Source organism: Nocardioides sp. WG-D5 (assembly GCF_054031175.1).
This window is the reverse complement of sequence record NZ_CM132928.1, coordinates 1,892,148-2,001,495: the sequence shown is the minus strand read 5'-3', so window position 1 is coordinate 2,001,495 and position 109,348 is coordinate 1,892,148. Positions and strand designations below refer to the sequence as shown.

Sequence of the window (109,348 nt, the reverse complement as noted above, 5' to 3'; positions counted from 1 at the left end):
GACTCGCCCAGCCGGATCCCGCCCAGCCGCACCCGGCTGATCTCGAGGGTGGCCGGCTTCGACGCCAGGAGCACGTCGGCGAGCGTCAGCACCATGACGAGCAGGACCCAGATCGCGGCCGTGCCGGCGGCCGGCCGCAGCACCACCGGGACGATGCCGGCCAGCAGCAGCAGCGGAACCCGCCAGGTGATGGTCATCGGGGGACGGGGACGGCGCCGATGGCGGAGGAGAGGACCTGGGAGACCTGGACGCCCTCGAGCTCGGCCTCGGGACGCAGGGCCAGCCGGTGCGCCAACGTCGCGTGGGCGAGGGACTTCACGTCGTCGGGGGTCACGAAGTCGCGGCCGGCGAGCCAGGACCAGGCCCGCGCGGAGCGGAGCAGCGCGGTGGCGCCACGCGGGGACACCCCGGCCGACAGCGACGGGGACTCGCGGGTCGCCCGGGCGATGTCGACGATGTAGCCGGTGACCTCCGGAGACACCTGGACGGAGCCGACGTGCTGCCGGGCGGCCTCGATGTCGGCGCCGGAGGCAACCGCCGTGACCCCCGCGCCGGCGACGTCGCGCGGGTCGAAGCCGGAGGCGTGCCGGGTGAGGATCTGCACCTCGTCGGCGCGCTCGGGCACTGGCAGGACCACCTTCAGCAGGAACCGGTCCAGCTGCGCCTCGGGGAGCGGGTAGACACCCTCGTACTCGATCGGGTTCTGGGTCGCGGCCACCAGGAACGGGCGGGGCAGGTCGCGGGTGACGCCGTCGACCGAGACCCGGCCCTCCTCCATCGCCTCGAGCAGTGCCGACTGCGTCTTCGGCGGGGTGCGGTTGATCTCGTCGGCGAGGAGCAGGTTGGTGAAGACCGGGCCTTCCCGGAACGTCAGCGAACCGTGGGAGGACTCGACCACCATCGAGCCGGTGATGTCGCCGGGCATCAGGTCGGGGGTGAACTGCACCCGGCGCGTCTCGACCGACAGAGCGGCGGACAGCGACCGCACCAGCAGGGTCTTTGCGGTGCCGGGCACGCCCTCCATGAGCACGTGGCCGCCACAGACCAGCGCGACCAGCAGCCCGGAGACCGCGGCGTCCTGACCGACGACCGCCTTGGCGACCTCGGCCCGGACCGCGGCGAGCCGCTCCCGTGCGCCGTCCGGCGACACGGACGGGATGGTCTCGGATTGGGTCATGGGTGTCGTACCTCTTCCTCAAGGGCCGCCAGCGCGTTGGCCAGCGTGATCAGGTCTTGGTCGTTCTCGATCGGAGCATCGGTGAGCAGCGCGGAGACCTCGAGATCGGGTCGTCCGGTGCGGTGGGCGACCGCGCGTACGACGGCCTCCGAGGTGGCGTCCCGGCCCAGCCGCAACCGCCGGGCGAGGCGGGTGCGGGCGGCCTGGCGCAACGTCGTCGCGGCGTGGGTGCGATCGCCGGAGCGGCGGTAGAGCCGGCCCAGGCTGCGTGTCGACTCACCGGCGCGCACGTGGACCGGCAACGGCTCCACGGCCAGCGGACCCAGCCGTCGGCCGCGGGCGAGGGCGAAGGCGACGACCGCGAGCAGCACGAGCCACAGGGCCGGGTCGATCCACCGCGGCAGCAGCGACGAGGGGGAGTGGGCCTCGTCGGGGGCGAGGTCCTCGACGGAGGGGATGTACCAGACCAGGTGGTCGCTCTCACCCAGCAGCCGCAGCGCCACCGCGGCGTTGTCCGCTCGCAGGATCTGGTCGTTGGTCAGCACCTGCGGGGCGCCCCAGACGGTCAGCCCGTCCGCGGGCGCGAGCACCGCGCCACCCTCGTGCGGGAAACACGAGCCGGCGTCGTACGCAAGGACCTCATCGGCATGGATGCTGAGCCCCTCCCAGCGCCGGTCGTCGCAGTCGGCCTCGACCCTCTCGGACGTCTGGGCGACCGCGTAGGGGATGCCGAGCATGGCCGACACGTAGGGCGCTGGCTCGGCCAGGATCAGGTCGCCGGCGTCGTCGGTGCGCTCACGCAACCGGGAGGCGGTGTCCGCGCCGAGCGCGTCGGTGCCGGTGACGAAAACGGTCGTGTCGCTCTCGATCCCGGTGTCGTCGAGGGCCTCGGAGGAACGCACGATGTCGACCTCGACGCCATGGTCCTCGAGCACCCGGACCAGCGCCCGGGTGCCGTCGGGATCGGGGCTCTCGGGGTCGTAGGGAGCGTAGGACTCCCCGCCCTTCGGGGCCGCGAGGTACGCCAGGACGACCGCGATCACGAAGGCCAGCGCCACGGCCAGAATCGGCCGGTTCCGCAGGAACCGGCCCCGCAGACGTTCGGCCCACCCGGCCGACGGTTCCGCGGTCTGCGTGCTCATCGCGCCACCGCCAGTTCCTGCTCGAGGGCGAGCACACCCTCGGCCTGCTCACGCGTGGCGGGATGATGACCGTAGAGCACCTCGTTGAACAGCTCCGCAGCCTTCCCCGCGCGGCCCTCGAGCGACATCTCCCGCTCCAGGCTCGCCGCCACCTCGGCGGCGGTGAGTCCCGGGTCCTCGGCGAGCCGGCCGCGCTCAACCTGACGCCTGGCGAGTGCCCGGAACCCGTCGATCACCGCGGCGCCATGATCACCCGAGGCGTACGCAGCCTCCGCCCGGGCCCGGAGCGCAGCAGCGGAGAGCGACTCGTCGGTGAGGACGTCGCCGTTGCGGTCGCGGGCGACCCGCGGACTGCGTCGGGCACGCGAGACCAGCAGGCCGAGACCCACGAGGATCGCCGCGAAGACGACCATCGCGGCGACGGTCTGCGCCCAGGGCACGTCGCCGACCGAAGGAAGGCCGTCGGACAGGGTGCGCTCGATCCAGCGCATGATCCGCTCGACGAGGTCGAACTCGTGGTACTCGGGGCCGGCCAGCTCCCGCCTGAGCCAGGAGCGACCCTCCTCCGGCGTCGGCGCCAGGGGAGGGGTCTGTTGGAGGAAGACCATCAGCTCAGCAGCCCGGCCTGCTCCATCAGCTCGACCTCGTAGGACTCCTTGCGGATGCGCTGGTCGAGATACTGCAGGTTGGTCACCGCGCCGGTGAACGGGGTCACGATCGCAGCGGCCACCACGGTCGCGAGGGCGGTGCCGGCGATGGTCGCCAGGAAGTAGAGGTCCGGGGCGGCGACCGAGACGATGCTGGAGACCAGGCTGATCGGGAAGCTGACGATCTGGGAGGCGAACCCGGCGATGAGCGCGGTGAGCAGCCAGATCCCGAAGAGCCGCCAGAACTGTCGCGAGGAGAGCTGCCAGGCCCGCCCGAAGGCACCGAAGACGCCGGTGTGCTCCAGCATCAGCGCCGGCACCGCGAGCAGGTAGAGCCGCACCATCAGGAACAGCGAGGCGACGATCAGGAGCAGGATCATCAGGAGGCCGACCAGGACGGCCGGGACAGGACTGTCGACGACGATGACGAGCGCCACGACCGGCGCCGCCGCGACCGCCATGACGAGGACGTAGGCCAGGGTCACGAGCAGCGCCAGCCCGATCAGCCGCCAGCGGTTGCCGTGCGTGGCCGCCCAGGCCTGGCCGAGGGTGAGCTTCTTGCCGATCGCGGCCGCGTGGGCGACGTGGGAGATCATCCCCGACACCAGGATCGTGCCGAAGGCCTGCAGCACCGTGCCCACGAGCAGCGAGCCGATCGCGGCCACGATCCCGATGATCTCGGAGCTGCCGGGCACGTAGGCGGGGTCCTCCAGCGAGCGGCCGAAGAACTCGAGGCTGTCACCGGAGAACGTGATCGCCGCGGTGACCACCAGCGGGATGGCCTGCGCGATCGCTGCCACGAGGACCGAGGCGCCGACCGTGGCGCCGGGGTTGAAGCGTACGAGCCGGAAGGCGCCGTCGAGCATGTCGCCGAGGCCCAGCGGCCGCAGCGGGATCGCCCCCGGCTTGTGGGCCGGCGGCAGCGGCTGGGTCCAGGCCGGTTGCGGCTGGGGGAGGGCCGACGTGTTCGTCGCGCCCTGTTGAGGTTGCTCACCCGGTGGGGGCGGCCACACTCCTGACATGCTGATGCTCCTCGTCGCGACGGCCGGCGAACTCGCTCGGTTGGGGGCATCCTCTCAGAGCGACCCAGCCGACACCGTTGATTTGGAGCCACCTGCGTACGCGTGACAAGATTCTCTGGTTGCTCCAGTGAATGTGCGCTGGGGTGTGCACACCTTGACTACTGAATCGCGTCACCTGAGCAGGCTGATCAGCCTGTCCGGATGTGGTCTGTGGTCGTCGTGTGCCCATCCCGAAGGCGTGGTTCCAGTGAAGCTGATGGTGAAAGTCCCGTCGAGAAGTCGGCGTTCGCTTGTGAAAAATAAGCGACACGCCCGACCGCGGGGGTCGGAGCCAGAGGTGAGCAACCGGGCCGACTCAGCCGGAGGAAGCCTGTAGCACGCGGCACGCTGACCAAGAAGGACGAGAGAGACAGATGGCGGGACAGAAGATCCGCATCAGGCTCAAGGCCTATGACCACGAGGTGATCGACACCTCGGCGCGAAAGATCGTGGACACGGTCACCCGTACGGGTGCCAAGGTCGCCGGCCCGGTGCCGCTGCCGACCGAGAAGAACGTGTACTGCGTCATCCGCTCGCCCCACAAGTACAAGGACTCGCGCGAGCACTTCGAGATGCGCACCCACAAGCGCCTCATCGACATCATCGACCCGACCCCGAAGACTGTTGACTCCCTCATGCGGCTCGACCTGCCTGCTGGTGTCGACATCGAGATCAAGCTCTGAGGTTGACGACATGACGATCGAACGCAACGTGAAGGGTCTCCTGGGCACCAAGCTCGGCATGACCCAGCTCTGGGACGAGAACAACGTCGTCGTCCCCGTGACCGTGATCGCGGCGAACACCAACGTCGTGACCCAGGTCCGCACTCCCGAGGTCGACGGCTACAACGCCGTGCAGATCGGCTACGGCGAGATCGACGGCCGCAAGGTGAACAAGCCGGGCGCCGGCCAGTTCGAGAAGGCCGGCACCACGCCGCGCCGCCACCTGGCCGAGATCCGCACCGCCGACGCCGCGTCGTACTCCGCCGGCCAGGAGCTCTCCGTCGACACCTTCGCCGTGGGCGAGGAGATCGACGTGACGGGCACCTCGAAGGGTAAGGGTTTCGCGGGCACCATGAAGCGCCACGGCTTTGCCGGCGTCAGCGCTTCGCACGGTGCTCACCGCAACCACCGCAAGCCGGGATCGATCGGCGCGTGCGCCACCCCGGGTCGCGTGTTCAAGGGCGTCCGCATGGCCGGCCACATGGGTACTGACACCGTCACCACCCAGAACCTCACCGTGCACGCCGTCGACACCGAGAAGGGCCTCATCCTGGTCAAGGGCGCCATTCCTGGCCCCAAGGGTGGCCTCGTGGTCCTCCGCTCGGCTGCTAAGAAGCTGGAGGCCTGATCATGGCTATCAAGACCGTCAAGGTCGACTTCCCGGCTGAGATCTTCGATGTTGAGCTCAACATCCCGCTGATCCACCAGGTCGTCGTCGCGCAGCAGGCCGCTGCGCGCCAGGGCACGCACGCCACCAAGACCCGCGGCGAGGTCCGCGGTGGTGGCCGCAAGCCCTACAAGCAGAAGGGCACCGGTCGCGCCCGCCAGGGTTCGACCCGCGCGCCGCAGTTCGCCGGTGGTGGCACCGTCCACGGCCCGCAGCCGCGTGACTACAGCCAGCGCACCCCCAAGAAGATGAAGGCCGCCGCTCTCCGCGGTGCCCTCTCCGACCGGGCTCGCGCCGGCCAGATCCACGTGGCCGAGTTCGCCTTCGAGGCGCCCTCGACCAAGACCGCGCTGACCGCCCTCAAGGCGATCTCCGACGCGAAGCGCTTCCTCGTGGTGCTGGACCGTTCCGAGTCCGCCGCCGCGCTGAGCCTGCGCAACGCGCCCGAGGTGCACCTGCTCTGGGCCGACCAGCTCAACACCTACGACGTCCTCGTCTCCGACGACGTGGTCTTCTCCAAGCCGGCCTACGAGATCTTCGTCTCGGGCAAGCCGGTCGTCGCTGCCAAGGAGACCGTCACCATCGGTGAGGTCGAGAAGGACGCGGCCAAGAAGCCCGCCGCCGAGCCCGCCAAGGATGCCGACCTTCCCGAGGGCGCTGTCGCGCCGCTCGAGGACGGTTCCGCTCCCGAGGGCTTCGACATCAAGGGCAACGTCAAGGGCAAGGACAAGAAGTTCCACGCTCCGGGCGGCCGTTGGTACGAGTCCACCAAGGCGGAGTTCTACTTCAAGTCCGCCGAGGACGCCATCGCCGCAGGCTTCGTCGAGGCCGGCAAGAAGAAGGCTGAGGAGGCTGACAAGTGAGCACGCTGCACTACGACCCCCGCGACATCCTGATCGCGCCGGTGGTCTCCGAGAAGAGCTACGGCCTCCTCGACCAGAACAAGTACACCTTCATCGTTCGCCCCGACGCGAACAAGACCGAGATCAAGATCGCGGTCGAGAAGGTGTTCGACGTCAAGGTGACCTCGGTCAACACGATCAACCGCAAGGGCAAGGCCCGCCGTACGCGTTACGGCCTGGGCAAGCGCCCCGACACCAAGCGCGCGATCGTCTCCCTGGCTGAGGGCGACCGCATCGACATCTTCGGCGCGTGAGAAGGACTGACTGAACATGGCTATTCGTAAGTACAAGCCGACCACCCCGGGCCGTCGTGGCTCGTCGGTGGCCGACTTCGCCGAGATCACTCGGACCACGCCCGAGAAGTCGCTGACCAAGCCCCTCCCCAAGAAGGGCGGCCGCAACAACCAGGGTCGCGTGACCACGCGTCACCAGGGTGGCGGTCACAAGCGTGCGTACCGGATCATCGACTTCCGTCGCTACGACAAGGACGGCGTGCCGGCCAAGGTCGCTCACATCGAGTACGACCCGAACCGCACCGCCCGTATCGCCCTGCTGCACTACTTCGACGGCGAGAAGCGCTACATCCTCGCGCCCGTCGGCGTGAGCCAGGGCACCGTCGTGGAGTCCGGCCCGACCGCTGACATCAAGCCCGGCAACAACCTGCCGCTGCGCAACATCCCGGTTGGTACCACCATCCACAATGTTGAGCTGCGTCCGGGTGGCGGCGCGAAGATCGCCCGCTCCGCCGGCATGAGCGCCCAGCTGGTCGCTCGCGAGGGCTCCAAGGCCACGCTGCGTATGCCTTCGGGTGAGATGCGCTTCGTCGACGTGCGCTGCCGCGCCACCGTCGGCGAGGTCGGCAACGCCGAGCAGTCCAACATCAACTGGGGTAAGGCCGGCCGCATGCGGTGGAAGGGCGTTCGCCCGACCGTCCGTGGTGTCGTCATGAACCCGGTCGACCACCCGCACGGTGGTGGTGAGGGTAAGACCTCTGGTGGCCGTCACCCGGTCAGCCCCTGGGGTAAGCCCGAGGGCCGTACGCGCAAGCGCAAGGCCTCTGACTCGCAGATCATCCGCCGCCGTAAGAGCGGGAAGGGTAGGAAGTAAGCAATGCCTCGCAGCCTGAAGAAGGGCCCCTTCATCGACGATCACCTTCAGAAGAAGGTCGACGCCGAGAACGAGAAGGGCACCCACAACGTCATCAAGACCTGGTCGCGCCGGTCGATGATCGTGCCCGAGATGATCGGTCACACCATCGCCGTGCACGACGGTCGCAAGCACGTCCCGGTCTTCGTGTCCGACTCCATGGTCGGTCACAAGCTGGGCGAGTTCGCCCCGACCCGCACTTTCAAGGGTCACATCAAGGACGACCGGAAGGGACGCCGTCGATGAGCACCACCGAGCGTGTGCGCGTAAGCGCCCGCCGCGACTCCCTGCTCGGCGACCAGCCGGGCGCCTTCGCGAGTGCCCGCTTCGTGCGGATCACCCCGCTGAAGGCGCGCCGGGTCGTCGACCTGGTCCGCGGCCTGCCTGTCGACGAGGCCCTGTCCCTGCTGCAGTTCGCGCCGCAGGCAGCCTCCGAGACTGTCTACAAGGTTCTCGAGAGCGCCATCGCCAACGCGGTGTCGACCGAGGGTCTGGACCGTGACGACCTCGTCGTCTCGGTCGCCATGGTCGACGAAGGTCCGACCATGAAGCGCTGGCGTCCCCGCGCCCAGGGCCGTGCGACCCGCATCAACAAGCGGACCTCGCACATCACCCTGGTCGTGCAGCCGGCCGACGTCGTCGAGAAGGGCGGTAAGAAGTAATGGGTCAGAAGATCAACCCGAACGGCTTCCGCCTGGGCATCTCGACCGACCACAAGTCGCGTTGGTACGCCGACAAGCAGTACAAGGAGTACGTCGGCGAGGACGTCAAGATCCGCAAGCTCCTGTCGAAGGGCATGGAGCGGGCCGGCATCGCCAAGGTCGAGATCGAGCGCACCCGTGACCGCGTCCGTGTGGACATCCACACCGCGCGTCCGGGCATCGTGATCGGCCGCCGCGGCGCCGAGGCCGACCGCCTCCGCACCGAGCTGGAGAAGCTCACCGGCAAGCAGGTCCAGCTGAACATCCTCGAGGTCAAGAACCCCGAGGTCGACGCTCAGCTGGTCGCCCAGGGTGTCGCCGAGCAGCTCAGCGGTCGCGTGCAGTTCCGCCGCGCGATGCGCAAGGCCATGCAGACCACCATGCGCTCCGGTGCCAAGGGCATCCGGATCCAGTGCTCGGGTCGTCTGAACGGCGCCGAGATGTCGCGTACGGAGTTCTACCGCGAGGGCCGCGTCCCGCTGCACACGCTGCGTGCCGACATCGACTACGGCTTCTACGAGGCCCGCACGACCTTCGGCCGCATCGGCGTGAAGGTCTGGATCTACAAGGGCGAGGTCTCCGGATCGCGCGCCGAGCGTCAGGCCGCCCAGGCCGCCCGTGCGGGCGTCCCGGGTCGCGGTGGCAACGACCGTCGCGGTGGCCGCGGCGACCGTCCGTCGCGTGGCTCCCGTGGGGACCGCCCGAACCGCGCTGACCGCGCGGCGAAGACTGAGGCGCCGGCTGCCGCTGAGGCTCCCGCCGCCGAGACCACGTCCCAGGAGGGCTGACCCATGCTGATGCCCCGTCGCGTCAAGCACCGCAAGCAGCACCACCCCAAGCGCACCGGCGTGGCCAAGGGTGGCACCAAGCTGGCCTTCGGTGACTACGGCATCCAGGCGATCGAGGGTCACTACGTGACCAACCGCCAGATCGAGGCAGCGCGTATCGCGATGACTCGTCACATCAAGCGAGGCGGCAAGGTGTGGATCAACATCTACCCCGACGTCCCGCTGACCAAGAAGCCTGCCGAGACCCGCATGGGTTCCGGTAAGGGTTCGCCCGAGTGGTGGGTGGCCAACGTCAAGCCGGGCCGCGTCATGTTCGAGCTCTCCGGAGTCGACGAGAACACGGCCCGCGAGGCGATGCGCCGCGCGATCCACAAGCTGCCCATGAAGTGCCGTTTCATCACGCGAGAGGCTGGTGAGTTCTGATGGCTAACTCCCTGCAGGCGTTCGAGCTGGACGAGCTCACCGACGTCGACCTCGAGGCGAAGCTGCGCGAGGCGAAGGAGGAGCTGTTCAACCTCCGGTTCCAGGCGGCCACCGGCCAGCTGGAGAGCCACGGTCGGCTCCGCACCGTCAAGAAGGACATCGCCCGGATCTACACCGTGGTGCGCGAGCGCGAGCTCGGCATTCGCGTGGCCCCGGGCACCGAGACCACCGAGGAGGCCTGAGATGGCTGACACCACTGAGACCACCGAGCGCAACACGCGCAAGGTGCGCGAGGGCCTCGTCGTCAGCGACAAGATGGACAAGACCATCGTCGTCGAGGTCGAGGACCGCGTGAAGCACCCGCTCTACGGCAAGGTCATGCGCCGTAGCAGCAAGCTCAAGGCTCACGACGAGCAGAACACCGCCGGCATCGGCGACCGCGTCCTGGTCATGGAGACCCGGCCGCTGTCCGCGACCAAGCGGTGGCGCCTCGTCGAGGTCGTCGAGCGCGCCAAGTGATCCTCGTCTCCTAGGAGACGGATCCGGCTGGCGACAAACGTCGCCAAATTGACCAAAGGGTGCAGGTCCAGCGACCATTGTTCGCTGGGCCTGTGCCCATCAAATCCCATTACGTTCGGCAAGGCTCGACCGCCCTGGATGCGGTTGAGAACCAGCTCGACAAGGAGAAGTAATGATCCAGCAGGAGTCGCGACTCAAGGTCGCCGACAACACTGGTGCGAAGGAGATCCTTTGCATTCGTGTGCTCGGTGGTTCCGGTCGTCGCTACGCCGGCATCGGCGACACCATCGTCGCCACCGTCAAGGACGCTATCCCCGGTGGCAACGTGAAGAAGGGTGACGTCGTCAAGGCCGTCATCGTGCGCACCGTCAAGGAGCGCCGCCGCGCTGACGGCTCGTACATCCGCTTCGACGAGAACGCCGCCGTCATTCTCAAGAACGACGGCGAGCCGCGAGGCACCCGCATCTTCGGCCCGGTCGGCCGTGAGCTGCGCGACAAGAAGTTCATGAAGATCATCTCGCTCGCGCCGGAGGTGCTGTGATGGGTCGCTCGCACATCAAGAAGGGCGACACCGTCAAGGTGATCGCCGGTAAGGACAAGGGCGGCTCCGGCAAGGTGATCGCTGTCCTCACCAACGAGGACCGTGTGATCGTCGAGGGCATCAACCTCATCAAGAAGCACACCAAGGTCCAGGACCAGGGCGGTCGCGCCGGCACCACCGGCGGCATCGTGACCACCGAGGCCCCGATCCACGTTTCCAACGTCCAGCTGCTCGAGGGTGGCGAGCCGGTTCGCGTCGGCTTCCGCCGTGAGACGGTCCAGAAGCGTCGCCCCGACGGGTCGACGTACGCCGCTGAGCGCAGCGTTCGCATCTCGCGCAAGACCGGTAAGGACATCTGATCATGACCGACACCGCTGTGGCCCCGCGCCTCAAGACGAAGTACCGCGAGGAGATCGCCCCCGCACTCCAGCAGGAGTTCGGCATCTCCAACGTCATGCAGATCCCCGGTCTGACCAAGATCGTCGTCAACATGGGTGTCGGCGAGGCTGCTCGCGACTCCAAGCTGATCGAGGGCGCTGTCAACGACCTGACCGCGATCACCGGCCAGAAGCCGCTGATCAACAAGGCGAAGAAGTCGATCGCGCAGTTCAAGCTGCGTGAGGGCATGCCGATCGGTGCGCACGTCACGCTGCGCGGCGACCGCATGTGGGAGTTCCTCGACCGCCTGCTCTCGCTCGCGCTGCCCCGCATCAGGGACTTCCGCGGCCTCAACGGCAAGCAGTTCGACGGCAACGGCAACTACACCTTCGGTCTCACCGAGCAGGTCATGTTCCACGAGATCAACCAGGACAAGATCGACCGCTCGCGGGGCATGGACATCACCCTCGTGACGACTGCCACCAACGACGACCAGGGTCGCGCGCTGCTCAAGGCGCTCGGCTTCCCGTTCAAGGAGAACTGAGATGGCGAAGACCGCTCTCAAGGTGAAGGCCGCGCGCAAGCCGAAGTACGCGGTTCGCGCCTACACCCGCTGCCAGCGCTGCGGCCGCCCGAAGGCTGTGTTCCGCAAGTTCGGCCTGTGCCGTATCTGCCTGCGTGAGATGGCCCACCGGGGCGAGCTGCCCGGCGTCACCAAGTCCTCCTGGTGAGCGATCACCGTTCCAACCACTGACGTTGAAGGTCCTCATGACTCCGTGTCGTGAGGAAACCACTACGAGAAAGGGCCGTTCGGCCAATGACGATGACTGACCCGATCGCAGACATGCTCACTCGTCTGCGTAACGCCAACCAGGCGTACCACGATGCGGTTTCGATGCCGTACAGCAAGCTGAAGCAGGGCGTCGCTGAGATCCTCCAGCAGGAGGGTTACATCACCAAGTACGAGGTGCTGGAGCCCACCGAGGGCCAGGTCGGCAAGACCCTGTCGATCACCCTCAAGTACGGCCGCAACCGTGAGCGCTCGATCGCCGGCGTCCGCCGCATCAGCAAGCCCGGTCTGCGTGTCTACGCGAAGCACACCGGTCTCCCCAAGGTGCTCGGCGGCCTCGGTGTCGCGATCATCTCGACGAGCCAGGGTCTGCTGACCGACCGCCAGGCGAACAAGAAGGGCGTAGGTGGGGAAGTCCTCGCCTACGTCTGGTAATCAGGGAAGGGAGAGAGAAGAACATGTCGCGTATTGGCAAGCTCCCCGTCCCGGTTCCGGCCGGCGTGGACGTCACCATCGACGGCCAGGTCGTGAACGTCAAGGGCCCCAAGGGCACCCTGTCGCACACCGTGGTCGACCCGATCACCGTCGAGAAGGGTGACGGCGTCCTCGACGTCAAGCGCCCCGACGACAGCCGGGACAGCAAGGCCCTTCACGGCCTGTCCCGCACGCTGATCAACAACATGGTCCTGGGTGTCACCGAGGGCTACGAGAAGAAGCTCGAGATCGTCGGCGTGGGTTACCGCGTCCTGTCGAAGGGCCCGACCAAGCTGGAGTTCCAGCTGGGCTACTCGCACTCGATCATCTTCGACGCGCCGGAGGGCATCACCTTCACCACCGACGGCCCGACCAAGCTCGGCGTCGTGGGCATCGACAAGCAGCTCGTCGGTGAGGTTGCGGCCAACATCCGCAAGCTGCGCAAGCCGGAGCCGTACAAGGGCAAGGGCGTTCGTTACGCCGGCGAGAACATCCGCCGCAAGGTCGGAAAGGCTGGTAAGTGATGGCCATCTCGCTGTCGAACAACAAGCACACCGCTTCTCGTGTCCGCTCGCGCCTGCGTCGTCAGGCTCGTGGTCGCAAGAAGATCGAGGGTACGCCGGAGCGTCCGCGCCTCGTCGTGACCCGGTCGGCCAAGCACATCACCGCCCAGGTCGTCGACGACCTGGCCGGCAAGACGCTTGCCTCGGCCTCGACCATCGAGGGCGACCTGCGGTCGGCCTCGGGCGACAAGACCGCCAAGGCCAAGCAGGTCGGCGAGCTGGTCGCGTCGCGTGCCAAGGCCGCTGGGGTGGAGACCGTGGTCTTCGACCGTGCCGGCAACAAGTACCACGGCCGTGTCGCCGCGCTCGCCGATGGCGCGCGCGAGGCCGGTCTGACCTTCTGATCGCAACGATCGAACGAGAGAAGAGGAAAGTCTGATGAGCGGAGCCCAGCGCGGACAGCGTGGTGGCGAGCGCCGAGGTCGCGACGACCGTCGCAACCAGAGCGCCGACAAGACCGCCTACATCGAGAAGGTCGTCGCGATCAACCGAGTTGCCAAGGTCGTGAAGGGTGGTCGTCGCTTCAGCTTCACCGCCCTCGTGATCGTCGGTGACGGTGAGGGTCTGGTCGGCGTCGGCTACGGTAAGGCGAAGGAAGTTCCCGCGGCGATCGCCAAGGGTGTCGAGGAAGCGAAGAAGCACTTCTTCCGCGTTCCCCGCATCCAGGGCACGATCCCGCACCCGGTGCAGGGTGAGAAGGCCGCTGGTGTGGTCCTTCTCCGTCCGGCCGCCCCTGGTACCGGTGTCATCGCCGGTGGCCCGGTGCGCGCCGTCCTGGAGTGCGCCGGCATCCACGACGTGCTGAGCAAGTCGCTCGGTTCGTCCAACCAGATCAACATCGTCCACGCGACGGTGGAGGCCCTCAAGATGCTCGAGCAGCCTGAGGCCGTCGCCGCCCGCCGTGGTCTCCCGGTCGAGGACGTTGCCCCGGAGGCGCTGCTGAAGGCGCAGGCCGAGGTCGCGGAGTCGCCCAAGGTGGAGGTGTCGGCCTGATGGCGCAGCTGAAGGTCCAGCAGAAGAAGGGCCTCGTTGGTCTCAAGCAGAACCAGCGGGACACCCTGCGTACGCTCGGTCTCAAGCGGATCGGCGACGTGGTCGTCAAGGAGGACCGCCCGGAGATCCGCGGCATGGTCCAGACCGTCCGTCACCTGGTGACGGTCGAGGAGGTCGACTGATATGGCACTCAAGGTGCACAACCTGGCGCCGGCTCCCGGTGCCAAGAAGGCCAAGACCCGCGTGGGTCGTGGTGAGGCGTCCAAGGGTAAGACGGCCGGCCGTGGTACCAAGGGCACGAAGGCCCGTTACCAGGTCCCCGCCTACTTCGAGGGTGGCCAGACCCCGATGCACATGCGGCTCCCCAAGCTGAAGGGCTTCAAGAACCCCTTCAAGGTGGAGTTCCAGGTCGTCAACCTCGACAAGCTCAACGAGCTGTTCCCCGCGGGTGGCGTCGTCACCCCCGAGACCCTGATCGAGAAGGGTGCCGTCCGCAAGGGCCACCCGGTCAAGGTCCTGGGCCAGGGTGACCTGACCGTCAAGGTCGAGATCAGCGCCAACGCCTTCTCCGGCTCTGCCAAGGAGAAGATCGAGGCTGCTGGCGGAACTGTCACGGTTCTCTGACAGTTCTACTAACGTAGAGCCTGTCACGTGGGAGCGCGGCCGGGTCGCCCCTTCGGGGTCCCGCCCGCGCTCCCGCTGTTTCAGCCCTACGTGCAAGAACTTCCGTGGGGGCTGTTAGGCTGCCACGGGTTTTCGCATCGGCGCAGGCCCTGCGACCCCTGATTGTCGAAAGAGGAACCATTCGTGCTTGGCGCGTTCGCATCAGCGTTCCGTACTCCGGACCTGCGCAAGAAGCTGCTCTTCGTTCTCCTGATCGTCGTGATCTTCCGAGCGGGGTCTCAGATCCCTGCTCCTGGCGTTCACGTCGCGAACGTCCAGCAGTGTCTTGACGCCGCCCAGACCGGTGACAGCGCCGGCCTCTACAACCTGGTCAATCTCTTCTCCGGCGGCGCTCTGCTGCAGCTGACCATCTTCGCGCTCGGCATCATGCCGTACATCACCGCGAGCATCATTCTGCAGCTGCTCGTCGTGGTGATCCCTCGCCTGGAGCGCCTCAAGAAGGAGGGCCAGTCCGGGCAGACGAAGATCACCCAGTACACCCGTTACCTGACCCTCGGCCTCGCGGTCCTGCAGGCGACCGGCATCGTCGCGCTGGCGCGCTCCGGCGACCTGCTCCAGGGCTGCACCCAGCCGTTGCTGCACGACGACGGCACCGCCACCTTCCTGGTCATGGTCGTCACCATGACCGCCGGCACCGCGGTCATCATGTGGCTCGGTGAGCTCATCACCGAGCGCGGTATCGGCAACGGTATGTCGATCCTGATCTTCACCCAGGTCGTCGCGACCTTCCCGGCCACCATGTGGGCGGTCAAGAACGACAAGGGTTGGTGGACCTTCGCCATCGTGATCGTCATCGGTCTGGCGATCATGGCCGCGGTCATCTTCATCGAGCAGGCCCAGCGCCGGATCCCGGTCCAGTACGCCCGCCGGATGGTCGGTCGCAAGATGTTCGGCGGCTCGTCGACCTACATCCCGCTCAAGGTGAACCAGGCCGGTGTCATCCCGGTCATCTTCGCCTCGTCGCTGCTCTACCTGCCGGCGATGGCGGCGCAGTTCAACCAGAACGCGCAGAACCCGCCGGCGTGGGTCGACTGGATCAACACCTACTTCGTCCGTGGTGACCACCCGGTCTACATGGCGACGTACTTCGCGCTGATCATCTTCTTCACCTACTTCTACGTGTCGATCACCTTCAACCCACCGGAGGTCGCCGACAACATGAAGAAATACGGTGGCTTCATTCCAGGAATTCGGGCCGGGAAGCCGACCGAGGACTACCTGTCCTACGTTTTGTCCCGTATCACACTGCCGGGCTCGCTCTACCTCGGTCTGGTTGCGCTCATCCCGCTGATCGCGCTGGCGCTCATCAACGCGAACCAGAACTTCCCGTTCGGTGGCACCTCGATCCTCATCATGGTCGGCGTCGCCCTCGACACGGTGAAGCAGATCGAGAGCCAGCTCCAGCAGCGCAACTATGAAGGGTTCCTCCGATGAGACTGATCATCATGGGCCCGCCGGGAGCCGGTAAGGGCACCCAGGCGAAGTTCATTGCCGAGCACTTCGGGATCCCGGCGATCTCGACCGGCGACATCTTCCGTGCCAACGTCTCCCAGGGCACGCCCCTGGGCATCGAGGCCGCGTCCTACATGGACAAGGGAGAGTACGTACCGGACTCGGTGACGAACCTGATGGTCCGTAACCGCATCGACGAGCCCGACGCCGCCAAGGGATTCCTCCTCGACGGCTACCCGCGCACCCTCGCGCAGGTCGAGGAGCTCGACGGGATGATCAAGTTCACCGGCCACGCGCTCGACGCGGTGGTCGTGCTGACCGTCGACAAGGACGAGATCGTGCAGCGGCTGCTGCAGCGTGCCGAGCTCGAGGGTCGCGCCGACGACACCGAGGACGTCATCCGCCGTCGCCAGGAGGTCTACCTCGAGGAGACCGCGCCGCTGATCGAGGTCTACAAGGGTCGCGGCCTGGTCCATGAGATCGACGGCATGGGTGAGGTCGACGACGTCACGAAGCGGATCTTCGACGAGCTCGACATCATCCCGGAATCCTGAGCCGGGAATCCTGAGAAGGACAACTTTGTACGCAACGGGGGAGCAGTGGGCTTCTTGAGCAAGGTCCAGATCAAGACCCCTGAGCAGATCGAGAAGATGCGTAAGGCCGGCCTCGTGGTCGGCGAGACGCTCGAGGTGCTCCGGGCCGCAGCGCGGCCCGGAGTCACCCTTCTCGAGCTCGACGCCATCGCCGAGGACTCGATCCGGTCCCGGGGTGGCGTCCCGTCGTTCAAGGGCTACCACGGCTTCCCGGGCTCGATCTGCGCCTCGGTCGACGAGGTCGTCGTCCACGGCATCCCCGGTTCCCGCGTGCTCGAGGACGGCGACATCATCTCGATCGACTGCGGTGCGATCGTCGACGGCTGGCACGGCGACGCGGCGATCACGGTGGCCATGGGCTCGGTGCCCGACGAGGTCTCCGAGCTGATGCGCGTCACCGAGGAGTCGATGTGGCGCGGCATCGCCGCGGCCCGCCTCGGCGGACGGGTCACCGACATCTCACACGCCATCGAGACCTACGTCGACTCCCAGGGCGACTACGGCATCCTCGAGGAGTTCAGCGGCCACGGCATCGGCACCGAGATGCACATGGAGCCGTCGGTGTTCAACTACGGCAAGCCGGGCAAGGGCCCCAAGCTGCAGCGCGGGATCGCGCTGGCGGTCGAGCCGATGCTCACCCTCGGTGGTCCCGAGGTGACGACCCTGGAGGACGACTGGACCGTCGTGACCGACGACGGCTCCTGGGCGGCCCACTTCGAGCACACCTTCGCCCTCACCTCCGACGGCGCCTGGGTGCTCACCGCGCTCGACGGCGGCGAGGAGATGCTCGGCAAGCTCGGCGTGCCGTGGGGCGGTCACTGAGCCGCCCAGGTTCCGGAACCGGGATGAGCGAGATCGTTCGCTTCGCGACGGTGGCCGAGGTCGATGCCGACCTCGGGCTGCTGACCGCCGCCGAGCGGGCTCGCCACGAGCGGCTGGTGGCCGAGGCGGACAAGCAGGCGTACGCCGCCGCCCACGTCCTGGTCCGCGAGTGCGCCGCGGAGCTGCTGGGCACGACGCGTGCGGAGGTCGTGATCGAGCAGCGCTGTGAACGGTGCGGCAGCGTCGAGCACGGTGCGCCGTCGGTGGCCGACGCCGAAGCGGTCGGGGTGAGCCTCAGTCATGCCCGCGGCCGGGTCGCCGCGGTGGCCGCGACGCGGCGGTGCGGCATCGACGTCGAGAGGGTCTCGCGCGGCCCCGACCGAGCGCTCTCGCCGCGCGAGACGGCCTGGGTGGCGGGGCAGGAGGACGCTGCGTACGCGTTCACGCGGTTGTGGGTACGCAAGGAGGCGCTGGTGAAGGCCGGCCACGGCAGCATGGCCGCTGCCCAGCGCCTCGACGTGCTCGCCGAGGACGGTCCCGCCGACCGGATCGGGGACGTCCGGATCACCCAGTGGGAGGGCGCCGGATTCCTCGGCGCCGTCGCGATCTGTGCCGACATGTGGACCGAAAACTGATAGGAAACTGAACGAATCCCGCCTATCCACAGCTTTGACTAGCGGATATGCGACATCACCTATCAGTTGACAGAGAAAGGGACCTCAGGATCTCGCGTCTCGCCCCGACTGTGAGTAACTTGGTCAGCCCGCGGGGACAGGGAGAGCCCCGTACTCGGGAGGAAGAACCGGATGAGTACGCAGTTGCGACCCCCAACGGCGGCGCGACCCAATCCATCAGCACGGACGCGGAGCGCGATCATCGACCGCCTCAGTCCTGAGGACATCGAGATGTTCTGGGACCAGATCGCCACCTCGCTTCCGCTCGTCGAGGAGACCGGCGCGGGCGCCGCGGACGACGAGGTGATCGTCACGTTCTGCTGGCGTGACGACGAGGCCGAGGAGGTGCTCCTCTTCGCCAACCGGCTCACCGACGAGCGTCACCTCGCCGAGACGATGCTCGAGCGGAAGGCCGGCACCGACCTGTGGCACGCCTCGTTCCTGATGAAGGGCGACTGGCGGGCCTCCTACTCCTTCCTCTGCAAGCACCCCGGCGAGCTGGCTCCCTGGGATAGCGAGGGGCAGGTCGAGCTGCGTGCCGTCCTGCACCGTGGCTACCTCGACCCGCTCAACCCCGACTGGTGCCACAACCGGCAGGGCATCAAGCAGTCGGTCGTCTCGCTGCCCGACGCCCCGCTGCAGCCGTGGCTGTTCCGCCGTGACGACGTCGTTCCCGGCACCGTCACGCTGGAGGCGGGCCCCGACGGCCGCGACGTCTGGCTCTACGACCCCGCCGGCGCCGGGCTCAACGTCGACCTGCCGCTCGTGGTCGCGCTCGACGGTGAGATCTGGACCGACCACCACTCGCTGCCGACCACGCTCGACAACCTGATCGCCGACGGCCACCTCCGCCACGTACGCTGCGTCCTGCCCGCCTCCGGCGGCCGCGACAAGCGGTGGGAGGAGCTCGCCGGCGGCGAGGGTGCCGACTACATCGTCAACCAGCTGCTGCCGTGGGTGCGTGAGCGTCGTGCGGTCTCCGAGGAGACCTACGTCGTGGGCCAGAGCCTCGGCGGCGTCACCGCCCTGCGGGCCGGTCTGACCTATCCCGAGCACATCCACGGTGTCGCCAGCCAGTCGGCCTCGCTGTGGCTCGACGACCTGGCCGACGCGGTCACGCCCGAGGCCAAGACCCGTGTGCACCTGGCGCACGGCACCCAGGAGTGGGTCCTCGACGAGCTCCACCACGACCTCGTCGACCGCCTCCGCACGGCCGGGATCGACGTCGTCTCCGCCGAGCACAACGGCGGCCACGACTACGCCTGGTGGCGCTCGGCCGTCGCCGACGGCCTGCGCGCCCTGCTGCCGCCAGCCTGAACCGAGGCGTCAGGTACGTCGGTCGAGCCGTCACGGTGGTGCCGACTCGACCGACGAAACTGACGTCTCGACCGGAATAAGTGACGTCTCGGCGGGGGTTGAGGCTTTACGTGAAGCTGAGCGTTCTCGACCTCGTCCCTGTCCGCAAGGACCAGTCCTCCGCTGATGCCCTGGCTGCGACGCTGTCGCTGGCGAAGGTGGCCGACGAGCTGGGCTTCGAGCGCTACTGGCTCGCCGAGCACCACAACATGCCGGCGGTCGGGTCGACCAACCCGCCGGTGCTGATCTCGCTGGTGGCCGGTGCGACCGAACGCATCCGGGTGGGGTCCGGGGGAGTGATGCTGCCCAACCACGCACCGCTGGTGGTGGCCGAGCAGTTCGCGCTGCTGGAGGCAGCCTTCCCCGGGCGCATCGACCTCGGCATCGGCCGCGCGCCGGGGACCGACCCGGTGACGTCGTGGGCGCTGCGCCACGGCGCCGGGGGAGTGACCGACGACGCGGTCAACCGGTTCCCGGAGTACCTCGACAACATCGTCTCGATGATGGCGCCCGAGGGCGTCGGGCTGATGGCGGGCGGCCGCCAGCATGTGCTGCACGCGACCCCGTCGGCCGCGTCGGTCGCCGAGCTCTGGCTGCTCGGCTCCTCCGACTACTCCGCTCGCCTGGCGGCCCAGAAGGGCCTGCCCTACGTCTTCGCCCACCACTTCGCGGGCAACGGCACCGACACCAAGGCGATGATCGAGCTCTACCGCTCGACCTTCCAGCCCTCCGAGCTGCTCAGCGAGCCGAAGACGTTCCTGACGGTCAACGCGAGCGTCGCCGAGACCGCCGAGGAGGCCGACCGCCGGGCGCTGCCGCAGCTGCTGACGATGCTGAAGCTGCGTACGGGTCAGCCGCTGACCGCACAGCCCAGCATCGACGAGGCCGAGAAGACCGAGATCCCCGAGGCCCACCAGGGGCTCGTGGAGACGATGCGCGGACGCTGGGTCATCGGCTCCGCCGCGTACGCGAAGGCGCGGCTCGCGGGGATGGCCGAGGAGTACGGCGTGGACGAGGTCATGGTGAACCCGGTCGGATCCGCGTACGAGGGGACGGACCCGCGCACGGCGCCGGCCCGCGAGGAGACCCTGCGCCTGCTGGCGAGCTGATTTCGGGGAGTGCGTAGGATCGGCTCACCTTGTCGTGAGGTCGCGGCGCGCCTGAGCCGGTCGGGACGAGGGACCTAGGACACTGTCTGGTTCCGGGCGCGTATCGCTACGCTCGCGCACCGGTTGTGCCAATCTGTTCACCGCTCTGTTTCCTTCTCCACATTTGAAAGTGCCGCCTCATGACACGCTGGAGCCTGCGCTTGTCGAAGCGCCGGGGGCCCCAGGCTGCGACGCTCGCTGAGCAGTCAGATCCGGGTCTTGCTCGCTCATTCCCACCGACCGGGGGTCAGGGTGTGCCCTTTCCGCCGGTGCCACCCACACCTGTGACGCCACCGATCTCCTCCACGCCTCCACCACCACAGGAGGACGAGGACGAGGCCTGGCCAGAGATCATGGAACAGTTCGGCATCCAGCTCATCAGCCTCGCTGAGCAGATGCGCATCTCGCTCGACGGGCTCGAGGCCGACGAGGACGACCCTGAGCGGCTGAAGAAGCTCTACGAGGTCGACCACGCCGTCACCCGCATGCGCCGGGCGAGCCGCGACCTGCGTACGCTCGCGGGCCGTGCCGAGGACGAGATGGGCGGCATCGACACCTCGCTGCTCGACATCATCCGGATGGCGCTGTCGGGCATCGAGCGCTACAACCAGGTGACGATCGGCCGGGTCAGCGACCTGGCCGTCATCGGCTATGCCGCCGACGACGTCTCCTGCCTGATCGCGGCGCTGCTGGACAACGCGACCAAGTACTCCCCGGGAACGGTGACGATCAACGTCCACCTCGCCGACGCCGGCGACGTGCTGTTCCGCATCGAGGACACCGGGATCGGCATCCCGGAGCGGTCGGTCGGACGCCTCAACGCGCTGCTGGCGGGCCCGATCGTGGAGCTGGTCAGCAAGTCCGGCAGCCACACCGGCTTCCCGGTGGTGCACCGGATCGCGCGCAAGTACGACATCGACGTACGCCTCGCCACCCGCCCCGCTCCGGGCAACGGGATGATCGCGATGGTGAAGGTGCCGGCCCAGCTGCTGTGCGAGGTCCCGGTCGCACCGATCGAGCGGGCCGAGGCGCCGACGACGTCGAGCGCGAGCAGCGTCGCGGTCCTGCCTCCGGCCCCGCGCCGGCGCGGACCCCAGGCCGTGCCGCGGCCGGCAGCCCAGCCCGCGGCCCAGCCGCCTGCCCGGCCGGCGGCTCGGCAGGCGGCGCAGCCGGCTCGTCTGGAGACGCGACCGTCCTCCCTCGAGCCCGTTCGGAGGCCGATGCATCAGTCCTCGCCGGAGACCGGATCGATCCCCGTGCAGCAATCGACCCGACAGCCGGCGGCCCAGTTCGCGCCGCCACCCAGCGAGCAGCCGACGCCGGATCTGTCCACCGACACCATGAAGACGCCGATCTCGTTCCCGGCTGAGACGGCTGGGACGGATGAGACGAACGAGACCTCCGCGCCGGAGGAGCAGAGCGGCCCAGTAGAGTCAGGTGCGCTCCCGCGCCGGGAGCCGGTCAGCCTGCGCACCAAGCAGGCTGAGCCGGATGCAGCCGTTGGACAGCAGACCGCTGAGACGTCACCCGAGGACCAGTCGGCGGCCCGGCACTCCTTCGCCGACGACCTCGACGCGTTCTCCCTTGGTAGCTAAGCCCCAGTAGTGAAAGGAACCCTTTCGTAATGGAAAGCCCGGTCGCCCCCCGCGACCCCAAGGAATTCAGCTGGCTGATCGACAACTTCGCCAGCTCCACCCCCGGTGTGACCCATGCGCTGATCGTCTCCTCCGACGGCCTCCCGCTGATCGGTGCCGGCGGCATGTCCGCCAACGTCGCCGACCCGCTCGCCGCGATGACCGCCGGAGTGATCAGTCTCGGCAACAACATCGCCCGCGAGGTGGGCGAGCCTGGCTGTGACCAGGTGATGCTGAAGTTCCACACCGGACACTTCCTCTTCATGGGCATCGGTGACCTGGCCGGCTTCGCCGTCCTCGTCGGCGCCGGTGCGAACCTGGGCGTCGTCGCCCACAAGATGGCCCAGATGGTCGACGCCGTCGGCCACGTACTCACCCCGCAGATGCGCGACGAGCTGCGTCAGATGACGGTCAGCTCGATGGCAGGGGAGAGGGCGTGAGCGGAAACCCCTGGGTACGTCCGTACGTGCTCACCGGCGGCCGCACCCAGACCAAGCACCAGCTCTACGTCCACACGCTGATCTCCGCGGCGCACTTCGACGCGCGCGCTGCCGCCAAGCTGACCCCGGAGTCGCGCCGGCTCTACGACCGCGTACGTCTCGGGCCGCAGTCGGTCGCGGAGCTCTCCGCCCACTGTGGGATCTCCCTGGGCGTGACTCGTGTGCTGCTCGAGGACCTCGCCTCGACGGAGCACCTGCAGATCAATGACGGGGCCTACGACTCCCCGTTCGACCACCGTCTGTTGAAGAGAGTTATCGATGGCCTTTCCGAGCTCGGCTGACCGCCCGGCGCTGACCGTCACCTCTGCCAAGATCGTGGTCGCGGGTGGTTTCGGCGTCGGGAAGTCGACCATGGTCGCCTCGGTCTCCGAGATCCCGCCGGTCAACACCGAGGCGTGGATGACGCAGGCCGGTGAGTCGGTGGACCCGCTCTCCGACGCGAGCGCGAAGACGACCACCACGGTCGCGATGGACTTCGGCCGGGTCACCCTCGCCCCCGACCTGCTGCTCTACCTGTTCGGCACCCCGGGGCAGCCCCGGTTCTGGCCGATGTGGGACGACCTGTGCCGCGGTGCCAGCGGCGCCGTCGTGCTCGTCGACACCCGCCAGCTCGACGCGTCCTTCCCGGCGGTCAACTACTTCGAGAACGACTCCGACGTCCCGTTCATCGTCGCGGTGAACCTGTTCGACGGGAAGCTGACGCACTCCCTGGAGAAGGTGCGCGACGCGCTCTGCCTCGACGAGCGGACGCCGCTGGTGACCGTGGACGCCCGCGACCGCAGGTCGACGGCGAAGACCCTGGTCACCTGCCTGACGCACACGATGAAAACCACCCCCACACGCGCCTGAGCCCGGAGGCGTCCCAACTCCGAAGGAGTTTCATTGCGCAAGATCCTGATCGTCGGCGCCGGACAGGCGGGCATGCAGCTCGCCCTCAGCCTCCAGGTCGAGGGCTATGAGGTGACGGTCATGTCGGCGCGTACGCCCGACGAGCTGCGCGACGGCTGGCCGATGTCGACCCAGGTCATGTTCGAGCCCGCCCTCGCCTACGAGCGCGCCTACGGCCTGAACCTGTGGGAGGACGAGGCGCCGCACATCCCCGCGGTCGGCATCTCGGTCAGTCCCGAGCCCGGCGTCCGGGCGCTGAAGTTCGACGGCCCGTGGGAGCCGTACGCCATGTCCGTCGACCAGCGCCTGAAGATGTCGACCTGGCTGGAGCTGTTCGAGGACCGCGGCGGCCGGATCATCTACCACCCCGTGATGACCTCCGACCTGGCCGGTCTGGCGTCGATGTACGACCTGACGCTCATCGCGGCGGGCAAGGGCGAGATCGTCGACCTGTTCGACCGCGACCCGGTGAGGTCGAAGTACGACAAGCCCGGCCGTGCGCTGTCGGCCATCTACCTCCACGGCATGGTCGAGCCCGACGACTTCCCGGCCGGGAGCATGCGGATCAACGTCGCGCCCGGGGTCGGCGAGCTGTTCGTGATCAGCGCCCTGACCCAGTTCGGACCGAGCCGGGTGGCGTTCGTCGAGGCGATCCCCGACGGTCCCCTGGACTGCTTCTGGGACCGTCCGCGCCCCGACGAGCACCTGCGCCGGCTGCAGCACGTGATGCTCGAGCACATGCCGTGGGAGGGCGAGCTGATGCGCGACTGCGAGCCGACCGACGCCCGCGCCTCGCTCTCGGGCGCGTTCACCGGCATGGTCCGCAAGCCGTACGCCGAGGTCGCCGACGGCACCTACGTCTTCGGTATGGGCGACGTCGTCGTGGTCAACGACCCGATCGCCGGGCAGGGCTCCAACAACGCCGCCCACTGCGCGGGCATCTACACGCAGGCGATCCTCGAGCGCGGCGACCAGCCGTTCGACCCGGAATGGATGCAGGCGACCTTCGAGACCTTCTGGGAGAACCGGGCCCAGCACTCGACCGGTCTGACCGACGCGCTGCTCAACCCGCTGCCCGATCACGTCCAGCAGGTGCTCGGCGCGGCCACCCGGTATCAGCCTGTCGCCGACCGGTTCACCCGGCTGTTCCCGCACCCGGAGGACCTCGGGCCGTTCCTGGGCGACCCGGAGGCTGCGCTCGCGTACGTCGCGGAGATCGCCGAGGCCGACGCGGCCGCCAGGGCCTGAGCGAGCGTCAGCGAGCGACCCAGAGGTTCAAGCCGCCACGTCCGTATTCTTCGCATTGCTCTACGGATGTGGCGGCTTGACGATTAGGGCATTGCTGTTCTAGGGGTCTAGGCTTGGTAGTCGGTCCAACGTGGGTCTGTCTCGTCGTGCCTCGCGGCTGCCCGGTCAGCGCGCTTCTGTGCGCTCGCGGGTGAGACATGCAGATGGCTTCACGAGGTCCACTCCGAGTCTCGGAGAGGTTCCCGGACCGCCCGCGGGTCATCCGATCCGTGGTTTGAACGGTAGATGACCGACCAACAGATTGCAGAGGGCATGCCGAAGAAAGAAGGCGTGATCGAGATCGAGGGCACCGTAGTGGAGGCTCTCCCCAACGCCATGTTCCGTGTGGAGCTGAGCAACGGACACAAGGTTCTCGCCCACATCAGCGGCAAGATGCGACAGCACTACATCCGGATCCTTCCTGAGGACCGCGTGGTGGTCGAGCTGTCCCCCTACGACCTGACGCGCGGTCGGATCGTCTACCGGTACAAGTAAGCCGGTCTAGACAAGAAAGGGCTGACATGAAGGTCAACCCGAGCGTGAAGAAGATCTGTGACAAGTGCAAGGTGATCCGTCGCCACGGCCGCGTCATGGTGATCTGCGAGAACCCGCGCCACAAGCAGCGCCAGGGCTGAGTCCCAGCTCGCAGCACAACTGAATACTTCATCGAGTCGCTAGGACGCAGGTCCGAAGTCACCTCCGGAGCAGAGGCCGGAGCCCGAGGGTGCCACCCCGGGACGCGACCCGACCGACACCTCTGACGCAACCAGAAGGAACACAATGGCACGCCTCCAAGGTGTTGACCTTCCGCGCGACAAGCGCGTGGAGATCGCTCTCACCTACATCTACGGCATCGGCCGTACCACCTCGCAGAAGCTCCTCGAGGCCACCGGCGTCAACCCGAACACCCGGGTGCACGCTCTGGCCGAGGACGAGCTGGTCAAGCTCCGCGACGAGATCGAGGCCCAGGGCATCCAGACCGAGGGTGACCTCCGTCGTGAGGTCCAGGCTGACATCCGTCGCAAGATCGAGATCGGCAGCTACCAGGGTCGCCGTCACCGCCAGGGCCTCCCGGTCCGCGGTCAGCGCACCAAGACCAACGCGCGCACCCGCAAGGGCCCGAAGCGCACCGTCGCCGGCAAGAAGAAGGCCAAGTGATCCTGACGCGCACAGCGCGTCGGTGATCCGAGTCTTCGCCTCGATCTCACAGACCAGCCAACACAGGAGTTAATGCATGCCTCCGAAGACCCGTCAGGGTGCGACGAAGATCCGTCGCAAGGAGAAGAAGAACGTCGCTCAGGGCGAGGCCCACATCAAGAGCACGTTCAACAACACGATCGTCACGATCACCGACCCGACCGGTGCGGTGATCTCGTGGGCCTCGGCCGGCACCGTCGGCTTCAAGGGCTCGCGTAAGTCGACCCCGTTCGCCGCGCAGATGGCCGCCGAGGCCGCTGGCCGCCGCGCGATGGACCACGGCATGAAGAAGATCGACGTCTTCGTCAAGGGCCCGGGCTCGGGCCGCGAGACCGCGATCCGTTCCCTGGGTGCGATCGGCCTCGAGGTCGGCACCATCCAGGACGTCACGCCGGCCCCGCACAACGGTTGCCGTCCGCCCAAGCGCCGCCGCGTTTGATCCCCACCGAGACATAGAAGGAGACTGAAGAGTAATGGCCCGTTACACCGGACCCATGACCCGCAAGTCGCGCCGTCTCGGTGTCGACCTTGTCGGCAACGACGCAGCGTTCGAGAAGCGCCCCTACCCGCCGGGTCAGCACGGCCGCGGCCGCATCAAGGAGAGCGAGTACCTCCTCCAGCTTCGTGAGAAGCAGAAGGCTCGCTTCACCTACGGCGTGATGGAGAAGCAGTTCGCTTCCTACTACGCCGAGGCCCACCGTCGCGACGGCAAGACCGGTGACAACCTGCTCCAGCTGCTCGAGGGCCGCCTGGACAACGTCGTCTACCGTGCCGGCTTCGCCCGCACCCGCCGCCAGGCCCGCCAGCTGGTCGTCCACGGCCACTTCCTGGTCAACGGCAAGAAGGTCAACGTGCCTTCGTTCCAGGTCTCGGCTCACGACGTCATCGACGTTCGCGAGAAGTCGCTGGAGATGACCCCGTTCATCGTGGCTCGTGAGACCCACGGCGAGCGCGTCGTCCCGGCCTGGCTCGAGGCTGTCCCGAGCCGGATGCGCATCCTGGTTCACCAGCTCCCCGTCCGGGCCCAGATCGACGTCCCGGTCCAGGAGCAGCTGATCGTCGAGTACTACTCGAAGCTCTGATCAGCCCTCAGCAGTAACCACGGTGAGTCCCCGGCGTTCAAACTTCACAGACGACGTACGCCGGGGCCTTGCCGCCCCCACAGCCTTCCGTCATCACCCCTTGAAGTTCGGGTCCGTCAAATAGCGGTCGGCCCGGAAAGGACAAATCAGTGCTTATCGCACAGCGCCCCACCCTGTCGGAAGAGTCCGTCGAGGAGTTCCGCTCCCGCTTCGTGATCGAGCCCCTGGAGCCGGGCTTCGGTTACACGCTGGGTAACTCTCTTCGCCGCACCCTGCTCTCCTCGATCCCCGGTGCCTCGGTCACCTCGATCAAGATCGACGGTGTTCTCCACGAGTTCTCGACCATCGAGGGCGTCAAGGAGGATGTCACCGAGATCATCCTCAACCTCAAGGGTCTGGTCGTCTCCTCCGAGCACGACGAGCCCGTGACCATGTACCTGCGCAAGTCCGGTGCCGGTGACGTCACCGCCGCCGACATCGCGCCGCCGGCCGGTGTCGAGGTGCACAACCCCGACCTGAAGATCGCGACGCTGTCCGACAAGGGCAAGATCGAGCTCGAGCTCGTCGTCGAGCGTGGTCGTGGCTACGTCTCCGCGGTCCAGAACAAGGGCGCCGAGAACGAGATCGGCCGCATCCCGGTCGACTCGATCTACTCGCCGGTCCTCAAGGTCAGCTACAAGGTCGAGGCCACCCGTGTCGAGCAGCGCACGGACTTCGACAAGCTCGTCATCGACGTCGAGACCAAGCCGTCGATCGCTCCCCGCGACGCGATCGCCTCGGCCGGTAAGACCCTGGTCGAGCTCTTCGGTCTGGCCCGTGAGCTGAACGTCGACGCCGAGGGCATCGACATCGGCCCGTCGCCGGTCGACGAGCAGCTCGCCGCCGACCTCGCCCTCCCGGTCGAGGACCTGCAGCTGACCGTCCGTTCCTACAACTGCCTCAAGCGCGAGGGCATCCACACCGTGGGTGAGCTCATCTCGCGCTCGGAGCAGGACCTGCTCGACATCCGCAACTTCGGCGCCAAGTCGATCGACGAGGTCAAGCTGAAGCTGCACGAGATGGGCCTGTCGCTCAAGGACAGCGCTCCCGGCTTCGACCCGTCCGCCGCCCTCGCCGCCTACGGCGACGATGACGACGACGCGTTCGTCGAGGACGAGCAGTACTGAGTTGTAGCGCCGGGCCAGACGGCAGCGCCTGAGGCCCGGCGTAACCCATAAAAGAAAATCGCCCACGTGTGGGCGTCTACCCCGGTACCTAGTACGGCCGGAGAGAAGGAGCAGGCACGATGCCTACCCCGAAGAAGGGTGCCCGCCTCGGCGGTTCGCCCGCGCACCAGAAGCTGATCGTCTCGAACCTCGCCACCGCGCTGTTCGAGAACGGCCGCATCACCACCACCGAGGCCAAGGCCCGGGTTCTCCGCCCCGTCGCGGAGAAGCTGATCACCAAGGCCAAGAAGGGTGACCTGCACAACCGTCGCGAGGTCCTCAAGACCATCCGCGACAAGTCCGTCGTGCACACCCTCTTCACCGAGATCGCCGAGCAGTTCGCAGAGCGTCCGGGTGGCTACACCCGGATCACCAAGATCGGTCCCCGCAAGGGTGACAACGCTCCGATGGCTGTGATCGAGCTCGTCAACGAGGCCTACGAGCCGAAGACCAAGGCTGCTCCGGCTGCCGCGGCTCCGGTTGCCGCCCCCGCTGAGGAGAAGGTCGAGGAGGCGCCGGTCGAGGAGACCGCTGCCGAGGAGACCACCGAGACCGAGGCTGCTGCCGAGGAGGCTCCCGCTGCGGAGACCACCGAGGACGACGCCAAGGCCTGATCGGCTTCTGAGCTGTGGCCCGTCACCCGCGAGGGTGGCGGGCCACAGTGCTTGTCAGAGACCGGCGAGGAAGGCGGCGCCGTCGATGCTGCCGGGTTCGGCGCCGGTGCGGGCGATGTCGTGGACCGCGCGCTGGATGGCCTCGTTGACCGGGGTCGGTACGCCGTGGAGGCGGCCGAGCAGCACGATCTCGCCGGAGAGGTAGTCGATCTCGACGCCGCTGCCGCGGGCGAGGCTCTGCCACGTCGAGCTGTGGTTGCGACGGCCGCGCGCGGTGATGTGGCCGGCCCGCCGGGTCCGGTCCTGCTCGGCGGTCACGGCGTCGATGCCGGCGGCGGCGAGCACTGCCTCGGCCTCGGCCAGGCAGCGCGCGTAGATCTCCTCGTCGCTGGGGCCGGGGGCGATCGCGGCGTTGATGCCGTTGCCGAGGTTGTTGAGCAGCTTGCGGTGCTTCCAGGCCATGATGTCGGCGCGCGGCTCGCTGAGGAACCCGGCCTTGACCAGGTCGTTCGCGATCGCTTCGGCGGTCTCGTCGACACCGGTGGGGTAGCGGCCGATGTCGAGGATGCCGGGCCTGTTGCCGGAGTCCTGGACGACCGTGCCCGGGGTCAGGAAGGTGGCGGGGAGGACGACATGGATGGCGTACGTCGCGGCGAACCGCCGCAGGATCCGCGCCTCGTTCGCGACGCCGTTCTGCATGGCGACCACCGGTGTGCCCGGCGGAGCGTACGCAGCGAGATCCTCGAGCGCGGCCTCGGTCTGCTGGCCCTTGACGCTGAGGAGCACGACGGTGTCCTCGGTCCAGGAGACCTTGCCGACGTCCTCGACGGCCGCGACGTCGAGGGTCAGGACGCCGTCGGGGGTGTCGAGGCTGAGACCGGCGTCCTGGATCGCGCGGAGGTGCTCGCCGCGGGCCACCAGGGTGACCTCGACCCCCGCCCGGTGCAGCAGACCGCCCACGACGCCGCCGACCGCGCCCGCTCCGAAGATCACATAGTGCATGGACAAAGTGTGGCAAAGCGTCCTCGCGCATTCCGCTCGGGGCAGGTGTTGCTGGGACAATGAGTGACGTGCGCATCAGGATCGACCTCGCCTACGACGGCACCATGTTCCACGGCTGGGCGACCCAGCCGGGGCTGCGTACGGTCCAGGGAGAGCTGCAGGCCGCGCTGGCGACCGCGTTGCGGGTGCCGTCGACGGGGGAGCGGTCCCAGGTGTGGGTCACCGTCGCCGGGCGCACCGACTCCGGCGTGCACGCCCGCGGCCAGGTGGCCCACTTCGACATCGACGCCGACGTGCTCGAGTCCTCGCGGGGACGCTCGGAGCAGTCGCCGCTCGACTCGCTGGTGCGCCGGCTGAACGGGATCCTCCCCGCCGATCTGCGGGTCCATCGGGCCGTCGAGGCTCCGGAGGGGTTCAACGCGCGGTTCTCGGCGCTGTCGCGACGCTACGTCTACCGGATCGTCGACGACCCGGCGTTCGTCGACCCGCTGCTGCGCGGGCACGTGCTCTACCGGACCCGGCCCTTGGACCTGTCGCTGATGAACGTCGCCTCCGCCGACCTGGTCGGCCTCAACGACTTCGCGAGCTTCTGCAAACCGCGGGAGGGCGCGACCACGATCCGCGACCTTCGCCAGCTCACCTGGGACCGGCGCCCGGACGGGATCATCGAGGCGACGGTCCTCGCCGACGCCTTCTGTCACTCGATGGTGCGCTCGCTGGTCGGGTGCCTGATGGTGATCGGGGAGGGCCGCAAGGACGTCACCTGGGCCAAGGAGTCGCTGGCCGCGCGCTCGCGCTCCTCGTCCATCCCGATCGCTCCGGCCAACGGGCTGACCCTCGAGGAGGTCGCCTATCCGCCGGACGACATGCTGGCGGCCCAGCACCAGCGCACCATGAACCGCAGAGAGGCGAACGAGGTTGACGGGGACTGACGACGAGCACTACTTCTCCGCCGACCCGTCGGTGCCCTTCGAGCGGATCCCGGTCTCGGCGACCGTGTGGGACATGGACCTCTCCCTGATCTCGGGATCGGGCGTCTTCGCCAAGGGGCGCCTCGACGTCGGCACCGCGGTGCTGTTCCGGGAGACCGACCCGCCCGAGGGCGGCCGCATCCTCGACCTGGGCTGCGGCTACGGGATCATCGGCCTCGCCTGCGCGCTGGCCGCACCCTCAGCCCAGGTCACCGGCGTCGACGTCAACGAGCGCGCCGTCCTGCTCGCGAACGAGAACGCCGCGAAGCTCGGACTCGGTGACCGGTATCGCGCCGCGGTCCCGGCCGAGATCGATCCGGGGACGACGTACGACGAGATCTGGAGCAACCCGCCGATCCGGATCGGCAAGCAGGCCCTCCACGAGCTGCTCCTGACCTGGCTGCCCCGTCTCGCGCCCGACGGCCGCGCGGTCATGGTCGTCGGCAAGAACCTCGGCGGCGACTCGCTCCAGCGCTGGCTCGGCGAGCAGGGGTTCCCGACCGAGCGGATCGGCAGCGCGAAGGGCTTCCGCGTCCTGGAGACGCGCCGCGCCTGAACGGTCCAGGTGCCGGTTTCCGCCGTCTCGCGCGTCTCGTGGCCGGTTGCACCGGGCGCGCTGGGAGACTCCGCCCATGACCAACCGTGCGATGACGACTCCCGCGCTGACGAACGGGCAGCGCCTGGCCCGCTCCTACCAGGCCTGGGGCGTCGCCGCGCTGGTGAGCCTGGTGACGGTGCTGCCCGTCTACCTCGCCGTCACGCGCTCCGGGATCGAGCTGTCGCGGCTGGAGAGCGTGTCGGTGATGGTCGTCGTCGGGCTGATCGGGCCGTTGCTCGGGGCCTTCCTGAGCGCACGCGCCGGGCTGGGCCGGTTCTGCACCGGGGCCGCGTTCGTGATCATCGCGACCCCGATGACGAGCCTGCCGCTGCTGGCGATCCCGGCGTACGTCCTGGCACCCTGGATCGCCGTGGCGATCAGCGAGGAGCCGGCCCCGCGGCAGTGAAACGGCTGAGCGCTCAGTCCGACTCGTAGTTCGCGGATAGTCGGGGACCATACGGTCGGTTACCCACCGGTAGACCGACCATTTGGTCCCCGACTACCCGCTGCCGGGTGAGGGAGAGACTTGAGTATCCGTACGGATGTGGAGCTCCGCACCGGTCGGCCACGCTCTGCGCATGAGCAGACCCGACCCCACGTGGTATGGCACCATCCTCCGTCCGTACGCAGCCTGGATCGTCGCGGTGGCTCTTGCTGTGGCTGCGTGGCCGATGTGGCGATGGGTGATCCTCGAGGGCTCGGGCGACCCGTTCGACAGGCTTGGGTCGGTGATCATCGCCTTTGTGACGGTCATGGCTGGCGGTGGTCTGGTGCTGACACGGTTGGTCGGGCTGCCCTGGCTCAGCGGATTGGTAACCCTGGGATGCCTTGCGCTCTCGTACCCGGCGGCTGCCATCCACCCGGCCCTTCCCGTGATTCTTCTCGCCTTCGCCCCAGGGGCGGGTGCCGCTGTCGCCGGGACGCCTGAGGGAGAAGATACGGACAGGTGATGGATCCGGGCGGCTGACCGCTCAGGCGGGGACCGGGTCCTTGGCGAGCCGGACCGGGAGCCGGTCGAGGCTGTAGACGACCGAGAGGTCGCGCCAGCCGAGGTCGCCGGGGTCGTCGGTGGCCATGGCCAGGTCGGGAAAGCGGCGGGCGAGGCCGGTGAGGGCGGCGCGGAGCTCCATCCGGGCCAGCTCGGCGCCGACGCAGCGGTGCATGCCGTGGCCGAAGGCGAAGTGCATGGTCTCGGCGTTGCGGAGGTCGAACTGCTCCGGCTTCGGCACGACCGCGGGGTCGCGGTTGGCGCCGGTGAGGCTGACCAGGACGACGGCGCCCTTCTTGACCGGCAGGCCGAAGAGGTCGTGGTCCTCGCGCGCGAACCGGGGGAACGCGATCTGCACCGGGCACAGGTAGCGGAGCAGCTCCTCGACCACCTTGTCGACCTCGGCCCGATCGCCCGAGCGCAGGATCTCGTAGGCCTCCGGGTTCTGCATCAGCACGTAGGCGCCCATGGAGAGCATCGAGGCGGAGGTCTCGTAGCCGCCGAGGAAGACGCCGTCGGCGAGGCCGCCGAGCTCGACGTCGTCGTACTCGGCGCCCTTCGTGCGGATGATCTCGCCGATCATGCCGTCGCCGGGCTCGGCCCGCTGCTGGCGGACCTGCTCGATCAGGAACGTCCTGGTCTCGGTGGCGGCCCCGAAGGCGCCGGCACCACCCTCGGACAGGTCGAAACGGGCCATGCCGAGCTTGTGGAACTCGTCGCGTACGTCCTCGGGCATGCCCAGCAGCTCGCAGATCACCCGGAACGGGATCTCGAAGCCGAAGTGCTGGACGAGGTCGACCTCGGGGCCGTTGGCCTCCATGTCGTCGAGGGCGTCGGTCACGATCCGGTCGATCATCCCGTTGAGACGGCCCAGGCGGCGCATGGTGAACTCCGGGGTCAGCAGGCCGCGGAGCTTGGTGTGGTCGGGCGGGTCGGTCATGCCGAGGCCACCGATGCCCTCGGCATCGGTGCGCTTGCGGGTGCCGAGCAGGTGGCGCATGTCGTTGGAGTAGGTGTCCTTGGCGGCCAGCACGTGCTTGGACTCGGCGTGGCCGGTGACCAGCACGATGTCGAGGCCGAGCACCGAGCCGAGCTTGGTGACCGGCGCCTGCGCCCGGCTCTCGGCGAGCAGCGGCACCGGGTCGACGCCGTCGCGGCGCAGCGGGAACGTCAGATGCTCCGGGATCTTGCGCAGCGTGGTGATGTCGGGGATCGGCGACTCCTTGCCCCGCATCGCGAACTGCAGGGCAAGCTTGCGGACGCGCTCGGTCAGCGGTCGCGTCATCGCCCGTAGAGAGGAACTGACCTGGACGGCAATCGGCATGCGGCCCAGTCTGGACCATCCTCAAACCTCGGGCATCAGGAATACCCCTGGTTTGAGTACGTGTCCTCGATCACCCCCGGCAGCGCCCCGGGAACGTCCGCCGGGACGGCCCGGGATCACCCGTGGAGCACCGTCCTGAACAGCGCGCACGTCTCCTCGATCGCGAGCTGTGCCGCCTGCGAGTGGTGGCCCATCGCGAAGAAGCCGTGGATGAGACCGTCGCAGTGGTGGTAGGTCGTGGGGACCCCCGAGCTCTCCAGCGCCTTGGCGTACGCGATGCCCTCATCACGCAACGGATCGAACTCCGCGGTCACCACGACCGCCGGTGCCAGACCCTCCAAGGAGCCCTTGATCGGGCTCAGCCGCGGGTCGGCGCGGTCGGCGTCACCGACGTAGTTGTCGGAGAACCACTTCATCGTCGGCAGCTCGAGGAAGTAGCCGTGGCCGTTCTCGGCGTAGGAGGGGTAGCCGCTGGTCATGTCGGTCGCCGGGTAGATCAGCAGCTGGCCGGCGAGCTCCCGCCCCTCGGCGCGGAAGGCCTGGGCGACGGCGGCCGACAGGTTGCCGCCGGCGCTGTCGCCGGCGACCGCGACCCGGCCGTCACCACCGAGCGTCGCGGTGTTGTCGCTGACCCAGCGGGCCGCGGCCAGGGCGTCGTCGTAGGCGGCCGGGAAGGGGTGCTCGGGAGCGAGCCGGTAGTCGACCGCGACGACCACGGCGTCGCAGATCGTGGAGAGATTGCGGGCCTGGTCCTCATGGGTGTCGAGGTCGCCGACCACCCAGCCGCCGCCGTGGAACATCACGATCGTCGGCAGCGGGCCCTGGGTGGCTGGCCGGTAGATGCGTACGGCCAGGTCGCCCGCCGGCCCTGGGATCACGGAGGCCTCCACCGAGCCGACGGGTGGAAGTGGGACGCCCTCGGCCAACGCGCGGTAGAGCGCTCGTGCCGTCGGCGGGTCGTAGGACTCCAGGGGCTGGCCCTTCGCGAAGAGGGTGAGCAGGTCAGCGATCTGGCTGTCGAGCGGAGGCATGGCGACAGTCATATCGGTAATCGCCAAAATGTGTCGAGCATCACGTTCTACTGATGGGACCGATTTGTCGAACGTGACCGGGAATAACCATTCGACAGGGGTGCCAGACTGGACGGCTGTGGGACATGTGGACGTTGCTGGAGTGCGGTTCCAGCTGCCTGACGGTCGAGTGCTGCTCGACGACGTCTCCTTCCGGGTGGGAGAGGGCGCGAAGGTGGCGCTGGTGGGCGCCAACGGCGCCGGGAAGACGACGCTGCTGCGGATCGTCACCGGCGAGCTGACCCCGACGGCTGGATCCGTCGTCCGCTCCGGCGGCCTCGGGGTGATGCGGCAGATGGTCGGCAGGGGCTCCTCGACCGTCGGTGAGCTGCTGCTCTCCGTGGCGCCCGCGCGCGTGCGCGAGGCCGCCGCGTCCGTCGAGGCGTGCGAGCTGGAGCTGATGTCGTCCGAGGACGAGCCGCTGCAGATGCGCTACGCGACCGCGCTGGCCGAGTACGCCGACGCCGGCGGCTACGACCTCGAGGTCGTCTGGGACGTGTGCACCATGGCCGGGCTGGGAGTGCCCTACGACCGCGCCCGCTACCGCTCCCTGGACACCCTGTCCGGCGGCGAGCAGAAGCGGCTGGTGCTCGAGTATCTGCTGCGCGGCCCCGACGAGGTGCTGCTGCTCGACGAGCCGGACAACTTCCTCGACGTACCCGGCAAGATCTGGCTGGAGCAGCGTATCCGGGAGTCTCCGAAGACGATCCTCTACGTCAGTCACGACCGTGAGCTGCTGGACAACACCGCGACCAGGGTGGTCACGGTCGAGCTCGGCGCGTCAGGCGCCGGCAACAGCACGTGGACGCATCCCGGTGGGTTCGCCTCGTACCACGAGGCCCGCAAGGACCGGTTCCTGCGCTTCGAGGAGCAGCGCCGTCGCTGGGACGAGGAGCACGCCAAGATCAAGGCGCTGGTCCTGCGGCTGAAGGTCAAGTCGGAGTACAACGACGGGATGTCCAGCCAGTACAAGGCGGCCCAGACACGGCTCCGGAAGTTCGAGGAGGCCGGGCCGCCCGTCGAGCAGCCACGGGAGCAGGCGGTGCAGATGCGGCTGCGCGGCGGGCGCACCGGCAAGCGGGCGGTGGTCTGCGAGGCGCTCGAGCTCACCGGACTGATGCGCCCGTTCGATCTCGAGGTCTGGTACGGCGAGCGGGTTGCCGTGCTCGGCTCCAACGGCTCGGGCAAGTCCCACTTCCTGCGGCTGCTCGCCCGCGGAGGCACCGACCCGGACGTGGAGCACCGCCCGGTCGAGGACACCCCCATCGAGCCGGTCCGTCACCGTGGGAAGGCCAAGCTCGGCGCCCGCGTGCGGCCGGGCTGGTTCGTGCAGACCCATGCCCACCCGGAGCTGGTGGGACGTACGCTGCTCGACATCCTGCACCGCGGCGACGTCACGCCCGACGGGCGAGGACGCGCCGGGATGGGGCGGGAGGCCGCCTCCAGGGTGCTCGACCGCTACGAGCTCGCGCACGCCGCGGAGCAGACCTTCGACTCGCTCTCGGGCGGGCAGCAGGCGCGCTTCCAGATCCTCCTGCTGGAGCTCTCCGGTGCCACCCTGCTGCTCCTCGACGAGCCGACCGACAACCTCGACGTCCAGTCGGCCGAGGCGCTCGAGGCGGGGCTGGAGGCGTTCGAGGGCACCGTCATCGCGGTCACCCATGACCGCTGGTTCGCCCGCGGCTTCGACCGGTTCCTGGTCTACGGCGCCAACGGTGACGTCTACGAGTCCCCGGAGCCGGTCTGGGACGAGACGAGGGTGGAGAGGTCACGATGACCGAGCTGGTGATCGAGCGGGTCGACCCGTTCGACGACGAGGTCTTCGACGCCTGGCACGACGTGATGACCGCGTCGTGGCTCGACGTACGTGGCCCCGACGCGGACCTGTGGGCGCGCGAGGAGCAGCGCGTCGAGCTGCAGCAGCAGACCGAGAAGACCGACCGCCGGGCCTACGTGGGCCGTGTCGGCGGCGAGGCGGTCGCCGCCGCCTGGATGGCCATGCCGCTGCTCGACAACCTCCACCGGGCGACCCTCGTGGTCGCCGTGCTGCCGGCCCACCGGCGACGGGGCCATGGCACCACGCTGCTGGACCATGTCGAGGCGGAGGCCCGCGCCCAGGGACGTACGTCGCTGACGGGTGAGGTCTGGTGGCCGTGGTCGCTCGGCTCCGGCGGAGAGGGCTCGCCGGGGCGGGACTTCGGGATCGCGCGCGGCTATGCGCCCGCGCTGGTGGAGGTACGCCGCCTGCTGCGGCTGCCGGTGCCCGACGACGTCCTCGACCGGCTGGCGGCGCAGGCCGCCGAGCGGCACGGCGACTACACGCTGAGGTCCTGGGTCGGCCGGGTGCCCGACGACATCGTCGAGAGCTGGGCGGTGCTCGACGCCAGCCTGGAGACCGAGGCGCCGACCGGCGACCTCGACATCGAGGCGCCCGAGCCCGACGTGGCGAAGGTGCGCGAGACCGAGGCGCTGGTCGCGGCCCAGCAGCGCACCCTCTACCACTCGGTCGCGCTGGATCCGGAGGGCCGCGTCGTGGCCTACACGGTGATCGGCTACTCGAGCCTGGACGGCAACAGCTACCAGTGGGGCACCCTCGTCGAGGCGGCTCACCGCGGCCACCGGCTCGGGCTCGCGGTGAAGGTCGCCAACCTCAGGCTGCTCCAGGCCGAGCGGCCGGAGGTGCCGACCCTGAGCACCTACAACGCCGAGGTCAACTCCCACATGATCCAGGTCAACGAGGCCATGGGCTTCGAGCCCGTGGAGTGGCTGTGCAGCATCCAGAAGCAGGTCTCCTGACCCTCGTCCGCACGACGCACGAGCGCCTCATACCCGGTCAGAGACGGGCATGAGGCGCTCGGATGGTGGCACCCCGCGGCACTGAGACCCTGCGGACCCCAGCGTCTTGCGGGGAGATCAGGAGGCGTCGGAGTCCAGCGTCACCTTCTCGGTGTGCACGTCGCCGTTGCGCGACCAGGTGACCTCGACCTCGTCGTTGGGTCGGTAGGAGCGGACGGTCGCCACCAGGGAGTCCGATCCGGTGATGACGTGGTCGTCGACCTTGGTGATGACGTCGCCCTTCTCCAGGCCGGCCTTCTGGGCGGTGCTGCCCTGGGTGACCTCCTGGACCAGTGCTCCGGTCACCGACGTCTGACCGTTCTGCGCCTCGGGGGCGTCGGAGACGGAGATGCCGAACTGCGCGTGGGTGGCCTGCTCGCCCTTCTCGAGCTGCTCGACGATCGGGTAGATCTCGTCGATCGGGATGGCGAACCCGATCCCGATGGAGCCCGCGTCCTCGCTGCTCGCGCCGCCGCCGGAGCGGATCGAGGCGTTGATGCCGACGAGGTTGCCGTTGAGGTCGACGAGCGCGCCACCCGAGTTGCCCGGGTTGATCGCGGCGTCAGTCTGCACCGCCGGGTAGACGGTCGCCGCACCGTTCTGGTCGACGCCGACGTTCACCGGACGGTCGAGCGCGCTCACGATGCCGGTGGTCACCGTGGAGTCGAGCCCGAACGGGGAGCCGATCGCCACGACGCTCTGGCCGACGGTGAGGTTGGCGGACTTGCCGATCGTGATCGGGGTCAGGCCGGAGACGCCCTTCGCCTTGATCACGGCGGTGTCGGTGAGCGGGTCGGTCCCGAGGACCTCGGCGGAGGCCTTGGTGCCGTCGTTGAAGTCGACCGTCACGGTCCCGCCGTTGGCGGCCAGCTCGACCACGTGGTTGTTGGTCAGGATCGTGCCGTCGGAGGAGATGACGACGCCGGAGCCCGAGCCGGAGCCCTGCTGGGAGGTGACCTCGATCTTCACCACGGAGGGGAGGACCTTGGCGGAGACCTTCTCGATGCTGCCCTCGGGGGCCTTCGCGTCGACGACCTGGGAGGTGGCCGGGGTGTGCGCCCCGCCGGTGCTGCCGTCACCGGCGAGGGCGTCGTAGATCGCCGCGCCCCCGACGCCAGCGGTGCCACCGGCGACCAGGGCACCGGCGAGGACCGCGGCGACGAGGCCGGTGCGGCCGATGGCGCGCTTCTTGGTGGGCGTGCCGGGCGTGCCGGGAGCACCGGGCACGGCAGGCATGACGGAGGTCTGGGCCGGCGGGGCCGCGAACGGGCCGGCGGGAGGCTGGGTGGATCCGGCAGGAGGGGCCGGGGGAGTCCACTGCGGCGGGGTCCCACTCGGCTGCTGAGGAGGGAGTTCGGTCATGTCTTCGAGTCTGGCCAGCGTCCCTGTGAACCGGCTGAGACAGCGCTATGCGGTCGCGAAGAGATGGCTCAGGACCCGGCGAGCAGGCCGACGACCGGCGCGAAGGCCTCCATCAGCTCGTCCCCGACCAGGATGTAGGAGACGCCCAGCCGCTCCCTGCGCTCACGGAGCTGGTCGGCCATCTCCGCGGGCGAGCCGCTCACGACGCCGACGGCGCCCGCGGCGGCGAGCGCGGCAGGATCGAGCCTTCCGGCCAGGTAGCGCGGGACCGTGTCGCCCACCGCCATCAGGTTCATGTTGAGCTCGGGGATGCCGCCGGGGCGGTCGGCGGAGCGTACGTGGTCGACGGCCGCCCGCACGGCAGATTCCTCGGCGTCGAAGGGGATCCCGAGGGCCGCGATGTCGGCGTGCTCGCCGGCGATCCGCATCATCCGCGGGCCGCCGCCGGCGACCAGGAGCGGCACCTGCTGGGGTGGGGTGCCGTAGGGCAGCACCGAGGCCTCGACGGCCCGGTGGTGGGGACCCTCGACGGTGACCGTCTCGCCGGCGAGGAGCCGCTTGATCAGCCCGATCGACTCCACGAGCCGGTCGACGCGTACGCCGGGACGGTCGAAGCCCAGTCCCAGCATCGCGTTCTCGCGCTCCGAGTCGGGGCGGCCGGCGCCGAGGCCCAGCTCGAAGCGGCCGTCCGAGAGCACGGCGAGGGTGGCCGACTCCTTGGCGACCTGGACCGGGTGGCGGAAGTCGTTGGCCAGGACGTACGTCCCCACCCGCAGTGTCGTGGTCACGGCCGCCGCAGCGGCCAGCGCGGGGAAGACGGCATGGCCGAAGGACACGTTGTCCGGCATGACGAGGGTGTCGTAGCCCGCGCTCTCGACACGGCGGGCGAGGTCGCTCCACACGGCTCCGGTCGGGGCCTGGGCGGCGACGACGCCGAAGCGGAAGGGTCTGGTCTCAGGTGTGCTGGTCATGTCCCTAGGCTCGTCCTGAGGGGGCGCGGGCGGATCCGTCCGCGGGCGGTCGCGGCGTACGCAGATCTGCGCAGCTACTCGGCCTCGATCCGCAGGGTCACCTGCTTGAGCAGCGCCGCGAGCTCCGTACGCCGCTCCGGGCTGAGCGCCTCCAGCAGTCTGTTCTCGGCCTCGCCGCGAAGGTCCATCGCCCGTCGCCAGATCTCGATACCGGCCCTGGTCGCCTCGACGCTGATCTTGCGGCGGTCCTCCACCGATGCGGTACGCCGCACCCACCCGGCCTTCTCCATGCTGTCGAGCCGTCCCGTCATCCCGGCCGGGCTGATGTCGAGGTCCTTCGCGAGGGCCGTGGGCGAGGCGTGGCCGGGGGTGTCGCGGATCATCAGCATGTGGAGGGTCATGTACTCGAAGTCGGCCAGCCCGACCTCGCTCGCCGCTGCCCGGCGCGCGTCGCTGAAGAACTTGGAGATGGACCCGATCCGCACCGTGATCGCCTCGATCTCGTCGTCGAAGTCGATGTCGAGCCAGTGGTCGCGCCACCGCGCCACGTGACGGTCGGCCCGGTCCTCGGTGAGGTCCTCGGTGAGCTCCTCGGTGAGGTCTTCGTGGGACGTCTCGGAGGCTCGCATCTCAGGCATGTGCCGATCCTACCTTTCGCCGGCTGATAATTCGTTGACGAATAGTTCGCTGGCGAACTACCTTCGCGCTATGACTGCCACCACCCCACCGCCGACCGCGCGTCGCTCGCCGCTGAGGCATCGCAACTTCCGCCGCCTCGTGACCGGCACGGCGTCCTCGTCGCTGGGCAACGCGATCACCCCGGTCGCGCTGGCGTTCGCGGTGCTCGACCTGGGCGGCACGGCGACGCAGCTGGGCCTGGTCGAGGCCGTGTTCGCGGCCTGTCAGGTGCTGACCACGCTGGCCGGGGGAGTGCTCGGCGACCGGGTCTCGCGCAAGGTGATGATGGAGGGCACGGCGGCGATCAGCGCCGTCGTCGTCGGGTCGCTGGCGGCGACGGTGATCCTCGACGTCGCGACGATCCCGTCGATCGCGGTGATGGGCGGTCTCGCCGGCATCGTCGCCGCCCTCAACCAGCCCTCGGCGATGGCGATGACCAAGGTGGTCGTGCCCGACGAGGACCTGGGCGCCGCGGTCTCGCTCCGGTCGCTGCTCCAGACCACCGCCTCGACCGTCGGCTACGCCCTCGGCGGGGTGCTCGTCGCGGCCGTCGGGCCGGGGTGGGCGATCACGATCGACGCGCTCACCTTCGCCATCGCCGCCGTCGCCTACGCGGGGATGCGGGTCCCGCACGACCGCGAGCCGCGCAAGGCCTCGATGCTCGCCGACCTCGGCGAGGGCTTCCGCGAGGTGATGCGGCACTCGTGGCTGTGGTTCCTGATCCTGCAGGCGCTGCTCTACCACCTGTTCTGGTCGGGGGCCCACAGCGTGCTCGGCCCCATCGTGGTCGGTGAGGGGATCGGCCGGGCCTCGTGGGGCTTCGCGCTGGCCGCGCTGATGGCGGGCTTCGTCGTCGGCGGCCTGGTCTGCCTGCGGTTCCGCCCGCGCCGGCTGCTCTCCGTGGGCGTGGTCTTCCTGGCGATGACCGGCCTCTTCCCGATCTCGATGGCGCTCTCGGACACGCTCTGGCCGATCCTGATCGGCGCCTTCCTGCACGGGTTCGGGCTCCAGATCTTCGACGTCTTCTGGCAGATCGCGATCCAGCAGGAGATCCCCGAGGAGAAGCTCTCCCGGGTCTACGCCTTCGACATCGTGGGATCGTTCGTCGCCCGTCCCGTGGGGCTCGCGCTCGTCGGCCCGGTCGCCGTCGCGGTGGGCTTCGACACCTGGCTGCTCGTGGTCGCCGCGGTGATCTCCGGCAGCGCCCTGCTGTCGATGTCCTTCGCGGGCGTACGCCGCCTGGAGCGCGCGCCCGACCAGGGTCTCGTCTAGAGCGCCGTCACCGGGAGGCCGAGCGAGACCAGGTCCCTGCGGAGCTGCTCGGCCCCGGTGAACTGGAACGCCTGCATGCCGAGTGCCGCGGCGGCGGCCACGTTGGCGGCGCTGTCGTCGACGAAGGCCAGCCGCTCCAGCGGTGTCCCGGCGCGCTCGGCGACGAGCCGGTAGATCGCCGGATCGGGCTTCGCCAGGCGTACCTCACCGGAGACGACGACGTCGCGGAGCAGCCCGATCACGTCGTAGGACGCCGGAGCATGGGGATAGAGCTCGGCCGACCAGTTGGTCAGCCCGAGCTGCGGGAACCCGGCGGCGGCGAGCTCGCGGACCAGCTCATGGGTGCCGGGGACCGGGCCGAGGAGCGAGAGCGGGAAGTTGTCGACGTACGCCGCCCCCGCAGCGATCCACTCCGGAGCCTCGTCCTCGAGCACCGTCAGCGCCTGGGCCCAGGTGCGGCCGGCGTCCTGGGCGTAGTTCCACGAGCCGAAGTCGTAGGACTCCAGGAACGCGCGGGCATCGGCGTCACCGATCCCGGCGGCGATCGCCGGGAGCGGGTCCCAGCGGATCAGCACATTGCCGAAATCCCAGACGACCCCGTCCACCACGGCGGTGGTGGACGGGGTCTGCGTGTCGGGAGCCGTCACGCCCAGCGCACGTCGCGCGGCACGAACTCGAGGCCGCGCTCGCCGGTGTAGATCTGCTTCGGACGGGCGATCTTCTGCTCCTTGTCCTGGACGAGCTCCAGCCACTGGGAGAGCCAGCCCGGCGTGCGCCCGATGGCGAACAGCACGGTGAACATCTCCGGCGGGAACTCCAGGGCCTCGTAGATGAGGCCGGAGTAGAAGTCGACGTTCGGGTAGAGCTTGCGCTTGACGAAGTACTCGTCCTCGAGCGCGATCTTCTCCAGCTCCTGGGCGATGTCGAGGAGCGGGTTGGTGCCGGTCACCTCGAACACGTTGTAGGCCTGCTGCTTGATCAGCTTCGCGCGCGGGTCGTAGTTCTTGTAGACCCGGTGGCCGAAGCCCATCAGCCGCTCGTTGCCGGCCTTGACGCCCTCGATGAAGGCGGGGATGTTCTCGACCTTGCCGATGCGGCGCAGCATCCGGAGCACGGCCTCGTTGGCGCCACCGTGGAGCGGGCCGAAGAGGGCACCGACGCCGGCGGCGACCGAGGAGTAGGGGTCGACCTGGGTCGAGCCGACGCTGCGGACCGCGTTGGCCGAGGCGTTCTGCTCGTGGTCGGCGTGCAGGATGAAGAGGGTGTCGAGCGCCTTCTCGATGCGCTCGTCCGGCGCGTACTTCGACTCGCTCATCTTGAAGAGCATGGAGAGGAAGTTGCCGGTGTAGGACAGGTCGTTGTCCGGGTAGACGTAGGGCTTGCCCTGCGCGTGCCGGAACGCCCAGGCGCCGAGCGTCGGCATCTTGGCGATCAGCCGGATGATCTGCAGGCGACGGTTGTCGGGGTCGGAGATGTTGGCGGCGTCCGGGTAGAACGTCGACATCGCACCGACCGACGCCATGAGCATGCCCATCGGGTGGGCGTCATAGCGGAAGCCCTGCATGAACTCCTTGATGTTCTCGTGCACGAACGTGTGGTAGGTGATCTCGTGCACCCACGCGTCGTACTCCTCCTTGGTCGGCAGCGCGCCGTGGACCAGAAGGTAGGAGACCTCGAGGAAGTTGGAGTTCTCCGCGAGCTGTTCGATGGGATAGCCGCGATATTCGAGGATTCCCTTGTCACCGTCGATATAGGTGACGGAAGATCGGCACGAAGCGGTGTTGACGAAACCGGGGTCGTAGACCGCCAGGCCGGGCCCCTCTTCGTTGTTAGCCGGGTCCGCGGCCTTGATCTTCCCCAGGTCGGCGGCGCGGATGGTGCCGTCGGTGATCGGGATGTCGTACTCCACCCCGGTGCGGTTGTCACGCACTGTTAGAGATTCGGTCACGATCAGCAACGGTAACCCTCTTGAAATCGCCTACGTAACTCGGTGTCCCACCCATTGGCCGATTTCGGCTCAGAGCCGGAACCTGCTGCGCGCCGGTTTGGTGTCGCCGGACGGCTCGTCGTCGCCGAACCGGGTCAGCGCATCGCGCAGCCGATGAAGGTCGAGAACGGTCTGCACAGACCTCTCGTTGAGGGTGTCGTCCTCTCCACGGAGCGCACGCAGCGCGTCCTGGACCTCGGTCTCGCTCGGCTCCCCGGTCATGGGGACATAATCTAGGTGCCCAGGCCAAGACCGCCTAGTGCGGCTCGTCCATGACTTCCGGGTCGGCGTCATGGGCCACCCGCCACAGCAGCACCGCGACCGCCGCGCGCTGCCGTCCTCGCCCCTTGACGGGCGAGTAGCCGAGCTGGCCGCTCAGCCAGGTCAGTCGCTCCTGGAGCGTCGAGTGGTGCACATGGAGCATCGCGGCCGACTGCCTCAGGCTCGGCTGGTCGAGCACCGCATGGAGGGTGTCCACGACCCAGGGATGGCCGGCGAGCAGCTCGTCGAGACGTCGTACGTCACCCACCCCCGCCGCCTCCTGGGGGCTGAACCGCTCGGCGATGACGGCCAGTGCACCGAGGTCTTCGTGACGGACCACCGACGGTGCGAGGCCGCCGACCGACGCGGCGAGCCGGAGTGCGGTCCGTGCCTGCTCCAGCGCGGTCGGCAGCCGGAGCGGGTCGGAGGCGACCGCGGCCCCGGCCCGGATCCCCTCCGGGAGTGCGGGCGTGCCGGGAAGCAGCCCGACGACCAGCGAGCCCATGGTGCTGATGAGGGTCGCCCGCAGGTCGGCGGAGGTGCTCAGCACCACCGTCACGGGACCGGTCAGCCCGAGCCGGGCGACGGCGTCACGCCTGTCGGCATCGGTCGCGCCGGGGTCGCACGCGATCCTCACCAGGCCGCCGGTCGAGGGCGGTGCCGAGCCGGTGCTCAGCGCCTGCAGAGCGCGGGCGGCGCGCTCGAGGATGAGGGCGTCCAGCGGGCCGTCGCCCCCGGCACGCTCCAGCCAGAGCCACGAGCCCGGCTGGCCGGGGACGGGCTCGTGGCGCCAGTCGCCCTCGTCCTTCCCGGTCAGCGTCCGGCCGTCGGGGGTGAACCGCCGCACCAGGGCCCGGGCCGCGTCGTGGAGGCCCGCCGTGGCGCCGGACAGCGCTGCGGCGGCGCGTACAACCGCCGCAGTCGACGCTCTCTCGTCCACGAGCCGGTCGAAGTGGTCGATGACGCGCAGCGCGCTGGCCGCGTCGTCGTCGACCACCTCGAGCTTGCCGATCAGATCTCGCACCTGAACCTCCCCGGCCTACTCTCGCCCACCGGACGCGAGCAGGCCAGCGGATCAGCCCTCGAGAGCTCTACGGATGAACTCGTCGCGGGTCGCGATCGAGGCGCGGGAGACGGCGGCGTGTGCGGCCATCATGTCGAAGCCGTGGAACCCGCCGCCCCACATGTGGAGGTCGACGCTGACGCCGGCCTCCGAGAGCCGCCGGGCGTAGTCCAGGGTCTCGTCGCGGAACGTCTCCGCCGAGCCGGTGTCGATATAGGTGCGGGGGAGGCCGGTGAGGTCCTCGGCGCGTGCCGGCGCTGCGTACGGGGAGACGTCGGGGCCGCCGCGGCGGTCGCCGAGGAGCGCCGTCCAGCCGAACAGGTTCGCCTGGCGGTCCCAGACGCCCTCGTCGTCGAGCATGTGGCTGCTGTGGGTCTCGAACCGGTCGTCGAGCATCGGGCAGATCAGGATCTGGTGGCTCAGCTTCGGGAAGGCGCGGTCGCGGGCGAGCAGCGCCGTGCCGGCGGCGAGGCCGCCACCGGCGCTCGCTCCCGCGATCATGATGCGCTCGGGGTCGATGCCGAGCTCGGCAGCGTTCTTGGCGGTCCAGACCAGGCCGGCGTAGCAGTCCTCCACGGGCGCGGGGTCGGGATGCTCCGGAGCGAGCCGGTACTCCACCGAGACGACCACGGCGTTGCCGGCCGCGACCTGGTCGAGGAACATCTCCACCCCGAGCCGGCGGTTTCCGATCACCATCCCGCCGCCGTGGGTGTGGTAGACCGCGGGCCGCGGTGGGCCGTCGGTGGCGGGGCTCAGGATCAGCAGCGTGATGTCGGGGTCGCCCTCCGGGCCGGGGACCTGACGCTCCTCGACCGTGACCGCACCGCCGACGGTCAGGTCCACCGGCTCCATGCCGGGGAAGCCGTCGACGCTCTGCTGCCGCGCCACCGCGAGGGTCTCGGCCGAGAGCGACGGCATCGCCTCGCGTACCAGCTCGAGGACCGGCACGAGCTCCGGATCGAACGGCGGGCGGACGGGGGCGTCGGGGAAGATCTGGTCGGTGGTCGTCTCGGTCATGGGCCACTCCTTCGGTGAACCGGGGGTGTACCCAGCGTCCTCCCGGCTTCATACCTCACGGAACCCGGCCTGTGGCGGGAATCACATCGACCGGTCCCGCCATCCGGCGGGCCGGGTCCGGGCTGAGCGCCTCGCCGGGCCGCCGGAGAAACCGATGTGCGGTGGAGGGGTGCGCCGGGGGAGAATGGGAGACCTCATGTCCGAGTCCGACCAGCCCGCCGCCACCTCCGTCGCGATCACCTATCCCGCGGAGCTCCCGGTCACCCAGCGCCGCGAGGACATCGCCGCGGCCATCCGTGACCACCAGGTCGTGATCATCGCCGGTGAGACCGGGTCCGGGAAGACGACCCAGCTGCCCAAGATCTGCTTGGAGCTGGGCCGGGGTTCGAACGGGATCATCGGGCACACCCAGCCTCGCCGGATCGCGGCACGATCGGTCGCGGAGCGGATCGCCTCCGAGCTCGGCACCGAGCTGGGCGACCTGGTCGGCTATCAGGTGCGGTTCACCGACAAGTCGTCCGCCGCGAGCCGGATCAAGCTGATGACCGACGGCATCCTGCTCGCCGAGCTGCAGCGCGACCGCGACCTGCGCCGCTACGACACGATCATCATCGACGAGGCCCACGAGCGGTCGCTCAACATCGACTTCCTGCTGGGCTACCTGCGCCGGCTGCTGCCGCGGCGCCCGGACCTGAAGCTGATCATCACCTCGGCCACGATCGACCCGGAGCGGTTCGCGGCCCACTTCTCCGATGCGAGCACCGGCGACCCGGCGCCGATCATCGAGGTCTCCGGGCGCACCTATCCGGTCGAGGTCCGCTACCGGCCGCTGATGGAGCTCTCCGAGGAGACTGGGCCTGAAAAGGATGGGGAGGGCGAGGTCGTCGTCCGCGACCAGACCGAGGCCATCGTCGACGCGGTCAAGGAGCTCTCCGCCGAGGGGCCCGGCGACGTGCTGGTCTTCCTCCCCGGTGAACGGGAGATCCGGGACGCGGCCGACGCTCTCGGGGACGCGCTGGGACTGAACCGCGGCGGCCCGTCGACCGGTCTCGTCGAGATCGTGCCCCTGTTCTCGAGGCTCTCGGCCGCCGACCAGCACCGCGTCTTCTCACCCCACACCGGCCGCCGGATCGTGCTCGCGACCAACGTCGCCGAGACCTCGCTGACCGTCCCCGGGATCAAGTACGTCGTCGACACCGGTGTCGCCCGGATCTCGCGCTACTCCGCACGCACCAAGGTGCAGCGGCTGCCCATCGAGCCGATCTCGCAGGCCTCGGCGAACCAGCGCTCGGGACGTACGGGGCGGGTCGAGGCGGGCATCGCGATCCGGCTCTACTCCGAGGAGGACTTCGAGGGACGGCCGGAGTTCACCGACCCGGAGATCCTGCGGACCAACCTGGCGTCGGTCATCCTGCAGATGGCGTCGTTGGGGCTCGGCGACATCGCCCGGTTCCCGTTCGTGGAGGCGCCGGACCGGCGCAACATCACCGCCGGCGTACAGCTGCTGGAGGAGCTCGGCGCGATGCGGGGCCAGCGGCTGACGAAGCTGGGCCGGCGGCTGGCCCGGCTGCCCATCGACCCTCGGCTGGCGCGGATGGTGCTCGAGGCCGAGCGGCTCGGGTGCGTACGCGACGTCATCGTCGTCGCCGCCGCGCTCTCGCTCCAAGACCCGCGTGAGCGGCCGGGCCAGGACCACCCCAAGGAGCAGGCGCAGGCCGACCAGCTGCACGCGCGGTTCAAGGACGAGACCTCCGACTTCCTCACCTGGCTCAACCTGTGGCGCTATCTGAAGGAGCAGCAGCGCGAGCTCTCGTCCTCGGCGTTCCGGCGGCTGTGCAAGCGGGAGTTCCTCCACTACGTACGCGTCCGGGAGTGGCAGGACCTGGAGTCGCAGCTGCGGCAGGTGTGCCGGGAGATGAAGATCGACCTCGGCAAGGGGCATCGCGACGTCGGTCACGAGGCCGAGGACAAGGCCGCCTACGACGCCGACGGCATCCACCAGGCGCTGCTCTCCGGGCTGCTCTCGCACATCGGGGCGCTGGAGGAGCGCGACCAGAAGGCCGACGCGGCGCGGGCCCGGGAGAAGCGGCGGCCGGGACCGCGGGAGTACCTGGGCGCCCGGGGTGCGAAGTTCGCGATCTTCCCGGGCTCGACGCTGCACCGGAAGAACCCGCAGTTCGTGATGTCGGCGGAGCTGGTCGAGACCTCCCGGCTCTGGGCCCGGCAGAACGCCTCGATCAAGCCCGAGTGGGCCGAGCGACTCGGCGGTGACCTGGTCAAACGCACCTACTCCGAGCCGCACTGGTCGCAGAAGCGCGCCTCGGTGATGGCCCGGGAGAAGGTGACCCTCTACGGCGTTCCGCTGGTCGCGGACCGCCCCGTCGCCTTCGGCAAGATCGATCCCGAGCTGTCCCGTGAGCTCTTCATCCGGCACGCGCTGGTCTACGGCGAGTGGCGCACCAACCACCGCTTCCTCCGCGACAACGCGAAGCTGATGGAGGAGGCGGAGGAGCTCGAGCACCGGGCCCGCCGCCGCGACATCGTGGTCGACGAGCACGCGCTCTTCGACTTCTACGACCGCCGGCTCCCGGCGTCCATCGTGTCCGGGGCCCACTTCGACCAGTGGTGGAAGCAGGCCCGGCGGGAGACGCCCGACCTGCTCACCTTCGACCTGTCGATGCTCACCAACGATGCCGCGGGCGAGGTCACCGAGGCCGACTTCCCGGCCGAGTGGGACGCCGGGCCGCTGACCTTCTCGCTGAGCTACCAGTTCGAGCCGGGTGCCGCCGACGACGGGCTGACGATCGACGTACCGGTCGCCACGCTCAACCGCGTCGGCGCCGACGACTTCTCCTGGCTGGTCCCCGGGCTGCGCGAGGAGCTGGTGACCGCGCTGATCCGGTCGCTGCCCAAGCCGCTCCGGGTCAGCTTCGTGCCGGCTCCCGACAAGGCGCGTGCCTTCTTGAAGGAGACCCCGCCGGGGGAGGAGCCGCTGCTGACCGCGCTGGAGCGCTGGGCGCGCTCGACCGCGGGCGTGCACATCCCGCGCGAGGCCTGGGACTGGGCCAAGGTGCCCGAGCACCTGCGGCCGACCTACCGGGTCGTCGGCGAGGACGGTCGCGAGACGGCCCGCGGCAAGGACCTGGACGCGCTCAAGGCGCCGCTGGAGGGCGAGTTCGAGGCAGCGATCGCCGAGGTCGCCGCCTCGGCCGGCCACACCCGCACCGGCGAGACGACCTGGGTCTTCGGCTCGATCGAGACCACGGTCACCGAGAAGCGTGCCGGCCACGAGGTCACCGTCTTCCCGTGCCTCTCCGACGAGGGCACGACGGTCGGTCTCGTCGTCGCCGGCTCCGCCGAGGAGGCCGAGGCGCGTCATCGTCTCGGCGTCGTCAGGCTGCTGCTCCTGGCCCTGCCCGACGTCGGCAAGCAGGTCGTCGACGGGCTCTCCACCATGGAGAAGCTCGCCCTGGCCGGGTCTCCCTACCCCAGCGCCGCCGAGCTCGTCGAGGACTGCCGCGCCGCCGTCGTCCGCCAGCTCGTCGATGCCCGTCCGCTGCCGCGGACCGAGGAGGCGTACGCCGCGCTGCTGGCCGCCGTCGGCACGCCGGCCGACCTGGTCGCCGCCGTCCGGGCGGTCCTCGCCGACGTGATGCGGGCGCTCGAGGCGTACCGCGAGACCGACAAGGCGCTCTCCGGGCGGGCCGACATGTTCCAGCTCCCGGCCCTGACCGACATGAAGGACCAGCTCGCCCGGCTGGTCCACCGGGGCTTCGTCGCCGAGGCCGGTGCCCAGCAAATCCGGCGGTACCCGACCTATCTGAAGGCCATCGTCGAGCGCCGTCGCAAGCTCGACGCCGACCTGCGCGCCGACCGCACCACCCACGACCGGATCGCGTCGCTCCAGGAGGCCTACCTGCACCAGGTCGAGGCGCTGCCCGAGGGCCGGCCGCCCGGGCCGAGGCTGCGGCAGGTGCGGTGGATGCTCGAGGAGTACCGCGTCCAGCTCTGGGCCCAGCATCTCGGCACCGCCGAGAAGGTCTCCGACGCGCGGATCCGCAAGCTGCTCGGCTGACGGACCCGACCGATCGGGATGCGTCCGGCGGTGGCGATGGCTACGCTCGTAGGGATGCCCAGAGAGTTTCATTCGCCGATGCGTCCCGGGGACGGCTTCTTCGACTCCCTTCTCGGGGGCCACGACCCTGCCCTGGTGCAGGAGGCGGCCGACGCGGCGGCGGCGGCGCTGGTGCGCGGTGCCCGCGACAGCGACGACCCGGCGGTCGCCGAGCGGATCCTCCATCTGGCCGAGTCCGAGGGCATCGAGACGATCGCGGAGGTGTGGTCGAGCTCGCCGGCGGAGTCGCTGGCCGGCTGCCTGTGGCGGCTCTACCTGCTCCGCAGCTGGGTCTACGCCGACCCGGTCGGTGCCGCCCGCGAGTTCGAGGCCGGCCGGGCGAAGGCCCAGGTCGCGCAGGTCGTGGCCGGGGTCGCGGAGCCTCCGGGGCCGCAGGAGCTCAAGGCGATGGTCGACGAGGTGCTGCGCGGCATCGCGGGCAGCGACTTCGCCGTGGTGCTCCTCCGTGCTGCCGCCTTCTCCCGCGTCATCGCCGCCGGCCGCGCAGCCCTGGACCCGGACGCCGCCGTCAAGGACGTACGCAACATGCTCCAGCTCTCCGAGCAGCTCGAGGCCGCGGGACATGCGGAGCTGGAGCAGCGGCTCACGTAAGTGCTGCTGAAGCGGAGCCCGGAGCGATGTGTGCGGTAGCCTCCTGCTCGCTTTGATGTGGCTGAGGTTGGCGGCACCGTTACACTGGTCGCCGAGCACGTCGGGCTGCGGCAGCCCCGGGTCCCAACTTCAGCCGCTACGAGCGGCCTTGCGCCGTGAGGCGCTCCCGGTCCGGCGTGTTCATCTAATTTTCGATGTCCCTCGGCCGGGTGGCCTGACGAAGCCACCGACCCAGGAGCCGAAGTGACCGACACCCAGCCCACCTCGCGCGAGGGCGCCATCTCCTACGAGCCCGAGATCGGCGACGGCAACGCCGACCCGGGCGAGGTCGTGTGGGGCTGGGTGCCCTACGAGGACGACGAGACGCAGGGCAAGGACCGGCCCGTCCTCGTGATCGGCCAGAAGGCCGGCCTGCTCCTCTGCCTGATGCTGACCAGCAAGGACCACGATCGTGACGAGGCCCAGGAGGCCCGGTACGGTCGGCACTGGATGGATGTCGGCACCGGCGGCTGGGACCGTCAGGGCCGGCCCTCCGAGGTACGCCTGGACCGGCTGATCCGGATGGACCCCGCCGACGTACGCCGTGAGGGCGATGTGCTGGCCAAGGAGATCTTCGATGATGTGATCAAGGCCGCACGCGATCACCTCGCCTGAGGCGGTCCAGGGCCTTCCCAGGCTGTGCTTTCTCAGGAAGTGTCCAGGTACGTATCGTAAAGTGAATCGCTGGTAAACCGGGTCTGTGGTTCCATCACAGACCCGGTCCTGGTGTTGAGATGGAGGAAATGGTGCGGCGCACGCGGATGGCAACGGCGCTTCTGGTGACGGTTCTCTCGGTGTCCCTCGCCGCCTGCGGCGGTGAGCCGGCCTCGAAGCCCTCGCCGAGCACCGCGACGAAGGCGCCGACCAAGGTGAAGCTCGTCTTCGGGGTCTCCGGCCACAAGACGCTGGTCGACACCTACAAGCAGCTGGCCGCCGAATACACCCAGGACGTACCCAACGTCACCGTCGAGGTGAAGTCCTGGCCGACCGCCGACCAGCTCACCGCGGCGGTCACCGGCGGCGAGAAGGTCGACGTGGTGCTGACCCCCCGCGCCGACGTGAAGATGTTCGCCGAGGACAAGCGGATCCAGCCCGTCGACACCCTGCTCGAGGCCCGCAACGTCGACTTCGGCGACAAGTACTCCCGCGAGGCGATGGAGGACTTCTCCGTCGAGCGTCGCCTCGAGTGCATGCCCTACTCCGTCTCGCCGCAGGTCGTCTACGTCAACACCGGGCTGATCGACTTCGACGCCATGAAGGAGGAGGGCCTCCCGACCCCCACCGTCCGGGCCGACGGCTCGCTGCGGGGCTGGACCCTCGAGCAGTTCGGCTCGGCGATGACCTACGCCGCCGAGCACCACAAGGGTGTCCGCGGCACCTACGTCGAGCAGAACCTCTCCGCGCTGATGCCCTGGCTGGCCGGCGCCGGTGCCACGCTCTTCGACGACCCGCTGGCCCCGACGACCACGGCGCTCGGTGACTCGGCCGGGGCCTACGAGGACCTGGTCGAGGTGCTCGCCCAGCCCAACGTGCTGGCCACCGCGAAGGACCTCGGCGGTCGCACCCCGTTCCAGGCCTTCAAGCAGGGCCGCCTGGTCGCGCTGGCCGGTGACCGTTCGCTGGTCTCGGACCTGCGGGCGACCGACGGCATGGAGTGGGACGTGATGCCGATGCCGGGTGGCAACGGCACCACCGGTGACTACGCCGGCCTGTGCATGGGCTCCGAGGCCGCCGACCCCGACGCCACCGCCGACTTCCTCACCTACCTCATCTCGACCGAGTCGGTCGTGAAGATGGTCCGCACCGGCCACTTCGTGCCGGTCAACTCCGAGGTCGGCTACGCCCCGGTCTTCACCCAGCCCGAGCGCAACCCCAGGAACGCCCGCATCTTCACCGACACCGTGCGTGACATGCAGGTCCTCCCCGAGGCCGCCCAGCTCGCCCAGCTCCAGAAGGTCGCCGCCGTCGCGGTCCGGGGCTCGCTGGCGGTCGCCGAACCCGACCAGGTCGAGGAGTTCGCGGTCCAGATCGACGAGCTCTCCAAGACCGTCTTCCCCCAGCCGACGCCGTCGGGCTCGCCGTCGCCGTCGACCTCACCCAGCTCCTAGCAGCCGAGGCGTCAGTGACCGCCGGTCGAGCCGCGAGGCCGCCTGCGGCCGAGCGTGTCGAGACCAACACAGTCCTATCGAGCGCCGACGGGACTGTGTTGGTCTCGACACGCCTCCGCCTAGCGGCTCCGGCGGCTCGACCAGCGTGAGGCTGGGATCGGATCAGGGCTCCATGTCCGCGTGAAGGACGGCGTCGGTGAGGAGCGGGGCGGTGAGAGCGATCTGCCAGCCGCGCGCGCCGAAGCCGGAGAGGAGCTCGATGATGCCGTCGAGCAGAGCCCCGGGGTCACGGGTCGCCGGAGGCGCCCACATCGCGCGACGCAGGAAGTCGGGGGTGAGGAGGTTCTCGGCCGGAAGGTTGCGGGCCTCGGCGAGGGCGTTGACGGACTCACGCGCCAGCGCGAGACGCCGGGCGGCCGCGGGGTCCTTGTCGGCCCACGCGCGCGGCGGGGGAGGACCCTCGGCACGCGGTGACCGCACCGGGAGCTCGTCCTCGTCCATCGTGACCGCGCGGTTGAGCGCCTTCACCCACGAGGTCACGTAGCGCTCGGCACCACGGCCGTGGAAGCCCTTGAGCCCGAGCAGCGCGGCCTTGTCCTGCGGGAGGTCCTGTGCGGCGGCCACGATCGCGGCGTCGGGGATGATCCGGCTCGGGGTGACGTCACGCTGCTGCGCGATCCGGTCGCGCTCGGTCCACAGCTCCCGCACCGCGGCGAGGCCGCGCCGGCCGCGGACGCGGTGCATGCCCGAGGTGCGCCGCCAGGCATCCGTACGCACCGGCGCCTCGAACCCGCGCAGCCAGTCGAACTCCTGGCGGGCCCAGGCGTCCTTGCCCTGCGCGACGAGCTCGGCGGCCAGCGCCTCGCGCAGCTCGACGAGGACCTCGACGTCCAGCGCGGCGTACTCCAGCCAGGCGTCCGGCAGCGGCCGGGTCGACCAGTCGGCCGCGGAGTGCTCCTTGAGCATGGTGAAGCCCAGCACCGTCTCGACCAGGGTGCCGAGGCCGACCCGCGGATAGCCCAGCAGCCGTCCCGCGAGCTCGGTGTCGAACAGGGCGGCCGGATGCAGGCCGAGGTCGCTGAGGCAGGGGAGGTCCTGGGTGGCGGCGTGCAGGATCCACTCGGTGCCCTCCAGCGCCTCGACGAGCGGCTGCATCGTGGTCAGCTCGATCGGGTCGATCAGCCAGATCCCGGAGCCCTCGCGGCGCAGCTGGATCAGGTAGGCGCGGTTGGAGTAGCGGTAGCCGGAGGCACGCTCGGCGTCGATCCCGACCGGCCCGGTGCCGGCGGCGATGGCCGCCGCGGCCTTCACCAGACCCTCGTCGGTGTCGGTCACCGGAGGCAGTCCGTCACGCAGGGTCAGCAGCGGCGCCGGAGCAGCATCTTCAGGTGTGTCCGGCCCCGTCTCGGCCTCGGCGTTGTCTTCGATCACGCGCCTCGCTGCCCTCGCCGGCTCGGTATGACGGTGACGCCCTCCGGCACCGGAGGAAGTCCCGCAGCCGTGCAGAGCAGCTCGCCCCATGCCTCGGTGTGCGGTCGCAGGTCCAGCTCGCCCGAGACGCTCCCCACCGGAGTCCAGGAAGCGCGGATCTCGATCTGGGCGGTGCCGTCCTCATCGGCCATCCCGCCATAGGACTCGGTGGCGACGCGGGTCACGGTGCCCGCAGCGGCGACGTGCTCGGCGCCGTGACCGGACAGGGCGTCGAGAAGCCAGGACCAGCCGACCTCGCCCAGCAGCGGGTCGCTGATGTGCTCGACGTCGATGTCGGCCCGTGCGTACGCCACCAGCCGGAACGTGCCGGGCAGTCCGTGCACCGTGCCCCAGGCGTCGTTGCCGTCCGGGTCGTGCAGCAGGATCAGCCGACCGGTCGCCACGTCGACGTCGCCGACGGTCACATCGGCCGACAGCGCCGCGGCGTAGGGAGCGATCCGCTGAGGCGCCGGCATCTCCTCGGCCAGGACCTCGGGCCGGAAGGTCGCGGCGCGCATTCCTTCCGCGGCGGACCGGAACACGGCAGGACCGCTCTCCGGTCCCGCGGCGGGACGCGACTCTCCACGGACGACCATGTGAACAGGGTATGTCTTCTGCGCGATTCGCGATGTGCGTACACGCCGCACCGGATGGGACCATTGCCCGGTGGCCGCTGTGAATACTCCTGGGAAGACCTCCGACGCGCTCGCTTCTTCCCCGTTCCTACAGGCACTCGCAGGGCAGAAGCCGAGCCGTACGCCGGTGTGGTTCATGCGTCAGGCCGGCCGCTCGCTGCCCGAGTACCTGAAGGTCCGTGAGGGCATCGGCATGCTCGAGTCCTGCCAGAACGCCGAGCTGATCACCGAGATCACCCTCCAGCCCGTACGCCGCTACGGGGTCGACGCGGCCATCTTCTTCTCCGACATCGTGCTGCCGCTGAAGGCGGTCGGGGTCGACCTCGAGATCAAGCCCGGTGTCGGCCCCGTGGTCGCCGACCCGGTGCGCACCATGGCCGACGTGGAGGCGATCCCGCACCTGACCCCGGAGCACGTCCCCTACATCACCGAGGCCGTCCAGAACCTCACCGGTGAGCTGGCCGGCATCAACGGCGGCACCCCGCTGATCGGCTTCGCCGGCGCCCCGTTCACCGTCGCCTCCTACCTGGTCGAGGGCGGCCCCTCGAAGGAGTACGCCAAGACCAAGGCGCTCATGTTCGGTGCTCCCGACGTGTGGGACGCCCTGATGCGCAAGATCGCCGGGATCTCCGCCGCCTTCCTGGAGGTCCAGGTCCGTGCGGGCGCCTCCGCCGTGCAGCTCTTCGACTCGTGGGCCGGCGCCTGCACGCCCGCCGACTACGAGCGTCACGTGCTGCCCCACTCCACCGCGGTGCTGTCCCGGATCGGTGAGCTCGGCGTCCCGCGGATCCACTTCGGCGTCAACTCCGCCATGCTCCTCCCGCTGATGGGCAGCGCCGGTGCCGAGGTCGTCGGCGTCGACTGGCGCACCCCGCTGGACTGGGCGATCGACCAGCTCGGCGACGGCTTCGGCGTCCAGGGCAACCTCGACCCCGCCCTCGTCTTCGCGCCCACCGAGGTGATGCTCGAGCAGGCCGGCAGGATCATCGAGACCGGCCGCCGGGCCAAGGGTCATGTCTTCAACCTCGGCCACGGCGTCATCCCCAGCACCGACCCCGACCAGCTCGCCCGGCTGACCGAGTTCGTCCAGAGCTACGAGCCGGCCGCGGGCTGAGACCGGGCAGCCGTCTCGGCGAGCAGGTCGAGCAGGCTGCGCGCCCCCGAGGTCGCACGCGCGTTGTGACGCTGCACCGCGACCATCGTCACCCGGGAGCGATCCCCGGCCAGGGGACGTACGGTGATGTGCCCGCCGGTCTCGCGCGGGTCGCCGACGACGCTGTAGTCGGGCAGCAGAGTGAGCCCGAGACCCTCGCCGACCATCATCTTGCCCATCTCGGCACCGTCGGTGGCGTGCCAGTGGCGGGGGAGCTCGCGCCCGAAGACGCGGTGGGCGAAGCGGTACATCAGATAGCCCGAGCGCATGCCGACGAACGGCTCCTCGCGGAGCTCCGCGACGGTGATCTCGTCGCGGGAGGCGAGCGGGTGGCCGGCGGGCAGCACGACGATCGGCCGCCCGTGGAGCAGCACGGTGCCCTCGACCGTCGGTGGCAGGTCGTCGCCGTCGAGCAGGTTGACCAGGCCGATGTCGATCGTGCCCTCGGTCAGGGCGAGGTAGATGTCCTCCTGCACCATGGTGCGCACCTCGACGCTCGTGCGCGGATGCTCGTCCGCGAATCTCCGCAACGTCGGGAGCAGCACCGTCGAGGTGCCGGCGTGGACGGTGCCGACCCGAACCGAGCTGATCCCGGCGTGCTGGTCGCCGGCGGCCAGGCGGAGCCGGTCGACGGCCTCGAGAACATCCGACATGGAGTGCAGCAGGTCCTGGCCCTCGCGGCTGATCCGGGCACCCGCCCGGCGCCGGTCGAGCAGGGTCACGCCGAGCTCGCGCTCGAGCTTGGTGATCGCCTCGCTCAGCGCCGGCTGGGAGATGTGGAGCTGCTCGCTCGCGCGGCGCAGTGAGCCGTGCTGCGTCACGGCCGCGATGTACTCCAGCTGCTCGATCCTCATGTCGCTCCCTTGGAGGTGATCGGTCATCCCGAGCGGGTGATCGGTGATCGCTGGCGTCCATCCGGCGACCACCTGCTCATTCTCTACTAATTTAGTCGACTAAGGATGCAAGGTTCCACGACACAAGACTGAGAGAGGGCGCGATGACCACAGAGGCTGTACGCAACGCCGCGGAGTTCGATGCGGCACCCACGACCCCCGAGGGCTGGATCGACCGGGCACGCGAGGTGGCGACTCGTCTCTCCGTGGACGCGGTCGCCCGCGACCGGGCCAACCAGGTCCCGACGTACGAGGTGAACCTGCTCAAGCAGAGCGGCCTGGTCACCCTGCTCGGTCCGGTCGAGCACGGCGGCGCCGGTCAGGACTGGACGACCGCGCTGCGTGTCGTCCGGGCGGTCGCCGCGGGCGACGGCTCGATCGGGCAGCTGCTCGGCTACCACTACCTCTGGGCCTGGGCGGCGCGACTCGTCGGCACCCCGGAGCAGATCGCCGCCGTCGAGCAGCTCTACACCGAGAACAACTTCTTCTTCGGTGGCGCGGTCAACCCTCGCGACGACGACCTGGTGATCACGGTCGAGGGCGACGAGCTCGTCTTCACCGGTCGCAAGTCGTTCTCGACCGGCGGTCGGATCTCCGACCTGACCGTGCTCGAGGGCGTCATCGAGGGCACCGAGAAGCACGTCTTCGCGATCGTCCCGACCCAGCAGGAGGCCATCGTCTTCGCCGGCGACTGGGACAACCTCGGCCAGCGGCTCACCGAGTCCGGCGCCGTCGAGATCAACGGCGTGCGCGTCCCCTGGGAGGCCGCGGCCGGCTACGTGAAGCAGGGCGACGGCTCGTTCGAGTTCCAGCCGCGGGTCTACAACACGCTCAACGTCCCGCTCATCCAGATCATCTTCGCCAACTTCTACATCGGGATCGCCGAGGGCGCCCTCAAGACCGCGGCGACCTACACCCGCGACACGACCCGGGCGTGGCCCTACGCCGGCGACGTCAAGGAGAGCGCGAGCGAGGAGTTCTACATCCAGGAGACCTACGGCGACCTCACCTCCAAGCTCTGGGCGGCCGAGGCGCTGGTCGAGCGGGCCGCGACCCTGATCGAGGCCATCAACTCCCACGCCGACGAGGTCACCGAGCAGGAGCGCGGCGAGGCCGCGGTCGTGATCGCTGCCGCGAAGCAGGTCGCGATCGACGTCGGCCTGGAGATCGGCACCAAGGTCTACGACCTCACCGGTGCCCGGGCGACCTCCAACAAGGTCGGCCTCGACATCGCCTGGCGCAACATCCGGACCCACTCGCTGCACGACCCGGTGGCGCACAAGCGGGCCGAGGTCGGGCGCTACGCGCTGCTCGGCGAGATCCCGGCGCCGACCTGGTACACGTGAGGAGGCGGAGGTGACGACGCTCGACAACACCTTCCTGACCCGGCCGACCATCCGGACCGAGCGGCTCGACAAGCTGCGCGCCCGCTTCGCCCCGATCTTCGAGGAGATCGCGGCAGGGGCCCTCGAGCGCGAGCTGTCCGGAGAGCTGCCGACCGAAGCCGTCGACCGGCTCAAGCGGGCCGGCTTCGGCGCCGTCCGGGTCCCTGAGGAGTTCGGGGGCGCCGGCGCGACCCTCCCGGAGCTCACGCAGCTCTGGATCGACCTGGTCGCGGCCGACGCCAACCTCGCCCAGGCGCTGCGCGGGCACTTCGCCTTCGCCGAGGACCGGCTCTGGCACCACAACGCCGGGACGGGTCAGGAGATCTGGTTCGAGCGCTTCGTGTCCGGTGAGATCGCCGGGAACGCCTGGTCGGAGGTGGGGTCGACGACCATCGACACCCAGCAGACCGTGCTCACGAAGCGGTCGGACGGGACGTACGTCCTGAACGGGTCGAAGTACTACACGACCGGGACGATCTTCGCCGAGTGGGCCGACGTGTATGCCCTGCTGGACGAGTCTGCCGGTGACGGCGCACGGCCCGACGGTGAGAAGCAGTTCGTCATCGCGATCACCGACACCCGGGAGAACGGCGTCACCACGACCGACGACTGGGCGGGCTTCGGCCAGCTCGGCACGGGGTCGGGGACGACGACGTTCGAGAACGTCACCGTGCAGGCCGAGAACGTGCTCCCGTTCGGGCAGCGCTACCCCTACCAGACCGCGCTCTACCAGCTGAACCTGCTGGCGACGCTGGCCGGCATCGCCAGGGCGGCCACGGCAGACACGGTCGATGCGGTGCGGGCGCGGGAGCGCAACTACTCCCACGCCAACGCCGCGCGGGTGCGCGACGACCCGCAGGTGCTCGCGCGTGTGGGGGAGATCGCCTCGGCGGCGTACGTCGTGGAGGCGGCGACCCTCCGCACCGCGACCGCGCTGCAGGAGAACGCCGACCTGGCCGGCTCGGGGGATGAGGCCGCGATCGCGGCGGCCAACGAGCTCGCCGAGCTCGAGTCCTCGGCGGCCCAGGTCGTCGTGACCGAGCAGGTGCTCACCGCGGTGACGAACCTGTTCGACACGCTCGGCGCCTCGGGCACGGAGCGGGAGCGCGGGCTGGACCGGCACTGGCGCAACGCCCGCACGGTCTCCTCGCACAACCCGCGCATCCTCAAGGCGAAGGTCGTCGGTGCGCACTTGGTGAACGGCACCCCGCCGCCGTACGCCTGGGCGATCGGCACCACCTCTCGCCCTGCCACCGCCTGATAGGCGGCGCCTATCACGGGATCGGGTCTTCCGGTGGTCCACATCGGAAGATCCGGTCCCGTCGCCTGTTTAATCCGATAAGTTTAATAGACATTAGCGATCCAAGGAGACCAGAATGACTTCACCGGCAACCGAGCCCCTGAAGTTCGCCTACTGGGTGCCCAACGTCAGCGGCGGCCTGGTGGTGAGCAAGATCGAGCAGCGCACCGACTGGAGCTACGACTACAACAAGAAGCTCGCGCAGCTGGCCGAGAACAACGGCTTCGAGTACGCACTCTCCCAGGTGCGCTACATCGCCTCCTACGGCGCGGCCTACCAGCACGAGTCGACCTCGTTCTCGCTCGCGCTGCTGCTGGCCACCGAGCGGCTGAAGGTGATCGCCGCCGTCCACCCGGGGCTCTGGCAGCCCGGCGTACTCGCCAAGTGGCTGGCCACCGCCGACCACATCTCCGGCGGGCGCGCGGCCGTCAACGTCGTCTCCGGCTGGTTCAAGGACGAGTTCACCAAGCTGGGCGAGCCGTGGCTCGAGCACGGCGAGCGCTACCGCCGCTCGGAGGAGTTCATCCGCTACCTGCGCGAGATCTGGACGAGCGACGCGGCCGAGCTCAACGGCGACTTCTACCGGCTGCACGACTTCGACCTGAAGCCGAAGCCGCTGGCCAGCGAGGGCCGGCCGCACCCGGAGATCTTCCAGGGCGGCAACTCCTCCGACGCCAAGGGCATGGCCGGCCGGGTCTCGGACTGGTACTTCGCCAACGGCAACACCCCCGAGGGCCTGGCCGCGCAGATCAAGGACGTCAACGCCGTCGCCGAGCCGCTGGGGCGCCGGGTCCGGTTCGGGATCAACGGCTTCATCGTCGCCCGCGACACCGAGAAGGAGGCGCGCGACACCCTCCGGGAGATCATCGACAAGGCCGACCGCGAGGCCGTCGAGGGCTTCGGCTCCGCGGTCAAGCAGGCCGGGCAGTCGACCGGCGACAAGACCGGGATGTGGCAGGACTCGAGCTTCGAGGACCTGGTCCAGTACAACGACGGTTTCCGCACCGGGCTGATCGGGACGCCCGAGCAGGTCGCCGAGCGGATCGTGGAGTTCAAGCGGGCCGGCGCCGACCTGATCCTCGGCGGCTTCCTGCACTACCTCGAGGACGTGGAGTACTTCGGTCAGCGCGTGCTCCCGCTCGTGCGCGAGCTCGAGGCGCAGCAGCTGGAGCCCGTGGCTTGAGCACGACGGAGATCGCCCGGCTCGACGCCGAGACCGCGCCCCTGGTCGCCCGACGGGTGGCCGAGGAGCTCGCGCTCGGCGACGGCGCCCGCGACCGAGACCGGGCGCTGCCCTACGACCAGGTCAAGGCGTACGCCGCCGCCGGGCTCGGTGCGCTCACCGTCCCGCTCGAGTTCGGCGGTCCCGCGCTCCCGGCCACGACCGTGGCCGAGGTGTTCCGGCTGGTCTCGTGGGGTGATCCCAATGTCGGCCAGGTGCCGCACAGCCACTTCGTCTTCCTCAACCAGCTGCGGCTGAACGGCACGCGTGAGCAGCAGCAGCGGATCTACAGCGAGGTGCGTGCCGGGGCGCTGGTCGCCAACGCGCAATCCGAGTTCGGGACCAAGCATGTGCGGGACATCCGGACGAGCCTCACGCCTGCCCGGGAGGAGGGGGAGTGGCTGCTGAACGGCGAGAAGTTCTACTGCACCGGCTCCCTGTTCGCCGACTACCTCGCCGTGCTCGCCCGCCGTGACGTCGACGGGCCGCTGCAGGTGGCGTGGGTCCGCACCGAGAGCCCCGGCGTCGAGATCATCGACGACTGGGACGCCGTCGGGCAGCGTACGACCGGGTCCGGGACGGTGCGCCTCACCGACGTCGTGGTTCCGGACGAGTGGATCACCCCGTTCGCGATCACGTTCGACGTGCCGACGACCTACGGCGCCTTTGCGCAGCTGCTGCACGCGGCCATCGACGCCGGGATCGCCCGGCGTGCGCTGGACGAGGCCTCCGCGTTCGTCTGCACGAAGTCCCGCCCCTACGCCGACGCCGTCGCGATCGCCGGGGTCGAGACGGCCGCGCAGGACCCGCTGGTCGTCCAAGCCTTCGGCGAGATGGAGCTGGCCGTACGCAGCGCCGAGGCGCTCCTCACAGAGGCGGGGCGACGCGTGGACGAGGCCGACGCTGACCTCACCGAGAAGTCGGCCGCAGAGGCGAGCCTCGCCGTCGCGGCCGCCCGCGCGTCGACCGCCAAGGTGTCGGTCGACGTCACCAGCCGGCTGCTCGAGGTCTCCGGCGCCCGGTCGGCTCTGACGACGACCGGCCTCGACCGCCACTGGCGCAACGCGCGCACCCACACGCTGCACGACCCGGCCGCCTGGAAGGTCCAGCACCTCGGGCGGTGGGCCGTCGACGGCACCCGGCCGCCGCGGCACGGGCAGCTCTGACATCCCCACCACATCCCACCGAAAGGCAGTGATGAACACTCTCAAGTTCCACTGGTTCCTACCGACGAACGGCGGCGACGGCCGTCATGTGATCGGCGGCGGCCACGGCGTCAGCGCGCTGGCGGCGGGCCGTCCCGCGACCGTGCCCTACCTCGGGCAGATCGCCCGCAGCGCCGAGCAGCTCGGCTTCGAGGCGGCGCTGACGCCGACCGGGGCCTGGTGCGAGGACGCCTGGGTGACGACCGCGATGCTCAGCTCCCTCTCGGAGCGGCTGAAGTTCCTGGTCGCCTTCCGGCCCGACTCGGTCTCGCCCTACCTGGCGGCGCAGATGGCGGGCACCTTCCAGAACCTGTCCGGGCAGCGACTGCTGCTCAACGTGGTCACCGGCGGCGAGGACCACGAGCAGCGGATGTACGGCGACTTCCTCGCCAAGGACGCGCGGTACGAGCGGTGCGGGGAGTTCCTGCACATCGTCCGCCGGCTCTGGGCCGGGGAGACGGTGACCTTCTCCGGCAAGCACCTCTCGGTGGAGAACGCGCGCCTGGAGCAGCGGCCGACACCGGTCCCGGGCGTCTACTTCGGGGGCTCCTCGCCGGCCGCGCTGGACGTCGCCGCCGAGCACGCCGACGTCTACCTGACCTGGGGCGAGCCACCTGCCGCGGTCGCCGAGAAGATCGCTCGCGTTCAGAAGCTGGCTGCCGACCGCGGGCGTGAGCTCCGCTTCGGGATCCGGCTGCACTCGATCGCCCGCGAGACCTCGGCGGCCGCGTGGGCCGAGGCCGACCGGCTGCTCGAGAACATCTCCGACGAGGACATCGAGCACGTCCAGGCGGGACTCTCCCGCAGCGTCTCGGAGGGCCAGCGGCGGATGCTGGAGCTCAACCGGGGCTCGCGCGACGGACTCGAGATCCACCCCAACCTGTGGGCCGGCATCGGGCTCGTCCGAGGTGGCGCCGGGACCGCGCTGGTCGGCTCCTACACCGAGATCGCCGACCTGATCGAGGCCTACCACGCGGTGGGGATCACCGAGTTCGTGCTCTCGGGCTACCCGCACCTGGAGGAGTCCTACTGGTTCGGTGAGGGCGTCCTGCCCGAGCTCGCCCGCCGGGGCCTGTGGTCCCACCCCGCGCCGGTCGTCGGCCGCGGGGCCGCGGTCCCGTTCGGAGCCCCCCGATGAGCCAGGTCGCCGGGCTCGCCGCAACCGACCCGGCCGTCGAGGAGGTCGCCGGAGCAGCGCCCGCCGGGCGGGCGGTCTCGGCGCGCAGGAGCGTGCTCTCGCCGCGGACCCTCAAGATCCTGCGCTCGCTCAGCCCGGTGTTCGTGCTGGCGGCATGGCAGCTGTTCTCGTCGCTCGGGATCCTCGACGAGCGCACGCTGGCTTCGCCGGTGCAGCTGGCCGGCACCGCCTGGGAGCTGATCGGCAGCGGGCAGCTGCAGGAGGCGATCGCCGTCTCCGCGCGCCGTGCCGCCCTCGGCTTCCTGCTCGGAGCGCTGATCGCGTTCGTGCTCGGCGGGATCGTCGGCCTGAGTGCCCTGGGCGACGCCCTGGTCGACCCGTTGGTCCAGATGCTGCGGACCCTGCCGCTTTTCGGGCTGGTGCCGCTGTTCATCATCTGGTTCGGGATCAAGGAGGAGCCCAAGATCTACCTGGTCGCGCTCTTCGTGATCGTGCCGCTCTACCTCAACCTGGTCGCGGCCCTGCGCGGTGTCGACCCGGACCTCGCCGAGGTGGCCGGAGCCCTGCGGCTCACCTGGACCGAGCGCCTGCGCCACCTGTACCTGCCGGCGGTCACGCCCGGCCTGCTGGTCGGGCTGCGGCAGGCACTCGGCATGGCCTGGATCGCGCTGATCGTCGCCGAGCAGGTCAACGCCGGCGCCGGTCTCGGCTTCCTGATCAACAACGCGCGCGACTTCCTGCAGACCGACGTGATCGTCGTCGGCCTGCTCTGCTACGCCGCGCTCGGCCTGGTCACCGACTGGGCCGTACGACTGCTCGAGCGCCGCGCTCTGCGCTGGCGCGACGAAGGGAGAAGCGCATGAGCGTCGTCGCCTCGCTGGCGGGGGTTCACCGTGCCTTCGGTGAGCACGAGGTGCTCGCCGGCATCGATCTGGAGATCCGCTCCGGGGAGTTCGTGGCCCTGCTGGGCCGCTCCGGCAGCGGGAAGTCCACCCTGCTGCGCATCGTCGGCGGCCTCGACACCGGCGCCACCGGGACGGTGGTCACCGGCGCCGCCCCGGCGGTCGTCTTCCAGGACCCGCGGCTGTTCCCGTGGCGTACGGTCCTCGACAACGTCGCCCTGGGTCTGCGGGGGCCCGGCGCCGTCGCCCACGCCCGGACGATGCTCGCGGAGGTCGGCCTGGAGGGCCGCGAGAAGGCGTGGCCGCGCCAGCTCTCCGGCGGCCAGCGCCAACGGGTGGCTCTGGCTCGTGCGCTGGTGCGCGAGCCCGACCTGCTCCTCCTCGACGAGCCGTTCAGCGCGCTGGACGCTCTCACCCGGATCGCCGCCCAGGACCTCGTACGCCGCCTGGTCGACGCCCACCGCCCGGCCGTCCTCATGGTCACCCATGACGTCGAGGAGGCCCTCCTGCTCGCCGACCGGGTGATCCTCATCGACGAGGGCGCCATCGTCCACGACGAGCAGATCGCACTGCCGCACCCGCGTCGACGCGACCACCCCGAGATCGTCGAGCGCCGAGCGGCGCTGCTGACGCTCCTGGGCGTCGTCGACCAGGCCGCATGACCCCCCACCGACAGATAGAAGGCATCCCTACCGTGTCCCCACACAGCATCCTGACGCGTCTCCTCGTGGCCCCGGCCGCGCTCGTCCTGCTCGGCGGTGCGCTGGCCGCCTGCGGCTCGTCCGGCTCGGCCGACGCGGACAAGCCGGTCCTACGGGTCGGCGTCCAGAAGGACGGCATCCGCTCCGTGCTGACCCAGGCCGGCCTCCTGGAAGACCTTCCCTACGAGATCGAGTGGTCGGAGTTCACCGCCGGGCCACCGATCATCGAGGCTGCCGCCGCCGACCAGATCGACGTGGCCTGGGTCGGCTCGGCGCCGCCGATCTTCGGTGCCGCGGCCGGAGCCGACTTCAAGGTCGTCGCCACCGTCGAGGAGCAGGACGAGAAGACCGACTCGATCCTGGTCCCGAAGGGGTCGGACATCACGTCCTCCGCCGATCTGAAGGGGAAGCGGATCGCCGTCGGCAAGGGCACCTCCGCCCACGGCCACCTGTTGCTGGCGCTCAAGTCGGCCGGCCTGACCCTCGACGACGTCGATCCGCAGTATCTCCAGCCCGCCGAGGGGCTGGCGGCGTTCCAGGCCGGCGAGGTCGACGCCTGGTCCATCTGGGACCCGTTCGTCACCCAGGCCGTCAACGAGGACGGTGCCGTCGACATCACGGCGGACGAGGGCGGCACCACCGACCCGTACCTCGCCTTCGAGATCGCCTCGGCGGCCTCGCTGGAGGAGACCGACACCCGCGAGTCGATCGAGCACTTCGTCGGCCTGGTCAGGGACGGCTTCGAGTGGGCACAGCAGAACCCCGACAAGTGGGGTGAGGGCTGGGCCTCGGAGTCAGGCCTCCCGGTCTCGACGACCAGCGAGGTGGCGGCGAAGAAGGCCTCCGTGGTCGGCCCGGTGACCGAGGAGCACATCGCCTCCGAGCAGCAGCTGGCCGATGCCTTCTTCGAGGCGGGCGAGATCCCCGAGAAGGTCGACTTCACGTCGGTCGTCGAGCCCGGGCTCATCGAGTAGATGACATCGCGACGAGAGGACGAGAGATGACGAACGTACCGCCGCTGACGACCAACCAGGATCTGGATCCGCAGGCATTGAGGAAGGCGTTCGGGGTCTTTCCGACGGGTGTGGTCGCGGTCGCGGCTCTGGTCGACGGCAAGCCGATCGGCCTGGCCGCCTCCTCGTTCACCTCGGTGTCCCTGGACCCGCCGCTGGTCTCCTTCTCGGTGGCCAGGACGTCGAAGACCTGGCCCGACCTGCGCCGCTCCTCGCACCTGGGTGTCACGGTGCTCGCCGAGCACCACGGCGAGGTCTGCCGCCAGCTCGCCGGGCCCGTCGACTCCCGCTTCGACGGGCTGGTCGTCAGCGAGACCGTCGACGGGGCGCTGACCCTGGACGAGGGCCTGGCTCGCTTCGACTGCACGGTCTACCGCGAGGTCGAGGCCGGCGACCACATCGTCGTACTCCTCCAGCTCCACGCCGCCGACCACGGTGCCGGCCAGCCCCTGGTCTTCCACCGCTCCAACTTCGGAAAGCTGGCCAGCTGATTCGACCCCGCCGAGACGTCACATACGTCGGCCGAGTCGGCACTGCGGTGCCAGCTCGGCCGACGGGGGTGACGCCTCGGCACTAGGGTTCGGCTGTGGATGTCTTCGGAGTCGTAGCCCTCGTCGGTCTGGTTCTGCTCTACTTCGTGATCGAGTCCTCGTCGAGCAGGACCCGCACGAAGCTCACCCGCCGGCTGCACCGGCTCGAGGACAGGTCGACCTGCTCCTGAAGCACGCGGGGCTGGAGGAGCCGCCGGTGCCGCGTCAGGACGAGGTGGTGGCGCTCGTGCGCGCCGGCAAGAAGATCGAGGCGATCAAGGTCTATCGGGAGGCGACCGGCGTCGGCCTGGTCGAGGCCAAGAACGCGGTCGAGCGGCTCGGCTGACCCAGCTCATCGTCAGGGTGCGAGACTTCTCCTGTGCGTGTCATCGTCGTCGGAGCAGGGATCGCCGGACTGACCGCGGCCCGCGACCTGTCGCTGAAGGGCCACCGGGTCACGGTGCTGGAGGCCTCGGACCGGGTCGGAGGGAAGATCCGCGGGGAGTCCGTCGCCGGACACCTGGTCGACGTCGGTGCCGAGGCGATGCTCAACCGCCGGCCGGAGGGCGTGTCCCTCGCTCGTGAGATCGGCCTCGAGATCGTGCACCCGACCGACGCGAAGTCCTCGATCTGGTCGCGCGGCGCGCTGCGGCCGATCCCGCGCTCGATCATGGGCGTACCCCTCGACCTGCCCGCGCTGGAGTCGGCCGGTCTTCTCTCCGAGGAGACCCTGGAGGTCGTACGCCGCGAACCCACGCTCCCACCTGCGAAGACGGACGAGGACATCTCCGTCGGCGACTTCATCGCGTCCCGGTTCGGTGACGAGACCGCCGACCGGCTCGCGGACCCGTTGCTCGCCGGGGTCTACGCCGGCCACGCCCGTGCGATCTCGGTGAAGGCGGCCGCGCCGCAGCTGTTCATGCTGGCCGAGAAGGGGTCGCTGCTGGAGGCCGCCGCCGCGCTGCCGACCTCCGACGTGCCGGTCTTCGCCGGGATCGACGGCGGCATGTCCCGCCTGCCCACGACCCTCGCCGAGGGCCTCGACATCCGGCTCGGCACCCCGGTCGACACCGTCACCCGGACCCCGCAGGGCTTCCTGGTCGAGATCGGCGACGAGGTGGAAGCCGCCGATGCCGTAGTGGTCGCGACTCCCGCTCCGGTGGCCGCACAACTGCTCCGCTCGACGGCCCCCTCGGTCGCCCGCGAGCTGTCCACGATCGAGACCGCGAGCGTCGCCGTGGTGACCTTCGCCTTCCCCGACCTCCCCGCCGAGCTGGCCGGCAGGTCCGGCTTCCTCGTCCCACCGGTGGAGGAGTGCGCGATCAAGGCGTCCACCTTCTCCTTCGCCAAGTGGGCGTGGGTGGGGGAGCGCGGCAACTACCTGCGTACCTCGATCGGACGTCACGGCGAGCCACCCTCGGACGACGACGACCGCCTGGTCGCCGACTCCCTCGCGGCCCTCGAGCAGATCGTCGGCATCACCGCGACACCGACCGACGTGCACGTCCAGCGCTGGACCGACGGGCTCCCGCAGTACCCGGTCGGTCACCTCGACCGGGTCGCCCGGATCCGCCAGGGGCTCCGCGCGGTGCCCGGCCTGACCCTCGCCGGGGCCTCCTACGACGGCGTCGGGATCCCGGCCACGATCGCCTCGGCGCACCGAGCCGCCGAGGACCTGAGCTGACTCAGGCCGGCACCCACCGGAGGGTCGAGACGCAGACGTCCAGAGCCAGCTTCCACGCCAGGAACTTCTCATCGGTCACGACCATGTCCATCGGCCGGGCGAGCGTCGCGGTCAGCTGGAGCCCTCGGCGCCGCTTCGAGCCGGGGACGGGGGTCATGTAGACGATAGACGTCACGATCACGGCCTCGTCGCCCTCGGCGGTCCGGGTCGACTCGCGCTCGTAGCGGATGAACCGTTTGTCGCCGAAGAGCGGCTTGGCGCCGTGGTCACGGATCAACGCGGCGACGTGGGTGTCGAGGGTCCCGCCGCTGTGGGCGTGGAACGTCGTCGCGACGATCGCGCCGGGAATGATGGCGAGGCTGTCGGTCGGGGCGGTGGCAGCGAAGTAGGCCTTGACCTGCTGCTGCTTCATGAGTGCGTACGCCTGATCGAGCTGCGCACGCATGGAGGCGTGGAGCTCGGGCCTGTTGATGCTCATGAAGCGCTTCTTCAACGCCGCGTCCATCGCGGCCCGATCGGCCTCATCCGGGGAGTGTCGTTCCCAGCCCGGGAGCAGCCTCAGCTGGAACTCCGGCTCTTTGGCGCCACCGAGCATCTCGCGTAGCGAGGACTGTGGGGCTGATGCTGCCTCAGACAAAGGACGAGTCCTCCCAGACGTCGAACGGATCGCTCGGCATACCGGGGACCGGCTCTGCCGAGAACGGGGTGCCATCGGGGCGTACGACCTCGAGCTCGGCGAGGAAGAGCGGCATGTCCGCGATGGTGAGACCGAAGATCTCGGGTGCGCCTGCCTCGACAACGACCATCACGCTGATCTCCTGCGTCGAGAAGACGAAGATCCCGGTGAGGAACTCGACGGTCTCACCGTCGAGCTCTCCGGTCTTGGACGCGAGACATCTCAGTCCGGGACCGAGAGCGGCCCCGGCGTACTCATCGACGTCGAAGCCCTCCTGCCGCCACTCCTCGGCCGAGGTCGGCTCACCGCCCCCGAGTACGACCCGCACCCGGCTGACGACCGGCGCGGGCAGCGGCCAGTGGAGCATCGAGGCCAGCGTCCCGGGGTGGAGGTCGTCGGCGAGGTGGTGCGCGAGCAGGGCACGCGCCTCGGGGTCGACCTCGTCGGTCCACTCGCCGTCCCAGGTGTCGCGGAGCGAGGCGAGCACGTCCTCGACCCACCTCTCCGCACCCGCGGCGTCGAGCTCGCCTGAGCTCGGGACCCAGATCCATCGCTCCGACGGCTGGGCGATCTCAGCGTGCCATGTCTCCGGCATCATCCCTCCGAGGGCTGTGCGCTCTGCTGGTCATGGGTGCGCCGCTCGTTCAGCGCCTGGCTCGTCGAGGTGGTGCCGTACCACTCGCCTGCCCACTTACCCAGGCCGCTGAGCCCGTCGAAGCCGGCCCCGACCTTCTGGGCCCAGGTCCCTGTGCGCACCGCCCCGAAGATGGCCATCCCGGTAGCGATGTCGGAGCCGCTCATGATGCCCACGGGAATGTCCTTGGGGGGCTTGAACGGGTTGGCCATCCAGGCAGCCCTGGTGCGGGGCACCTCCCTGAAGCCGGTGGAGATGGAGAGTGCGGTCTTGAACTTGGCGCCGAACGTGACGTTCACGGGAGGTGGGTTCAGCGGCACCGCTCGTTTCAGAGCGAAGTTTCCGTAGCCTCGTCCGGCGGCGCCGGCGGTTTTTCCGCCGGAGGCGGCACCCTTCCCCAACTGGCCCCAGGCCTTGCCGATCTGGCCGAGCTTTCCGAAGGGAAGAATGGCGAGGACTGCCAAGAGCACATCCGTGACCTCGCATTTGCCGGCTGACGCCTGGACGATCTTGCCGATCAGCACCAAGGCTCCGAGGGCGAATCCGATGACGGCGACGATGCCACCGAGGAAGAGTCCGGCGATCATGAAGACCATCGCGATGGCCTCGAGGATGTTGATCAGGAAGCCGAAGATCTCCCAGAAGCCGTCCTTGATGCTGCCGGCCATCTCGTTGCCGATGCCGTTGACCGCGAGGTCGTAGGCGTCTTCCCAGGTGTCGTACTGGGCATCCCAGCTCTCGGCGTCGTCGTGCCACTCGTTGTAAGCGGTCTCCTTGGCCCGGCCTTCCTCGTCGTCGGCCTCGCGGTCTCCCGGGAGCGCCTCGTAGGTCGCCCACTTGTCCGTGCACGAGTCGACCAACGGGCCCATCTTGGCCTGGAGCTCCCCGAGACTCGTGCCGTACGCAGCGATCAGGGGACCGACGGGCGTGTACAGCTCGCTGGCCTCCCGCAGCGTCTCGTAGGAGGACCCGATCTTGTCCTGGAGCTCAGCGACGGCCTTGCCCTGCATCTGGCCGTCGGCCAGCTCACCGGTGGCGATCTGCTCGAGGACGGTGGCCGCCTCGGACATCTGCACGCCGAGCTCTTCGATCTTGTTGCCGCGAGCGACGATCACCGCCGAGTCGCCGGTGAGGGGTTGGATCTCCCGACCCTTGGGTGACTGATCCATGACTCACTCCATCCGTCTATTTCTGCTGGAACAGGAGAGCCGTCTCGCTGTCCCAGTTCTGGAATCCCTCGACGACGCCTTTGATGTGGTCCCGCACGTCGGAGAGCTCGTCCTTGAGCTCCTTGCGCTTCATGTCCCAGCGCTGCTCGAAGTCGTCGGCCTGACCGCGCAGCTCACCACGGTGGAACGGGTTGCCGATGGCGCCTTCGAGCGCATCGGCGTTGCCGACGGCGTGGTCGAACTCGTCGATGATCGAATCCAGCTTCTTGACCGTCTGATCAAGGGTCTCGATCTTGATGGAGACGTCTGCCATGTCACCACGCCTTTCCGGTGTGCCCAGGGCTCGTCGAGGACACGCGAAAGCGCTCTCAGCCGCAGGCGAATGGGGGGGATCGAGGTGGCGCACAACCCGAGACAACCTGGCGATGGACACCCGGGTGGAACGTTACAACACGGCCTGGCGTGGAGGGTTAACAAACTCCCAATCGATGGTTGAAAACTGTCGATGATCTCACCGCAGGAACGCGACGATCCCGGCGAGAGCCTCCGGTGCGGCCGGGGCGACCCCGGGGAGCGACATGAACCCGTGGAACGCGGTGTCGTAGTCGACAAGCGAGACCGGCGTGCCGGCAGCACGCAGGGCCTCCGCATACCGGGTGCCGTGGTCGCGGATCGGGTCGTGCAGCGCGGTGATGATGTGGGCCGGCGGCAGGTCGGCATGGGAGGCGGCGCGCAGGGGAGAGGCCTGCCAGGACTCGTCGCCGTAGCGCTCGCCCATGTAGAGGTGGCCGAAGGTGCTCATCTGCGTCGAGGTGAGCACCGGCCCGTTGGCGTTGGCGGCCTCGGAGGGGAACTTCTCGTACATCTCCACCGCCGGGTAGATCAGCACCTGCGCCCGCACCGAGGGACCGCCCGCATCACGGGCCATCAGCGACACCACGGCCGCCAGGTTGCCGCCGGCGCTGTCGCCCATCACCGCGATCCGCGAGGGGTCGCCGCCCAGGTCGGCCGCATTCTTCGCGACCCACTCCAACGCCGACCAGGCGTCCTCGACGGCAGTCGGGAACGGATGCTCGGGCGCCAGCCGGTAGGACGGCGCGACCACGATCGACCCGGTCCCCGCGGCCACGTGCGAGGAGACCCACGCGCTCTGCTCCGGCGTCCCGAGACACCAGCCGCCACCGTGGTAGTTGATGACGACCGGCGCGGCCTCGCCGACGCCGGGAGGCGTGTAGATCACGAAGCGGCGCCCGTCGACGTACGTCTCCTTGACCTCTACGTCCGCGGGGCGGCCGAAGAGGAAGGCGGTGATCGGGCCGGTGCGGAGCCCCTCGCGCTGGGCGCGCAGGGCGATCATCTCCTCGGCGTTCAGCGGCGTCTTGACCAGGCGCTCCTGGAGGAAGGCGAAGATGCGGGTACGCAGCGGCAGCATGGGCTCACCATAGAGCCCGGTGGGGACCCGGTGACCTGCCTTGGCGCAAAATGGGGGCATGACCGACCCGCAGGCCGACATCAAGTCCAACGCAGCCAAGATCAACGAGCTCAACGCGACCATCCGCTACACGATGTGGTCGGTCTTCTCCCTGGAGGAGACCCTCGGCGACGCCGACCGCAAGGCCGAGGCGGTCGAGGTCGAGGAGCTCTTCGCCGCCTTCGCCGAGGAGGACATCGTGGTGCGCGGCACCTACGACGTCGCCGGCCTGCGCGCCGACGCCGACGTGATGTTCTGGCTGCACGCCGACTCCTCCGACAAGCTCCAGTCGGCCTACCACCGCCTGCGTCGCACCGCCTTCGGTGGACGCCTGGTGCCGGTGTGGTCGCAGATGGCACTGCACCGCCCGGCCGAGTTCAACCGCAGCCACCTGCCGGCCTTCCTCGCCGACGAGCGCACCCACGACTACGTCGCGGTCTACCCGTTCATCCGCTCCTACGAGTGGTACCTCCTCGACGACAAGGAGCGCCGCCGCCTCCTCGCCGAGCACGGCCAGATGGCGCGCGACTACCCCGATGTGCGGGCCAACACCGTCCCGTCCTTCGCGCTCGGCGACTACGAGTGGATGCTGGCCTTCGAGGCCGACGATCTCTCCCGCATCGTCGACCTGATGCGCCACCTCCGTGGCTCCGAGACCCGCCGCCACGTACGCGAGGAGGTGCCGTTCTACACCGGCGCCCGCGTCGACATCGCCGACCTCCTGGATCGCCTTCCCTGACCGGTCGGTCGCGTCTCTGAAATTCGCTGTCGGCCCCCGTACGTCTCCACTAACCTCGTCCGTCGCGGTGGCTCGTGCTCGGGGTCGATTTGCCGATCCCGTCACGTCCTGCTGAGACATCCACGTGACACCTTGGGAGGGCAGAGACGTGGGGATGACGATCCCTGGGGAGCTGGATTTCGTTCTCGACCTGCTCGGCTATGAATGGCCGAACGTCGATGAAGATGCCGTACGCGACGCCGCGCAGCTGCTGCGTGGGCTGGAGTCGGATCTTCGCGGCACGCTCGATCATCTGGAGATGCGGGTCAGCGAGCTCGGTGACGGTGCCACGGCTCAGTCGGTGAACGCGCTGATCAGGGCGTGGACGGAGAACCGCACGGCCAACATGGACGCGGTGCTCGACGCCCTGCCCGAGGTTGCCACCGGAATCGACCTGCTCGCGGACGCGATCGTCGGCCTGAAGGTCAAGGTGATCGCCGAGCTGACGATCACCGCTGCGCAGATCGCGGCGGCGGCCGCGACCGCCGTGGTCACCGCCGGCCTCAGCGTGGCCGGCAACGCCGCGCTCATCGCGGTGCGGAAGAAAGCGCTCGACATCGCGACCGACATCGCGATGGAGGAGCTGATCGGGCAGGTGGCGAGCATGGTGATCGAACCGCTGACCGGCACGATCACCGATCTCGCCATGTCGATCGCGGAAGCACCGTTGGTGACCGACGGGGAGGCGACCGCCTCGACCCAGCTCAGCTACGACCTGATGGAGCAGATCGCCACCGCGCTGAGCGACTGCGGCGCCGACCAGTACGAGCTGTGCCGCACGTTCGCCGCCGAAGTGTCCGCCCTTCCCCTCTTCGCCTCGTAGGAGACCTCTATGGCCAAGCAGCTCGGCGACATCGCCAAGGAGGCCCTCGACAAGGCGGGCGAGGTGCTCACCGAGGTCGGGGACTCGCTCAAGAAGAACGCCGACGATGTCGCCGAGAACATCCGGAAGCAGGCGGATGCTCGACGCGACCTGGACGGCAGGCTGGGCCCCGGTGAGTGGAGGCCCGTCAACAGGAACCACAAGTTCCTCCAGCAGAAGCTCGGCGCCGAGTTCGAGCGCCAGGTGACCGGCAAGGACGACGGGCTGGAATTCGTTCTTCGTGGATCGCTCGACAACGAGGTCAAGTTCGACGGAATTCTCGATGGGAAGCTGATCGAGACGAAGCACGGATACGGGAAGATGATCGACTCGTGGGGATATCCCAACGGTGCCAAGGAAAAGGAATGGCTGGATCAGGCCCTGCGGCAGGTGGACGCAGCGGGCGATACCCCGGTTGAGTGGGTCTTCTCGAACAAAGAGGCCATGGAAGCGGCTCGGACCCTGTTCGAGGACTTCGACCTCCCGATCTCGGTCAGGCACCAGGAGTTCGTCAACCCGCCAGGTGATTGGGACGGCTGGAATGCGCCCAAGAGCAATGGATGAGGCGCAGGTGATCACAGGGAGAGCCCGGTGGGCGCCGAGGACGGCGGCCGATACGAAGAAGGAGCGGTGATACGGTCATGGCCGTGGATGAAGAACTGATCGCGCGAGGGTTCTGGGGCCCACGCCAGGAGACTGCCGAGCAGGTCGCAGACGAGCTGGTGGCATTCATCGCAGGCCTGGACAAGGTTCTCGGCGAGACGGTCTCCTGGTCCTCGCCCGCGCTTCCCGGGAATTCGCTTGGTGAGCGGGATACTGCCCTGCAAGCGATATCCGCCGCGTTTCGGGAGAATACCGATGCTCCTCATGTCGGAATCAGCCAGTCTTATCGGGCTCGAGGAAATCGAATCGCGACGGCGGCCATCACCTTTGTCGTCGGCGGATATGTCGAGTCTGCCAAGGTCCGCAACAGCTTTGTGGTGAAGTGGCGAGGTGCGGATATCGCCACGCTCGCCGATCCGATCCTCCGTGAGCTCGTCTCTGCCTGGGACCCTGACTGGGCGGCCGTGACCTCGAGGTCCTTCACCGACGCTCTCGCAGAGGTGCAGCCGGTCGGGAAGCCGGGGCCGAAGCTCGGCTATCTCAACTACCTTTCCGAGGCCAGGGCGCAGGCCCTGCCGGGCGGCATGGACAAGCACCTCACCAAGCTCGACAACGGTGGCGTCATCATCGGGTCGGGCGAGGCAGACGGCTTCCTGTCCGTCGACAAGGCCACCGAGTTCGCCAAGGTGCTCAGGCTGAGCGCCGCCTTCTCTCCCACTCCGACGACGCGCAGCAAGTTCTGAGCCGGGTCAGCGACCTCGCAGGCGCGCCAGGGCGCGCATCCCGTGGTAGATCACGACCGCGGCGATGGTGCCCAGCGCGATGCCGGTGAAGGTGAGATCGCCGAAGGTCAGGGTGAGGTTGCCGATGCCGATGACCAGGGCGACGGCGGCGGTGAACTGGTTGACCGGATCGGCGAAGTCGACGCGGTTGTCGAGCCAGATCCGGATACCGATCAGGCCGATGAGGCCGTAGAGCGCCACCGTGATGCCGCCGAGCACACCGGCCGGGATGGTGTTCAACAGCGCGCCGAACTTCGGCGACAGCGAGAGCAGGATCGCCACGACGCCGGCGACCCAGTAGGCGGCCGTCGAGAAGACCCGGGTCGCGGTCATGACGCCGATGTTCTCGCCGTACGTCGTCGTCGCCGAGCCACCGAAGCCACCGGCGATGGTGGTGGCGAGGCCGTCGGCGAACAGGGCCCGGCCGGTCTCGCGGTTGATGGTGTCGTCGCCGGCGAGGTGGGCGACGCTGCGTACGTGGCCGACGTTCTCGGCGACGAGGACGAGCACGACCGGCAGGAACATGGGCACGACCGACCAGGAGACGTCGGGCGTGGTGAAGGACGGCAGCCCGAACCAGGCGGCCTTCTCGAACGCCGAGGTGTCGATCTGGCCCAGGAGCAGCGCGGCGACGTAGCCGACGACGACGCCGACCAGGATGGAGAGCCGCGCGATCAGGCCGCGGAAGGCGACGGCGACGACCAGCACCGTGAGCAGGGTGATCGCAGCGACCAGCACCGCGCCGTTGTCGGGCTTCGCGAGGTCACCGCCGACCACGTTGTTGGTCGCGGCACCGGCCAGGTTGAGACCGATCAGCGCGACGATCGCGCCGGTCACCACGGGCGGCATCAGCGCCTCGATCCAGCCGGTGCCGGTGACCATCACGATCACGCCGACCAGCGCCAGCAGTGCGCCGGTGACCAGGATGCCGAAGAGGGCGGCGCCCATCCCGCCGCCGCCCATCGCGGCACCGATCGGCGCGATGAAGGCGAAGGAGCTGCCGAGGTAGCTGGGCAGCCGGTTGCGGGTGATCAGCAGGAACAGCAGCGTGCCGACGCCGGAGAAGAACAGCGTGGTGGTCGGCGGGAAGCCGGTCAGCAGCGGCACCAGGAACGTGGCGCCGAACATGGCGACCACGTGCTGGCCGCCGAAGCCGATCGTGCGGGGCCAGCTCAGCCGCTCACCGGGCTTGACGATCGCCCCCTCGCGTACTTTCTTGCCGTCTTCGTGCAGGTCCCACCCGAGTCGCATCTCGCACCCCTCTTCAGCTCTCGTACGGCACGATCCGCCGCCTGCCGAACGATAGGGCCGATTCACGCGAGGACGAAAGCCAGCCGCTCCGTAGGGTTGGACACATGACCATCCGCATCGGAGTCCAGATCCAGCCCCAGCACGCCGACTATGCCCAGATCCGCGACGCCGCGCGCCGCGCGGAGGAGATCGGCGTCGACGTGATCTTCAACTGGGACCACTTCTACCCGCTCTACGGAGAGCCCGACGGCAAGCACTTCGAGGCGTGGACGATGCTCGCCGCCTGGGCCGAGCAGACCACCCGCGTCGAGATCGGCTGCCTGGTGACCTGCAACTCCTACCGCAACCCCGAGCTGCTCGCCGACATGGCCCGCACCGTCGACCACATCTCCGACGGCCGGCTGCTCTTCGGCATCGGGTCGGGCTGGTTCGAGCGGGACTACACCGAGTACGGCTACGACTTCGGCACCGCCGGCTCCCGCCTCGACGCGCTCGGCGAGGCGCTCCCGCGCATCGAGAAGCGCTGGTCCGAGCTCAACCCCGCGCCCGTCCGGAAGATCCCGGTCATGATCGGTGGCGGCGGGGAGAAGAAGACCCTGAAGTACGTCGCGAAGCACGCCGACATCTGGCACTCCTTCTCCGACATCCCCACCCTCGAGCGCAAGCACGGCATCCTCGCCGAGCACTGCAAGAACGTCGGCCGCGACGTCTCCGAGATCGAGATCTCCGTCGAGGTCAGCGACGTCGAGTCGGCCAAGGAGTTCGCCGACGCCGGAGCCACGCTGTTCACCCACGGCGTCAACGGCCCCGACTACGACCTCTCGTTCCTGGAGGAGCTCGTCGCCTGGCGCGACGGCCAGGGCAGCGCAACGTAGGCACCGCCTCAGCCGTCAAAACAACATGTGGCGATATGGGTGGGTGCTGCTCCTGGTGGTGGCGAGCGCATGTGGGAACGACCGGGTGCTCGACCCGGCCACGGGGAGCGGCACCGTCCGCTCGACGGGCACCGTGACGGTGCTCGACAACGGCGGTGGCCCGCAGCTGTGCTACGGGGCGATCGCGGAGTCGATGCCGCCGCAGTGCGACGGGCTCGAGATGACCGGCTGGGACTGGGCCGACCATCCCGAGCACGAGGAGCACGCGGGCACGCGCTGGGGTGATTTCCAGGTCACGGGCACGCTCGACGACACGACGTTCGCCGTGACCGATGCGGTGCCGGCCGCCGACGCGTCCGTTCCGCCGGTCGAGGAGATCGACTTCAGCAGCCCGTGCCCGGAGCCCGAGGGCGGCTGGAAGGTGCTCGATCCCGAGCGGACCACGATGGAGACCCAGGAGGCGACCGTGGCCGCCGCCCAACGGCTGCCGGGCTACAGCGACCTGTGGCTCGACCAGACGCGGGTGGCGAGCCCGATGAACGACCCGCGCAAGCTCATCCTCAACGTACGCGTCACCGGTGACCCCGCCGCGGCCGAGAAGGAGCTGCGCAAGACCTGGGGCGGGATGCTCTGCGTCTCGCGCGCGACCGTGTCCCAGGAGGAGCTCGGCGAGATCCAGGAGGAGCTCGCCGACCAGCCGCACCACGTCAGCAGCGGTCTGTCGCGTGGTGTCGTCCACCTGCGCGTGCTGATCGATGACGGCGGTCTGCAGGAGCGCCTCGACGAGACGTACGGCAAGGGCACGGTCGTCCTCGACGGCGCCGTCTTCGAGCGAGTGGGGTGAGGCGTCAGGCGACGACCGTCCCCGAGGTCGCCTGCAGGTCCGCGTACGCCTTGGCGAGCTGCTGCGTCACCGGGCCGCGCTCGATCGGGCGGCCGTCGAGCGAGACCACCGGGGTGATGCCGCCCATGGTGCCGGTGACGAAGGCCTCGTCGGCCGTGTGGGCGTCGGTGAGCGAGAAGTCGCCGACGTCCACCGGCAGGCCCAGCTCGGCGGCGAGCTCGAGGACGGTGGCGCGGGTGATCCCCTCGGGGCACGCCCGGGTCGTCGAGGTGCGCAGCACCCCGTCGCGTACGTGGAAGAAGTGGGTGGCGTTGGTCTCGGCGATGTAGCCCGCGTCGTCGAGCATGAGCGCGTCGTCGGCGCCGGCGTTGTTGGCCTCGACCTTGGCCAGGATCGAGGGGATCAGGTTGTTGTGGTGGATCTTCGGGTCGAGCATGTCGGCGCGCGGGCGGCGCTGGGCAGCGGTGACGAGCGTGATCCCCGAGTCGTCGTAGACCGGCGACTTGAACTCGGCCAGCACGATCAGCGTGGGGCCGGACTGGTTGAGCCGCGGGTCCATGCCCGAGGTGACCTTCACGCCGCGCGAGAGGGTGAGCCGGATGTGGACGTCGTCGTGCATCGCGTTGGCGGCCAGGCACTCGCGGATCGCCTGGGTCATGAACTCGTCGGACGGGATGTCGGAGAAGGCCATCGCCCGCGCCGAGCGTCGCAGCCGGAGCAGGTGCTCGGAGAGCTTGAAGATGCGACCCCGGGTGAGCCGCAGGCCCTCCCAGACGCCGTCACCGCCCTGGGCGAGCGAGTCGAACGGCGAGATCCGCGCCTCCAGACGGTGGCTGAGCTCGCCGTTGATCCAGACCTGGATGTCGTCGTTGCGGGGGTCGTATGTCTGCAGCATCAGTCAACTTTCATGACATAGGGGGCGAGGCGATCGTAGTAGGGCAGGCAGCGCTCCAGCAGCGGCGCCAGGCGCGAGGGCAGCGGATCGGCCGCACCGGGGGAGGAGGCCGCGAAGCCGGTCGACGCCCACACCCCTGAGTACCAGTGCGGGGCCCACACGCCGTCGGAGTCGCGGCGTCCGGCCGGCCACGACAGCATCGCCTCGTCGAACCCGATGCCCAATGCCTCGCACAGCCCGACGAGAGCCGCCCTCGGCGAGGCCAGGATCGAGGCGGCATCGACCACCGGCCCGCCGAACTCCTCGAAGAGCGCCACCTGCTGCGGCAGCCCGAGGTCCTCGAGCGTCGGCTCCTCGCGGACCTTGGCGTAGGAGGTCAGCACCCGCTCCGGGTCGCGGACCAGGAACGCGTGCGAGAGCCCGGCGAAGGCGCCGTGGTCCATCTCCGGAAGGAGGTGATGGGTCATGTGCTTCTGGTACTGCACCTCCGAGCCGACCGGACCGGAGGTGATCTCCTCGGCCACGACCCGCCAGTCGTTCGGCTGGGAGGCGAGCACCTCGTCACGTCCTGGATGGTCGAGGCCCGTCGCCGAGAGGTAGGCGGCGTACAGCGGCTCGTCGACGACCGTGCAGTCCGGCCGGTTCTCGAACGAGCGCATCAGCGCCGTGGATAGGTTCCTCGGGCCTGACCACATGGCGATCCGCACTGTCACGGCGCCACGCTAGCCGGATCAGGCCTGGTCCGCGGGCTCCAGCGAGATCGAGATCGAGTTGATGCAGAACCGGTCGCCGGTCGGGGTGCCGTAGCCGTCGGGGAAGACGTGGCCGAGGTGGGAGCCGCAGTTGGCGCAGCGGACCTCCACCCGGTCCATCCCGTGCGACTTGTCCTCGACGTACTCGATCGTGTCGCTGATCGGCTGGTAGAACGACGGCCAGCCGCAGCCGGAGTGGAACTTGGTGTCCGACTCGAACAGCTTGGCCTTGCAGGCCTTGCAGGAGTAGACGCCCTTGGTCTCGGTGTCGGTGTATTCACCCGTGAACGCCCGCTCGGTGCCCGCCTGGCGCAGGACCGCGTACTCCTCGGGCGTCAGCTCTGCCCGCCACTCCTCGTCGGACTTCTCCACGTTGTAACCCATGGTTGAAATGGTACGTCTGGGGTGGGAGCAGCCCGCCATTGTCAGAGCCATTGCCAAAGTAGAGTGATCTACTATACTTAAACGTACGACGCTTCTGGAGGAGGCCACCATGAACGCACTTGCCACGCAGCCCCTGCTGGACGCCATCCGCACCTACGCCGACGAGGACCTGATCGCGCAGGTGCAGCCGCCCGAGACCGGGCGCGAGTTCCACCTCCTCCACCGCGACGACGCGGTCGAGGTGTGGCTGATCGCCTGGGCGCCCGGCGCCAGCACCGGCTTCCACGACCACGGCACCGCGACCACCGCCTTCACCGTGCTCACCGGCAGCCTGGTCGAGCACAACTGGCTCGGCGGCCTGCAGCTCGCCGACGTCGGCCCCGGCGATGCCCGGGCGCACGCCGCCGGCCACGTCCATGACGTCCGCAACGTCACCTCGCGCCCGGCGCTCAGCCTGCACGCGTACGCACCGCGGCTGGACGCGATGCACAACTACCACTTTCGCGGTGACCGAATCACTCTGATCGGCGCCGAGCCCGGGCGCGACTGAGCTGGTGGGGACCGGTCAGAAGCCGGTGATGCAGTAGGGCAGCGGACCGCCGTCGGCCATCGCCGCCCAGGTCTCGATCGCCTCGGGCGAGCCGGTGATCCGGCCGGCGGCCGCCAGCGTGCGTACGTCGACGCCGCCGAGATACAGGGCGCCGAGGGTGTCCGCGGCCAGCTCGACGGTCGGCGCGGCATCGGTGCGGGTCACCTCGGCGACACCGTCCGTGACCGTGATCCGCCAGGCGCCGTCGGCGTGCCCGAGCGGGTCGTCCACGCCGAGGACGATCTCCCCGGCGGCGTACCACGGCCGGGCCTGCAGGGCCGTCGGCACGTCGAGCACGCGCAGCCAGAGCATGTCGTCGAGCTCGGCTCTCTTGACCGCGAACGGCTCGGCGAGCGCCCAGTAGAGCGGGTCCTGCAGCGGAGCCCGGCGCCAGCCGACGCGCTCGACGAGGTCGATGTCGGCGAGGAACCGCCACAGCCGCAGGTAGGCCGCCGGGGTCAGCGCCACCAGGTCGACGACCCGGGCCATCCGCAGCCCGGAGTCGTTGCGCTCGTCGGCGGTCTTGTAGACGGCGTAGCCGTCCGGGGTGCCGGACGCGTCCAGGTGCAGCACGGCGCGCTGCTTCGACTCACCCTTCGAGTCGCCGTCGAAGTCGTAGGCGCTGGAGAGCCACGGCTCGTAGAACTGCGGCCGGGTGACGGAGCCACGGGTGCGCTCCTGGAACGTCGCGTAGATCTCGGCGACCGTCTTCCAGGCCTCGCCCGGCTCGATCAGCGTCACCGAGCCGTCGTCGGCCGGCACCTCCGGGCGAAAGCGGAACTTGGAGGTCACGTCGACCTCGATCTGGCGCAGGTGAGTGGCCGTGCCGAACCCGAAGCGACCGTAGATCGAGCCCTCCGAGACGGTCAGCGCCGCCAGCGGCACGCCGGCCGCGACCGCGTCGGCGAGCGAGACGGTCATCAGCTTGCGCAGCAGCCCTTGGCGCCGGTGGGTGGGGGAGACGGTCACGTCGCTGATCAGCAGCGTCGGCAGGCTGGCGCCACCGCCCACGTTGACCGGGGCGGTCCAGGAGGAGAACGTCGCGACCGGGATCGTGGCCGAGGAGAACTCCGAGCTCTCCGTCCACGCCCCGAGCAGCGTCACCGAGTCGGCGCGGGTGTGGTCGCGCCAGACCTGGATCCCGTCGTCGTTGCCGCGCGACTGGTGGAAGCCGCGCCGGGTGGCTTCGTACCAACCCTTCAGCTGGGCCTCGTCCCCGTCGAACGGGTCGAGGCTACGGAAGACGAGACCGGGGTGCTCGAGCGCGCTCATGCTCAGAACGTACGCCGTCGGCACCCCGATCTCGACCGGTTATTCCTCCGCCGGGCCGGCGGCGGGCGCCGTCGCGACCACCTGCCTCCGGCGCCGCGAGAGGAGCCAGACGGGCGCGGCCAGGAGCAGCACGACCGGCGTCCACGGGATGATGGCGCCGAGGGCGACCGCGAGGACACGGGCCGAGGCGCCCAGGGCGTCCCAGCCGGCCCCCAGCCCGGCCAGGAAGCCGGGGTCGTCGTCTCCGGAGCCGCCGGGACCGGCGCGATCGATGCTGACGGTGATGGTCGACAGCGAGGTCTGGTCCTCGAGAGCCGCCTGCTGGGCCAGCAGCGAGTTGAGGTCGGCCTCGCGCCGGGCGAGCTCCGACTCGATCGAGATGACATCGCCGATCCGCTCGGCGCGGGAGAGGAGCGTACGGATCCGCTCGATGCTGGTGCGGGCGTTCTTCACCCGCACCTCGGTGTCGACGACCTGGGTGGTGACGTCGGTGGTCGTGGTGTTGGAGTCGACCAGGGTGGCGGTGTCCTCGAGGTCGGCCATCGCGTCGTCGAACGACTTCGACGGGATCCGCAGCACCATGCGGGCGAAGCGTGGACCGTCGTCGTCGCTGTCGCTGGTCTCCTGCTCGGTGACCTGTCCGGCGTACTTGTCGGTGACGTGCTGCACCTGCGTACGCGCCTTTCCGACGTCCTTCGCGCTGAGCGAGACGGAGCCGGTGGAGATGATCGACGCCTTGACGACGGCCTGCTGCGGCGCCGCCTCGTCCGCGTCCTGCGCGGCCATCTCCGGGGCCGCCTTCCCGGCGGAGGAATCGGTCATCGCCTCGACCGAGTCGGAGTCGGCGGAGGACTCGCCCGATCCACCCGACCCGCCGCACGCGCCGAGGACGAAGATGCTGACAATCACAAGGGCCGCACCCGAGATAGGCCTGACCTTTGCTGGTTTCATGCTCTCAGTACGCCCGGGGGCATGGAAACGGTGCGGGATCCGGCTGGATTCTTCGGGCTATTTTCAGCTCGTCGCCGCCGCCACCACCAGGGCGAGGGTCTGGGAGACGATGTCGGCCCGCATGTCGGCGAGCGGCTCACCGCTGGAGTCCCCGGACAGCACCGGCACATGGATGTGTCCCTGCTTGGTGTCCGCCTCGAGCGCGTCGCGGAGGGCAGTGGTGCGGTAGGCCGACTCGTTGGACAGGTAGTCGCCGCCGCCACCTGCGACCGCCGTGGAGCCCGGCGTCGGGTCCTCCCGGGTGACCGGTGTGGTCGATCCGGCCGGGATCTCGGTGATGACCCGGTTGATGTTCACCGGGAAGGTGCCGGGGACGGCCGCTTTCATCGCCTCGACCGGCAGCGTGGTCCGGGTCCACTGCGGCTGCGGGTCGGTCCGAGGTACGTCCTCGGGGATCGGGATCGTCTCGTTGACGCTGACCCGGTCGTTGTCGGGGAAGGTGCCGCGATGGGCGCCGTTCCAGACCTCCAGGTCGAAACGGCCCGCGCGGCCCTGGCTGATGGTGACGGCGGTGTCCACGTCGCGCTTGCCGGGGACCAGGTGCGGCAGGAAGGCGCGCTCGACGGTGCCCTGTGCGAACGGCCCCCACAGCACCGGGAACACCACGGTCTGGATCTCGACGGGACCCTTCGCCGTCTGGACGACGCGCCCGTCCATCGCGAGCGCCGTCGCGCCCGACGGGTTGGACTGCCGGATGTTGCGGTCCAGGGTGAACGGGTCGAAACCGGAGGCGAGAACCTGCCGCTGCCTGCCCTGCTGCCCACCGCTGAACCGGGTCGTGTCGATGCCTCGCGAGGCCCGGTCGAAGGCCTGCGCCACCTTGCGCCGAGCATCCTCCGACCAGGTCGGGAAGCCCGGGGCCACGCGGGCGATCTCGAGCTCGCCGGCGAGACGCGCCCAGTAGAGAGGCCGGTCGTCGCTGCGTGGCAGGTCGCCGCCGGCGTCGCCGCGGCCCTGCACGCGGTCGACCGCTCGCTGCCACAGCGCCTGGCCGGCGAGCCGTGCCGCAGCGGTCGCGGTCTTGCTGTCGCGCGCCTCGCAGAGGGCCGCCCGCACCGCGCCGGCGACGTCGTCGAAACCGGAGCGGGCCAGGATGTCGGTGACCGCCGGGTCGGTGAGTCGGGTGTGCTCCACCCGGATGTCGGGCGAGGCGACGGTCCCGCAGCCCGGAGCGGCGCTCGCCGTCGCGGGCGCACCGGCGAGGCCGAGGGAGATGGCGGCGGCCAGGGCCGCCGTGGCGGCGGTCAGCGCCGTGGTTCGAGTCGACATGTGGGGGTCCTCCGAGATCGTGGCCGTCGCCGTACGTTGGAGCGGATCATGCCGGTCTCGAGACGTACTGGCCAGTGAGTTGCGGAAGTCGGCCGGGCGATTTCGCTGGGGGAGGGGCCTGGGGCGGGCTAGGTTGGCGCCATGGCGAAGACACCGGCGGCACATGTGCAGGCAGGCGAGCGCGAGGTGCGGATCTCCAGCCCGGACCGGGTGATCTACGAGGCGACGGACCGCACCCCTGAGGTCACCAAGCTGATGGTCGCGGAGTTCTTCGCGTCGGTCGGCGAACCGCTGATGCGGGCGCTGCGCGAGCGCCCGACCGCCCTGGAACGCTGGCCCGACGGCTGGCGTGAGGGCATGAAGCTGGCCACCGGCCCCACCGACAAGGAGGGTGACGGCTTCTACCAGAAGCGCACGCCCAAGGGTGCCCCCGACTACCTCGAGGAGGTCGAGATCACCTTCCCGAGCGGGCGTAAGGCGCGAGAGATCTGCCCCACCGAACTCGCGGTCCCGGTCTGGTGCGCCCAGATGGGCACCCTCACCTTCCACCCCTGGCCCGTCCGCCGCGCGGACGTCGACCACCCCGACGAGCTGCGGATCGACCTCGACCCCCAGCCCGGCACCGACTTCGCCGACGTCGTGCGCGTCGCCGGCGTCGCCCGGGAGACCCTGGAGGAGCTCGGCCTGCGCGGCTTCGCGAAGACCAGCGGCAACCGCGGCGTCCACATCTACGTACGCATCCGGCCCGAGTGGACCTTCGAGGAGCTGCGCCACGCCGCGATCGGCTTCGGTCGCGAGCTGGAGCGCCGCGACGGGGGAGTGACCACCGCGTGGTGGAAGGAGGAGCGCGGGGAGCGGGTCTTCGTCGACTTCAACCAGAACAACCGGGACCGGACCATCGCTTCGGCCTACTCGTTGCGCCCCAAGCCCGGCGCCCCGGTCTCCACGCCGCTCACCTGGGAGGAGCTGGCCGACCTCAAGGATCCGCGCGAGCTCAACCTCTTCACCGTCCCCGACTTCCTCGCCGACGGCGACCGCTGGACGCAGATCGACGACGAGGCGTACGACCTGACGCCGCTGCTCGAGCTCTGGGAGAAGCTGCCCGGGGGCGAGCTCAACTTCCCGCCCGACTACCCGAAGATGCCGGGCGAGCCGCCGCGCGTGCAGCCGAGCAAGAAGGTCGCGTCCCACTGGGACGAGGAGGGCAACCGGATCGGCGACACATAGTAGAAGTGCCCGCTCAGCGCGGATCCCCCGATCGCACGAGCAGGCACTTCAGTCCGCTGGATCCCCCCGGAACAGCGGACCCCAAGATCCTAGGCGAATGCAGGCTACAACTGCCACGTGAAGCCGGTAACAGAGCGGTAACCTTTGATGTGGCGCCTATCACTTTTGCGGATTTCGCGGTAGTGGAGGCGATCCGCCTCACATTCCGTTGATTCCTTCGCCTTCGCCGGCCTGTTCGTCGAAGTTCTCGTGCTCGATCAGATGCAGCACCGGGACGTGGAGGTGCCGGCGGGCCTGGTGGGTCCAGTCGACGTGGAAGAACTCGGCCACGACGTGCGGCCGGGTCATGATGATCGCCTCCCGGCCGTCGACCGCGGCGACCTTGGCGCGCAGCGCCTTGACCGGGTCCTGGACGAGCTCGCCGTGGGCGGAGGCGCCCGAGGTCTTGAGGACCTTCAGGGTCTGGGCGAGGGCCTTCTCGGCCTCCTCCTTGGCCTCCTCGCGCACCGCGTCGAGGTCGATCTCGTTCATGATCATGGCCGAGCCCAGGTATTCGGCAGCGCTGAGCGTGCCCATCGCCGACTCGATCCGCGCGGCTGCGTCCTCCAGGGGCAGCAGCACGTGGTAGACCGGGTCCTCGACTCCCTCGTGGAGGGAGTGGACCCGGGTCGCGTCGTCGAGAGTGATTGCCTGCTCGACCAGGAGTACGACGTCGTAGCTCATGTCTCCGACACTAGCCGGATTTAACAGTGCTGTTTAGCGGGGCGCTCCGAGCACCTCGGACAGCTCGTACGCCACCGGCTCCTCGAGCTGCTCGTAGCCGCACGACTCCGGGTCGCGGTCGGGGCGCCAGCGCTTGAACTGCGCGGTGTGCCGGAACCGGCGCCCCTCCATGTGGTCGTAGCCCACCTCGACCACCCGCTCCGGGCGCAGCGGGGTGAAGGACAGGTCCTTCCCCTGCGACCAGCGGCTCTGGGTGCCGGGAACCCGGTCGGGGTTGGCGGTGAGGAACTCCTGCCAGCGGCCCCACGGGTGCTCCTCGATGGGGACGACCAGCTCCTGCAGCTCCTGCCACAGCTCGGCGCGTCGCGCGGCCGTGAAGGAGGCCGAGACCCCGATGTGCTGCAGCTCCGGCCGGCCATCCTCCCCGGGCGCGTACAGGCCCAGCAGCAGGCTCCCCAGCAGCGGCTTCTCCGGCGTGGAGGTCTTGTGCTCGCGGTAGCCCGCCACGACCACGTCGGCCGTACGCGAGTGCTTGATCTTCAGCATCGTCCGCTTGTCGGGGGAGTAGGGCGCGTCCAGCGGCTTGGCCATCACCCCGTCCAGCCCGGCGCCCTCGAACCGGGTGAACCAGTCCTGGGCGATCGCGGGGTCGGTCGTCGTCGTGCACAGATGGACGTTGTCCGAGGTCACGGTCGAGAAGATCTCCTCGAGCGCCGCCCGCCGCTCGGTCAGCGGCTTCTCCACGAAGCTCTCCTCGCCGATCGCGAGCAGATCGAAGGCGGCGTACGCAGCGGGCGTCTCCTCCGCCAGCAGCGTGATCCGGGACGCGGCCGGGTGGATCCGCTGCTGCAGCACCTCGAACTCGAGCCGGTCGCCGATCGCCACGAAGATCTCCCCGTCGAGCACGATCTTCTCCGGTAGCGCCTTCCGCATCGCCTCGACCACCTCGGGGAAGTAGCGCGTCAGCGGCTTGGTGTTGCGCGAGGCCAGCTCCACCTCGTCGCCGTCCTTGAACACGATGCACCGGAAGCCGTCCCATTTTGGTTCTAGTTGGACGTTGGGTGCCATGGAGAGCACCTTCTCAAGCGATGCCGGCTTAGCCAGCATTGGCAGGATCGGCGGCATTACGGGCAGGTCCACATCAACACCCTAAGACCAGCAGTCCTAGTGCGGCGTGGCGCACTCGCTGCGGTCTACCCGAATCTGTTTCCACGGGCGGTGGCGTCCGACGTCCTAAAGCCGAGAACGTGGCAGAACAGGACGACCGGGTCAAGAGATCGGCCGGAGGGGTTAGGTGTTGGTTGTCAGGTGGCTGAGATCGCGATCGGGATGCGCAGTGTGTTGGCGATAGGCGTGTAGAGGTCGACGTCCTCGCTGGCAGTCTTGAGGGAGACGACGAGGGCGTAGCGAACGGGTCGATTGATTCGCGCCCTGGTTGTGTTGTTCTTCCACCATCCGCCGACGGGGTAGACGGCGAGTTTGCCGGAGCCGGCAAGCTCGATCCCAGTGGTCGGCCAGATGTCCTGGTGGAGCGAGCCAAGGTTGCGCTGGTTAGCGCCGACCAACCACTGCACCTGCTCGGCCTGGGGTCGCCCACCACCCTCTTCGGTGCGCGCGTCGCGGTTGATGCGCTGTACGAACTCAGACTCGGTTTCGAGTGGATCCTGCACCTCGAACCGCAGCTGGTGGGAGGCGTAGCGGTATCGCTGTCGCCAGCCACGGCGAGAGGCTGTCGGCTCGATGAAATAAGACAGCGTGACACGTAGGTCGACGCGCGCGTCGCCGATCTCTTCGAGGGCTTCCTGTGGCCAGGGCAGGTCGTGGAGCCGGAACGCGGGGATCTTGAAGTCATCGCCCTCGAAGGGAACGAACTTGTCCTGAACGACCAGCGTGACGGCCTGGTCGGTGGAGTAGAGAACCCGGTCCTCGGTCGGCACACCCCAGCCGTAGCGCCGCAGCATCATCTGCTGTGCCTTCCGGCCGCTCTTGCGCGCAGCGTTGATTGCTGCTCGCATAGTCGAGGTCCAGTCGGCGCCGTGCACGAGCAGTGCGCGGATGGTCTCTGGCCAGTAGTCGGGGTAGGCGGCCATGGCGAGGGCCGCGAGCCGGGAAGCATGTGCTGTCGCGGCGCTCGTGGCATGTGCCGAGTCGAGCGCGAGCGTGTTGGTGTGGGCTGTGGTCCGTGTCGACAGTGCGGCGTGGCCGGGCTCGAACAGTCCGTTGCCGTCGTGGAGGACGTTGCCGCCCTCCATCACGATATCCGGCTTGATTGGCCACGGTGTGTTGCCGAAGGTAAGTGAGGTCCGGCTGTAGGGCGAAAGCTCGCCGCCGGGGGCTACGACGTCCCAGCCTGTGTAGGCCGGATCCGTCGGTGGTGTCACCAACTCGGTATGGGCACCTACGGTGAGAGCGTTCCAGGACTGTGCAGGGTCCTGGACCGCGGAGAGGTCCGAATAGTTGAGATGGTCGGCGACGTACTGGTCGACGTTGCCGGCCGAAACGATCAGGAGGCGTGTCAGATCGGGGTCGGGGGCGGCGATCAGTTCGAGCTCGTCGCCGTTGCGGACCACATCGGCGCCGGCGGCAAGCGCATCGACAGTCGCCGACCACAGGGTCGGCTGACCTGGTACGCCAGGCGTATCGCTCGTGGCGGTCACAGGCAAGCAGAACACACGATCTCGCCCCGAGACGATCTCTGGGAGAGATACCGCCTGTGCAGTGACGTCGCCATAGGTCACGGGATCGTGCGGAGCCTCGGTGCCGTGCGGCAGGATCCGCACCGACTCGAGTCGATGCCGCAGCGCCACAGGCTCTGTCCCGGTCAGGAGTCTGTCGAGGTCGCCATAGAGGGCGATGCCCGCCATCTTCGTGCCATGGCCGTCCCGGTCGAATCCGCTTGTGCCGACAACGGTGTGAAGATCGCTCGAAGCGAGCGAGTCTTCCAGTAGGACGTGGGTTCGGGCCACGCCTGTGTCGAGGTGACAGACCGCCGGAGCGGATTCGTCGGCAGGCTCTAGCCGATCGAGCAGTTCCTCGACGTACTCGGACTGCTCATCGACCGTGAGGTCCTCGATCGTGTCGACGAACTCGGGTCGCCTGATCTCTGCGATCGGCACCGCCGTGAACGGAAGCGCTTGGAGTTGGTCCCAGGTTGCCTCGACCCAGGTCACGTCACGATCGATCAGGTGGAGCATGCGCGGCGAGACCCTGAGGTCCTGTGAGTCTGCGAACCGTTGAAGACGGCCCCGGCCGTCGGCGCCGGGGCGAAGCCACAATTCCCACCAGCACTTGCCGGTCGCGGGCGGCACGCCGTCGGACTGCCACAGGTCCGCAAGGACGGTCTGACGGATCCGTGCGATGTTCGCGACCAGTTCGTTGTTGCGCGGCGTGCCTGTGGTACTGCTGCGCTTTAGGTAGTCCTCGAAGAGCTTCAAGAACTCGGCACGGTACTGGTCGCTGACCCAGACCGTGGCCCGCTCCGGAACTCCTTCGTCGTACTGGGCGGGAAGGACAGAGAGGAGCAGCCACTTTGGGCGTTTCGGTGTGTTGCGGTGCGTGCTGCGCCGCTCCAGTCGGTCGAGCGCGATGGGGTAGTCGGCCTGCGGACCCACAAGTGTCACAATCGTGCCGAGCGCCCGAAGTTCTGCTTCGGTGAGGAACTCCTCGCGCGCCTCGTCGCTGCCGTCCAGCACCGACTGCAACTCGTCCAGCCGCCCGCGGCCGTGGCTGGCCCGGTCCTCCACGGGACGAATCCGGGGGTTTCCGCGTCCGCGGCGGCGGAACTCTTCGTCGATGGATCTGTTCTCTACCAGCAGGTGGCTCAGATGCTGACGCGCCTCAGCCAAGAGTGCCCGACTTCCGGATTTCGAGGGCGGCACGCAGGTCATCGAGGGCGACCGGCGTGGTTCCGTTGAGAATCGCGGTCTTGGCGGCGCTCTCAGCGGCGCGTACCAGATCGGCGTGCGAGAGCCCGTCCATGGCCTGGGTCAGGGATGCCCAGCGCACCCCCTTGGCCAGCGAGCCGAGCCGGCCGCGCATCACGGCGGCACCCTGCTTGGCGTCAGGGAGGGCGTAGTCCAGCACCATGTCGAAGCGCCGGAACAGCGCCCGGTCGAGTATTGAACGATGGTTGGTGGCAGCAATAATCAGGCTCTCGCTGCCGCTGTTCTCCAAGAACACCAGGAACGAATTCAGGATCCGGCGCGCCTCGCCGACGTCGTTGCCCTTGCGGTCGCCACCGAGCGCATCGAACTCGTCGAACAAATAGACGGCGCGTTGTTGCTCCGCTGCGTCGAAGAGCGCGCGGAGCTTGCTAGCGGTCTCGCCCATGAACTTGCTCATCAGGCTGTCCAGCCGGATCGTGAGAAGCGGCAGAGCCAGTTCATGTGCCAGCACCGCCGCGGTCATCGTCTTGCCGGTCCCGGGAGGTCCTTCCAGCAGCAACCTGTGGGCAGGGTCGAACCCATGGTCCAGGAGGTTCTTCCGCTGCCGCTGCTCTGTCAGGATCCGCGTCACCTGAGCCGCCAGCTCTGCCGGTAACACCAGGTCCTTCAAACTGACCGTCGGGTGGGACGCGATGACTAGATCCGCGACATCCCCCTTCGGGCGGGCGATCGACGTGACCTTCGAGGGCGACGCTGCCCGAGACGACTCGACTGCCGACTTCAGGTCCGCGGCCAGCCTGTTGTGACCTTTCCGCGCGGCAGACGCCGCAACTTGCAACGCGACGGAGTAGAACGCAGCGTCGTCACCATTGGCGTGGGAACGCACCAAAGCCTTGAACTGCTCGCTCGTCCCTGCCATCGGTCGTCACCTCCCTCGTCCTGATCGAAGTCTAGGGTCTCGCACCGTCAGAATCCGCCGTTCGCATGGTCCAGCGTCACGCGATCACGCCGCTACCGACCGCGTGGACGGGGCTCTCCCGAGCCGGGGCTGGTGGTGGCCTAATCACACGAAGCAGACGGTCATTCCGCAGGATCAGGAGCGACCAACCTACATGACGGCTCAGCGACCGTTGACCGGAAGCAGCCGCGCGACCTTCCCGAACTGCTATGACGACCCTCACCAATGCCGCATCAACACTCGGATCTGGTCGGGATCGAGCCCGTAGGCGGCCAGACGTCGGAACACCCGCAGCTTCTTGGCGCGCGTAGCCGTTCGACGTCGGTAGTCCTGCCCCCATTCCCGAGCGTCTGCGACCATAAGGTCCTCGACTGCCTGATCCGCGGTCTGGCTGACCAGTGGCCACCATGCGGTGCGGATTTCGGGAGGAAGTGTGTCGGCCAGATCGGGCCAGGCATCGACCAGGAGCGCAGCGTCGAGGTGCTCGAAGAGCTGTGTTTCGTCGCCGTAGCGCAGTAGCCAGGCGTAACCAGCAGCCCGCTTGTCGCGATCACCCAACGCGAACACCTTGTGGTCACGACCATGCCATACCCATAGCGGCGCGAAGCATTGCTCGGGAGCCAATCGCCACAGTCGGTTCGGCACGAGGGCCGTGGACCTTCCGGGACCAGCGACCGCGATCTGGTGAAAGGTGATCCGTTCGTTGAGGGTGAGCTCGAAGTCGAGGCAGCGCAAGACTCGCTCAAGGACGGCGAGGGTGGGTGACTTCGCTCCGCGTTCGTAGGCCGACAGCGATGGCTGTGAGGTGCCGCATCGGCGCGCGAGCGCTTCTTGGGTCAACCCGCGAGCAACGCGAGCGGCCTCCAGGAGCGAACCCTCGTGGCCGACGGCCATACCAAAACATAACTCTTCAGATCTGACACGCTCAAGAGCCGCATTCGTCGTGCGCACCTACCTGGTGAAGCGAGGAACGGAGGCGTGATGAGTGTTGCAGACGAGTACGGATTCGACGATCCAAGATCGCCGCTGCTGGTCGAAGCACGCACAGGATGGGAACGATGGTGTGCGGCGGACCCACAATTGGCCGTCGTCGATGACCTTACCGAGCTACGAGAGTGGACCCAGCACGCGAGCCACGAGGACAAGGTGGCGGTGCTGCGCACGCTGGCGGACCTGACGGTGGCCGACCGTTCTGCGGTTGCGGCGCTGGTGTGGTTGCTAATTCCCGGGGCGTGTCGTGTCGCCGAAATACTGAGTGATCTCTCCCTGGACATCGATGCGCTGGTCGCCTCTGAACTGTGGGTGCAGGCATCCCAGGCGCATCGGCTGCGAACGCCGTGGCTGGCCCGGGCACTCTTGAACGCGACCCGGCGGGAGGTCGCGGCCTCTCTCGATGTCGGCAGCCATGCCGACCGTCATTGGAAGCAGGTGCTGCTCACTGACGAGCTTGCCATGCTCGGAAGCGTCGCCAACGATCGCGCAGCCGTGGAGGGGGAGGTTGCGCCGGAGGTGGAGTTGCGTGAGTTCCTCGGCCTGGCAATCCGCGACCACGCTGTCGAGGAGGAGGATGTGCGTCTACTCCACGAGCTCGCCGCCGCAGCCGAGACCGTCAGAGCACCGTCGCGTCGCGGACGACTGGGCTTGACCACACCTGCGGCCGTCGAACTGGTTGCGCGCGACCGCCCGGAGGCTGCCCGTACGCTGCGGCGACGTGCTGTGCGCTCGCTGGACCGGCTGAAGGTTTATGCCGCGGTGTGGACCGACGACACCAGCCGTCAGCGTTGGTGCTCAGAGCAGAAGGGCCGGGAGATCGGTGCAGCCTGACCCAGGAGGTCTTGATGACACGATCCTCGCCGAGCCTGCATGAAGGTTTGGTGCCTGGCAGCGGTTCGATTCTCACCAGCGGCGGTTCCGCCGGCGTTGTCGGGAGTGCCAGTAGATCCAGTCTCGCTCTTCTTGGCCGAGATCTGCTGGTGGCAAACTGTCGCGTTGCTTGAAGTACCACATGACAGACCGCGCGCCGCCGATGGTCATGCCGTCAGCCAAAAGGGCCTTGAGGGCGTCTAGTGATGCTCGGGTGACCCGGTAATGGACCTGGCCCGGGGCGTAGAAGCGCCTGTCGAGGCACCAGCAGATCTCGTTGGCCTTCCAGATCGGGACGTCCAACTCGTCTGCAACTCGCCGGGCCGATACGAGCAGTTTGGGAGGGTCGGGCGGCTCCCAGTGCTGGGGCTGCATGTTCACCACCAGCTCTTCCCGGACTCTCTCGGCATCGAGTTCACCCAGGCGAGAAGCGATCCGTACACGATCCGATAGTTCTTCCTGCCCTCGCCGATGTAGACGCGGTCAAGGTCACCGAGTGAGACCGCCTGACGGATCGCATGTTCAGGGAGGCTGAGCGTCCATGCGGCCTCCTTGACGGTGACGAGGATCTTCTCGTCGTACGGATCGCTCACGTTGTCAGGGAACAGCGAGTCTCCCGCCGGTTTGCCTCCTCGGCGCCGTTTACCGGCTGGCGAGTCGACGGTGAGGTCGATCTCGGGTTTGGCCTCTCTCTTCCCAGGCCGCTCGCGTGCCGGTGTCGGCGGGGGCGACTTGGGCGCAGGATCGGGTTCCGACCCGAGGTGACCGGGTGGGTACGTCCCATGCTCGAGGTAATGGAGACCGGCGGTGGTGAGCGTTGCATGCCATCGGGGTCCACGGCCCCGGATCTTGACGAGCCTTCGCCTCTCCAGAGCGCGTGCCGTCAGCCGCTGCGGGTTCGTCGCTTCGCCGGCACCGGGCGCTCCCGCAAGCCAGTTGAGCAGGGCCACCTGGTTGTCGTTGAGTCGTCCTGTCACGTCCCCTGAGCCTAGGGCGATGAATCGGGGACTATCGAGCAGAACCGCGGATAGACGCGATCCAGCTCTCGACCCAACTCCGAGTCCGCGAACACGGATTGCGGCACTGCAGGGGCGCGGATGCTGCCGAGAGGATCCGTCGCCAAGGCTGTCGGCAGGGTGAGGGACTCGGGACTAATCGGCAACTCCCAGAGGACCAACAACTTCGTGACCAGCCATGCTCTTGTCGAAAGTTCCTTCGGAGTAGCGGCGACAGGATCCGAACGTGTGACCGTTGTGGGTCACAGGCTGGGCGCCGATGGGCCAGCAGGTCCGGCAGACTCGCGTCGTGACCGCAGCGGGTCGCGCGCGGCGACCTTCCGGACGCGGTAGGTCAGGGCGGCGATGGCATGCCCCTCGGGCAATGCGCCGCTGTGCAGGGCACGGTCTAGCAGTCCGCGCGAGTCGTGACCGCGGCGATGGAGCGTGTCGAGCAGGCGAGCGAGCTCGATGGCCTCGCCTCTGGTGTGGTCGTCCTGGGCCTGGATTCCTGTCTGGCGGAGGATCAGCTCGTGCCAGCGCCGGACCGAGTCGCTGTAGCGACCAGTGAGCTGACGCAGGAGATGGCGTTGGAAGCGGGCGGCGTGCGGGGCGGTGACGGCTGGCCCGGTCGGGCGCGGATCGTCCTCGGGTACGCCGCGGGCGGCCCGCCACAGCGCCACGGTGTCGTGGAGGTCTCCGAGGACATCGGCGTACCGCGTCATCCAGGCAGGACGCTTCCTGCTCTCGAGCGCCGCCGGTATGTCGGCGCCGTCCAGCTGGTCGAGGAAGCCCTGTCTTGTCACCTCGACATTTCGGGAACGAACGGCGAGATATGGGCCCCAGGACTCGTCGCGTGCCAGGTCGGCAGGTATCGCGGGTAGCCAGGGGAGTGGGCCATCGCCGGCCGCGTCGAGGGCATCCTCCCAACCGCTGCCGAGCACTCGTTCTGCTCCAGTGGTGACCGCGTCGGCGTAGCGCACGGCGGCGTCGTGGAGCTGGGTGGACAGGCTTCGGCCGCGGAGGAGCGTGGTGGTGGCCGAGACTGTCGCTCCGTCACGAGCGATCACGTCGTCGAGGATCTGAATCGCGGTCAGTTGCTCTTCCAGCCCGGGAAGCATGCACTGCTCCCGATCGGCCTCGACGGGATCGACCGGTTCGAGCAGCACGTGGACGTGGTTCTCGCGCCGGCCGCGGGTCAGCATCGTGTACAGCGTTTGCCGATCCTCACGGCCGTTGACGATGCCATGGACGACGTCGGCGGTGAGGCCTTGTGCGGTGTGGACGGTGGAGGCGTAGCCGAGTTCGACATGGTCGGCCACGTACTCGGCAGGCAGCACCGCCTTCAGGCCGGTTGCAGCGTGACGGACGGTTAACGCTCCGCGGCGGATGTGGATAATCGTCCAGCGGTCGCCGTTCTTGACCCAGTCGGTGCCGGAGACCGCCAGGCGCCGCTGGTTGTGGCGGGTGATGATGGTGTCGCCGACTGATGCCTGGTTGCCGTCGGCCAGTTCGACCTCGGTCCGCGGCGCGATGTCGGCGAGACGGCTGGATCGGGCCCGGTGGTTGAGCTTGGCGACCATGTCTCGTGTGGGCGCCAGCATGAGTGCGTCCAGTCCGTGGTCTCGGTCGTGTTGCCAGGCGGCGAGGACCTCGGTGATCGTGGTGTCCTCGTCGGCGGTGTGGACTCGGTCGTGGTCGAGGTAGAACCCGATCGCGGCCCGGTCGCCGTCGCGAAGGTCGAGGGATGCGGCAGCCTCGCCGGGGTCGATGAAGCGTACGACTTCGTCGAGGCGGTCGGCTCCGTGCCGGTGGGTGATGTCGCGCAGCACGCCACCGGCGCCGACGGCGGAGAGCTGCTGGTCGTCGCCCAGGAGCCGGATCGTGGCACCGCGCGAGATGCAGAACGCGACTACCCGGTCGAGCGTCAACGTGTCGGCCATTCCCGCCTCGTCGATCACCACCAGGGTCTCTGGTCCGATGCTGCTGCTCAGCCCACTCCCAGTGTTGGTGGGCTGGGTGGCGGCCTCGTCGTCGATCTTCGCGAGGGTCTCGCACGGCAGGCCGGTGGCATCTCGGAGCACCTTCGCCGCGGCCGCCGACGGTGCCAGCCCGATCGCGTCATAACCATTCGTCGTCCAGACTGCCGCCAGCACCTTGACCGCTGTGGTCTTCCCGGACCCGGCAGGTGCCAGTGCGAGCCGGACCCGGTGGCTGCCCCCGGCCAGTGCATGCACCAGTGTGCGTTGCCCGTCATTGAGGCGCACCCCGGCGACCGCGCTGGCGGCCAGGACGATGTCGATCTCCTCCGTAGAGAACGCGAAGTCGCTGCCCAGCCCGGCCGCGTCGACCAGTCGCTGTTCGGCTTGAAGGATCCGCTGGCTGGTGTAGTGATCGGCGCCGGTATGTCGGTAGACGCTGGTTCCATCCGAGCGTCGAAGCCTACTCGGTTGGCGAAGATCGGTCCTCTGATTGATGGGATCGTCGTCCGGTGTGAGCTGCACGGACCTCGTCACGGCCGCTGCGACGACCATGTCGATCATCGCGGGCAAGTCGTCGGCGGCGACCCGTCCGGATGCTGTGGCTCGCACCTGACGCTCCGCCTCGGCCCGCAGATGCCAGCTCTGCCAGGTCGCCCGACGGGTCTCGAGCTCGGCGATGACGGCGACTGCCAATGTTTGGATCACGTGTGGGTCGACGACGCCGGCAGAGGTCGGCCGGCGAACCGCCGGCAACCTTTCCAATACTCCACGGATCATCGCATCGAGGGTCGACTCGCTCCCCAAGAACTCCGATGCCTGGCGGCGCCAGAGCCGCCGCTGATCGGCCTCAGCCCGTGGCTCGTGCTTCGGGGAACGCGTCTCCAGATTGGCCTGCTGCACCAGCCTGAGCCGTTCCGGCTCGGTCGGCGGCCGACCGTGCTCGGAGACGAACGCGCCCACGAGGTCGTCCTCACGGCGATCGATGTCCCGGGCCCGTCGCGACCACGCCCGGCACAGGCCGGCCGAGATACCCACGATCTCGCGGACCGGGCGCCGCTCCCGAGGGCCGATGCGTTCGGCAAACGTGACACCGAGCGCCTCACCGAGCCGGTACTCGAGCGCGGTGTTGTAGGTCTCCGAGATCGCCACCGTGTGCTGAAACAACACCCGGCCATAGACCGTCAACCATCTGCCCGAGTCCATTGCCTGCACCTTGTTCGCGACGGCGACATGGGTATGAAGGTCCGGGTCGCCGGCACGGGAGTCCCGATGGCGGAAGGTGGCCGCGATCAGGCCGCGGGTCTCGACCTGTCGCGCCCCGTCGGTCCCTTCCCGGGAGAACAGCACCTCGCGCTCGACATAGGCTAGCGCGTCGTTGACCGCGGCATCGTGGGCCTGCTCGATCGCGCGCGCGATCTGAGGTGGCGCGACTGCCCATAGCGCCGATACGGACTTCACCGGACTGAAGGTCAGGTCGAACCCGGCCACTCCGTCCGACCGTGTCCGCCGACCCAACGCTCGCCCACTGACGGGATGCTCCCCGACACCGAACAGGTGGCCCATCTGTTCGGCTGTCACCACATCGCCCGCGTTGATCCCGTCCGGGCCAGCGAAGGCGTCGAGCCCCGATCCCAACCACTGGCCAGGCGTCTCGCCCTTGGCCTCGTAGTAGTCAGCTAGGGCGGTGGCGCCGAGCTCGGTGGAGTCACCCGTCGCCACCTGGCGGGTCAGGTACTCATACCCCGAGCCCGCGGCCAGCTTGTGGATCGTCATGGTCACGTAACCCAAGGGGCAGGGGAGGACCGCGAGTGGCCGAGGGGAGTGGGAATGAAAGAGGTCTGTCGTGTTTTTCTGTCGTCGGGCGCATCCGCTGGTGTCCAGATGGTTACCGAGCGCCCACTGACGGAGCAGTCGGGGTGACTTCTCCCTGCTCGCGAGGTGGGGAAGTGACACCACGATGGCGCCGTCGGTGCCGCGGCCCCCGGCGATCGACCCGGGGTTCGCGGTTCTAACTGTCGGTGGAGTCTCCACTGTCGTCGGTATCGGTGGGTCCACCCCCGGCGAGCGTCCCACGAAGTTGCAGGGGTGCCCTGGCCGTTTCTGATTCCCGGTCCTGTTGCACACGTCGGTGGTCTGGAGGATGCTGAAACGATGACAACGCAAGCAGAGCCGGACGCCGATGAACAGCGGCGCTGCTGGTGTTGTGACAAGGAGTTTCCCGCCGGAGAAGTCGTCCAGCTTGGCGCTCATCCCGAGGTCGCGCTCTGCTTCGACTGCGCCCGATGGGTACGTCGTCGGGCGCACCTGCGTGCCAACGCAGGGCGCCGTGGGATGCGCGTGGGATTGCGTCGCAGTCTGGCTCAGATGCGTGCTGCCGTGATCGGTCGTGGCTGGCACGAACGCCCGGTGATTGGCCCGGTCCTCCGATGGATCGACCGGAGACTGCCATGAGGTGCCTGCCGCGCCTCGGGGCCTGAGCGTTGATCTGCCGTTACATCGATCGCGACATGGTGGGCCCACCCTGAGCATGTCAGAGCGGGCCCGCGCGGGCCCGCCGCTGCCACCTAGTGGGTCCGACCTTTACGAAGGTGGCTGACCCGGTCCTCGGACGGTAGATCGGGACGCTCGACCTGGCACCCGCCATCGCGCCCGATACCTGATCTGAGGTAGCACTATCTGGAAGGTGACGGTCCCTTCTTGGAGCCGGACCTGGAGTCGGGCAGCACGCTCACCCGGCTGCGCGCGGCCAATCGTCTTCGAGCAGTGAGAAGGAGACGCTGTCGCGCCAGGCCCCGTTGGCGTGTACGTGGTCGCGGATCGTGCCCTCACGCTGGAAGCCGAGCGACTCGGCCAGCCGCATGCTGGCAATGTTCTCGGGGCCGATGTTGGCGGTCGGTCGGTGCAGGTCGAGGTCATCGAACCCGGACTCGATCATTCGCGACACCGCCGTACGAGCGAAGCCGCGGCCCTTCCACTCGGATCGCATGCATAACCCAGGTCAGCGGCCTTGACTCCTCCCGGGCCGAGACGGACGGACCCGATGACAACCCCGGGCGAGGCCGATTCAGTGATGGCGAGGTAGTACTCGCAGCGCGGAGTGTCGAGTTGTCGCTCCAGGATCCCGTCGAGCATGGCCTGCGCCTCATCTCGATCACGAGATGCGAAGCTGAGCCAGTACCTGACCCGGTCATCTCCGACAATCGCGAGTACGCCGTCGGTGTCACTCGCCTCGAAGTCCCGGAAAACTAGCGACCCCGCAGTCAGCCTGGTTGGCTGTGACGGCGGACGCGCTGCCTGGTCGACGAGCTCGGACTGGTGCTGGCGGTGGGGTGCGATTGCGGCCAGGTTGGCCTCGGGTGACCGGTGGCCGCTCGGCGGCCGGTACGAGTTGGCCCACCTGCTGGTGCCGGGACGCTCTTTGCGCCCATGCGGGTACTGACCGCCCCGCCGGTGGGACTGCTGCAGTGGCTTGCCAACCGCCCTGAACACCTTTCCTCGCGGCTGGATTCCTCCCGAAATGACGACATGGGAATGACAGTTATCATGTCATTCTCGCAGCACCGCGCCATCAGGTGTTGCACCCGCCACGGGCGCCTTCTCTAAGCCGAAGACGCCCGCAGTCGTACGCACCTGCGCTCTTAGCGCTCGAGACGGAGGCGCAGGGTAGGCAGCGGCCCGCCGGGGAAGTGCAGGAGCGGGCCGCCGACGGCAAGTGGGCCGAGGTCAATCGGTGCCCAGCCGGCCTTGGTAGCCAGCGCGGTGACTGTGCGGTTCGCGGTCTTGTCGTCGCCGGAGATGAAGACCACGCGTCGGCCGGCTGCGGTCGGATCGGCACCGAGGTCTGCAGGTGTCAGCGTGCCGAACGCCTTGACGACCTTCGCGCCTGGGACGAGCTTCTCCACGAGCTGCGTGCTCGAGGCCGCATCCCCGAGGTTCGCGGGGCGGAAGTCCGGAGCGCTGAGCGGGTTGGTCGGGTCGATGACGATCTTCCCGTCCCAGTCGGTGATGCCGGTTTTTGCCACCGCCGCCTCGAGGCGGTTCCACGGAACGGCGAGGACGACGATCTCCGCCTTTCCGGCTTCGGTGATGTCGACTGCGGTGACACGGTCATCCGGGACGCGGACCGTGTGGGCGCCCCGGCTGTTCGCGAGCAGGATCTGCGAACCGGTGGTGGCGAGTCGGCGAGCGAGGGCAGAGCCGATTCCGCCGGCGCCGATGATTCCGATGCTGGTCATGTTGATCTCCTGTTTCTGTATTGGTTCGTCGTCGTGCGAGTTGTACTTAGACAGCGAAGCCACCGTCGACGTCCCAGCTGGTGCCCGTGACGAACCGGGCCTCGGGGCGGACGAGGTAGGCGACGGCGCTGGCGATGTCGGTTGGCTGTGCGTAGTGCCCGAGCGGCATCAGGGACTTCATCGCCTCGGCGAAATCGCCCTCGTCGGGGTTCATCTCGGTGGCTGTCGGACCGGGCTGCACGGTGTTGACCGTGATGCCTCGCGGACCCAGCTCGCGCGCCAGGCCTCGTGTCAGGCCTGCGACCGCGGCCTTCGTCAGCGAGTAGACGGCGATTCCGGGGACCGGGACACGGTCGGCGTTGATCGAGCCGATGGTCACGATCCGTCCGCCGCGCGGCAGATGCGGGACGGCGGCCTGGATGGTGTTGAAGACACCGCGGACGTTGACAGCCACCAGGCGGTCGAACTCCTCGGCAGGGAACTCCTCGATGGGAGCCACGTGTGCGACTCCGGCGTTGTTGACCAGGATGTCGAGGCCGCCATGGACCGCGACCACCTCAGCGACGGTGTCGCGTACCGCTTCGGCGTCGACGCTGTCGGTCTCAACCGCTCGGGCTACGCCGCCTGCGGCGCTGATGCGCTCGACGACCGCCTTGGCCGCTTCCTCGTCAGCGACGTACGTGAACACAACTGCCGCACCGTCAGCAGCAAGGCGCTCCACGATCGAGGCTCCGATGCCACGCGAGCCGCCGGTCACGAGCGCCGTCTTGCCAGCGAGAGGCTGGTGGGACATGTCTTACTCCTCTAATTAGTAATCGATCGGTTCGGTTATCATTGATCGGAACTGTGTCCGCCCGCCGTCTATTCCGACCGACTCAAGGAGTTCTCCGATGCCCGCTGGCCGCCCTCGTTCGTTCGACATCGACGAGACACTCGATGTCGCGATGCGCCTGTTCTGGCGCGACGGATACGAGGGGGTGTCGTTGAGCGACCTGACAGAGGCGATGGGGATCAACCGCCGCAGCCTGTATGCGGCCTACGGCAACAAGGAAACGCTGTTTACTCTGGCGACTCAGCGCTACCTCGAGGGACCGGGGTCCTTCGTGGCCGAGGCGCTGGAGGAGTCGACGGCCTACGGTGTTGCTGCCCGGCTGCTGCACGGCTGTGCGGATGCCTACACCTCCCCTGGATCCCCGCGAGGATGCCTCTTAGTGCAGTCGGCCTTGGCATGCAGCCCAGATGACGAAGGCGTACGTCGTCTGTTGGCCGGGCATCGGGAGGCCGGCGTCGCGGCGTTGGAGGATCGCTTGGTACGCGCTCGCGATGACGGTGATCTCGGCGAGAACGCCGATCCTCATGCGCTCGCGAGGATGCTGACCGCAATCGGGCAAGGTATCTCGGTACAGGCCACGGGCGGGGCTTCCCGAACTGAGTTGCACGAGCTAGCCGACCAGGCACTCCGGGTATGGCCGACCGCCTGAGCCACTTGCCCTGACCTACTCGACCTGGACCGCCCGCTGGGCCGTGCGCAGATAGCGGTCGTGGTTCCGTTGCGGCCCCATCTCGGCGGCACTTTTTGACTGTGCGCGCACGGGCGCGTGCGGAGTGCTGTCGCTCGACTCCGCCTGATCTTAGGGTCGCGGTGTCCCCCGATGGATAGGAGCCAGCGATGCGAGGACAGAAGAGACGTTCTGGTGGACACCGGACCCTGACGTCATTGGTGATGGCGGTCGGCCTGATGACTGCCTCTATCGGTGGTAGCGCGGCGGCGCACTTACCGACCACTGCAGGCGCCGTCGAGAACGCAAACTCAAGCCCGACCATCGTTCTGGTGCATGGCGCGTGGGCCGACGGCAGCGGCTGGGCTGGGGTCATCAACCAGCTGGTCGACCGCGGTTACCGGGTCGTCTCCCCGGCCAATCCGTTGCGTGGGCTGGCCAGCGACGCGCACTACCTGCGGACCTACCTGGACACCTCGGTACCAGGTCCGGTGATCCTGGTCGGTCACTCCTACGGCGGCGCTGTGATGTCGGTGGCAGCCGAGGGTGACCCCGACGTGAGGGCATTGGTGTACGTCGACGCCTTCGCCCCAGCAGAAGGCGAGAGCATCCTGCACATCCTTGACCCGCAAGGTCAGCTCGACCCGAGCACCCTCTTCGACTTCGTTCCACTCTCCGCGGAGGAGGGCGACGTCGATCTGTACCTCAAGCCGGAGGTCTTCCCGGTCGCGTTTGCCAACGGCATCGGGCCGAGCCAGCAAACCGTGCTCGCGGCGACGCAGCGCCCAATCCGGCTCCAGGCCCTGGCCGAACCGGCGGCTGCGCCGGCATGGGATGACGTGGACAGCTACTACGTCCTCGGAACCGAGGACCACATCATCCCCGAGGCACTCCAACATCAGATGGCAGCGCGCGCAGACTCCGACATCGTCCGAATCAAGGCAGGCCACCTGTCGATGATCAGCGACCCGAAGGTCGTGGCGACCACCATCATCCGCGCGGCCAAGGAGACCCGATCCGGGGCCGGCGGATGACCGTCGCTGACGGGGAAGGACTCCGCGTCGTCGACAACCGCGACATGAACCGGTTCGAGATCCAGGTCGCCGGCGAGGCCGTCGGTTTCGCGGAGTACCAGCGAACCAGCGAGCTGGTGGTCTTCACCCACACCGAGGTCGCGCACGGCCTTGAGGGCAACGGACTGGCCACCCAACTGATCCGGAGCTCGCTGGACTCCGTCCGCGCCGAGGGGCTCCGGGTGATGCCACTGTGCCCGTTCGTGATCGCTCTGATGGCGAGCGAAAGGGAGTACGCCGACCTGGACTTCCGTCACGCCCGGCCCTAGATGCGACCAGTTCCAAGGCGGTCGGTTGATGCATCGTGTCGCCACTCTCGTGGCGTCATGTCGTAGGCGTTTCGGAAGGCGCGGCTGAAGTGGGCACCACTCACGAAGCCTGTCGTGTGAGCGACGTCGGTGATCGTCAGCCGTCCCTCAGCCAGCAGTCGACGGCTCCACCGCAGTCGGGCATCTTGGATGGTTCGGCCCACGGTGAGCTCCTCAGCCGCGAAGAGCTGATGCAGATACCGAAGCGAGATCCGATGCTGCGCGGCGATGGCGGCCGGCGTCAGGTCGCTCGAGCCCAGGTTGGCCGCCATGAACGCCCTGATCCGGATCATCAGGGCTCGCCGGGCTGCGTCGGGCTGGGTGGCGGTATTGATCGCCTCGCCGAGCAACGAGCCGAGAACCGTGGTGACGTCCTCGGCCAGACGCGTCCTGGGATCGGGCACAAGAACCGGAGGTGGAGCGGACAGCTGCGCCATGAGTCGCGGCAGCACGCCCGTGAGCGGGTGATGCCGCAAGATCGGCTCGCCCAACAGGCCGGCCAGATCCCGCTCGGCCAGGCCCAAGTCGGCCTTGTTGAACTGGAAGTGCCGGACTCCGAACGGATCGGGCAGGTCCAGGTCGTAGGGACGGGTCGCATCGAGCAGGGTCAGCTCGCCGGCACCCGCGAAGTGGTCGCGACCGGCCTGCTGAAACCGTGCCCGTCCACGGGTGAGCACGGTGACGATCAGCGTGTCCCTGGGCTCGGCGGCGATGTGACGCCACGTCCGGGTCGCCTGGAACGGCGGACCGAGAGGATCGACGGCAACGAACACGTTCCCGACATGGTGAAAGCGCGCCGGCTTGGTGCGCTCCATCTCGCTCGTAGAGCGCCGCTCAGACTGTACGAACGGCGCCGCCCGTGGCCCATCTGCGCCCATAGGCGTCTCACCCCACCCTCCGCTGCCAGCACTCAGCAGGGAACTCGATCGTAGAGCCGCAGACCCCGCCGTCGCTCGGGAATGAACAGCCAAATTTCCAACGCAGATCCGGCGCAACCTCGTCCAGTTTCTGGTGCACGCAGAGTCAAATGCGACCACGAGCGCCGCCCTAGCATTTCGAGCATCGCCGAGTCACGAAGGAGCTGATGATGACGAATATCGTCTTCTTGCATGGGCTATGGATCTCCAAGGAAGCCTGGGGACCATGGATCGACCACTTTGCCGAGCACGGTTACCCCGCCACGGCCCCGGCATGGCCCGGAGAGGCCGACACCATCGAGCAGACCCGGGCCAACCCCGACGCTCAGGCCGGATACGGCATCGATGACCTGACCGACCACTTCACCACGCAGCTGCAAGCCCTGCCCGAGCGGCCCGTGGTCATCGGGCACTCCTTCGGCGGGCTCATCGCCGAGAAGCTCCTCGGTCGCGACTGCATCGCCGGCGCCGTAGCCATCGACCCCGCACCGATCAAGGGCGTCAAGCCGCTGCCGTTCAGCCAGCTCAAGTCTGCGTTCCCGGTTCTGGGCAACCCCGCGAACAAGAGCAAGGCCAAGGCCCTCACCGTCGAGCAGTTCCGCTACGGCTTCGGCAACGCCCTCGACCCAGCCGAATCCGACGCCCTATGGGAGAAGTGGAACATCCCCTCGCCGGGCAAGCCGCTCTTCGAGGCCGGCTTCGCCAACTTCTCCCCGAACTCGCCGGCCAAGGTCGACACCGCCAACGAGACCCGCGGACCGCTGCTGATCCTGTCCGGCACCGCCGACCACACGGTGCCCGACGTCTCCACCCGCGGCACGTTCAAGCAGTACCGGGACTCAGCAGCCGACACCGAGCTGACCCAGATCGAGGGCCGTGGACACTCGCTGACGATCGACAACGGCTGGAAGGAAGTCGCCGACATCGTCCTCAAGTGGCTAGCCGAGAAGGGCTTCACGCCCACCCCCAAGGCCAGCTGATGAGCATCGGATTTCTCGGGACCGGCGCCATCGGCGGTGCCGTGGCAGGCCTGCTTGCCCGCAGTGGCGCCACCGACATCGTGGTCAGCAACAGCCGCGGCGCTGCCAGCATCAAACCCCTGGCCGACCGGCTCGGGCCGGCGGTCACCCCCGGAGACGCCACGCAGGCTGTTGCCTGCGACCTCGTCTTCCTCTCCGTCCCCTGGAGCAAGGTGCCCTCGGCCCTCGCGAACGGCACGGACTGGTCCGGCAAGATCCTGGTCGACACCACGAACCCGCTCGAGGCACCCACCTTCCGCAAAGCCGACCTCGCCGGGAGAACCTCGAGCGAGGTGGTCGCCTCCCACGCACCCGGAGCGACAGTCGTCAAGGCCTTCAACCATCTCCAACCAGATGCGTACGACAGCGGCCCCACCGTCGCCGGAGGCCGGCGCCTGCTGTTCGTCTCCAGCGACGACACGACTGCGAAACAGACCATCCTCGACCTGATCGCCAAGACCGGGTTCGTCGGCATCGACCTCGGCACCCTCGCCGCCGGCGGGGCACTCCACGAGTTCCCCGGAGGAGTCCTCCCCGCCCGGAACTTCATAGAGATCTAGCAGCAAACCAACCGACAACCCGGAGACGTGATGGGCATCGATGACGACAACACACCCGCCTACGGCGACTCGATCCGTGAGTACAGCGCCCCCGGAGTCGTGGTGACGTGGGAGAAGGAGCGCTGCGAGCACGCCGCAGAATGTGTTCGTGGCCTTCCGCTCGTGTTCAGGCCGGAACGTCGCCCATGGATCGATGCCCACCACGCGACCGTCGACGACCTCGTCGAAACCATCGACCGGTGTCCGAGCTACGCCCTGGGCTACCGCACCGATGATGGCCGCGCACGAGCGTTTCCTGCTCCCTGAGATCCGCGGCGGGTGCGTTGCGGACTCTCTGATCGCGGCCCGCTGCGACACTTATCATGTCGTCGGACATCACACACCTAGTGATGGTCGTCTCGCTTTGCGTCATCAAGTTCGACAGTGCAATCGGGACCTAGGCATGCCTGCCAAGGCCCGATCCGCGTTAACGACCCACTTCATGCGCGGCCGCATGAACAATGTTCGTCACACGACGGTGCTGACCTGACGGATCGCCTTGGCGACCAGATCCGGGTCATCGCGTTGCACATAGTGCCCACCGACCTGGGCGGTGACGAGGTCGCCGCCCAGACGTTTAGCCAAGGCAGCCTGATTCTTCTGCCAGCGGTCGTCGAGCTCGGAGAGTGTGTAGGGCTGCCAGAAGTCAGGCGTCTTGGACTCCAGCCACCGACCGGGCCGGCTCGCCACGACAACAGTCGGGCGCAGCGGAACCGACTCGCGGATCTGCGCCAGATCGCGGACCGAGGCAGCCATGTCGAAGGGGATCGTTCCCGGTCCCTCACCATCATCGATCACCGGATGACCGACATCGAGAAATAGCTGAGCGTCGCTCGCGTCCACGAAGACAAGCCCTGCCGTCTCACCCGGCCACTCGGCCGCGAAGACTTCACAGATCAGCCCACCAAACGAGTGACCCACCAGCACCCACGGCGGGTCAATCCCAGCCGCAGCAAGCAATGCGTGCAGCTCGTGCGCCGCCGCGCGCACACCACGAGGCTCTGTGACTGGGGCCGGGTCGCTCTCTCCCAAGCCAGGGCGTGCATAGCAGACGAGCGACAGTCCGGACAGCAGCGGGATCACCTCGCCGAAGCCGTCACTGCTGTGATCGCCGGTGCCCGAGACGAGGACCACGGCGGGTCCACCCACGCCGTCCGTTGACGTATCGACCTTGAGCCGGTAGTCCCCGACACTGAACAGTCCGGCAGTCATGACCGCGATGGTACAGCGAGCGCTCTGGCACCTCCAGGCCCTAGACTGCATCAGACTGCATAAGAGCCCGGGTCCTTTCCGGGTTGGAAGGATCCCCGTGGAACTGTCACCGATCCAGCGACGCCGAGCGCTCGGCGCGGAGTTGCGTCGCCTTCGCAGCGCCGCTGGGCTGTCTGGAATGCAGCTGGGTGCGCAGCTCGGAACATCTCAGGCCAGGGTCTCCCGCGTCGAGACCAGCGTGACGGTGAAACCGAGCATCGACCTGGTCACCCGGTGGTTGGACGCCGTCAAAGCCGACAAAGAAGAGCGCGCCAAGGTCCTCAAGTTGGCCGAGTCCGTGCTCACCGAGGTAGGCAGTTGGCAGGCCGTCCACCGAGGCACCCTTGAAGAACGCCAAAGGCAACTGCTGGCCATGGACGACCTTGCATCCGAGATCCGCCACTTCCAGCCCTTCCTCGTGCCCGGCCCACTCCAGACTCCCGAGTACGCCCACGCGGTCATCGAGGCATCACACCTCACCGCGAACACCGACGTCGACGCAGCCGTGGCGGCACGTATGGAACGTGGCGAACGGCTACGCGACCCGAACATCGACGGCCCCGCCTATCACGTAGTCGCGACCGAGACGGCAGTCCGCTGGGTGCCCATGGCACAACACGACGTACGCCTGCGCCAGTGGGCACATCTGGCCGAGTTCGCACAGGCGCCGAGGGTGACGATCCAGGTGATCCCCCAGGACGCACCGATGTCGATGCCGCCCTTGAGCGGCTTCGTGTGGGTCAAGTTCCGCGACTATGAGGAGCACGTTCAGATCGAGACGCCGAGTCACGGCGTCACCGTCGCAGGAACGGACGACCTCAAGATCTACGCCATCGTCTGGGAGCAGATGCTTCGCGCGGCACTTTCGCCCGAAGAGTCTCAGACCTGGCTTAGCCTGCTAGCGCAGGATCAAGTTGCACCAACCCAACAAGAAGGAGATTGATCATGCTGAGCCCTGACCGACCCTCCCTGGAGGAGTTCACCAACTGGCGCAAGGCCGACACCAGCGGCAACGACGGCGGCTGCATCGAGGTTGCCAACGGCCCACAAGGCTGGAAGGCCGTGCGCGACTCAACCGACCCGACCGGCCCCGCCCTGATCTTCAACGCCCACGAATGGGCTTGCTTCCTTGACGGCGCCCGAAAGGGCGAGTTCGACCGCTAGGAGAAGGTGCTAGTCGTTGCCATTCATTGTATAGAACTGCATAATCGTCTATGCAGTTCTATACGATGGAGGCGAAGGCAGTGGCGACAACCGCCGACGAACACACAGTCCAGTGGCGACCGGTCTCGGTGCTCGCATGAGATCCCGTCAGGCAAGCCCCGGACGACCACGACACATCCCGACCACCAGCACTGCATCGCCGCGCGACCAGGTGCTCAACGCGGCCGCAGAGCTGTTCGTAGCACGGGGGTTTGCCGCTACCTCGACCCGGGAGATCGCCGAACAGGTCGGCATTCGGCAGGCCTCGCTCTACTACCACTTCGCCGGGAAGGACGAGATCCTCGCTGAGCTCCTGCAGCGCTCCGTACGTCCCACGGTCGACAAGGTTGCCAAGATCGAGGCCTTGGTCCCACCCGAGACCCACGAGACCGCGCTCTACCTGCTCACCCTCATCGACGTCCGCACTCTGGCTGAGTCACCCCACAACGAGGGCATCCTCTACGGGCAGGCCGATGTGGCCAACAGCGAGGTCTACGCCGAGTTCCGCGACGCACGCCAAGAACTCATCGACGCCTACGGCCGACTCGGCCTGCAGATCGCCTCGCCCAACGTCGCCGCCGACCTCGACGCCCGAGATCTCGGCGAGATGCTGATGCACTCCGTCGAGGTCGTCACCGCCATCCGCAGCGCTGGGCGGACAGTGACCCCCGCACGTGCGCATCGCATCGCCGCAGCGGCTCTTAGGACGTGCGACGTGCCCACGGAGACCATCGCTTCCGCGGCCTCGGCGGCATCCGAACTCCATGTCGAGTTCCAACACGAACCCGCCAGCCCCTCAGCGGAGAAGACCCTCTAGATCTCCTCGCCGGCCCATCGCCTCAACTGGCCGTCGCGGCGGGTTGGCGAGGCCAGCACAGTCGGACCTCAGCCGCTGCCTAGGCCCGGTCAAGGTCTGGAACCACGCCTGACCGGCCACTCCGGAACCTATCCTCGGCATGCCGACGTGACGGGTGCCTCGGGGTGAGACATGAGAGTGCTGGCGAGTGAGTCGAGGACGCCGGGACGATGGAGAAGTAGGCCCACCGGCCGCGCTGCTCGCGGGCGACCAGGCCGGCCTCTACCAGCAGCTTCCGGAGGCGGCGAGGCCGACGAGCTCCCGGAGCGGGGCGCCCTCGGCGTACGCGCGAAGAAGGCCGAGGGTGTAGGCGAGGCCGGGGTTGAGCAGACCGAGGGCGGCGAGTTTCGCCATGCTGGGCGACAA

At 68.7% G+C, this 109,348-nt stretch carries 125 protein-coding genes and 1 pseudogene (2 of these 126 only partly in view); 81 read left to right on the top strand and 45 right to left on the bottom strand.

Annotated elements, in window-relative coordinates:
* The 5 genes in view from ACWZJV_RS09760 to ACWZJV_RS09740 are tightly spaced (each overlapping or abutting the next) and all read right to left on the bottom strand, a layout consistent with a single transcriptional unit that may run on beyond the window.
* Window positions 1-197 carry the 5' end (the start) of a DUF58 domain-containing protein gene (locus ACWZJV_RS09760; RefSeq protein WP_008360983.1) on the bottom strand. It extends 1,105 nt beyond the left edge of the window, so only the first 197 of its 1,302 coding nucleotides appear in the window; its start codon is at window positions 195-197; the stop codon falls past the left edge of the window.
* Window positions 194-1,177, bottom strand: coding sequence for an AAA family ATPase (locus ACWZJV_RS09755; protein WP_008360984.1), 984 nt, complete (start codon window positions 1,175-1,177; stop codon window positions 194-196). Before ACWZJV_RS09755 ends, ACWZJV_RS09760 begins: the two co-directional genes overlap by 4 nt.
* Window positions 1,174-2,319 carry a DUF4350 domain-containing protein gene (locus tag ACWZJV_RS09750; protein ID WP_008360985.1) on the bottom strand — a complete coding sequence of 382 codons (1,146 nt, stop codon included), beginning with the start codon at window positions 2,317-2,319 and terminating at the stop codon, window positions 1,174-1,176. Before ACWZJV_RS09750 ends, ACWZJV_RS09755 begins: the two co-directional genes overlap by 4 nt.
* Window positions 2,316-2,927, bottom strand: a complete 612-nt coding sequence (locus tag ACWZJV_RS09745; protein ID WP_457181286.1) for a DUF4129 domain-containing protein — start codon at window positions 2,925-2,927, stop codon at window positions 2,316-2,318. Before ACWZJV_RS09745 ends, ACWZJV_RS09750 begins: the two co-directional genes overlap by 4 nt.
* The gene (locus tag ACWZJV_RS09740) at window positions 2,927-3,988 is read right to left on the bottom strand and encodes a hypothetical protein (RefSeq protein ID WP_457181285.1); all 1,062 of its coding nucleotides are present in this window, start codon (window positions 3,986-3,988) and stop codon (window positions 2,927-2,929) included. The genes ACWZJV_RS09745 and ACWZJV_RS09740 overlap by 1 nt, the downstream gene beginning before the upstream one ends.
* A gap of 413 nt (window positions 3,989-4,401) precedes the next feature.
* On the opposite strand from ACWZJV_RS09740, the gene rpsJ reads away from it, so the two are divergent.
* From rpsJ to rplQ, 39 genes are all read left to right on the top strand, one after another.
* Window positions 4,402-4,710, top strand: coding sequence for a 30S ribosomal protein S10 (gene rpsJ / locus ACWZJV_RS09735; protein ID WP_008360994.1), 309 nt, complete (start codon window positions 4,402-4,404; stop codon window positions 4,708-4,710).
* Window positions 4,711-4,720: 10 nt separating this feature from the next.
* Window positions 4,721-5,377, top strand: coding sequence for a 50S ribosomal protein L3 (gene rplC / locus ACWZJV_RS09730; protein ID WP_008360995.1), 657 nt, complete (start codon window positions 4,721-4,723; stop codon window positions 5,375-5,377).
* A 2-nt stretch (window positions 5,378-5,379) separates the two neighbouring features.
* A complete protein-coding gene (gene rplD, locus ACWZJV_RS09725; RefSeq protein ID WP_008360997.1) occupies window positions 5,380-6,279 on the top strand; it encodes a 50S ribosomal protein L4, sunset domain variant in 900 nt (299 codons plus the stop codon).
* A complete protein-coding gene (gene rplW, locus ACWZJV_RS09720) occupies window positions 6,276-6,572 on the top strand; it encodes a 50S ribosomal protein L23 (protein WP_008360999.1) in 297 nt (98 codons plus the stop codon). The genes rplD and rplW overlap by 4 nt, the downstream gene beginning before the upstream one ends.
* A gap of 16 nt (window positions 6,573-6,588) precedes the next feature.
* Window positions 6,589-7,425 carry a 50S ribosomal protein L2 gene (gene rplB / locus ACWZJV_RS09715; protein ID WP_008361002.1) on the top strand — a complete coding sequence of 279 codons (837 nt, stop codon included), beginning with the start codon at window positions 6,589-6,591 and terminating at the stop codon, window positions 7,423-7,425.
* Window positions 7,426-7,428: 3 nt separating this feature from the next.
* Window positions 7,429-7,710, top strand: a complete 282-nt coding sequence (rpsS, locus tag ACWZJV_RS09710) for a 30S ribosomal protein S19 (RefSeq protein ID WP_008361004.1) — start codon at window positions 7,429-7,431, stop codon at window positions 7,708-7,710.
* Window positions 7,707-8,126 (top strand): 50S ribosomal protein L22, encoded by a 420-nt coding sequence (gene rplV, locus ACWZJV_RS09705; RefSeq protein ID WP_008361005.1) that lies wholly within the window; start codon window positions 7,707-7,709, stop codon window positions 8,124-8,126. Before rpsS ends, rplV begins: the two co-directional genes overlap by 4 nt.
* Window positions 8,126-8,953 carry a 30S ribosomal protein S3 gene (gene rpsC / locus ACWZJV_RS09700; protein ID WP_008361007.1) on the top strand — a complete coding sequence of 276 codons (828 nt, stop codon included), beginning with the start codon at window positions 8,126-8,128 and terminating at the stop codon, window positions 8,951-8,953. The genes rplV and rpsC overlap by 1 nt, the downstream gene beginning before the upstream one ends.
* A 3-nt stretch (window positions 8,954-8,956) precedes the next feature.
* Window positions 8,957-9,376, top strand: coding sequence for a 50S ribosomal protein L16 (gene rplP, locus ACWZJV_RS09695; protein WP_008361009.1), 420 nt, complete (start codon window positions 8,957-8,959; stop codon window positions 9,374-9,376).
* Complete coding sequence (gene rpmC / locus ACWZJV_RS09690; RefSeq protein WP_008361011.1) at window positions 9,376-9,618, top strand: 50S ribosomal protein L29; 243 nt, start codon at window positions 9,376-9,378, stop codon at window positions 9,616-9,618. The genes rplP and rpmC overlap by 1 nt, the downstream gene beginning before the upstream one ends.
* A 1-nt stretch (window position 9,619) precedes the next feature.
* Window positions 9,620-9,895 (top strand): 30S ribosomal protein S17, encoded by a 276-nt coding sequence (rpsQ, locus tag ACWZJV_RS09685; protein WP_008361013.1) that lies wholly within the window; start codon window positions 9,620-9,622, stop codon window positions 9,893-9,895.
* 172 nt (window positions 9,896-10,067) lie between these two features.
* A complete protein-coding gene (gene rplN / locus ACWZJV_RS09680; RefSeq protein WP_008361015.1) occupies window positions 10,068-10,436 on the top strand; it encodes a 50S ribosomal protein L14 in 369 nt (122 codons plus the stop codon).
* On the top strand, window positions 10,436-10,795 hold the full coding sequence (gene rplX, locus ACWZJV_RS09675) for a 50S ribosomal protein L24 (protein WP_008361017.1): 360 nt from the start codon (window positions 10,436-10,438) through the stop codon (window positions 10,793-10,795). Before rplN ends, rplX begins: the two co-directional genes overlap by 1 nt.
* A 2-nt stretch (window positions 10,796-10,797) precedes the next feature.
* On the top strand, window positions 10,798-11,358 hold the full coding sequence (gene rplE, locus ACWZJV_RS09670) for a 50S ribosomal protein L5 (protein ID WP_008361018.1): 561 nt from the start codon (window positions 10,798-10,800) through the stop codon (window positions 11,356-11,358).
* 1 nt (window position 11,359) lies between these two features.
* On the top strand, window positions 11,360-11,545 hold the full coding sequence (locus ACWZJV_RS09665) for a type Z 30S ribosomal protein S14 (protein WP_008361020.1): 186 nt from the start codon (window positions 11,360-11,362) through the stop codon (window positions 11,543-11,545).
* A gap of 86 nt (window positions 11,546-11,631) precedes the next feature.
* Window positions 11,632-12,039, top strand: coding sequence for a 30S ribosomal protein S8 (gene rpsH, locus ACWZJV_RS09660; RefSeq protein WP_040755997.1), 408 nt, complete (start codon window positions 11,632-11,634; stop codon window positions 12,037-12,039).
* 23 nt (window positions 12,040-12,062) lie between these two features.
* Complete coding sequence (gene rplF, locus ACWZJV_RS09655) at window positions 12,063-12,602, top strand: 50S ribosomal protein L6 (protein WP_008361023.1); 540 nt, start codon at window positions 12,063-12,065, stop codon at window positions 12,600-12,602.
* A complete protein-coding gene (gene rplR / locus ACWZJV_RS09650; RefSeq protein WP_008361025.1) occupies window positions 12,602-12,985 on the top strand; it encodes a 50S ribosomal protein L18 in 384 nt (127 codons plus the stop codon). Before rplF ends, rplR begins: the two co-directional genes overlap by 1 nt.
* Before the next feature lie 34 nt (window positions 12,986-13,019).
* Window positions 13,020-13,634, top strand: a complete 615-nt coding sequence (rpsE, locus tag ACWZJV_RS09645) for a 30S ribosomal protein S5 (protein ID WP_008361027.1) — start codon at window positions 13,020-13,022, stop codon at window positions 13,632-13,634.
* Window positions 13,634-13,816: a 50S ribosomal protein L30 gene (rpmD, locus tag ACWZJV_RS09640; protein ID WP_008361029.1), complete on the top strand. Its 183-nt coding sequence runs from the start codon at window positions 13,634-13,636 to the stop codon at window positions 13,814-13,816. Before rpsE ends, rpmD begins: the two co-directional genes overlap by 1 nt.
* A 1-nt stretch (window position 13,817) precedes the next feature.
* Window positions 13,818-14,258 carry a 50S ribosomal protein L15 gene (rplO, locus tag ACWZJV_RS09635; protein WP_457181284.1) on the top strand — a complete coding sequence of 147 codons (441 nt, stop codon included), beginning with the start codon at window positions 13,818-13,820 and terminating at the stop codon, window positions 14,256-14,258.
* A 183-nt stretch (window positions 14,259-14,441) separates the two neighbouring features.
* Window positions 14,442-15,752: a preprotein translocase subunit SecY gene (secY, locus tag ACWZJV_RS09630; RefSeq protein WP_008361031.1), complete on the top strand. Its 1,311-nt coding sequence runs from the start codon at window positions 14,442-14,444 to the stop codon at window positions 15,750-15,752.
* The gene (locus ACWZJV_RS09625; protein WP_008361032.1) at window positions 15,749-16,324 is read left to right on the top strand and encodes an adenylate kinase; all 576 of its coding nucleotides are present in this window, start codon (window positions 15,749-15,751) and stop codon (window positions 16,322-16,324) included. The genes secY and ACWZJV_RS09625 overlap by 4 nt, the downstream gene beginning before the upstream one ends.
* A 45-nt stretch (window positions 16,325-16,369) precedes the next feature.
* Entirely contained in the window at window positions 16,370-17,185 is an 816-nt protein-coding gene (gene map, locus ACWZJV_RS09620) for a type I methionyl aminopeptidase (protein ID WP_457181283.1), read from the top strand.
* Window positions 17,186-17,208: 23 nt separating this feature from the next.
* The gene (locus tag ACWZJV_RS09615) at window positions 17,209-17,820 is read left to right on the top strand and encodes a 4'-phosphopantetheinyl transferase family protein (protein WP_457181282.1); all 612 of its coding nucleotides are present in this window, start codon (window positions 17,209-17,211) and stop codon (window positions 17,818-17,820) included.
* A 270-nt stretch (window positions 17,821-18,090) separates the two neighbouring features.
* Window positions 18,091-19,176 carry an enterochelin esterase domain-containing protein gene (locus ACWZJV_RS09610; protein WP_457181281.1) on the top strand — a complete coding sequence of 362 codons (1,086 nt, stop codon included), beginning with the start codon at window positions 18,091-18,093 and terminating at the stop codon, window positions 19,174-19,176.
* A gap of 110 nt (window positions 19,177-19,286) precedes the next feature.
* Complete coding sequence (locus ACWZJV_RS09605) at window positions 19,287-20,324, top strand: LLM class flavin-dependent oxidoreductase (RefSeq protein WP_008361036.1); 1,038 nt, start codon at window positions 19,287-19,289, stop codon at window positions 20,322-20,324.
* A 308-nt stretch (window positions 20,325-20,632) separates the two neighbouring features.
* Window positions 20,633-21,958, top strand: a complete 1,326-nt coding sequence (locus tag ACWZJV_RS09600) for an ATP-binding protein (protein ID WP_457181280.1) — start codon at window positions 20,633-20,635, stop codon at window positions 21,956-21,958.
* 29 nt (window positions 21,959-21,987) lie between these two features.
* Window positions 21,988-22,437: a roadblock/LC7 domain-containing protein gene (locus ACWZJV_RS09595; protein ID WP_008361038.1), complete on the top strand. Its 450-nt coding sequence runs from the start codon at window positions 21,988-21,990 to the stop codon at window positions 22,435-22,437.
* Window positions 22,434-22,778, top strand: coding sequence for a DUF742 domain-containing protein (locus ACWZJV_RS09590; RefSeq protein ID WP_008361041.1), 345 nt, complete (start codon window positions 22,434-22,436; stop codon window positions 22,776-22,778). The genes ACWZJV_RS09595 and ACWZJV_RS09590 overlap by 4 nt, the downstream gene beginning before the upstream one ends.
* Complete coding sequence (locus tag ACWZJV_RS09585) at window positions 22,756-23,346, top strand: GTP-binding protein (protein WP_008361042.1); 591 nt, start codon at window positions 22,756-22,758, stop codon at window positions 23,344-23,346. The genes ACWZJV_RS09590 and ACWZJV_RS09585 overlap by 23 nt, the downstream gene beginning before the upstream one ends.
* A gap of 33 nt (window positions 23,347-23,379) precedes the next feature.
* On the top strand, window positions 23,380-24,633 hold the full coding sequence (locus tag ACWZJV_RS09580; protein WP_457181279.1) for a styrene monooxygenase/indole monooxygenase family protein: 1,254 nt from the start codon (window positions 23,380-23,382) through the stop codon (window positions 24,631-24,633).
* A 312-nt stretch (window positions 24,634-24,945) separates the two neighbouring features.
* Window positions 24,946-25,167, top strand: a complete 222-nt coding sequence (infA, locus tag ACWZJV_RS09575; RefSeq protein ID WP_011757309.1) for a translation initiation factor IF-1 — start codon at window positions 24,946-24,948, stop codon at window positions 25,165-25,167.
* Window positions 25,168-25,193: 26 nt separating this feature from the next.
* On the top strand, window positions 25,194-25,307 hold the full coding sequence (gene rpmJ, locus ACWZJV_RS09570; RefSeq protein ID WP_008361054.1) for a 50S ribosomal protein L36: 114 nt from the start codon (window positions 25,194-25,196) through the stop codon (window positions 25,305-25,307).
* A gap of 145 nt (window positions 25,308-25,452) precedes the next feature.
* Window positions 25,453-25,830: a 30S ribosomal protein S13 gene (gene rpsM / locus ACWZJV_RS09565; RefSeq protein ID WP_008361056.1), complete on the top strand. Its 378-nt coding sequence runs from the start codon at window positions 25,453-25,455 to the stop codon at window positions 25,828-25,830.
* A 76-nt stretch (window positions 25,831-25,906) separates the two neighbouring features.
* On the top strand, window positions 25,907-26,308 hold the full coding sequence (rpsK, locus tag ACWZJV_RS09560) for a 30S ribosomal protein S11 (protein ID WP_008361058.1): 402 nt from the start codon (window positions 25,907-25,909) through the stop codon (window positions 26,306-26,308).
* A gap of 34 nt (window positions 26,309-26,342) precedes the next feature.
* Window positions 26,343-26,951, top strand: a complete 609-nt coding sequence (rpsD, locus tag ACWZJV_RS09555; protein WP_008361060.1) for a 30S ribosomal protein S4 — start codon at window positions 26,343-26,345, stop codon at window positions 26,949-26,951.
* 149 nt (window positions 26,952-27,100) lie between these two features.
* Window positions 27,101-28,117, top strand: coding sequence for a DNA-directed RNA polymerase subunit alpha (locus ACWZJV_RS09550; protein ID WP_008361061.1), 1,017 nt, complete (start codon window positions 27,101-27,103; stop codon window positions 28,115-28,117).
* A gap of 119 nt (window positions 28,118-28,236) precedes the next feature.
* Window positions 28,237-28,770, top strand: a complete 534-nt coding sequence (gene rplQ / locus ACWZJV_RS09545; protein ID WP_008361063.1) for a 50S ribosomal protein L17 — start codon at window positions 28,237-28,239, stop codon at window positions 28,768-28,770.
* A 54-nt stretch (window positions 28,771-28,824) separates the two neighbouring features.
* Here rplQ and ACWZJV_RS09540 read toward each other — a convergent pair whose 3' ends face one another.
* Entirely contained in the window at window positions 28,825-29,772 is a 948-nt protein-coding gene (locus tag ACWZJV_RS09540; RefSeq protein WP_457181278.1) for a ketopantoate reductase family protein, read from the bottom strand.
* 68 nt (window positions 29,773-29,840) lie between these two features.
* Here ACWZJV_RS09540 and truA point away from each other — a divergent pair, with 68 nt between their 5' ends.
* The 4 genes from truA to ACWZJV_RS09520 all read left to right on the top strand — a co-directional run bounded on the left by truA (window position 29,841) and on the right by ACWZJV_RS09520 (window position 32,291).
* Window positions 29,841-30,704, top strand: a complete 864-nt coding sequence (gene truA, locus ACWZJV_RS09535) for a tRNA pseudouridine(38-40) synthase TruA (protein WP_008361068.1) — start codon at window positions 29,841-29,843, stop codon at window positions 30,702-30,704.
* Window positions 30,691-31,299, top strand: a complete 609-nt coding sequence (locus ACWZJV_RS09530) for a class I SAM-dependent methyltransferase (RefSeq protein WP_457181277.1) — start codon at window positions 30,691-30,693, stop codon at window positions 31,297-31,299. The genes truA and ACWZJV_RS09530 overlap by 14 nt, the downstream gene beginning before the upstream one ends.
* Window positions 31,300-31,375: 76 nt before the next feature.
* Window positions 31,376-31,747, top strand: a complete 372-nt coding sequence (locus ACWZJV_RS09525; protein WP_457181276.1) for a hypothetical protein — start codon at window positions 31,376-31,378, stop codon at window positions 31,745-31,747.
* Window positions 31,748-31,919: 172 nt separating this feature from the next.
* Window positions 31,920-32,291 (top strand): hypothetical protein, encoded by a 372-nt coding sequence (locus ACWZJV_RS09520; protein ID WP_457181275.1) that lies wholly within the window; start codon window positions 31,920-31,922, stop codon window positions 32,289-32,291.
* A gap of 21 nt (window positions 32,292-32,312) precedes the next feature.
* On the opposite strand, the gene ACWZJV_RS09515 is transcribed toward ACWZJV_RS09520, so the two are convergent.
* Both ACWZJV_RS09515 and ACWZJV_RS09510 read right to left on the bottom strand, forming a co-directional pair.
* Entirely contained in the window at window positions 32,313-33,653 is a 1,341-nt protein-coding gene (locus ACWZJV_RS09515) for a cytochrome P450 (RefSeq protein WP_457181274.1), read from the bottom strand.
* A 116-nt stretch (window positions 33,654-33,769) separates the two neighbouring features.
* Window positions 33,770-34,684 carry an alpha/beta hydrolase gene (locus ACWZJV_RS09510; RefSeq protein WP_457181273.1) on the bottom strand — a complete coding sequence of 305 codons (915 nt, stop codon included), beginning with the start codon at window positions 34,682-34,684 and terminating at the stop codon, window positions 33,770-33,772.
* 118 nt (window positions 34,685-34,802) lie between these two features.
* On the opposite strand from ACWZJV_RS09510, the gene ACWZJV_RS09505 reads away from it, so the two are divergent.
* Together ACWZJV_RS09505 and ACWZJV_RS09500 are read left to right on the top strand one after the other, a co-directional pair.
* Window positions 34,803-36,500, top strand: coding sequence for an ABC-F family ATP-binding cassette domain-containing protein (locus ACWZJV_RS09505; RefSeq protein WP_457181272.1), 1,698 nt, complete (start codon window positions 34,803-34,805; stop codon window positions 36,498-36,500).
* Window positions 36,497-37,519 carry a GNAT family N-acetyltransferase gene (locus ACWZJV_RS09500; RefSeq protein ID WP_457181271.1) on the top strand — a complete coding sequence of 341 codons (1,023 nt, stop codon included), beginning with the start codon at window positions 36,497-36,499 and terminating at the stop codon, window positions 37,517-37,519. Before ACWZJV_RS09505 ends, ACWZJV_RS09500 begins: the two co-directional genes overlap by 4 nt.
* Window positions 37,520-37,636: 117 nt before the next feature.
* Here ACWZJV_RS09500 and ACWZJV_RS09495 read toward each other — a convergent pair whose 3' ends face one another.
* The 3 genes from ACWZJV_RS09495 to ACWZJV_RS09485 form a co-directional block, all read right to left on the bottom strand.
* The gene (locus tag ACWZJV_RS09495; RefSeq protein ID WP_457181270.1) at window positions 37,637-38,920 is read right to left on the bottom strand and encodes a S1C family serine protease; all 1,284 of its coding nucleotides are present in this window, start codon (window positions 38,918-38,920) and stop codon (window positions 37,637-37,639) included.
* Between the two features lie 68 nt (window positions 38,921-38,988).
* Window positions 38,989-39,891, bottom strand: coding sequence for a TIGR03621 family F420-dependent LLM class oxidoreductase (locus ACWZJV_RS09490; RefSeq protein ID WP_457181269.1), 903 nt, complete (start codon window positions 39,889-39,891; stop codon window positions 38,989-38,991).
* 74 nt (window positions 39,892-39,965) lie between these two features.
* Entirely contained in the window at window positions 39,966-40,529 is a 564-nt protein-coding gene (locus ACWZJV_RS09485) for a MarR family winged helix-turn-helix transcriptional regulator (RefSeq protein WP_457181268.1), read from the bottom strand.
* A gap of 70 nt (window positions 40,530-40,599) precedes the next feature.
* On the opposite strand from ACWZJV_RS09485, the gene ACWZJV_RS09480 reads away from it, so the two are divergent.
* Complete coding sequence (locus tag ACWZJV_RS09480) at window positions 40,600-41,841, top strand: MFS transporter (RefSeq protein ID WP_457181267.1); 1,242 nt, start codon at window positions 40,600-40,602, stop codon at window positions 41,839-41,841.
* Here the strand turns inward: ACWZJV_RS09480 and ACWZJV_RS09475 are convergent.
* The 5 genes from ACWZJV_RS09475 to ACWZJV_RS09455 form a co-directional block, all read right to left on the bottom strand.
* Window positions 41,838-42,488, bottom strand: a complete 651-nt coding sequence (locus tag ACWZJV_RS09475) for an HAD-IA family hydrolase (RefSeq protein ID WP_196872835.1) — start codon at window positions 42,486-42,488, stop codon at window positions 41,838-41,840. The genes ACWZJV_RS09480 and ACWZJV_RS09475 overlap by 4 nt on opposite strands.
* On the bottom strand, window positions 42,485-43,789 hold the full coding sequence (locus ACWZJV_RS09470) for a citrate synthase (RefSeq protein WP_008361084.1): 1,305 nt from the start codon (window positions 43,787-43,789) through the stop codon (window positions 42,485-42,487). The genes ACWZJV_RS09475 and ACWZJV_RS09470 overlap by 4 nt, the downstream gene beginning before the upstream one ends.
* Window positions 43,790-43,858: 69 nt before the next feature.
* Window positions 43,859-44,050, bottom strand: a complete 192-nt coding sequence (locus tag ACWZJV_RS09465; RefSeq protein ID WP_008361086.1) for a hypothetical protein — start codon at window positions 44,048-44,050, stop codon at window positions 43,859-43,861.
* Window positions 44,051-44,084: 34 nt separating this feature from the next.
* Window positions 44,085-45,113 carry a helix-turn-helix domain-containing protein gene (locus tag ACWZJV_RS09460; protein ID WP_457181266.1) on the bottom strand — a complete coding sequence of 343 codons (1,029 nt, stop codon included), beginning with the start codon at window positions 45,111-45,113 and terminating at the stop codon, window positions 44,085-44,087.
* 51 nt (window positions 45,114-45,164) lie between these two features.
* The gene (locus ACWZJV_RS09455; protein ID WP_457181265.1) at window positions 45,165-46,169 is read right to left on the bottom strand and encodes an alpha/beta hydrolase; all 1,005 of its coding nucleotides are present in this window, start codon (window positions 46,167-46,169) and stop codon (window positions 45,165-45,167) included.
* A 184-nt stretch (window positions 46,170-46,353) separates the two neighbouring features.
* Here ACWZJV_RS09455 and hrpA point away from each other — a divergent pair, with 184 nt between their 5' ends.
* The 4 genes from hrpA to ACWZJV_RS09435 all read left to right on the top strand — a co-directional run bounded on the left by hrpA (window position 46,354) and on the right by ACWZJV_RS09435 (window position 53,042).
* The gene (gene hrpA / locus ACWZJV_RS09450) at window positions 46,354-50,244 is read left to right on the top strand and encodes an ATP-dependent RNA helicase HrpA (RefSeq protein WP_457181264.1); all 3,891 of its coding nucleotides are present in this window, start codon (window positions 46,354-46,356) and stop codon (window positions 50,242-50,244) included.
* Between the two features lie 54 nt (window positions 50,245-50,298).
* Window positions 50,299-50,895 (top strand): hypothetical protein, encoded by a 597-nt coding sequence (locus ACWZJV_RS09445; RefSeq protein ID WP_040756003.1) that lies wholly within the window; start codon window positions 50,299-50,301, stop codon window positions 50,893-50,895.
* A gap of 243 nt (window positions 50,896-51,138) precedes the next feature.
* Window positions 51,139-51,549, top strand: a complete 411-nt coding sequence (locus tag ACWZJV_RS09440; RefSeq protein WP_196872839.1) for a type II toxin-antitoxin system PemK/MazF family toxin — start codon at window positions 51,139-51,141, stop codon at window positions 51,547-51,549.
* 146 nt (window positions 51,550-51,695) lie between these two features.
* Complete coding sequence (locus ACWZJV_RS09435) at window positions 51,696-53,042, top strand: ABC transporter substrate-binding protein (protein WP_196872840.1); 1,347 nt, start codon at window positions 51,696-51,698, stop codon at window positions 53,040-53,042.
* 162 nt (window positions 53,043-53,204) lie between these two features.
* Here the strand turns inward: ACWZJV_RS09435 and ACWZJV_RS09430 are convergent, their stop codons facing one another.
* Both ACWZJV_RS09430 and ACWZJV_RS09425 read right to left on the bottom strand, forming a co-directional pair.
* The gene (locus ACWZJV_RS09430; RefSeq protein ID WP_457181263.1) at window positions 53,205-54,473 is read right to left on the bottom strand and encodes an HRDC domain-containing protein; all 1,269 of its coding nucleotides are present in this window, start codon (window positions 54,471-54,473) and stop codon (window positions 53,205-53,207) included.
* A complete protein-coding gene (locus tag ACWZJV_RS09425) occupies window positions 54,470-55,108 on the bottom strand; it encodes a DUF3000 domain-containing protein (RefSeq protein WP_050800902.1) in 639 nt (212 codons plus the stop codon). The genes ACWZJV_RS09430 and ACWZJV_RS09425 overlap by 4 nt, the downstream gene beginning before the upstream one ends.
* Before the next feature lie 70 nt (window positions 55,109-55,178).
* Between ACWZJV_RS09425 and hemE the strand changes: the two genes are divergently transcribed.
* The gene (hemE, locus tag ACWZJV_RS09420) at window positions 55,179-56,261 is read left to right on the top strand and encodes a uroporphyrinogen decarboxylase (RefSeq protein ID WP_457181262.1); all 1,083 of its coding nucleotides are present in this window, start codon (window positions 55,179-55,181) and stop codon (window positions 56,259-56,261) included.
* Here hemE and ACWZJV_RS09415 read toward each other — a convergent pair.
* Complete coding sequence (locus ACWZJV_RS09415) at window positions 56,240-57,154, bottom strand: LysR family transcriptional regulator (RefSeq protein ID WP_457181261.1); 915 nt, start codon at window positions 57,152-57,154, stop codon at window positions 56,240-56,242. The two genes, hemE and ACWZJV_RS09415, sit on opposite strands and share 22 nt — an antisense overlap.
* Window positions 57,155-57,297: 143 nt before the next feature.
* Here ACWZJV_RS09415 and ACWZJV_RS09410 point away from each other — a divergent pair, with 143 nt between their 5' ends.
* From ACWZJV_RS09410 to hemG, 12 genes are all read left to right on the top strand, one after another.
* Complete coding sequence (locus ACWZJV_RS09410; RefSeq protein ID WP_457181260.1) at window positions 57,298-58,539, top strand: acyl-CoA dehydrogenase family protein; 1,242 nt, start codon at window positions 57,298-57,300, stop codon at window positions 58,537-58,539.
* Window positions 58,540-58,549: 10 nt separating this feature from the next.
* Window positions 58,550-59,839: an acyl-CoA dehydrogenase family protein gene (locus tag ACWZJV_RS09405; protein ID WP_457181259.1), complete on the top strand. Its 1,290-nt coding sequence runs from the start codon at window positions 58,550-58,552 to the stop codon at window positions 59,837-59,839.
* A gap of 115 nt (window positions 59,840-59,954) precedes the next feature.
* Window positions 59,955-61,061: a dimethylsulfone monooxygenase SfnG gene (gene sfnG, locus ACWZJV_RS09400; protein WP_008361112.1), complete on the top strand. Its 1,107-nt coding sequence runs from the start codon at window positions 59,955-59,957 to the stop codon at window positions 61,059-61,061.
* Window positions 61,058-62,266, top strand: coding sequence for an SfnB family sulfur acquisition oxidoreductase (locus ACWZJV_RS09395; protein WP_457181258.1), 1,209 nt, complete (start codon window positions 61,058-61,060; stop codon window positions 62,264-62,266). Before sfnG ends, ACWZJV_RS09395 begins: the two co-directional genes overlap by 4 nt.
* A gap of 31 nt (window positions 62,267-62,297) precedes the next feature.
* On the top strand, window positions 62,298-63,443 hold the full coding sequence (locus ACWZJV_RS09390; RefSeq protein WP_457181257.1) for an LLM class flavin-dependent oxidoreductase: 1,146 nt from the start codon (window positions 62,298-62,300) through the stop codon (window positions 63,441-63,443).
* Window positions 63,440-64,306 (top strand): ABC transporter permease subunit, encoded by an 867-nt coding sequence (locus ACWZJV_RS09385; RefSeq protein WP_050800903.1) that lies wholly within the window; start codon window positions 63,440-63,442, stop codon window positions 64,304-64,306. Before ACWZJV_RS09390 ends, ACWZJV_RS09385 begins: the two co-directional genes overlap by 4 nt.
* Window positions 64,303-65,007, top strand: coding sequence for an ABC transporter ATP-binding protein (locus tag ACWZJV_RS09380; protein WP_457181256.1), 705 nt, complete (start codon window positions 64,303-64,305; stop codon window positions 65,005-65,007). The genes ACWZJV_RS09385 and ACWZJV_RS09380 overlap by 4 nt, the downstream gene beginning before the upstream one ends.
* 32 nt (window positions 65,008-65,039) lie before the next feature.
* Window positions 65,040-66,020, top strand: a complete 981-nt coding sequence (locus ACWZJV_RS09375) for an ABC transporter substrate-binding protein (RefSeq protein ID WP_457181255.1) — start codon at window positions 65,040-65,042, stop codon at window positions 66,018-66,020.
* Between the two features lie 26 nt (window positions 66,021-66,046).
* Window positions 66,047-66,550 carry a flavin reductase family protein gene (locus ACWZJV_RS09370; RefSeq protein ID WP_008361120.1) on the top strand — a complete coding sequence of 168 codons (504 nt, stop codon included), beginning with the start codon at window positions 66,047-66,049 and terminating at the stop codon, window positions 66,548-66,550.
* A 95-nt stretch (window positions 66,551-66,645) separates the two neighbouring features.
* The gene (locus ACWZJV_RS09365; RefSeq protein WP_457181254.1) at window positions 66,646-66,780 is read left to right on the top strand and encodes a hypothetical protein; all 135 of its coding nucleotides are present in this window, start codon (window positions 66,646-66,648) and stop codon (window positions 66,778-66,780) included.
* A 26-nt stretch (window positions 66,781-66,806) separates the two neighbouring features.
* Entirely contained in the window at window positions 66,807-66,935 is a 129-nt protein-coding gene (locus ACWZJV_RS09360; protein ID WP_457181253.1) for a ribosomal protein L7/L12, read from the top strand.
* A gap of 33 nt (window positions 66,936-66,968) precedes the next feature.
* Entirely contained in the window at window positions 66,969-68,273 is a 1,305-nt protein-coding gene (gene hemG, locus ACWZJV_RS09355; RefSeq protein WP_457181252.1) for a protoporphyrinogen oxidase, read from the top strand.
* 1 nt (window position 68,274) lies between these two features.
* On the opposite strand, the gene ACWZJV_RS09350 is transcribed toward hemG, so the two are convergent.
* From ACWZJV_RS09350 to ACWZJV_RS09330, 5 genes are all read right to left on the bottom strand, one after another.
* A complete protein-coding gene (locus ACWZJV_RS09350; RefSeq protein ID WP_457181251.1) occupies window positions 68,275-68,751 on the bottom strand; it encodes a protein TPRXL in 477 nt (158 codons plus the stop codon).
* Window positions 68,752-68,902: 151 nt separating this feature from the next.
* Window positions 68,903-69,544 carry a hypothetical protein gene (locus tag ACWZJV_RS09345; protein ID WP_457181250.1) on the bottom strand — a complete coding sequence of 214 codons (642 nt, stop codon included), beginning with the start codon at window positions 69,542-69,544 and terminating at the stop codon, window positions 68,903-68,905.
* Entirely contained in the window at window positions 69,544-70,752 is a 1,209-nt protein-coding gene (locus ACWZJV_RS09340) for a hypothetical protein (protein ID WP_457181248.1), read from the bottom strand. Before ACWZJV_RS09340 ends, ACWZJV_RS09345 begins: the two co-directional genes overlap by 1 nt.
* Before the next feature lie 16 nt (window positions 70,753-70,768).
* A complete protein-coding gene (locus tag ACWZJV_RS09335; protein ID WP_457181247.1) occupies window positions 70,769-71,065 on the bottom strand; it encodes a flagellar protein FlgN in 297 nt (98 codons plus the stop codon).
* 198 nt (window positions 71,066-71,263) lie between these two features.
* On the bottom strand, window positions 71,264-72,184 hold the full coding sequence (locus tag ACWZJV_RS09330; RefSeq protein WP_457181246.1) for an alpha/beta hydrolase: 921 nt from the start codon (window positions 72,182-72,184) through the stop codon (window positions 71,264-71,266).
* Between the two features lie 58 nt (window positions 72,185-72,242).
* Between ACWZJV_RS09330 and hemQ the strand changes: the two genes are divergently transcribed.
* From hemQ to ACWZJV_RS09310, 4 genes are all read left to right on the top strand, one after another.
* Complete coding sequence (gene hemQ / locus ACWZJV_RS09325) at window positions 72,243-72,962, top strand: hydrogen peroxide-dependent heme synthase (protein WP_008361137.1); 720 nt, start codon at window positions 72,243-72,245, stop codon at window positions 72,960-72,962.
* Between the two features lie 154 nt (window positions 72,963-73,116).
* The gene (locus ACWZJV_RS09320; RefSeq protein WP_196872858.1) at window positions 73,117-73,824 is read left to right on the top strand and encodes a WXG100-like domain-containing protein; all 708 of its coding nucleotides are present in this window, start codon (window positions 73,117-73,119) and stop codon (window positions 73,822-73,824) included.
* A 9-nt stretch (window positions 73,825-73,833) separates the two neighbouring features.
* Entirely contained in the window at window positions 73,834-74,427 is a 594-nt protein-coding gene (locus ACWZJV_RS09315) for a Tox-REase-5 domain-containing protein (RefSeq protein WP_008361140.1), read from the top strand.
* Window positions 74,428-74,510: 83 nt separating this feature from the next.
* On the top strand, window positions 74,511-75,209 hold the full coding sequence (locus ACWZJV_RS09310) for an Imm52 family immunity protein (RefSeq protein ID WP_457181245.1): 699 nt from the start codon (window positions 74,511-74,513) through the stop codon (window positions 75,207-75,209).
* A gap of 6 nt (window positions 75,210-75,215) precedes the next feature.
* Here ACWZJV_RS09310 and ACWZJV_RS09305 read toward each other — a convergent pair whose 3' ends face one another.
* Window positions 75,216-76,499: a uracil-xanthine permease family protein gene (locus tag ACWZJV_RS09305; RefSeq protein ID WP_457181244.1), complete on the bottom strand. Its 1,284-nt coding sequence runs from the start codon at window positions 76,497-76,499 to the stop codon at window positions 75,216-75,218.
* A gap of 104 nt (window positions 76,500-76,603) precedes the next feature.
* Between ACWZJV_RS09305 and ACWZJV_RS09300 the strand changes: the two genes are divergently transcribed.
* Together ACWZJV_RS09300 and ACWZJV_RS09295 are read left to right on the top strand one after the other, a co-directional pair.
* The gene (locus ACWZJV_RS09300) at window positions 76,604-77,374 is read left to right on the top strand and encodes an LLM class F420-dependent oxidoreductase (protein ID WP_196872861.1); all 771 of its coding nucleotides are present in this window, start codon (window positions 76,604-76,606) and stop codon (window positions 77,372-77,374) included.
* A 58-nt stretch (window positions 77,375-77,432) separates the two neighbouring features.
* Window positions 77,433-78,218, top strand: coding sequence for a hypothetical protein (locus tag ACWZJV_RS09295; RefSeq protein WP_457181243.1), 786 nt, complete (start codon window positions 77,433-77,435; stop codon window positions 78,216-78,218).
* A 4-nt stretch (window positions 78,219-78,222) separates the two neighbouring features.
* Here the strand turns inward: ACWZJV_RS09295 and ACWZJV_RS09290 are convergent, their stop codons facing one another.
* The 3 genes from ACWZJV_RS09290 to msrB are packed head-to-tail and all read right to left on the bottom strand — an operon-like array spanning window position 78,223 to window position 80,249.
* Window positions 78,223-79,113: an aminotransferase class IV gene (locus ACWZJV_RS09290; protein ID WP_196872863.1), complete on the bottom strand. Its 891-nt coding sequence runs from the start codon at window positions 79,111-79,113 to the stop codon at window positions 78,223-78,225.
* The gene (locus ACWZJV_RS09285) at window positions 79,113-79,826 is read right to left on the bottom strand and encodes a sulfotransferase-like domain-containing protein (RefSeq protein WP_196872864.1); all 714 of its coding nucleotides are present in this window, start codon (window positions 79,824-79,826) and stop codon (window positions 79,113-79,115) included. Before ACWZJV_RS09285 ends, ACWZJV_RS09290 begins: the two co-directional genes overlap by 1 nt.
* An 18-nt stretch (window positions 79,827-79,844) precedes the next feature.
* Window positions 79,845-80,249 (bottom strand): peptide-methionine (R)-S-oxide reductase MsrB, encoded by a 405-nt coding sequence (msrB, locus tag ACWZJV_RS09280; protein WP_008361154.1) that lies wholly within the window; start codon window positions 80,247-80,249, stop codon window positions 79,845-79,847.
* A 109-nt stretch (window positions 80,250-80,358) separates the two neighbouring features.
* Here msrB and ACWZJV_RS09275 point away from each other — a divergent pair, with 109 nt between their 5' ends.
* Window positions 80,359-80,799, top strand: coding sequence for a cysteine dioxygenase (locus ACWZJV_RS09275; protein WP_196872865.1), 441 nt, complete (start codon window positions 80,359-80,361; stop codon window positions 80,797-80,799).
* Between the two features lie 15 nt (window positions 80,800-80,814).
* Here the strand turns inward: ACWZJV_RS09275 and ACWZJV_RS09270 are convergent, their stop codons facing one another.
* From ACWZJV_RS09270 to ACWZJV_RS09260, 3 genes are all read right to left on the bottom strand, one after another.
* Entirely contained in the window at window positions 80,815-82,110 is a 1,296-nt protein-coding gene (locus tag ACWZJV_RS09270) for a GNAT family N-acetyltransferase (protein ID WP_457181242.1), read from the bottom strand.
* Window positions 82,111-82,149: 39 nt separating this feature from the next.
* A complete protein-coding gene (locus ACWZJV_RS09265) occupies window positions 82,150-83,019 on the bottom strand; it encodes a DUF4349 domain-containing protein (protein ID WP_050800906.1) in 870 nt (289 codons plus the stop codon).
* Window positions 83,020-83,124: 105 nt separating this feature from the next.
* A complete protein-coding gene (locus tag ACWZJV_RS09260; protein WP_008361158.1) occupies window positions 83,125-84,390 on the bottom strand; it encodes a putative secreted protein in 1,266 nt (421 codons plus the stop codon).
* A gap of 141 nt (window positions 84,391-84,531) precedes the next feature.
* Here ACWZJV_RS09260 and ACWZJV_RS09255 point away from each other — a divergent pair, with 141 nt between their 5' ends.
* Window positions 84,532-85,617 (top strand): DNA polymerase domain-containing protein, encoded by a 1,086-nt coding sequence (locus tag ACWZJV_RS09255; protein ID WP_008361159.1) that lies wholly within the window; start codon window positions 84,532-84,534, stop codon window positions 85,615-85,617.
* Between the two features lie 198 nt (window positions 85,618-85,815).
* Here the strand turns inward: ACWZJV_RS09255 and ACWZJV_RS09250 are convergent, their stop codons facing one another.
* From ACWZJV_RS09250 to ACWZJV_RS09230, 5 genes are all read right to left on the bottom strand, one after another.
* Window positions 85,816-86,340: a hypothetical protein gene (locus ACWZJV_RS09250; RefSeq protein WP_008361160.1), complete on the bottom strand. Its 525-nt coding sequence runs from the start codon at window positions 86,338-86,340 to the stop codon at window positions 85,816-85,818.
* A gap of 33 nt (window positions 86,341-86,373) precedes the next feature.
* Window positions 86,374-87,480 carry an ATP-dependent DNA ligase gene (locus tag ACWZJV_RS09245; protein ID WP_457181241.1) on the bottom strand — a complete coding sequence of 369 codons (1,107 nt, stop codon included), beginning with the start codon at window positions 87,478-87,480 and terminating at the stop codon, window positions 86,374-86,376.
* A gap of 164 nt (window positions 87,481-87,644) precedes the next feature.
* The gene (locus tag ACWZJV_RS09240) at window positions 87,645-90,185 is read right to left on the bottom strand and encodes a S8 family peptidase (RefSeq protein WP_457181240.1); all 2,541 of its coding nucleotides are present in this window, start codon (window positions 90,183-90,185) and stop codon (window positions 87,645-87,647) included.
* Window positions 90,178-91,143 (bottom strand): AAA family ATPase, encoded by a 966-nt coding sequence (locus ACWZJV_RS09235; RefSeq protein WP_457181239.1) that lies wholly within the window; start codon window positions 91,141-91,143, stop codon window positions 90,178-90,180. Before ACWZJV_RS09235 ends, ACWZJV_RS09240 begins: the two co-directional genes overlap by 8 nt.
* Window positions 91,144-91,401: 258 nt before the next feature.
* Window positions 91,402-92,076 carry a helix-turn-helix domain-containing protein gene (locus tag ACWZJV_RS09230; RefSeq protein WP_457181238.1) on the bottom strand — a complete coding sequence of 225 codons (675 nt, stop codon included), beginning with the start codon at window positions 92,074-92,076 and terminating at the stop codon, window positions 91,402-91,404.
* An 87-nt stretch (window positions 92,077-92,163) separates the two neighbouring features.
* Between ACWZJV_RS09230 and ACWZJV_RS09225 the strand changes: the two genes are divergently transcribed.
* On the top strand, window positions 92,164-93,006 hold the full coding sequence (locus ACWZJV_RS09225; RefSeq protein ID WP_457181237.1) for a hypothetical protein: 843 nt from the start codon (window positions 92,164-92,166) through the stop codon (window positions 93,004-93,006).
* Between the two features lie 72 nt (window positions 93,007-93,078).
* Here ACWZJV_RS09225 and ACWZJV_RS09220 read toward each other — a convergent pair whose 3' ends face one another.
* The 6 genes and pseudogenes from ACWZJV_RS09220 to ACWZJV_RS09195 form a co-directional block, all read right to left on the bottom strand.
* Entirely contained in the window at window positions 93,079-93,426 is a 348-nt protein-coding gene (locus ACWZJV_RS09220) for a hypothetical protein (protein WP_457181236.1), read from the bottom strand.
* On the bottom strand, window positions 93,423-94,022 hold the full coding sequence (locus ACWZJV_RS09215) for an excisionase (RefSeq protein WP_457181235.1): 600 nt from the start codon (window positions 94,020-94,022) through the stop codon (window positions 93,423-93,425). Before ACWZJV_RS09215 ends, ACWZJV_RS09220 begins: the two co-directional genes overlap by 4 nt.
* A gap of 281 nt (window positions 94,023-94,303) precedes the next feature.
* Window positions 94,304-97,795, bottom strand: a complete 3,492-nt coding sequence (gene mobF / locus ACWZJV_RS09210) for a MobF family relaxase (protein WP_457181234.1) — start codon at window positions 97,793-97,795, stop codon at window positions 94,304-94,306.
* A gap of 955 nt (window positions 97,796-98,750) precedes the next feature.
* Window positions 98,751-99,511: pseudogene (locus ACWZJV_RS09205) on the bottom strand (GNAT family N-acetyltransferase).
* 149 nt (window positions 99,512-99,660) lie between these two features.
* Window positions 99,661-100,320 (bottom strand): NADPH-dependent F420 reductase, encoded by a 660-nt coding sequence (locus ACWZJV_RS09200; protein ID WP_457181233.1) that lies wholly within the window; start codon window positions 100,318-100,320, stop codon window positions 99,661-99,663.
* Window positions 100,304-101,050, bottom strand: coding sequence for an SDR family NAD(P)-dependent oxidoreductase (locus ACWZJV_RS09195; protein WP_457181232.1), 747 nt, complete (start codon window positions 101,048-101,050; stop codon window positions 100,304-100,306). Before ACWZJV_RS09195 ends, ACWZJV_RS09200 begins: the two co-directional genes overlap by 17 nt.
* A 97-nt stretch (window positions 101,051-101,147) precedes the next feature.
* Between ACWZJV_RS09195 and ACWZJV_RS09190 the strand changes: the two genes are divergently transcribed.
* The 3 genes from ACWZJV_RS09190 (at window position 101,148) to ACWZJV_RS09180 (ending at window position 103,098) form a co-directional block, all read left to right on the top strand.
* Window positions 101,148-101,738: a TetR/AcrR family transcriptional regulator gene (locus ACWZJV_RS09190; protein ID WP_457181231.1), complete on the top strand. Its 591-nt coding sequence runs from the start codon at window positions 101,148-101,150 to the stop codon at window positions 101,736-101,738.
* Window positions 101,739-101,926: 188 nt separating this feature from the next.
* Complete coding sequence (locus tag ACWZJV_RS09185; RefSeq protein WP_457181230.1) at window positions 101,927-102,790, top strand: alpha/beta fold hydrolase; 864 nt, start codon at window positions 101,927-101,929, stop codon at window positions 102,788-102,790.
* Window positions 102,787-103,098 carry a GNAT family N-acetyltransferase gene (locus ACWZJV_RS09180; protein ID WP_457181229.1) on the top strand — a complete coding sequence of 104 codons (312 nt, stop codon included), beginning with the start codon at window positions 102,787-102,789 and terminating at the stop codon, window positions 103,096-103,098. The genes ACWZJV_RS09185 and ACWZJV_RS09180 overlap by 4 nt, the downstream gene beginning before the upstream one ends.
* Here the strand turns inward: ACWZJV_RS09180 and ACWZJV_RS09175 are convergent.
* Entirely contained in the window at window positions 103,095-103,952 is an 858-nt protein-coding gene (locus ACWZJV_RS09175; RefSeq protein WP_457181228.1) for a helix-turn-helix domain-containing protein, read from the bottom strand. The two genes, ACWZJV_RS09180 and ACWZJV_RS09175, sit on opposite strands and share 4 nt — an antisense overlap.
* Before the next feature lie 272 nt (window positions 103,953-104,224).
* Here ACWZJV_RS09175 and ACWZJV_RS09170 point away from each other — a divergent pair, with 272 nt between their 5' ends.
* The 3 genes from ACWZJV_RS09170 to ACWZJV_RS09160 are packed head-to-tail and all read left to right on the top strand — an operon-like array spanning window position 104,225 to window position 105,939.
* Window positions 104,225-105,034: an alpha/beta hydrolase gene (locus tag ACWZJV_RS09170; protein WP_457181227.1), complete on the top strand. Its 810-nt coding sequence runs from the start codon at window positions 104,225-104,227 to the stop codon at window positions 105,032-105,034.
* On the top strand, window positions 105,034-105,633 hold the full coding sequence (locus ACWZJV_RS09165; RefSeq protein WP_457181226.1) for an NADPH-dependent F420 reductase: 600 nt from the start codon (window positions 105,034-105,036) through the stop codon (window positions 105,631-105,633). The genes ACWZJV_RS09170 and ACWZJV_RS09165 overlap by 1 nt, the downstream gene beginning before the upstream one ends.
* Before the next feature lie 30 nt (window positions 105,634-105,663).
* Complete coding sequence (locus ACWZJV_RS09160; RefSeq protein ID WP_457181225.1) at window positions 105,664-105,939, top strand: (4Fe-4S)-binding protein; 276 nt, start codon at window positions 105,664-105,666, stop codon at window positions 105,937-105,939.
* Window positions 105,940-106,140: 201 nt separating this feature from the next.
* Here ACWZJV_RS09160 and ACWZJV_RS09155 read toward each other — a convergent pair whose 3' ends face one another.
* Window positions 106,141-106,884 (bottom strand): alpha/beta fold hydrolase, encoded by a 744-nt coding sequence (locus ACWZJV_RS09155; protein ID WP_457181224.1) that lies wholly within the window; start codon window positions 106,882-106,884, stop codon window positions 106,141-106,143.
* A gap of 97 nt (window positions 106,885-106,981) precedes the next feature.
* Here ACWZJV_RS09155 and ACWZJV_RS09150 point away from each other — a divergent pair, with 97 nt between their 5' ends.
* The 3 genes from ACWZJV_RS09150 to ACWZJV_RS09140 all read left to right on the top strand — a co-directional run bounded on the left by ACWZJV_RS09150 (window position 106,982) and on the right by ACWZJV_RS09140 (window position 108,943).
* Entirely contained in the window at window positions 106,982-107,866 is an 885-nt protein-coding gene (locus ACWZJV_RS09150; RefSeq protein ID WP_457181223.1) for a helix-turn-helix domain-containing protein, read from the top strand.
* 2 nt (window positions 107,867-107,868) lie between these two features.
* Window positions 107,869-108,087, top strand: a complete 219-nt coding sequence (locus ACWZJV_RS09145) for a DUF397 domain-containing protein (protein WP_457181222.1) — start codon at window positions 107,869-107,871, stop codon at window positions 108,085-108,087.
* A 136-nt stretch (window positions 108,088-108,223) separates the two neighbouring features.
* Window positions 108,224-108,943, top strand: coding sequence for a TetR/AcrR family transcriptional regulator (locus ACWZJV_RS09140; RefSeq protein WP_457181221.1), 720 nt, complete (start codon window positions 108,224-108,226; stop codon window positions 108,941-108,943).
* A 261-nt stretch (window positions 108,944-109,204) separates the two neighbouring features.
* Here ACWZJV_RS09140 and ACWZJV_RS09135 read toward each other — a convergent pair whose 3' ends face one another.
* Window positions 109,205-109,348, bottom strand: partial view of a hypothetical protein gene (locus ACWZJV_RS09135; RefSeq protein ID WP_457181220.1) — the end only. 156 nt of this gene lie beyond the right edge of the window; only the last 144 of its 300 coding nucleotides appear in the window; the start codon falls outside the window, past its right edge; it ends in the stop codon at window positions 109,205-109,207.

Coding starts and splice junctions, on each gene's coding strand:
- ACWZJV_RS09755 (WP_008360984.1), bottom strand. CDS start 1,177: ATGACCCAATCCGAGACCATCCCGTCCGTGTCGCCGGACGGCGCACGG.
- ACWZJV_RS09750 (WP_008360985.1), bottom strand. CDS start 2,319: ATGAGCACGCAGACCGCGGAACCGTCGGCCGGGTGGGCCGAACGTCTG.
- ACWZJV_RS09745 (WP_457181286.1), bottom strand. CDS start 2,927: ATGGTCTTCCTCCAACAGACCCCTCCCCTGGCGCCGACGCCGGAGGAG.
- ACWZJV_RS09740 (WP_457181285.1), bottom strand. CDS start 3,988: ATGTCAGGAGTGTGGCCGCCCCCACCGGGTGAGCAACCTCAACAGGGC.
- rpsJ (WP_008360994.1), top strand. CDS start 4,402: ATGGCGGGACAGAAGATCCGCATCAGGCTCAAGGCCTATGACCACGAG.
- rplC (WP_008360995.1), top strand. CDS start 4,721: ATGACGATCGAACGCAACGTGAAGGGTCTCCTGGGCACCAAGCTCGGC.
- rplD (WP_008360997.1), top strand. CDS start 5,380: ATGGCTATCAAGACCGTCAAGGTCGACTTCCCGGCTGAGATCTTCGAT.
- rplB (WP_008361002.1), top strand. CDS start 6,589: ATGGCTATTCGTAAGTACAAGCCGACCACCCCGGGCCGTCGTGGCTCG.
- rpsS (WP_008361004.1), top strand. CDS start 7,429: ATGCCTCGCAGCCTGAAGAAGGGCCCCTTCATCGACGATCACCTTCAG.
- rplV (WP_008361005.1), top strand. CDS start 7,707: ATGAGCACCACCGAGCGTGTGCGCGTAAGCGCCCGCCGCGACTCCCTG.
- rpsC (WP_008361007.1), top strand. CDS start 8,126: ATGGGTCAGAAGATCAACCCGAACGGCTTCCGCCTGGGCATCTCGACC.
- rplP (WP_008361009.1), top strand. CDS start 8,957: ATGCTGATGCCCCGTCGCGTCAAGCACCGCAAGCAGCACCACCCCAAG.
- rpmC (WP_008361011.1), top strand. CDS start 9,376: ATGGCTAACTCCCTGCAGGCGTTCGAGCTGGACGAGCTCACCGACGTC.
- rpsQ (WP_008361013.1), top strand. CDS start 9,620: ATGGCTGACACCACTGAGACCACCGAGCGCAACACGCGCAAGGTGCGC.
- rplN (WP_008361015.1), top strand. CDS start 10,068: ATGATCCAGCAGGAGTCGCGACTCAAGGTCGCCGACAACACTGGTGCG.
- rplX (WP_008361017.1), top strand. CDS start 10,436: ATGGGTCGCTCGCACATCAAGAAGGGCGACACCGTCAAGGTGATCGCC.
- rplE (WP_008361018.1), top strand. CDS start 10,798: ATGACCGACACCGCTGTGGCCCCGCGCCTCAAGACGAAGTACCGCGAG.
- ACWZJV_RS09665 (WP_008361020.1), top strand. CDS start 11,360: ATGGCGAAGACCGCTCTCAAGGTGAAGGCCGCGCGCAAGCCGAAGTAC.
- rpsH (WP_040755997.1), top strand. CDS start 11,632: ATGACGATGACTGACCCGATCGCAGACATGCTCACTCGTCTGCGTAAC.
- rplF (WP_008361023.1), top strand. CDS start 12,063: ATGTCGCGTATTGGCAAGCTCCCCGTCCCGGTTCCGGCCGGCGTGGAC.
- rplR (WP_008361025.1), top strand. CDS start 12,602: ATGGCCATCTCGCTGTCGAACAACAAGCACACCGCTTCTCGTGTCCGC.
- rpsE (WP_008361027.1), top strand. CDS start 13,020: ATGAGCGGAGCCCAGCGCGGACAGCGTGGTGGCGAGCGCCGAGGTCGC.
- rpmD (WP_008361029.1), top strand. CDS start 13,634: ATGGCGCAGCTGAAGGTCCAGCAGAAGAAGGGCCTCGTTGGTCTCAAG.
- rplO (WP_457181284.1), top strand. CDS start 13,818: ATGGCACTCAAGGTGCACAACCTGGCGCCGGCTCCCGGTGCCAAGAAG.
- ACWZJV_RS09625 (WP_008361032.1), top strand. CDS start 15,749: ATGAGACTGATCATCATGGGCCCGCCGGGAGCCGGTAAGGGCACCCAG.
- ACWZJV_RS09615 (WP_457181282.1), top strand. CDS start 17,209: ATGAGCGAGATCGTTCGCTTCGCGACGGTGGCCGAGGTCGATGCCGAC.
- ACWZJV_RS09610 (WP_457181281.1), top strand. CDS start 18,091: ATGTTCTGGGACCAGATCGCCACCTCGCTTCCGCTCGTCGAGGAGACC.
- ACWZJV_RS09595 (WP_008361038.1), top strand. CDS start 21,988: ATGGAAAGCCCGGTCGCCCCCCGCGACCCCAAGGAATTCAGCTGGCTG.
- ACWZJV_RS09585 (WP_008361042.1), top strand. CDS start 22,756: ATGGCCTTTCCGAGCTCGGCTGACCGCCCGGCGCTGACCGTCACCTCT.
- infA (WP_011757309.1), top strand. CDS start 24,946: ATGCCGAAGAAAGAAGGCGTGATCGAGATCGAGGGCACCGTAGTGGAG.
- rpmJ (WP_008361054.1), top strand. CDS start 25,194: ATGAAGGTCAACCCGAGCGTGAAGAAGATCTGTGACAAGTGCAAGGTG.
- rpsM (WP_008361056.1), top strand. CDS start 25,453: ATGGCACGCCTCCAAGGTGTTGACCTTCCGCGCGACAAGCGCGTGGAG.
- rpsK (WP_008361058.1), top strand. CDS start 25,907: ATGCCTCCGAAGACCCGTCAGGGTGCGACGAAGATCCGTCGCAAGGAG.
- rpsD (WP_008361060.1), top strand. CDS start 26,343: ATGGCCCGTTACACCGGACCCATGACCCGCAAGTCGCGCCGTCTCGGT.
- rplQ (WP_008361063.1), top strand. CDS start 28,237: ATGCCTACCCCGAAGAAGGGTGCCCGCCTCGGCGGTTCGCCCGCGCAC.
- ACWZJV_RS09540 (WP_457181278.1), bottom strand. CDS start 29,772: ATGCACTATGTGATCTTCGGAGCGGGCGCGGTCGGCGGCGTCGTGGGC.
- ACWZJV_RS09525 (WP_457181276.1), top strand. CDS start 31,376: ATGACCAACCGTGCGATGACGACTCCCGCGCTGACGAACGGGCAGCGC.
- ACWZJV_RS09520 (WP_457181275.1), top strand. CDS start 31,920: ATGAGCAGACCCGACCCCACGTGGTATGGCACCATCCTCCGTCCGTAC.
- ACWZJV_RS09515 (WP_457181274.1), bottom strand. CDS start 33,653: ATGCCGATTGCCGTCCAGGTCAGTTCCTCTCTACGGGCGATGACGCGA.
- ACWZJV_RS09510 (WP_457181273.1), bottom strand. CDS start 34,684: ATGCCTCCGCTCGACAGCCAGATCGCTGACCTGCTCACCCTCTTCGCG.
- ACWZJV_RS09500 (WP_457181271.1), top strand. CDS start 36,497: ATGACCGAGCTGGTGATCGAGCGGGTCGACCCGTTCGACGACGAGGTC.
- ACWZJV_RS09495 (WP_457181270.1), bottom strand. CDS start 38,920: ATGACCGAACTCCCTCCTCAGCAGCCGAGTGGGACCCCGCCGCAGTGG.
- ACWZJV_RS09490 (WP_457181269.1), bottom strand. CDS start 39,891: ATGACCAGCACACCTGAGACCAGACCCTTCCGCTTCGGCGTCGTCGCC.
- ACWZJV_RS09485 (WP_457181268.1), bottom strand. CDS start 40,529: ATGCCTGAGATGCGAGCCTCCGAGACGTCCCACGAAGACCTCACCGAG.
- ACWZJV_RS09480 (WP_457181267.1), top strand. CDS start 40,600: ATGACTGCCACCACCCCACCGCCGACCGCGCGTCGCTCGCCGCTGAGG.
- ACWZJV_RS09465 (WP_008361086.1), bottom strand. CDS start 44,050: ATGACCGGGGAGCCGAGCGAGACCGAGGTCCAGGACGCGCTGCGTGCG.
- ACWZJV_RS09455 (WP_457181265.1), bottom strand. CDS start 46,169: ATGACCGAGACGACCACCGACCAGATCTTCCCCGACGCCCCCGTCCGC.
- hrpA (WP_457181264.1), top strand. CDS start 46,354: ATGGGAGACCTCATGTCCGAGTCCGACCAGCCCGCCGCCACCTCCGTC.
- ACWZJV_RS09445 (WP_040756003.1), top strand. CDS start 50,299: ATGCCCAGAGAGTTTCATTCGCCGATGCGTCCCGGGGACGGCTTCTTC.
- ACWZJV_RS09435 (WP_196872840.1), top strand. CDS start 51,696: ATGGCAACGGCGCTTCTGGTGACGGTTCTCTCGGTGTCCCTCGCCGCC.
- ACWZJV_RS09425 (WP_050800902.1), bottom strand. CDS start 55,108: ATGGTCGTCCGTGGAGAGTCGCGTCCCGCCGCGGGACCGGAGAGCGGT.
- ACWZJV_RS09415 (WP_457181261.1), bottom strand. CDS start 57,154: ATGAGGATCGAGCAGCTGGAGTACATCGCGGCCGTGACGCAGCACGGC.
- ACWZJV_RS09410 (WP_457181260.1), top strand. CDS start 57,298: ATGACCACAGAGGCTGTACGCAACGCCGCGGAGTTCGATGCGGCACCC.
- sfnG (WP_008361112.1), top strand. CDS start 59,955: ATGACTTCACCGGCAACCGAGCCCCTGAAGTTCGCCTACTGGGTGCCC.
- ACWZJV_RS09390 (WP_457181257.1), top strand. CDS start 62,298: ATGAACACTCTCAAGTTCCACTGGTTCCTACCGACGAACGGCGGCGAC.
- ACWZJV_RS09385 (WP_050800903.1), top strand. CDS start 63,440: ATGAGCCAGGTCGCCGGGCTCGCCGCAACCGACCCGGCCGTCGAGGAG.
- ACWZJV_RS09380 (WP_457181256.1), top strand. CDS start 64,303: ATGAGCGTCGTCGCCTCGCTGGCGGGGGTTCACCGTGCCTTCGGTGAG.
- ACWZJV_RS09370 (WP_008361120.1), top strand. CDS start 66,047: ATGACGAACGTACCGCCGCTGACGACCAACCAGGATCTGGATCCGCAG.
- ACWZJV_RS09350 (WP_457181251.1), bottom strand. CDS start 68,751: ATGAGCATCAACAGGCCCGAGCTCCACGCCTCCATGCGTGCGCAGCTC.
- ACWZJV_RS09345 (WP_457181250.1), bottom strand. CDS start 69,544: ATGCCGGAGACATGGCACGCTGAGATCGCCCAGCCGTCGGAGCGATGG.
- ACWZJV_RS09340 (WP_457181248.1), bottom strand. CDS start 70,752: ATGGATCAGTCACCCAAGGGTCGGGAGATCCAACCCCTCACCGGCGAC.
- ACWZJV_RS09335 (WP_457181247.1), bottom strand. CDS start 71,065: ATGGCAGACGTCTCCATCAAGATCGAGACCCTTGATCAGACGGTCAAG.
- ACWZJV_RS09330 (WP_457181246.1), bottom strand. CDS start 72,184: ATGCTGCCGCTGCGTACCCGCATCTTCGCCTTCCTCCAGGAGCGCCTG.
- hemQ (WP_008361137.1), top strand. CDS start 72,243: ATGACCGACCCGCAGGCCGACATCAAGTCCAACGCAGCCAAGATCAAC.
- ACWZJV_RS09320 (WP_196872858.1), top strand. CDS start 73,117: ATGACGATCCCTGGGGAGCTGGATTTCGTTCTCGACCTGCTCGGCTAT.
- ACWZJV_RS09315 (WP_008361140.1), top strand. CDS start 73,834: ATGGCCAAGCAGCTCGGCGACATCGCCAAGGAGGCCCTCGACAAGGCG.
- ACWZJV_RS09305 (WP_457181244.1), bottom strand. CDS start 76,499: ATGCGACTCGGGTGGGACCTGCACGAAGACGGCAAGAAAGTACGCGAG.
- ACWZJV_RS09300 (WP_196872861.1), top strand. CDS start 76,604: ATGACCATCCGCATCGGAGTCCAGATCCAGCCCCAGCACGCCGACTAT.
- ACWZJV_RS09290 (WP_196872863.1), bottom strand. CDS start 79,113: ATGCTGCAGACATACGACCCCCGCAACGACGACATCCAGGTCTGGATC.
- msrB (WP_008361154.1), bottom strand. CDS start 80,249: ATGGGTTACAACGTGGAGAAGTCCGACGAGGAGTGGCGGGCAGAGCTG.
- ACWZJV_RS09275 (WP_196872865.1), top strand. CDS start 80,359: ATGAACGCACTTGCCACGCAGCCCCTGCTGGACGCCATCCGCACCTAC.
- ACWZJV_RS09270 (WP_457181242.1), bottom strand. CDS start 82,110: ATGAGCGCGCTCGAGCACCCCGGTCTCGTCTTCCGTAGCCTCGACCCG.
- ACWZJV_RS09260 (WP_008361158.1), bottom strand. CDS start 84,390: ATGTCGACTCGAACCACGGCGCTGACCGCCGCCACGGCGGCCCTGGCC.
- ACWZJV_RS09255 (WP_008361159.1), top strand. CDS start 84,532: ATGGCGAAGACACCGGCGGCACATGTGCAGGCAGGCGAGCGCGAGGTG.
- ACWZJV_RS09250 (WP_008361160.1), bottom strand. CDS start 86,340: ATGAGCTACGACGTCGTACTCCTGGTCGAGCAGGCAATCACTCTCGAC.
- ACWZJV_RS09235 (WP_457181239.1), bottom strand. CDS start 91,143: ATGGCAGGGACGAGCGAGCAGTTCAAGGCTTTGGTGCGTTCCCACGCC.
- ACWZJV_RS09230 (WP_457181238.1), bottom strand. CDS start 92,076: ATGGCCGTCGGCCACGAGGGTTCGCTCCTGGAGGCCGCTCGCGTTGCT.
- ACWZJV_RS09225 (WP_457181237.1), top strand. CDS start 92,164: ATGAGTGTTGCAGACGAGTACGGATTCGACGATCCAAGATCGCCGCTG.
- mobF (WP_457181234.1), bottom strand. CDS start 97,795: ATGACGATCCACAAGCTGGCCGCGGGCTCGGGGTATGAGTACCTGACC.
- ACWZJV_RS09195 (WP_457181232.1), bottom strand. CDS start 101,050: ATGTCCCACCAGCCTCTCGCTGGCAAGACGGCGCTCGTGACCGGCGGC.
- ACWZJV_RS09190 (WP_457181231.1), top strand. CDS start 101,148: ATGCCCGCTGGCCGCCCTCGTTCGTTCGACATCGACGAGACACTCGAT.
- ACWZJV_RS09185 (WP_457181230.1), top strand. CDS start 101,927: ATGCGAGGACAGAAGAGACGTTCTGGTGGACACCGGACCCTGACGTCA.
- ACWZJV_RS09180 (WP_457181229.1), top strand. CDS start 102,787: ATGACCGTCGCTGACGGGGAAGGACTCCGCGTCGTCGACAACCGCGAC.
- ACWZJV_RS09175 (WP_457181228.1), bottom strand. CDS start 103,952: ATGGAGCGCACCAAGCCGGCGCGCTTTCACCATGTCGGGAACGTGTTC.
- ACWZJV_RS09170 (WP_457181227.1), top strand. CDS start 104,225: ATGACGAATATCGTCTTCTTGCATGGGCTATGGATCTCCAAGGAAGCC.
- ACWZJV_RS09165 (WP_457181226.1), top strand. CDS start 105,034: ATGAGCATCGGATTTCTCGGGACCGGCGCCATCGGCGGTGCCGTGGCA.
- ACWZJV_RS09160 (WP_457181225.1), top strand. CDS start 105,664: ATGGGCATCGATGACGACAACACACCCGCCTACGGCGACTCGATCCGT.
- ACWZJV_RS09155 (WP_457181224.1), bottom strand. CDS start 106,884: ATGACTGCCGGACTGTTCAGTGTCGGGGACTACCGGCTCAAGGTCGAT.
- ACWZJV_RS09145 (WP_457181222.1), top strand. CDS start 107,869: ATGCTGAGCCCTGACCGACCCTCCCTGGAGGAGTTCACCAACTGGCGC.
- ACWZJV_RS09140 (WP_457181221.1), top strand. CDS start 108,224: ATGAGATCCCGTCAGGCAAGCCCCGGACGACCACGACACATCCCGACC.